The sequence below is a fragment of the Daejeonella sp. genome (genome assembly GCF_030684675.1).
Taxonomy (GTDB): Bacteria; Bacteroidota; Bacteroidia; order Sphingobacteriales; family Sphingobacteriaceae; genus Daejeonella.
On sequence record NZ_JAUXXZ010000043.1, the window covers coordinates 57672 to 163565 of the forward strand.

Sequence of the window (105894 nt, forward strand, 5' to 3'; positions counted from 1 at the left end):
CACTTCCAAAGGTTTTTGCTGGCATGGTTACCTAAGTTATGGAAGCATTTTATAGCCTGGACTTAAGTATTTAGTAAAAGGTGGGAAGGAATGAGGGAACGGTATTATATCTGGTATGGTGACAGCACCAACCAGAGGGAAAGGTTGTATGGTTAGGTATGAGAAAGCTAGGAAAAAGAATGTAATTCTCCCAATATTTATTGCCCTAATCAATTGTTATTGAGTATTTTATATTTAAGGCTGTTGTATTTCGGTGAGTTCCCTAGTTATCCATATGACGGACAGGTTCATGTTTACACCTATCCCAACGGTAATCAAGCAACCTTTACTTATAATTCAGAATTCAATGGCTGGATGTTGGATGGCGTACAAACACTCTTCGATAGAGGCATGACTATACAGGCTACGACTCCTCCAAACTTTGATGGCAGAGCAGTTTCAACAGTCTTACTTGCAGCTTTAGCTGAACCTACTCCATTTGGAGAGATGGTTTTTACAGGATACCTAACCATTCAATTAGCTATTTTTACGTACGAATATATCCAATATATTAATCATACATTGTTAAAAAATGTCCCGGAAATTGAGCTTTGTATTGATAAATGGATAAGATGTTTAAATGGTTCTGCTGGTTCTTCTAACTGCCGAGACTGTCTCAGCTACTGCACAAGTTCTATACAGCTTGGCGGCGGCGGTGTATGGCAAGACGATAAATGTCCGCTACCTTAATCTTTAAACTATGGAAATTATAGAAGTACTATTGAACGGTCAGAAAGTATGCAGAGCAGGGATTTCGTCAAAACAAAGCTCATATGGCGCTATTATTAATTTGGCTGCGAGCGAAGGAAGGCCAAGCCTTATTAATCTGGATGTTTCGGGACTGAATATCGAAAAGTCAGAACACTTACACTGGTTTAATTCCAATTTGGAGTTTAATGACGAGGTTACCATAAGAATAATTGACTCAACATTAGTCGACGAACCCACGAAGAGATATTCCGTAGATGAGGGAAAACAGCACGATTTGGAGAATAAATTACAAAGGTTTTATAAGCTTCGTGAAGAATTAAAAGACCACATTAAAGACTGATTAATTCAGATTGGTTCTCTTCTATTTCAATAAATTACCAAGGATATTTTTATAATTATTTAAAAATTCCTTGGTAATTAAATATTGTTCAGTTTCTTCATATTGCACTTGTGTAATCCCGTTTTCATCGAGCCTGAAAATTACAGCACTCGGATAAGAAAGAAGGATGGGAGAATGGGTAGCAATGATGAATTGCGAATGCTTATTTTGTGCAAGTTCATTGATCATTGCCAGCGCTGCAAGTTGTCGACTAGGCGATAGTGCAGCTTCTGGCTCATCGAATATATAAAGTCCCTTACTCCCAAGTTTGTCCAATGTTTTCATGAACGCCTCCCCATGAGAAAATTCATGAAGATAATCTCCATATTCTCTGTCGGGATCTATCTCTGCCAAATAGGAGGCGACTTTGTAGAATGTTTCAGCACGAAGAAAATAATAGTTATCTGGCTTGCTGAAGCTTTTTATAGATTTTAAGTGCAGATGTAAGTCTGTAATCGTTTCTCGCGGATCATATTGAACTCCTTTCGTACCTCCATCAAAGCCAAACCCTTGGCTAAGTGCTATGGCTTCAATCAATGTGGATTTGCCCGAACCATTCTCTCCGACAATAAAAGTTACATCTGGATGAAAGCGAAGCGACTTGAAATTCTTCAGGGTAGGGATGGAATATGGGTATACGTTTCTATTAGATATTTTTTCAGGGTTTAATAAGATTTCTTTTAAGTATGGCTTTGCTTTCATTTACCATACGAAGATACGCTCATTTTTGAATATCAGCATAGCAATAACTACTCCTTATGCTTGTCGATATAGGAAACCATATACCAGTTTGCTTTTCGTTGATGTTTTTACGAATTGGACAGCACGTATAATCTTATTTAAAAGTTGATTTAGGGGTCCAAATTACAATAACCCATCATTAAAGTATCCCTCACTGCTAAGAATAATAAGCTCTATGACCGCATGAAGGGTAACCGGTGTGGTGATAACACCAACCGGAGGGAAATACCTTGCTAACGGGTCATGAGCCCAAATTTCTATTTGAAGTTTGTTCAGAAAAAGGGCAAAGGATTAAATCACCGTTTGGGCTTTAATTCCCAGAAAACACCTAAATTTGCCTTTGCCCTTTTAACTACTTGTAAAACTTAAGTTCTGCACTCTGTTTTACTTTTACAAGTCTAAAGGATAACACCACCAGAGGGAATTGTGAACACCATTCGGAGGTAAATACTAACCTCATTTTATAATTCCTTTCAAAGTTCCGAGTAAAAGGATCGCATCAGCGAATCTAGTGATGAGCTTTTATAATACTTTAGACAATCAACTATGATTGGGCGCTTATTATTGTAATCAGCTACCTCTGACCCTTTTATATTGCCAGCATATGTCTTGGATTTCTATTTGATTAGATCTGTATCGAAACTCGAATATAACATCTGGTTTAAGAGGATTGGTGTGCTAATATCGTTGTATACCTCTGTATCCTTATATCCGAATCGTAAGCAGGCGCACAATGCATAATCCCTTAACAATTCACGTTGCAAACTAAGTTTCTTTCCTATTATTGATTCAGAATCATTCGATTTTATATTCACGCGCGGTGAACATGAACAAATAAACAAAGTTACTATGACGAATTGCCAATATCTCATTGTAGTATCCATAATTTGATTGCTTTAACCTATCCTATTCATTGAAGTACTCTGCTCTTTTACCATTTCCTGTGGTAGTTGTAATCACCAACCATTGTTAATATTTCCGGGCTTCCGGCTTTATAGGGTACTAACTGGTACTATTTCTTAAAACTATACCCAAAAGAAACACCAGCAAAGTATGGGTCAAGAGTGCCTCCTCCGCCGATTACTGGAGTCCAGCCTACACGCATGATAAAACCTTTTTTAACAGGTTGAAGGCGGTAAAGAACATTCAGGTTTCCCCAGGCGTTCATTCTCTGATCATCCTGGGGTTTATTGACAGCATATTCCGGAGTAATTCCAATGCCGGTTTCCAGCCCGCTACGCCCTCTGCCAAAGATGTAGTTGACCATTAAGGGTACTGAAACGCGGCTTTTAAATTCATCTTGATTGCTTTCATAAGCTGTGCCAATTCCGAGTCCTACCCGTACACCAAGTCCGTCATTCCCGGATTTTAATCTCCGATCATAATTAAGGGAAAACAGGCCACCGCTCCCAAGAGCTTCCAAAAAAATGGCATGACGAATCAGGCCGTCTGAAGATTCAATGGGTTTTTCATTCTTCCGGACATTGTAGCCATATTGAATACGGATGCCGGTAAAGTCCGTAACAGGCTTGAAATTGGTCTGGAATGTATTCCCATTATCTGCGGTAGCAGTAAACTGGCCACCCCCGGGTTTAGATAGACCGAAATTGGTAATCAGACTGATACCAATGCGACTTTTTGTGTTAATTGACTTTATGTAGCTTATTCCGCCGTAGAAATTTGACTGGTATTTAGTTTGGTAGGGTGCAACACTGATTTCAAAAGTTGAAAATTCCGATGGGATGGTCGATTGATAATGATAACCATAGCTGGAATATCCGTTGCTATGAAAATAACGCAGATCAGCACCTCCAAAGAACTCAAACTCTGATCTGAGCCACTTGAATCTGTAAACGGGTTCTATACTTAAACTGTTATACATCACAACAGAACCAAGTAATTGGTCACTTAAACCATTCCCCGGATTACGATTAACAATTAACTTTGGTCTGAAATAACCGAGGTTAAACCCTGCCCTTAAGCCAAGCCCTGAGCTTGTAAAGTGAGCGTAGCTTAACCCACCAAGACCGGCGAACTGATCTTTTCCCTGGGCTATTTGACTTGTTTCATCTAATTTAAGCGATGAAAGCCAATGAGGTGTGAGTTGAAAGCTTAATTCATTGTGCTGAGCTAGTACTGAGGAACCTGACAAAATCGCATAGTCGATTAAAGCCAGGAACATTAGCTTTTTCAAATTCATAAATTCATAGGTTAGGTTATCTAACTTACAAATAATAACAATCCAAAAATGTTAAGCTTTATTAAAATAGGTGATTGATCCTAAGCTTTGCTTTAAAAAACCCTTTTGCGCAGATCCTCTGTGGTTGGTATTATCAATACATGGGATATCGAAACCTGTCATCCTGAACGCAGTGAAGGAACTTAGCAGATTGAAGAAAAATTTGTCTAACTCAGCGATTTCCCTCCCGCGAAGGGCGGATCGGGATGACAGTACTTTAGGCGTCAGTAGCTTCCCTAAGGTTGGTGTTATCACCAACCTTTAATATCACCAAACTCTATTTCCCAAACGGCATTTTAGGCATGCCTTTCATCATCTTGGCCGCCGCTGCAGGGTTAGAGAATTGCTTCATAACCTTACGCATATCCTCAAACTGCTTGATCAGCTTGTTAACTTCTGTAATATTGGTACCCGAACCTTTGGCAATCCTGGTACGACGATTTTGATTGATTGAATCTGGATTTTCGCGCTCATAAGGAGTCATTGAGCGGATGATGGCTTCAATCGGTGTAAAGGCATTATCATCAATTTCCACATCCTTAATCGCTTTTCCAACACCCGGAATCATACCCATCAGATCCTTCATATTACCCATTTTCTTGATCTGCTGAATCTGGCTCAGGAAGTCATTGAAATCGAATTTATTCTTGCGGATCTTTTTCTGAAGTTCGGCAGCTTCTTTCTCATCAAACTGCATCTGGGCCCGTTCAACAAGGGAAACCACATCACCCATCCCGAGAATCCGGCTAGCCATCCTTTCGGGATAAAACACATCCAGAGCTTCCATCTTTTCACCCGTACCAATGAATTTGATGGGCTTGTTTACGACTGATTTGATCGAAAGCGCGGCACCACCACGGGTATCACCATCTAATTTGGTCAGCACTACCCCGGTAAAGTCAAGACGGTCGTTGAAAGCTTTCGCGGTGTTTACAGCATCCTGACCGGTCATGGAATCCACTACAAACAGGATTTCATGCGGATTGGTTTGTGCCTTTACTTCGGCAATCTCTTTCATCAAACCCTCATCAATTGCCAAACGACCGGCGGTATCGATGATCACCACATTTTGCCCGTTCTTTTTTGCTTCGGCAATTGCAGCTTTAGCTATGCCGACCGGATCTTTGGATTCACGATCTGTAAATACCGGAACCCCGATCTGCCCGCCAAGCACCTCCAGCTGATCGATCGCCGCCGGACGGTAAACGTCACCAGCTACCAATAGCGGTTTTTTATTCTTTTTTGTGACCAGATAATTAGCAAGCTTACCTGAGAAAGTGGTTTTTCCAGCACCATTCAATCCGGCGATGAGAATAATTGTAGGATTTGCAGAAATATTCAATTCCTCAGCCGTGCCACCCATCAGGGCAGCCAGCTCATCATTCATAAGTTTGGTTAAAAGCTGTCCCGGAGAAATTGAAGTAAGCACATTCAGTCCGAGTGCTTTTTCTTTTACATCATCAGTAAAAGCTTTTGCAGTTTTATAGTTAACATCGGCATCCAGAAGAGCTTTACGTATCTCTTTCATGGTTTCAGCCACGTTTATTTCTGTTATACTTCCCTGACCCTTAAGAACCTTAAATGCTCTGTCGAGTTTATCCTGTAAATTTTCAAACATCTTATTTATCAGCTTTTAGCAGGTGCAAAGGTATGATTTCTAGCTTACAGGACTAAAATAATTGTTTATTCCGATGAGAAAGAGATCAAAATCAAAAAATTCTCATAATAAGAGTAACATTCCCATTGCTTAGTCTTAAAGTATCTAACATTTTAATTTCTTTGCAGCGTTGAAATTTACGAATGAAGTTTAGAATTATAATTGTTGGCTTTTTCTGGGTGTTTGGAAGTATTTGTGAGGCTCAGGAGCTCAGAAAATTCAATGCGGTACGGACGGATCATTCCCCCAAAATAGATGGCGAATTAGATGACAGGGTTTGGAAGGAGACTAAGCCCGCCAGTGATTTCATTGAGTTTAAGCCTCTTCCCGGACGTCTTGAGCCCGAAGAAAGAAGAACCGAAGTAAAAATTGTTTATGATAATACAGCAATTTACATTGGAGCCAGAATGTATGATGTTCCCGATAGTATTTTCCGCGAGCTTACGTCCCGGGATAATCTGGCCAATTCTGATTTTTTAGGAATTGTTTTTGATACCTATCTCGACAGAATTAATGCTTTTGGCTTTTATGTAAGTTCAACAGGTACTCAGTTTGATGCTAAATACTCGAATTCTGGAAATGAGGATAAGAATTGGAACGCAGTATGGGATAGTCAGGTAAAAACTGACAGTCTGGGCTGGACAGCCGAATTGAAGATTCCTTATTCTGCACTCCGCTTTGGTTCCAATGAAATTCAGGAATGGGGTTTAAATATGACGCGCCGGCGCCATATGAGTAATCAGCAAACCAGCTGGAGTTATATTGATCCAAAGATCAGCGGATTTATTAATCAGGAAGGTGAACTAAGCGGAATAAAGGGGATTAAATCACCCATAAGATTGTCATTCTCACCCTACATCTCATCTACGCTTAACAACTATCCTTATAATCTGGCCGGACAGAATAATACGACTGGTAGTTTTAATGGCGGAATGGATATTAAATATGGCATAAGTCAGAGTTTTACTCTGGATATGACCCTTGTTCCTGACTTTGGCCAGATTCGTTCAGATAATCAGGTTCTTAATTTGAGTCCCTTTGAAGTAAGGTTTAATGAAAACAGGCAGTTTTTTACCGAAGGAACCGAATTGTTCAATAAGGGAAATCTTTTTTATTCGAGAAGAATCGGTTCTAATCCAGCTTTTATAGCGAATATAAATTCAAAACTCCTGCCTGGTGAAACAATCAGAGAGAATCCCCCGGAAAGTAAATTACTCAATGCCACAAAAATTTCAGGCCGTTCAGAAAATGGTTTAGGTCTTGGTTTCTTTAACGCAGTTACTAAACGAGGATATGCAAGGGTTGAGAACAGTTTGGGAGATGAACGCCTTATTGAAACTCATCCATTAAGCAATTATAATATTCTGGTACTTGATCAGTCCTTAAAAAACAACAGTTCTGTCACTTTCCTGAATACCAATGTTATTCGTCAGGGTTCTGCATATGATGCGAACGTGAGTTCATTTTTAGCAAATCTGAATGATCGTAATAATAAGTATTATGTTGCCGGGGCTGGAAAATTTAGTTATGTAGGTGCAGAAGTCCCTGGAGGTTCAAACAATTCAGGCTTTAATTATGAACTTGGGGCAGGAAAGAAAAGTGGAAATTTTACCTGGGGATATGGTTTTGATCTGTCTGACAATAAATTTGATCCTACCGATCTTGGCTATTTTAATAATAATAACTTCATTAGCAACTCCTTTGATATAGGCTATAACATTTATACTCCCGGGAGCTTATTTAATCGTTTCAATACTTACCTTGGGATTTTTCGAACCCATCGATTTCTACCTCGTGCTTTTCAGTCGTCCAGAGCATCCGGAGGCGGATATTTCGAGTTAAAAAACTTCTGGACCATCAATTTGGACTTTTACAGGCAGTTTATGGGAAAGGATTTTTATGAACCAAGAGTGGCTGGAAAAGAATTCAACACTCCTGCCAGTACCTATGCTAATTTCAGATTGAGGACAAACCCGGTCAGGAAATATAATGCCGGCGTATTTTTCTCTGCCCGACTCAGGGAACAGTTCCATGGTGTAGGATATGTGACAGGTTTTTACCAGAATTTCAGGGTTAAGAACAGGCTTTCACTGGGGGTTGATTTCAGTACACAACCTCAGTACGATTATTCTGCATGGTTAGGCCTCAGTAAAGCAAAGGAGATCATTTTTTCCAGATTTGACAGGAATACGATAGAGAGTAAGTTTGATGCGACCTACACCTTTAACAGCAATATGGGGATAATGGTCAGGGGAAGGCATTACTGGTCGAACCGTAACAATAAAGCTTTTTATTTTCTGAGGGACGACGGGGAATTGCAAAGTCATGATGGTGCCGAGTTCAAGGGCACCCATACGAATTATAATGTGTTCAATATTGATCTGGTTTATTCGTGGCGCTTTGCCCCGGGAAGTGAATTGAGTGTAGCTTACAAAAATCTATCGCAAGATATGGAAAGCGAAAACAGACCGGGTTATTTCCGGAACTTTGACAGGGTTACTGCTATACCGCAGAATAACAATATTTCATTGAAAATTCTTTATTATATTGATTATCTGCAGCTTATAAAGAAATAACGTATTCCCTGATTTTCAGATTTATTCTGGAATGCCCTGCTATTTAGTATCTTTTGATTGAGCCCCACTGATGTTGGATATTCGAATTCCGGTAAAACAATCATCCTGGCAACCGTTTGGTACATATCCGGAAGTAGAGATCATTCCCTGATTTTTAGCCTCAAAATAAATAATGTTCTGTTTTTTGTCTGCCTTGAGCCACTCATTTGCAGCCTTATCATAAACAGCATCAAGATTAATCGTACTATCACCAAAGCCTGCCCAGGATGCGGTTTTGACCGTATATGAATAGTTATTATTCGTAGATTTTTTAAAAGCCAGCCATACTTTTTTGCTTTGTTCAAAATCGGAATTTAGAGCATCTTTTTTGCAGGATGAGAAAATGGTTAAAAAAATGATAATGGGAATTAAAAATTTCATAGGGTATAATTAATTATGTGTGAGGGTAAAAGAATGGTAGAAGTTGACAGGAATAAATTACGTGCCTTAGGCCTTAATTCGCAAATTTATAAACGAGTCCGAAGGCCATAGCCTGGCTCGCCTGAATTTTGTTTGCCGTATCATCGTCATAAAGAATGATCCCTGCCAAAGATACATTTATCAGACGGTTTACACTCGCTGTTAATGTCAGGTCAAGTCTGTTATCAATACTTGAAAGTTTTTCGTAATTGGCAAACATACTGTAACGACCCTTAAGATTGAGGTTTTTGGCAACATCCTTATCATAGGAGCCAACTAATTGAAACGCCAGCTCATTTCTGAAAGTCTTACCGGGAACAACCCCGAAATTCTTTGGATTAGTCAGATGAAGATCCCTATCAAGTACAAAAGTCTGGCGGGCTGTTCCGGTACCAATACGAAGATAAAAGTGCTTGACCGGTTTATACTCAAATCCAAAAGATTCTGTCAGGTATCCAGGAGCCATGAATTTGGATAAGAGGGTTCGCTTTTCATTACCAAGCGCATCCCTCGAAAAGGAATAGCCCATATCAAATTGCGATTCAAAGTTAATGGATCCGAAAAAATACCAACTCTTAGACAATTTTAAGGCAACTTTATTATCCCAGAAAATCCTGTCAACGGTTTTCCTTGCCAGCTGGCCTTTATTATTTAATTTGCCGTATTGCAGGATAAGCTCTGAAGCAAAGTTTTTATCTTCTTTGGTATAATCGGTTTTATAGGAAAACTGTCCACCCAATGCCAGTGAGTTCACTCCCCCTGCACCCCAATTCTCACTGAAAGCTGCCTGATTGATATTTAATCCAAAAGAGGTAAGGTTACGCCAGTAATTTACTTTTAAATCCAAATCAGCTGCAGCGCTTAAAACCACAGTTTCGGGAAAGAGTACAGGCCTGCGAACCGGAAGTGTATTTCTTCGGGGATATTGCTTTAAACCCTTTAAAATAAGAGTATCAGTCTCATTATTAGTATTCTGTGAATAAGCTAATGAGGCAGATCCAAATATTAAAAAGGCAATTGTTAAAAATCTGAAAAGCATTCAGCAAATAAAAACAAAAATGCCCTCTTTTTGATATGTTTTTTGATTTTCGCTACATTCTCCTTAGATAGGTAGTCCAGGCGGCAAACCTACGTTCTGATAAATAGGATAGGTTGGAATCATTTTCATAAGCTTCCCTTTCAAACAGAATATTTCTGTAGGCCTTCGTATGATTATGGTAGCGGATGAGATTTATCAGATAGTTCAGTAGGTAGAGAATGTAGAAAGGGATGATCAGTAATTCAATTTGTTGTCTGAAATGAATGAGTTCATGATTCATGAGCTGTCTGTTCAGGCTGGAATTTTTATCTTTTAAAAGCAAAAATGGAAACAATGCCATACCCCCGACCGGAAGATTGGGGAGTTGTATGATTTTAAAATACTTCAATCTAATTTCCTTTTAAAGGCTCAAGTCTGTATGCAGCCGGATTTTCAAGATAACTTTGATAGGATTTTCGGATATATTCAATCAAATCATAATCGTTGGCTTCCAGAATAAAATAATATCCGGGTTTATATTGTTGCTTAAAATCTCTGAGCTTGTCAGCGTTTAGTCCGGTTACCCGGTTAATCAGAGTATTGTTAAAACGATAGTCGATCATCGCATCCCGATAATCTCTTTCTATAATTTTTTGAAGCAGTCGGGCATTTCTTCCCTCCCTGCTCAAAAGAGTATATAATGCATTGATACTCAATCCGGCTCCACCACCTCCATTGCTTCCGCCGGTAGTTAGAACGTCCTTCACAGTACCCTTACTATACGCGGTATTAAATTCTTCCTGCCTTGCCTTGAGCTGGTCGGCCGGTGTTTGTACAGAATCCCTTACCACAACTTCCTGTAATTGTATGCTGTTTCTTTTGAGATAAAAAAGTACGGTACTTTCTGAACGAATACTTATAGTGTCCACACCATAACCTTGCAGGGCAGCAACGAGCACATCTCCTTCCCGGGCATTGGTTTTAAATTCTCCTTTGGTTGTATTGTAGAATCCATCTCCGGTCCGGGTGTTGTAAATATATACCCGGGTCAGACGCTGTTTGCTGTTCATATCAAAAACGATTCCCTGCACAGTTTTATCCTGTGCCTGAAGGCCACTTATCACAATGAAGAGTAATAGAAAGATATAGCTGATTTTTTTCAAGTTGATAAAACTAAGTGTTTCAACGAAAAGAATAATGCATTTTAACAATTTTAACTTATTTAGACACAACCAGAAGTTGTCCGGGTTTCAAATTGATATCTTCCAGGCCATTGAGCAGTTTGATATCATCCACGCTTAGCCCGAATAATTTTGAAACAGAAGCAAGTGTATCTCCCGATTTTACTTCATGAATTTTCATTGTTACCCGTGGACGGGAAACTTCTTCCTTTTTTTCCAGGGGAATATTTTTGGCAATTTCTGTAAGTACTTTATCCTCCCTAATGATCTTCTCTGTCTCGGTTTCTATGCGGTCAAAACGATTGAGATTATAACGCTCAATCAGACTGACCAGTAGCTCGGCGTAGCGTGGATTTGTTGCATAACCTGCAGCTTTCAAACCTGCAGCCCATCCGCGATAATCATTTTTATCCAGTTCAAACAGAGAGGCATACCGCTTTCTTTTCAGAAACTCAGTATGATCTTTAAAAGATTCTTCAGGTGAAGTATATACCCTGAAGCAATCATCTTTTTGATCATCATCTTTTAGCATTGTTTTGCCCCTCCATTCCGGGGTACATTTAATTCCGAAATGATTATTTCCATCAAGCGCAAGTTCACTGTTTCCATTGCCCGATTCCAAAATTCCCTGAGCAAGGGTAATACTGGCAGGAATTCCTGAATTATTCATTTCGCGAATCGCGATTTGTTTAAATTGCTCGATATAGGATATTGCAGTATAGTTTTTAATTTCAGGTATTTGGCTTTCTCTGGATTTAGTTGATTCTGCCTGCCTGGTTTTGGGAGCTGGTACCGGGGTCTGAACCTGGGGACCTGAACGATGCTTTTTTAAAATTCCGCATGAACCCATTAGTAAGATTATGCAGGGGAAGAGGACCAGAAAAGACTTAATATTAAGGTTTCGCATCTGAAATTATTTTTTTCTGATAATGTAAATACCGTCGCGTACCGGAAGGATCAGCTTCTCAACTCGCTGATCTGAGCTCACCATCTCGTTAAAATTACTGATTAATGTGGTGGCTGAATCTGTTTTCTTCTCCCCAATTACCTTACCACTCCAAAGCACATTATCCACAATGATCAGTCCGCCGCTTCTCAGTTTATCGATTGTTAAATTATAATAGCTTTCATTATTTTTTTTGTCGGCATCAATGAATATAAGATCAAAAATCTCATTCAGATTCGGGATGATTTCAAGGGCATTACCAATATGGTACTTAATCTTAGGTCCCAGATCTGATTTATCGAAGCTGGTCCGCACCATGTCCTCCAGCTCGGCATTGATGTCTATAGTATGCAGAATACCGTCCTCATTCAAGCCCTCCGCAAGGCATAAGGTTGCATATCCGGTAAAGGTTCCGACCTCCAGAATTCTTCGCGGGCAAATCAATTTACTGAGCATACTGAGTATCCGGCCCTGGTAATGTCCTGACAGCATCCGCGGTAAGGAAACTTTGAGATGGGTCTCCCGGTCTATCTGTTTGAGCAGATCACTTTCAGGGTCGCAGGAGCTTTTCAGGTAGCTTTTAAGTTCATCGCTGAGTAAATCCATGCTGTAAAGATAAGAAATTGGTTTTAGCCTTAGGGGCAGGCAGCTTAGCTCAAGCTTTTCTTTTCGAGATAAGTCTGCAAGATAATTGTTGCTGAAATCGTGTCGAGACGTTCCTTATTCTGGCGGTCTGTTTTTTTAAACCCACTTTGAGCCACCACGGCTGAGGCCATTTTGGATGTAAAGCGTTCATCGATCCGCTCGACTGGAATTTCCGGAAAATGTTTTTTAAGTGTAGTAATAAAGCCTTTAATATGAGGTGTTGATTGCGAAGGGCTCCCATCCATTTGCCTTGGTTCGCCCACCACAAAAAGCTCTACCTGCTCTGTTGAGAGGTATTTTTTCAAATAATCAATGATGTCTTTGGGGTGTATCGTATCCAGCCCGGTAGCTATGATCTGAAGCGGATCGGTTACAGCGATTCCAATGCGTTTAGTACCGTAATCAAAAGCAAGTATGCGCATAGGTCGTTTAAATTGTATCAAATAAATATAGGAGATTTAAAATGTCTAAGGAGCAGATTGCTGTTTATTCCAAAGCAAATTTCTCACAAAGTGCTATCGTACTTTTCACATCTTCGAGTGTGGTTCTGGGGTTGATCAAACACATTCTCAAAACAACCTGCCCAAGCAAGATGGTGGTAACCAAAAGCGCTTCTCCCGATGCCATCATTTTTGCGGCTATTTTCTGATTGATCAGATCTATTTTCTTTTCAGACAGATTCTCCTTTACCGGATTGTATCTGAAATTGATGATGGCCAGCGTTGCCGGAGAAACAACCTCCCATTTATCACTCTTTCTGAGTTCAGCCTCTACCTGTTCTGCTAGATTGATATTATAGTCAATAGCTTCCCTGAAAGCTTTGAGTCCGAAGGTTTTGATCGACATATAAAACTTCAATGCCCTGAAGTGCCGGGTTAGTTCAATGCCATGATCATAAAAGTTGATCTCCGATTCATTCCCTTCAATATCCCTCAGATATACCGGTTTTTCGGTAAAAGTGCCACTTAAGCATTTATGATCGCGAACCAGGAGACAACCGATTTCATAAGGCTGGAAAAGCCATTTGTGAGGATCTATGGTCAATGAATCGGCTTTATCAATGCCCTTAAGAAGTTTTTTGCCATTTTTTGATAAAATAACCGCTGCACCAAAGGCACCATCCACATGGAGCCAGATATTTTCCTTTTTGCAGATAGCTGCGAGTTCTTCCAGCGGATCTACCGTTCCGGTATTGGTTGTGCCTGAAGAGGCGATCAGGCAGAATGGTTTTAATCCTTCTATCTTATCCCGGGCTATCGCATTTTTCAATTTATTAATTGAAAACTTAAATTCCATATCGGTTGGAATTACCCGGATCTGTTCCTTTTTAAAGCCCAGAATATTGATCGCTTTAATATTTGAGGAATGTGCCTGATCTGATAAATAGATAATAGCTTTCGAAAAATCCTCACCGCATTTCACTTTTCTTGCAGTTGCCAGGGCAGTTAAATTTGCCAATGAACCTCCGCTCGTAAAGATACCCCCTCCCTTTTTTACCGGGAAATTAAAGAGTTTCAGCATCCAGTTCAGAGTGCTGATCTCAAGTCCGGCAGCTCCTGCTGAACCTACCCATCCCCCCGCGAAAATGTTAAAGCCTGTTGCCAGGGTATCAGACATCACACTGATGTAATTACTCGGACCGGGAACAAAAGCATAGGTTTTGGGATGGGTCATTACATTACTTTGTGTCAAAACATTTTCAAGAACAAAGTTCAAAACCTCTGTTGCCGGCATCGGATTTTCAGGAGCATCTTCAGAGAAAAGTTTGTCCATCTCTAGCCGGCTGGCATTTGACACAGGCAATTTTTTATCCTGTGTTTCAAAATGTTCGATAACGGCATCAACAACCTTGTAGCCAAAGTCCTGCATGGCTTCTTTTGAAAGCCTTAATCCCTGATTTTTATTAGATTTCAACGAGACATTATAATTAGTTGGAGGCAAAATTATATATTTTGAACCATGTTAAGGACATATAATTTACAGACTCCTCAGTATTCTAATCATTTTACAATCATCCTTCCCGAATTACCTGTGTTCTAAAACGTAATTTTTCTTATTTTGCACCATGCTGTTTCAGGAAGTTATTGGTCAGAATGCGATAAAGGAACAACTTATTCAATCAGTTTTTGAGAACAGGGTAAGTCATGCGCAATTGTTTCTTGGACCGGAAGGCTCCGGCAGTTTCGTCCTTGCCCTTGCTTATGCACAATTCATTTCATGTACTGAAAGAACTGAAAGAGACAGTTGCGGCACCTGTGCTTCCTGCAGAAAATATAACAAGCTGATACATCCTGATCTGCATTTTTCCTATCCATTTTTTAGAGGTGGGGAGAAGGAGGATTCAATGGCCGACCTTGGCGAGTGGCGTGATCTGGTCTTGAGTAATCCGTATTTTAATCTTGATGAATGGCGTCTTCGACTGGATGCGCAGAACAAGCAGCCTAATATCAACAAAGCCGAATGTTTGAATATCCTGCACCGGCTTTCATTAAAAGCGTTTGAATCGGAGTATAAGACGATGATCATCTGGCTTCCTGAATATCTCAAAAATGAAGGGAACCGGCTTTTAAAAACATTGGAGGAACCGGCTAGTAAAACCCTGATCATTTTGGTGGCACAAAATCAGGATCAGATATTAAATACAATCCTATCAAGAACGCAGTTGGTTAAGATCCCTGCCCTAAAGAATGAAGATATTATTCGTTATCTTGCTGATAATAAGGATATTTCGGAAACTCAGGCTTCCCGGATTGCCTATTTGAGTGATGGAAATATGCAGGCTGCCCTGAATCTTTTGAAGGAAGATGATCATGATGATTTCAGAAATTTTACAGGTTGGATGCGGATGACATTCGCCGATAAAGGAGCTCAGATCATAGATTTTGTTGATGAGATTTCTAAACTGGGTCGGGAGAATCAGAAAAACATGCTGCGTTATGGGGTTCAGTTGATCCGTGAATGCATTATGTTGATGTCAGGTGCAGAATCATTAGTACATTTACCATCAGCAGAGCTTGATTTTGTAAAAAATTTCAGCAAGCACCTGGATCTTGCTAAATGCGAGGCCCTGGTAAATGAACTGGAAAAGGCTCATTATCATATTGAACGTAATGCAAATCCGAAAATTTTATTTTTAGATGTATCTTTACAGTTCGTTAAAATTTTAAAGTTTAATACGCTCCCTGCGGGGACTCAATATATATTGAATTAGATATGGGATGTGGTAGTTGTTCAACGGGTGGCTGTGCCCCTGCCGGATGCAAGAGTAATGGTTCATGCCTTACCAATGGATGCAGTAAATTAGATGTTTATGATTGGTTGTCGCATATGGATATGCCCTCTAATTTTAAACCGTTTAATATTATAGAAATTAAATTCAAGGGCTCACGAAAGGAGTTCTTTCTAAATACTGAAAATTTATACCTGGAAGCCGGGGAGCTGGTTGCTGTTGAAACCACTTCCGGCGGATTTGATATTGGTCATGTTTCCCTTACCGGGGAGTTGGTTCGTATGCAGCTTAAAAAGAGGCATGTACGCACAGAAGATGTTCTAAAAAAGATCTATCGAAAAGCTACTCCTTCAGATGTAGATAAATGGAAAGTTTCAAAGGATCTGGAGTTTGAAACCATGCATAAGGCAAGGGTTTTGGCTAAGGAACTTGGCCTGGCGATGAAGCTGAGTGATGTGGATTATCAGGGTGACCGGACTAAAGCCACATTTTATTATACTGCTGAAGGCCGGGTTGATTTCAGGGAACTGATTAAAAAAATGGCCGAGACCTTCCGGATTCGTATTGAGATGCGCCAAATTGGAATGCGTCAGGAAGCCAGTCGGCTTGGGGGAATAGGTTCCTGCGGACGAGAACTATGTTGTTCAACCTGGTTAACTGATTTTAAAACAGTGTCCACCTCAGCAGCGAGATATCAGAATCTGTCATTGAATACACTGAAGCTTGCCGGTCAGTGCGGCAAATTAAAATGCTGCCTGAATTATGAGCTTGACACCTATATGGATGCTCTGAGGGATATTCCAGATAATGTGGAACGTCTGGAGACAATGACCGGGACAGTAAGACATCAGAAAACAGATATATTCAAGAAACTGATGTGGTTTAGTTATCCAAATGATGAGAACTGGATTGCAGTAGATATTGCCAGAGTAAAGGAGGTTCAGAAACTAAATAAAGAAGGAATTAAACCGGAATATCTGAAAGTAGAACTTGCCGAAGAAGATAAACCTGTTGTTGCTAAGGTGTTTGATTACGAAAATGTAGTTGGACAGGATAGTCTGACCCGTCTTGATAACAAGGCTGGAAAGAACAAGAAAAATAACCGTAATAAGAACCGGAATAAATCTAAAGGATCGGGTGCCCCACAAGCAGCTTCAGCTATCCCTGTCAAACAGGAAGCGGCCCCAAGGGTACCAAAGCCTCAGAATCCTAATCAGCAACAAAGACCTGCTGGTCCGCAAGCTGAAAGACCTGAGGGTCCAAACCGAAATAACAAGCGAAGGAAAAATTTCAGGAACAACAACGACCGTGAAAGGCCGGCTGGAGAAAAGCCAGCAGGAGGAAAACCAACAGAATAAAATTAATGAAGCCGGGTAAAATATCGTTTTTGTTTGTTGTTTTATTGGCAATAGTTCTGGCTTCCTGCCAGGATCAGTCTGCAATTGTAGACACCAATATTGAACTTGATAAGCACAACTGGTCTTATACAGAGAAAGTCAAAATTCCATTAAGTATCGAATCAGCAGATATACCCTGTAATTTATATCTCAACCTTCGTCATACTTCAGATTATAAGTATTCAAATATTTTTCTGCTGATCCATATTATCGGGCCGGATGGTAAAAAATCAACTGAAAGAAGAGAATTTAAACTGGCTCTTCCGGATGGAGAATGGCTGGGTAGCGGATCGGGAAATTTGTACAGTTATCAAATCTTATTCAGCGAAGACTATAAATTTCCTTTGAAGGGAAAGTATGTTATTGAGCTGGAACAGAATATGAGAGATAATCCGCTGGATCATATTACTGATGCCGGAATCAGGGTAGAAAAGTCGGCTAAATGATGAATATGCTTAAGCAATTCCTCATTAGCAGATACTTTCTATGGCTGACAATATTTCTGATCATATTTTGTCTCACATCAGTACTATTACTTGATCCGGGTCATCCACTTTACATCCTTGCCTTTATTTGTGCACCGGTCATTTATTTATTACAGCGTTACCGTAAACATCTTATAAAGAATTCATAATAGCCTAGTTATCAGCAATCCCATGCATACGGGCGAATTTCAATAAACCTGCAATATTTTTAGTGTTTAATTTTTTCATAATGTTACGACGGTGTGTGCTGACAGTAAATTCACTAATGAAAAGATTATCGCCAATTTCTTTGCTCGTTAATTCCAGACTTATCATTTTGATTATCTCAACCTCTCTCTTAGTGAGCTGGTATTTTTTCATGAAATCATCAATAAAGAAAGGATGATGATCTGAGTTTGTGTGAGTTTTTAATTCAAAATACAATTCACCTTCCGAAACTTTTTTAATTGCTTCTTTCAGAATATTTGACGGACTGTTTTTCAGCAGATAACCCCTTGCTCCCAGTTTTTTAACTTCTTCGATGAGCTGTGGCTGATTATAGTTGGTTAATACAATAACCTTTAATTTAGGGAAGTCATTTTTTAGTATTTCAAGTGTTTTAATACCATCCATATTAGGCATATTCAAATCAAGCAGAACAATATCAGCCTGATTCGATTTCAGACTGCTAATGAGCTGCCTGCCGTCATTTACCGGATCCATAAGCTGGATATTTTTTACCTCTGATAATATAGAAGTTAAACCTTCGATCATTAACTTATGATCATCGGCAATAATTAACCTTAGCATTTTAATTGGTTTTTAATGGAATTTCAATATTGATCAGGAGCCCCCCATCCGGCATTCCTAAAAATTCAATCTGCCCTTTAAAGTAATTAATTTTTGCCCGGATGTTTTCAATACCAATGCCATTTTTTAATTTGTTTTCATCCATAAGACCTTTTCCATTGTCTTCAACCATCACAGAAATACTATCTTCATGTTCAATAACCTGAATCAGGCAATGACTGGCTTCAGAATGTTTGATAACATTATTCACCAGTTCTTTAATTATCCTATATAGATCATTTATCAGATTCATGTCTGCATTTTTATGGTCTTCAAAACCTATAATTATATATTCAATATGTAGCTTATCAGCCAGGTTAATGTTATTAAAAAGATCAGTGATTGCATTTTTGAACCCATACTTTTCTATGGCCAGAGGATTCAATGTATGGCTGATACTTCGAACGGTTTCTGATACAGATTCGAGAACTTCAGCAGCCTTCCTGAGCTTAATCACGGAATCAGATTTTTGGTTATTTTCCAACACAGAAGAAAGCTGAAGTGATACTACAGAGAGTAATGAGCCAATATCATCATGAAGTTGGTCTGCAATCTTTTTCCTCTCCATTTCCTGGGTCTCTATTATTCGCTCAGTTATCTCATTTTGCTTCCTGTTTACCTCTAAAAGTAAATGCTCCTTTTCATTTTTGTAAGTATTGAAGCGGTGAGCGAGGCCAAATGTTAGAATGATGGCTTCAATAATCAAGCCTGTTTGTATTCCGTAGTTTGAAAGGTAGTTTATTTGTGGCCCTGAATTACCGGTATGTACCAATAGCTCTGTGATGCTAAACACAATGAGCATAAAAATTGAAATCAGATAATACCAGGCCTGAACATTATTTTGTCTGATTTTTTCAGCAAGACTTAATGCAATTAATACCTGCGTGCTTATTCCTGTGAAGATTAATAATCCCAGAAAGAAAAAAGAGTATTGATAAAGTCCTTCTGGATAGACCAGGAACGCAAATGAGGTGAAACCAGCAATGAACTTAATAATAAGAATGGGTTTATAAAAAATACTTGCTTTAGTCTGCCTGATAAACACCTGCATGAACTCTAAAAGCATAATCATTGCGATACAATTAAATATCGGTCTGGCAAGACTGGCAAAATCAGGTGAATTGGGCCATAGAAACTGGTAACCATAACCTTTATCTGCCAGAATCCAGAGGGTCCCGGATAAAATATAAAGTACGTAATAGAGATATAATTTTTCTTTTACCGTAATAAACAGAAAGCAACCGAAAAGTATAAGGAGTACTGTTATTCCCCATAGTATACCTGTTATCAGACTCTCCTTTGATGTCCTTTGAAAGAAATCTTCTTTGCTTAATATCTCAACCCTCAGTTGCAGGGATTCATTATGTTTATCCACCTTTATAAGGTAAAGGCTATTAAGTCCGGCCTCAATCGGAAAAACAAAAAAACGATGTCTGAGTGGTCTTTGTTTAAAAGGGTAATAGTCTCCTGTTTGAAAGATTAAATGGATACCATCCGGATTAGCGGTATAGAATTCCAATCTGTTTATATGTGCATTTCCAACAACAAGATTTTGTTCAGTTGGAGAACCGGATGGTTTAATTGCAAGCCAGAAATTAGATTTAGTAAATCCGGCGTTGAAGTCGCCCTGGGGAAGTGGCTTAAATTTTCCCGCAAAAAAGAGCTCCTTCACTTTTTCAGGACTTAATGTTCGATTTTTGTCCTCATAGATATAAATATCTGAGGCAAAGGAAGAATAAGATGCCGCTATCAAAAGCAACAGAAACATGATTTTTTTCAGATTTAATCCATGCATACCGCAGATATTCTTTAATCCATAAATAAGCAGGAATTTTCCGGATCTATAACAGATCAAGCAGACTTTCAAGTTTCATACCCCTTGAACCCTTTAGTAAGACGGTAGCATTTTTTATCGGACTCTGTTTTAGGGCAAGCGTTGCATCAGCCGTAGTTCTGTAAAACTCAGTTCTGGAATTATCCCTCAAACCGTAAAACTCTTCGCCTATAAAAATTCTTCTTAAAGAATTGATATTCAATGCTTTTTTAAGAATTGACCTATGTTCAAAAGAAGCCTCTTCGCCTAACTCGAACATATCTCCAATGATCATAACCTTTTTTGTTGCAATGCTTGATTCAAGATTATCGAGTGCAACCATCATACTACTGGGGTTTGCATTGTAGTAGTCGCAAATGATAGTATTACTTCCCTTTTTCAGAATCTGGGATCTGTTATTTACAGGTTCATAGGCATTGATTCCTGCGTTAATCTTTTCCGGACTTAATTTAAAAAAGCTTCCAATACATATGGCAGCACAGATATTATCAAAGTTGTAGATACCCGGCAATTTTGAATCGGCAATTTGCATTGTCTCATCTTTTTTATTCCACTCTACACTTAGAAACTGACTGGAGTTCTTAAGTTTCGCTGAAATGAAATTTTCATTTCCTTTTCCATAGCCAATTAAATTTTTAAGTCCCTTTTCCCTGGCCATTTCTGTTAAGATTGTATCATTAGTATTAATAAATGCTACCCCATTGCTTGATTTAAGAAATTCGTAAAGTTCTCCCTTACCGATTCTGACTCCTTCAATCCCACCAAATCCCTCCAGATGTGCTTTCCCAACATTTGTGATCAGTCCCTGGGTAGGTTGGGCAATTCCACAAAGAAAGCCGATTTCTTTCTGATGGTTGGCACCCATTTCGATGATGGCAATTTCGCAGGTATTGTTGATTGATAGAATACTTAATGGAACACCAATATGGTTATTCAGATTACCTTCGGTAGCAAAGGTTTTGAACTGTTGTGAAAGTACTGATCTGATTAACTCTTTGGTAGTGGTTTTTCCATTGCTTCCGGTAATTCCGATTACCGGAATGCTAAGCTGTCCCCGATGATATCTGGCAAGATCCTGAAGTGTTTCCAAAACATCTGAAACGAGTATAAAGTGCTCATTTACAGCATACCTTTCTTCATCGATTATGGCATATGCTGCACCGTTTTCAATGGCCTGATTGGCAAACTCATTACCATTGAAATGATCACCTTTCAAAGCAAAGAACAGGCATGATTTACTGATCTTTCTTGTATCGGTACAAATTACCGGATGCTTCCCGTATACCTCGTATAATTGTTCAATCGTCATTTTTAATAGCTTGATACAATAATAATACTTTTGTTCCTCTCAGGCGAAGAATTTGGTAATTATGCGATTCTCTCGTACATTCGAGGGATTATCTCAGGCATTGAATAGGACTGAATGGCAGCTTTGATATCAGAATAAATGCTTCAATTTATACTGTACAATCTAAGCTATTTTATTGCTTGTCCAGTTTGCTGCGGCATATTACCAATTATAAATACATAATTCCGAATGAAGAAAAATTTTATTTTGCTTCTCCTTTTAACAGGAATGCAATTGAATGGTTTTACACAAAAAATTCAATCCCCTTCCGAATTTCTGGGCTATAAGTTGGGAGAGCAGTTTACACCGCACTACCGGGTAGTCGAATATTATAAGTACCTGGCTTCTGTCTCAAAGAATATCAAATTGCAGGATTATGGTAAAACCAATGAAGGCCGTCCTTTGTTTCTTGCCTTTATTGGTTCGGATTCAAATATTTCCCGTCTTGAGGAAATCCGTAGGAATAATATGAGCCTTACCGGAATAAAGGACGGCTTAAATACTTCAAAGCCCTTAGAAAGCCTAAAAGATCAGCCAGTATTGGTATGGTTTAGTTATAATGTTCATGGAAATGAATCTGTATCAACCGAGGCTTCATTACAAACCGTTTTTGATCTGCTTGATCCTGCAAATGCAAGAACAAAAGCATGGTTAAAGAATACCCTGGTCATTTTGGATCCCTGTTTAAACCCTGATGGAAGGGAACGTTATGTTAATTTTTATAATCCGATAAAAAATGCAGTTCCTGATGCCCTTCCATTCGCCCGCGAGCATATGGAACCATGGCCGGGAGGTAGGGCCAATCATTATTATTTTGATCTGAACCGCGATTGGGTATGGCAAAGTCAGGTTGAATCCCAGCAGCGGCTTGCAGTTTATAATAAATGGCTACCACAGGTTCATGTTGATTTTCACGAACAGGGAATAAATAATCCATATTATTTTGCTCCGGCCGCAGAACCCTATCATCAGGATATCAGTAAATGGCAACGGGAGTTTCAAACTATCATTGGCAAGAATAATGCGCGCTACTTCGATATGAATGGATGGATGTATTTTACCCGTGAGAACTTTGATTTGCTTTATCCTTCTTATGGCGATACCTATCCGGTTTATAACGGCTCTATAGGAATGACCTATGAGCAGGGAGGTTCAGGAAGAGCGGGACTCGCAGTAATTAATGCTGAAAGTGATACTTTGACCCTGAAAGACCGGATCGACCATCATCATACCTCCGGACTTTCAACATTAGAAGCGGCTTCCCAACATGCTGAGCAAGCAATTGCAGAGTTCAGGAATTATTTTACATCGAGCAAATCAAATCCTCCCGGAGATTATAAATCCTACATTATCAAGGGTGATAATACTGAAAAGATAAAATTTCTTGCTGCACTGCTTCAAAGGAATGGAATTGAATTTGGCTTTGGGGTTTCGAAGGGGGCTCAGGGTTATAATTACTTCAATGGGAAATCAGAAAGCTTCAGGGTCGATAGAACAGATATGGTGCTTAGTGCCCATCAGCCCAAATCGGTACTTCTGAAAGTTTTGTTTGAGCCAAATACTTTCGTTTCAGATTCGGCAACCTATGATATTACTGCATGGTCATTACCCTATGCTCATGGACTTCAGGCTTATGCCACCAGGGAATCCATCAAACCGGAAACTACCCTTATCCCGGAGAGTACTGTATCGGCTTCTACGGTTTCAAATCCTGTGGCCTATATCGCGAACTGGAATTCTATTGCAGATGTAAAGTTTCTGGCTGAATTGCTGAACAATAGTATCAAAGTAAGGTATTCTGAAATTCAATTCGAAACTTCCGGAAGGCGCTTTAATGCAGGCTCCCTGATTATAACCAGAAACGGAAATAGCACAATTAATGGCGGATTTGAAAAGACGGTAAATGAAATTGCAAAAAAATCGGGCATTAGCCTTTTTGCAATCCCTACTGCATTTGTAGATAAGGGAGCAGATCTTGGATCGAGTAAAGTCCGTTTTATAAAGAAACCCAGGGTGGTAGTTGTAGGTGGAGAGTCTGTTTCTTCACTTTCTTTGGGTGAGATATGGCATTTCTTCGAACAGGAGATTGGATATCCTGTAACAGTGGTTAGGCCGCAGGATCTGAACATGATCAACTGGAACGAGTTTGATGTTCTCATTTACCCCGATGGTAATTATGCTGATATGGGAAATGAGAAAATGCTGCAATGGATTCGGGGTGGGGGTAAGCTTATTGCAATGAAAAATGCGGTGGCAGAACTTGCCGGCAAAAAGGGTTTTGATCTTAAAAACAAGGAAGATGCTAAAAAGGGAGATAAAGACATCTATGAAGACCTCAAAGCTTATGAACAAAGAGAAAGGGAGAATGTAAGCACAAATATCCCTGGAGCTATTTATAAAGTTGATTTGGATAATACTCATCCATTGGGATTTGGTTTCCCAAATTTTTACTACACTTTAAAGCTCGATGATAAGGTTTATAAGTACCTCACTGGTGGATGGAATGTAGGCGTAATAAAAAAGGAGAATTACGTTACTGGTTTTGTAGGAGTACAGGCAAAGAAGAAATTAACCGATGGTCTTATTTTTGGGGTGCAGGAAATGGGCAATGGTTCAGTTGTTTATTTAGCTGATGATCCTTTATTCAGGGCTTTTTGGGAAAACGGTAAATTATTATTCAGTAATGCCGTATTTATGGTAGGGCATTAAAAGGCTCCAACCCCGGCCCGTGCCGGGGTTGGAGCCTTTTAAAATTGTTCTTCCGGTTCAGGCGTATTTCTTTTTTGATTATATAAGCTGTCGTTTTTGCATTTTAAACCGTTAGCTGTCATAATCCACTCTGAAAGAAAATCATTTTTTGCATTTTGAGGCTGACAATCCCAGAGACTATAGTCTTCAAGATATCTGTTTAGAGTACCCTCAATAAAAAGTGTGGTATTTTCAGGAATCCGGAGAATAAGATGAACATTTTGGTCGCGCCATAATTCGCCTTTTTGAAGATGGGTATTTCCGTCAAATAATATCAGGGAGTCTGTTTGGATATACCGATGTTTCGCACGTTGCGCATTGGACAAGGCTGTTTCAAAATCCGGGCCCTTGGCGCTGAATTCCTGAATCAATATTGGAGTGCTTATATCTGCTTTTACAATTTTCAGACTTACATTTCTTGGTAAGTTAAACTCCCCTCTCCTGGTGTTCATTATAATACGGCCTTTAAAATCATTAGGGTCTATGTTATAATCCATACTATCTTCTTTTGTAAGATATTGTATGGGATTTAATTTAAGATAAAATGTTTTTGATGGCTTTAAATTCGATTTTATGGAGTATTGTGCTTCTTCATTAAATTCTGAACCTATCTTAGAGACATGGTATACTCCAATTCCTAATGCTGCCAGCCAAATGATTAGCATTCCGAAGTAAACACCTTTTGAAACTTCAAAATGGGCAAATAATACCCTGATTGCAAATACAACAAGTGCGGTAATCGGAATAAATAGCAGGGTAAATGCAGAGAGGGTCAGAATAGATTTATATCCAGGGTTTACTACATTAAAAGGAAAGGTGTTTAGCTGGTTACCGTTCCAATAGCCCAGAAAAGTAATCAGACCAATTCCCATAACAAATAAGCCGCTTACTCCGGCTAGTATGATAATGGCGCCAATAATTTTTATGAAGAGCATTCCAGCTTTGCCAATAAACTTACCCAATTGGTGAATTGCCGGTTTCGCTTCTTTACGCGCGGTTTTAAGTCCGCTTTTTAAGCTTTCAATCTCCTCATCAAAGTTCTTTTTGAAATTCTGGATATTAATGGGTTCCCCTTTCATGGCCATTTTATCCACCCTGCTTCTGGCCTTTGGGATAACCAGCCATAAAATTATATATACTGGAATACCTATTCCCATAAATAAAGTGATGATTGCAATCAGCCTGATCCATCTCGGCTCCACACCGAAATAGTGGCCAATACCTGCACATACACCACTAATTATACTGTCTTCAGTATCTCTGAATAATTTCTTTTCTGTTTTAAAGGCGCCGGTTGACAGGCGGATCGTTGGATCCTCATCATCGATATCGATATTGAAATCATCAACAGTTCCCATTTTTTCTGTTACATATTCAACATCTTCGACAATGATTACCTGTTTATGGTCCTGTTTCAGCTTTTCGCTGAACATTTCTGCCAGTCGGTTTTCAATATCTGTGACAATCTCTTCACTATCGGCGGAATAAGCAAAGTGCCTTTTTACACCAGTCATATAAGTCCTCAGCACTTCATATGCATCTTCCTCGATATGGAAAACAATCCCATTAATATTGATTATAATAGTTTTATTCATGGCCTTAATTTTAGCAATTTTTTATGATTTTTCTTTAATGGGTTCTATAATTCTATCGTTTAATGATACTTCCACTGCGTATGATAATTCTATCCAGGTTGTATCCAGACGCTTTAACACTTCATATCCTGCAGGCGACAAAGTGTAATATTTTCTTGGAGGGCCTGATGTTGACTCCTGCCAGTTATAGATTAACAGTCCGTTATTCTTTAATCGCGTTAAAAGGGGGTATATAGTACCCTCTACGACAATTAGGCGGGCTTTTGTTAGCTCAGAGATGATGTCTGATGCATAAATCTCCCCTCGGGAGATTATTGAAAGGATACAATATTCAAGTATTCCTTTCCGCATCTGAGTTTGGGTATTTTCCACTATCATATAACAAAGATATATGCTTTGATTGGTAATATGCAATACATAGTAGTAAAATAATTATCAATGTATATATAATTGTTACAATTGTAAGAATTATATATACATCTTTTTTAAATTTAAGATGGGTAAATCATGCAGGTTTTGAAATCGGCCAGCCTCAATATTAGAATCTTAATTAAACCACATTATGTTCTGTATCTTCAATTTATAGATTACATTTCACAATGCAAGCATACTATTTTTAACATATTTTAACTTTAAATTAAAAATTAATTAGTTGAATATCAGTGATTTATAAATTTTACATAAAAATAACAATAAATATATTTTGTCGTAACAAATATGTTGCTCAAATTTGACTTTTAAGTAACCAACTTTAATCAATCCTCATTTAAACAATTCTAAACCAATTAAGTATGAAAAAACTTCTACAAAGTTTGTTCCTGCTGCTATTTATAGCTTTTCAGGCTGTAGCACAGGAACGCACTGTGACAGGAACAGTAACCGATAAAACGGATGGATTACCCTTACCGGGAGTTAGTGTCAAAGTTAAAGGCACTAATATCGGCACCTCAACAGGTGGCGATGGTAGATTTAGCGTGCGTGTCCCACAAGGAAGCACCACACTTGTATTAACATATATTGGCTATGCAACTCAGGAAGCTTCTATAGGTTCAAGTGGTGTAGTCAATGTTCAGTTAACAACTGATGCAAAACAATTATCTGAAGTAATTGTAACCGGTGTTGCTGGCGCAACAACAAAAGAAAAGTTAACAGTATCCGTTACCAAAGTAAGCGAAGAAAGACTTAATGCAGTAACCGGAACATCACTGGCTGGTGCTCTTTCAGGTAAAGTTGCAGGTATCAAGGCAAGTGGATCAAGCGGTGCTCCGGGTACTTCTGTTGATATCCAATTAAGAGCAGATAATAACCTGAACAATGTAGGATCAGGACCACTTATCCTTGTTGACGGTGTAATCTACACTGGCTCTCTTGCTGATATCAATGCTGATGACGTTTCATCTATGGAAGTAGTGAAAGGTGCAGCAGCATCAGCACTGTATGGTTCAAGAGCTGGTAATGGAGTAATTGCAGTTACCACTAAGAGAGGTAGCAGCATTGCATTAAATACTGTTAAAGTAAATGTCCGGAATGAAGTAGGTATGCAGGAAATTGCAAGAACCCTGGATCTTTCTACTCATCATCCATTTGCGCTTGCTGCTGATTATCAGCAGTTTGCAGGTACATTTACTAAATACCAGGGTGTTACTTATCCTGCCGGATACCGTGATGCTGGATTTAGTCCTCTGATTTCAGGTAACAGGGTGCCAAAAGCTGACCACTACATGGACAATCCTTATGGTGTTACACGTAATCAGCAAAATGATTTCTTCAATACAGGAATCAATTATGCAAATTTCGTGTCTATGACCTCCCGGACAGAGAAGACCGGTGTTTACGCATCTTTTGAGAATAACTCTCAGCAAGGTGTTATCGAGATGACCGATGGTTATAAAAGACAGAATTTCCGTTTTAATGTGGATCAGCAGATTGCCCCATGGTTAAAGTTTAGTACTTCCAATTTATTGGTTAACACCAATACTGAATATCCCGGATCTAGTGGTAACATTTTCTTCAACGTTGCATTGGCAGAGCCAGATGTTAACATGAAGCAGTTTAATCCGGATGGTCAACCATACTATTTACGTATGAATCACTGGAGTGGTGAAACTGTAAACCCGTTATACCCACTTTACAAAGTGCAGAGAAGCGATAAAAAATTCAACTGGATTGGAAACTTCGCTTTAAATGCCAGAGTAACTTCATGGGCTAACTTTGACGTAAGCCATTCAATTGAAAGAAGTAATTACCGTTTCCGTAACTACAGTCCGAAAGATACCTGGACTCCAACAGGAGGTACAGCAGCAACCAATGGTATGTCATATACAAACGGAAGTTTGCAGGATTACTCCGATGCTGGAAACAGTCAGAACACCCAGGCTACCTTAAATATGGTTAAGGATTTAGGAGATCTTACTGTAAGAGGAAAATTGTCTTACTTATATGAAAACAGGAGATACGAAAATTATCAGGTTTTATCTTCGCAATTAGGTGTTGCCGGCATTCCTACCTACGACAATTTTGCTGTAATAAACGATGCAGGTTCACTTAATGAAACAGAAAGAGCACAAAACTATTTTGCGATCTTAGGTCTGGATTATAAGGATAAATTATTGTTCGATGGTATGTACCGTTATGATGGTTCCTCATTATTCGGGTCTGCTGAAAGGTGGAATCCTTATTTCAGACTTTCCGGAGCTTATCGTATTTCTGAAGATGTTAAGATTCCTGGAATCGACGAGTTAAAGATCAGAGCGGCCTACGGAACTGCCGGTATTCGTCCGGGTTTCTCATGGCAATATGAAACATTTACTCTGAACAATGGATCAGCATCAGCTGTACAAAGAGGAAATCAAAATTTAAAGCCATCTAAAACAGCAGAAACTGAGATTGGCTTGAATGTGGATTTCTTGAAGAAATTCACTTTTGAAGCTGTATATGCTCAGTCTACAACAGATGATCAATTCCTGAACGTTCCGCTTTTAGGATTCCTGAATAATGGTTTTACCAGACAATTCCGTAATGCGGGATCTGTTGATAGCAAAACCTTAGAATTTAGCCTTGGTGCTAACTGGGTGAATAAGAAGGATTTCTCATGGAGTTCAAACATCGTTTTCTCAAGAATCAGACAAAAGATCACTGATCTGCCTATTTCTCCTTATGTATTTGGAGATACCGATGGTGGAGGTCAGCAAATGTTCTATATCGCAGGTAATGAAACATACGGTTCAATGTATGGACATACCTGGGTTAAGAGTCTGGATCAAATGAGCAAACAACTTCCTGCCGGAAAAACTATTGCTGATTATGAGATTAACTCTGCTGGTTATGTTATTGCAAAAGGAACCCAGGGAAAAACTACTGAGAAAGCAATTAAGCAGTTGGACGATAAAGGTGCAATTTTGTTTGGAAAGATTGGAGATGGTAATGCAGATTTTAACATGGGATTTGCAAATACACTTAATTTCAAACGTGCGACTTTCTATTTCTTACTTGACCTTAAGAAAGGAGGAGATATTTACAATGCAAAAGGACAATGGTTAACCAGAGACCTTAGAAATCCTGAAATGGACATGAGTGGTGTAGCTCAGGCAGATAAAAAAGCCTACGATTACTTCCTGAATTTCTATGATGTTAACACACCGAACAGCTATTGGGTTGAAGATGGAACATATCTAAAACTAAGAGAAGTTGCATTAGGTTATACTTTCCCGCTGAAAAGCTTAAATGTATTTGGTGGAGTTGTTAAGAGCATCACTGCAAAAGTTGTAGGACGTAACCTGCTCACCTTTACCGGTTACAGCGGATATGATCCTGAAGTTGGAACTTTAAGACAGCCATATGATGGTACCTATAAATATCCTAACTTTAGAAACTATGCGTTCTCACTTTCAATGGATTTTTAAGATATTAGACTAAAAAAGACAATTATGAAAAAATATAAATTTATATACGCAATTGCACTTTCGCTCTTTCTGGTGCAAGGTTGTAAAAAGGACCTGCTTCAGGTAGAAAATGAAAATCAACCCGATTTTGATAAAGTTTTCTCTAATGGAGAAGCCCTTCAAAATTTAGCTTCTGGTTTGTACGTTACCATTTATAATGGAGAGCATGGTGCCAGTAGTATTCAGCCTATGTTGGCTACCGCTTCAGATAATATTTCTTGTTCATGGGGTAACTTTGGTATGAGGGATATGTCGTGGGAGCCGCGTAATTTTGCATGGAACAATGCTCCTTCATATGCTTATAATGCTTCCACTCTAAACCTTTGGAACAGAATGTACTCATCAATAAATACGGCTTCTGACGTGCTAAAAGCAATGGGAACCGGTGTTAATGTTGGTGTTGCAGGCGCTAATAACGCCAGAACTAAAGCCTTTTGCAGATTTGCACAGGGTGTTGGTTACGGTAACTTAGCCCTTGTTTTTGATAAGGCTTTTATAGTTGATGAGAAGACAACTGTGGCGGGTGCTACGCTAGAGTCTGCATCAGCCTATACCGCAGTTGCAGCAGCAGCATTAGTATATCTGGATGAGGCAGCGGCTCTGGCTACTGCAAATACCTTTACTATTCCTAAAGATTGGTTGGGTGCTGACAAGGATTATTCAGCTGCAGAGTTTAAGAAGCTGGTAAACACTTATGCAGCAAGATTTATGGCATATACCCCAAGAAATAAAGCTCAATTAGCTGCTGTGAACTGGGCAAAAGTTAAAACTTATGCTGACGGTGGTCTGACATCTGATTTTGTTGTTATGCAGGATGGATATGCTAAATGGTATGATGAAGCAGGTGATTATCTTGTTTACCAGGGATGGGGTGTTACTGACAATTATGTTGTGAACATGATGGATCCGTCAAAACCTAAACACTGGACTGACGTATCTACCTTCCCTTACCCTACCCGTTCAACTGATCCTGCTGATAAGCGTATATTCTCTGATTTTGAGTATGTTGCATCTCAGTGGTTCCAAGCAGCCAGAGGTTATTACCACTATTCTCCTTACAGAAATAAGAGGTATGATGATATGTATGTTGCAGCTGTTGGACCAAAACCACAGATAATGAAAGCTGAGAATGATATGCTTAAAGCTGAGGCTAGAGCCTATACTGCTGACTTATCAGGAGCGGCCACAATTATCAATGCCAGCACCCGTAAAACCCGTGGTCAAATGGCTGATGTTGCTGCAGTTTCTGCTGATGTGATTCAGGCTATTCATCATGAGCGTCATGTTGAAATGTATACAACTGGTTTCGGACTTCAATTCTTCGAAATGAGAAAATTAGACCTCTTGCAAAAGGGTACTCCATTACACTTCCCAATTCCTGCAAAAACTCAGGAAACAATGGGTCTGGCTCTTCCTTTCTATACTTTCGGAACTGAAGCTAAAGGTGATGGTACAAACACTTCAAACAAGGGTTGGAGATAATAATTAACTCCATATCTTATAAACAGAAAAAGCGGATAATATCCGCTTTTTCTGTTTATAATTATTTGTCTTGCAGAAATTATTTATTTCTTATCTACACTGTACTTGCCTGGCCCAATAAAAATCAGACCTAAAAACATGAATCCGGTTTCGATAGCCTGAGATGCCGCCATAAAATCCTCCCCGCCTTTCAGGTGCATCAAAGCCGCAACTAACAGATTAAATGTCATTAACATACATACCGGCCTGAATGCAAGTCCCAGTAAAATTAAAAATCCTCCAAATGTTTCTGTAATTCCAGCCATGAGTCCCCATACAGCCGGGGCAAATGTTATTCCAAGATTCTTCATTGCACTACCAATGGTCTCCCATTGTTCGGGCCCGCCCAAAAGCTTAGGATAACCGTGAAGCATAAACATGGTTCCAAGGCCAATTCTTACAATTAATAATCCTGTATTTCTGTATTTACCCAATGAATCAAATATTGCCATGTTGATATTTTATTTTAATTGTGATTATAAAGATGTTTTGGAGTCAATGCCCGGATAACTCAGATGAACCCGTTGTCCTTCAACCCTTAACCTACTCATTCTGCCAAATATTAAGGCGCGATTATCCGGAATATGACCTGCCGGAAAATTAAAACATACCGGATAGTCAAACTCTTTAACGTGCTCCATGATGACTTGTTCGGCTGTCTGGCCAAATGGGATATCATTATCCTTTAGTTCAGTAAAACCTCCAATGATCAAACCTTTGAGATCCTTCAATTTTTCTGCCCTTTTCAGGTTCCACATCATGCGGTCAATGGAATAAAGGTACTCTCCGACATCTTCCAGAAAGAGGATTTTACCCGAGAAATCCTGTTCAGAAACTGATCCGGCCATCATCACAAGCAGGCTCAGATTCCCTCCAATTAATATTCCTTCGGCTTCACCGCTTCGGTTGTTTGCTGGATTGGTGTAACTGTATTGAATTTCCTCATTGAAAAGTGCTTTCCTTAATGTTTCTAAAGAAATTTCTGAACCTTCTCTGATGGTTAATGGCATTTGTCCGTGGATGCTTTCAGTTTTGTACAAAGACTGGATATGGCTGTGAAGTACAGTAATATCGCTGAATCCTATAATCCATTTTGGATGATTACTGAAGGCGGAGAAATCAAGATGGTCAATGATGCGGATTGTTCCATACCCCCCTCGCGCCGCAAAAATGGCTTTAACGGATGGATCATCGAGAAAACGCTGGAAATCAGTGGTACGCAGTTTATCGTCTCCGGCAAACTGGTTCCAGGAAGCATGAACGGTTTCCCCAAGAATGACATTTAAACCCCAGGATTCGAGAAGTTTAACAGCATCTTCAATGTTACGGGGAAGTTTTTTCGCCGGGCAAGTAACGGCCACAGTGTCTCCTGGCTGCAGATAGGATGGTGTTCTATAACTATTAATTTCGTTCCTCAATTTCTTATGCTCTTGTTCAGATAATTTAAGATTATACTTATCCGCTATATTTCTAAAAGGTTTAAAGGGTATTGGATTCAAATTTACAAATTACATCCACAACAAATTGACCTCTTATGTCATTAGTAATTTAGCTCATTAGCCTTGTCTTTGAAAACAAAAAAATAAATAAAATTCTTAGGGAGTTGCGTGCAAATGTGTACCGGCAATGTAAATCGTGGCTTAGCGGTGACTTACGTCCGAGAGCAATGATTCGTGATCTGGATTGGGGAGATGACGCTGCCTGTGCCCAGTAATTTTTGAAAGTTCCAGGATGTTTATAATTCAATAGAATTTAATTCAGGATTTGCTTTTAATTAGGCCGCTCGGTGTTTTCCTCTTCAAATTCCAGTTTAGTATCAGACATCATTTTATCTGTCACCCATTCAGCGTTGTAAACGGTATCTATATATTTCTGCCCAAAGTCCGGCGAAATGCCGATCACAGTATCTTCGGGGCTTAACAAGTGTCGATACGATAGTATGGCAGATATGACGCTGCCGGTGCTACCTCCCAACAGCAGACTATAATCGTTTAATAGTCGATTACAACATGATATGGTATCTGTTTCTTTTACCCAAACAATGTCGTGAAGATTGGCTTTATCTATCTGTGTGCTTAGTTCGGGCACCCGGCTAGCGCCTATGCCCGGAATAAAACGACTTTTAAAATAGCTCGAAAAGGTGATGGAACCTTCGGGTTCAACAGCAATTATCTTTGTATCGGGCGAAAATTCTTTGAAATACTTCAATATACCGCCTAAAGTCCCCGTGGTGCTCGAACCAACAAAAATATGGGTTGGTAAGTCGCGCTGTAGGGCCGGATTAAATACTGAATGAATCTCTTTAGCTGTAGCTTGATAATGGCTCATGATATTGCTGTTATTAGCATACTGGTTTATCCAATAGTAGTTATCATGAGTACTGATGATGCGCTGAATGGTTTCTATTCTGGTGCCTAGGTAGCCACCGTTAATATCACGTTCTCGTTCTATAATAATGTTGGCCTTATATACATTTAATAGCTTAATAACATCGTTGGAGGTGTTGGGGTCAATTACCGCGGTAAAGGCGTAGCCTTTTGAATGGCAGATCATGGCAAGAGCAATGGCCAAGTTGCCGGAGCTCGACTCAATGATGGTATGCACGCCGGGTATTATTTTACCCTGCTTTTCTAACTCATCTATTATATAAACAGCGGGTTTTAGCTTAATAGAACCTGCAAAATTCATACCTTCAAGTTTTAGAAATACAGAGCATGGAAGTTCGTCGAACTTCTTAAGTTCAAAAAATAGATTTTGATGGTGGCTAATATTGTCTATGATCATAAATAACTAAATATGAAATTAAATGCCCTCAATTGTGTGTTTTATTATTGATAAGTTGTTATTAAAAGCAACATTTACCACATAATCGGCGCTAATATCGACCCTTTGTGTATACCATGCCATTCCGTCTATAAATACATTGCCTGCTGTTGTATCTATCCTGTCCAGATTTAATCCCAACCCTCTGCCATCCGCTTTTGTAATGGCTTCTTTTTTTGTCCAGGTGTTATAAAACAATTCATATGGTGTTTCCGATGCTAGTATACTGTCTAGTTCTGCCGTGTTAAGCGTATAATTAAAAGGATCAAGATCCTGCATTTGTATCTTTTCGATATCAATACCTACCCTGCAATGTCCAGAGATGGCGCATACCACATAACTGCCCGAGTGCGCAATATTGAAATCTAATCCGCCAGCAAAAAACGGTCGATTGTAAATGCTATATTGTAGATCATGAAGTTTAAATTGCTGATAACCTATGGCTGAAAGACCTTTAATGAGCAAGGCTTTTCCGATCAGCGAAGCGGTTGCATCTTCCCAACGCCTGAACGCCTTCACTTTATTCTGTTCGCGCTCTGGCAATAGTGACATATACAGATGGTAACTTTCGTTCGAAAGTGGTTCGTCATAAAAAGCTGATAAAACCCTAATTGTATGTTTCATAACTGCGTATGTGGGTTTATGCCTTCCATCTTATTTCTCAACATTTCGGATATCAACACCACATGATCGTTGATAAAAAAATGATGGCCCTTTAAAACCATCACTTCAAATTCGCCCAATGTTTCATTCTTCCAGGCCTTGGCCATATCTAAGGTTACATTCTTCTCGTTATCGCCGATGATCACGGTGATAGGGATATTAAGTTTTGGTTGCGGTTTGTGCCGGTATTGCTCTACCGCCATAAAATCAGCACGAAGAATGGGCTCAAAATACTCAAGCAACGGTTTATTATTTAGCACTTCTGGTAAAAGTCCGCCCAAGTCTGTCAGATGCGCAAAAAAATCACTTTTATTTAGCTGATGTTTGATCACTGTAGATTGATACACTGCTGGGTTCACTGAGCCAGTAAAAAAAAGATGCACGGGGGGCGGAAGCTTATTATCGTTTATTAAATGCGTAACTAGATAAGCCAGCCAACTTCCCATACTGTGTCCGAAAAAGAGATACGGACTGTTTAATCTATCACGGATCTGTTCAAAAAAGTCGAGGGCAATATCTTCAAGGTTAATAGCAAGTGGTTCTTTTATACGTCCGCCTCTTCCTTTTGATTCCAGAGCAATAATGTTAAACCTATCGGATAGTTGAAGTCTGTAATTATTATACGAATATTTGTTGCCCCCTGCGTAAGGGAACATGAATAAATTAATTTTTTTTATTGTGTTGCCCATGAAATTATTAGGTATTAATAAGCCTGTTAAATTCTTTTGCCAGCAACTGCACATTCGGTTCATTCAAAATGGAACCATGGTCACCGGAAATAAGTTTTACCGTCACATTACCGGATGTTAAGCTGCGCCAGCAATAATCTTCCTTTCTAAATGAAGACAAAATGTTTTCGGAAAGAGGAACCTGGGCTATATACGTCTCGTTATTTGCCGCCTTAAATAGGTGGATATTGAAATTGGGATAAACAGACGGCTTATATACCATTTGTTGCGATGATTTTAACACAGACAAAAATGATTGAACCCGGCCCGTGTCGAAGTGCTTAGGGATGAGGTTAGCATCCGCCAAAAGTCTTTTAACTTCTTCCATTTGTTGTTCCGGTAGTAATACTGTGAGTTGCTTTTCTGTTATGGACAATGGCACATTGCTTAATTCCCCCATTCGCTGTATTGTTTTGCACAACCAAGCCGCATCACTTACCTGATTTTCGCTTTCGACGGTGTGGTGTACCGGTGCTATCGTATCCAATATAATAAGCTTGCTTAAGGTTTTTTCTAGCGATAACGCACAGGCTAACTCAAAGGCAACCTTGCCACCAAGGGAGTGTCCTGCGAGTATTATCGGTTTATTGCCAAAGTTTCGCGAAATGATGTCCGTAAATAAATTTGCAAGCTCCTCAATACTTGTTGCAACTTCAGAAACGCCGTCGAGGCCTGGAAACTGGAGTCCGTAAACCGGATGCCCGGTTGCAAGGTACTTAGCCAGCCTATTAAAATACACGATAGAACCACCTTCGCCAGGGATAAGAAGTATTGGTGCTTTATCACCACCTTTTTTTAGTGGGATCAAAAGCCCGCAATCATTACCGTTATTTAACTCTATTGCCGATGCCAGCTCCTCAATGGTGGGGTTTTGCATCAGCATGGCTATAGAGCAATCACGACCAAACTGGCTTTGAACACGACTCATCAGTTTTACGGCGAGGATAGAATGACCGCCTATATCAAAAAAATTATCTTTTACGCTGATATTGCTGGATTTAAATACTTCCTCCCAGATATTTAATACTTCCATTTCGGTCAGCGTACGAGAGGTTATTTTTGCGTTCGCTTCAGCACCTGTTTTAAAACCCATATCAAGTTTAAGCAGCTCGTTTCTGTCTATCTTGTTATTAGGCGTGTGGGGGAATTTGTCAACTATATGTAGTGCTGCGGGGATCATGTAATATGGAAGCGCTTGCTGCAGATAAACTTTTAAGGCATCTATTTTCAGAGCGACTTCCTGATGTTTCACTACAAAGCCTGCAATACTACTAAAGCCGTTTGATTCATCTTTTTGCGCTATACAAACGGCTTGATGTACACCCGGATATTGCATAATAGCCGCTTCAATATCGCCAAGCTCTATCCGGAAACCACGAATCTTTATCTGGTTATCTGTCCGGCTGATGTACTCAAGGTCGCCGCTCGGCAGATAGCGTACCATATCGCCTGTTTGGTACAGGCGCTCGGCTGTTCCATTTTCAAAAGTATGATTTACGAACCTCTTCCCTGTTTCAATCGGGTTGTTATAATACCCCTTAGCCAGGCCTTTACCACCTATATAAAGTTCTCCGGTTTGTCCAAAAGGCACCAGACGTCTTTTTTTGTTCAGTATATAAAAGGTAGTGTTGGCAATTGGTTTACCAATGGTAATAAAGCTCCCGGCGTACAATACATCGCGCTGCATTGTATGGTATGATGACCATATAGTAGTTTCGGTAGGCCCGTAAACATTTATAATTTCTCGGCAATTATTGACCAATGCTGCTGCGATCTTAACCGGTAGCGCCTCGCCGCCAATAATCAGCGATAAAAAGGACGCGCCATACCAACCGGCTTCTGTAAGCATACTCCACGTTGCCGGCGTCGCTTGTATAAAATCAGGCTGGAAGCTGTTGATAGTATCAACCAGGCGATAGGGTTCGCGGGCAGTTTCACTGCTCGCAAGCAAAACTTGTGCCCCACAAATAAGCGGCAAGTATAACTCAAGAGCCGCAATATCAAACGATATAGTTGTTAAGGCGAGTAGTCGGTGTTCGGCAGTAAAATTAAGTGATTGCTTAAACGAAAGGAGAAAATTGGTTAGGGATGAGTGACTTATCTCTACTCCTTTGGGCCGGCCCGTTGAGCCCGATGTATAAATAATATATGCTGAATCCGTTGGCTTTATTCTAAGGAATCGCACCTGATCCTCACAAGGCAGCTTAAATATATCGTCATAATAGACCAGTTGAATATCAGCTATCAAACTATCGCCGGAGCTTTCGATGTTTGTTATGACCATTCCGGGCTGTCCATCGGCAAGCATAACACGTATCCGTTCTGCGGGGAATGATGGATCCAGTGGGATATATGCGTGACCCGCCTTCATTACAGCCAGCAACGTAACCATCATAGCCACGGATCGCTCCATCAGCACTGCGATAGGCCGATTATTTGCGGCATTTTTTACGATATAGGCTGCAACTTGCCTTATACTAGCATTCAACTCGACGTAAGTAAGAGTGGTACAGAGTTCATCAGAAACGGCTACCCGCTGCGGATTGTTGAACGCCTGTGCCTCAAACAAATCTATGACCGTATCTTCCGGAAGCTGCCAGGGGATGTTATTAAGTCCATAAAGCAACTGGTCGATCGCTGATGCCGGTAGCAGGCTGATCTCGTTTATAAGGGGCGTTTCAATTTTAAGAATAGCTTCTATCGAACTCTCGAAATGGCTTAGCAAACCATTAATAAAACCCGGTGAATACCGACCAGCATCATAAGATATTTTTATATTTAGATTTTCATTGGAAGTTACAATGACGCATAGCGGGATCTCAATACGTTCGTAACCGCGATTAATACTTACCTGCAGCCCGGTATCAGAGTCTTCGTCTGAAGTTAAACCGGGATAGTTCTCGATAATCAATATTGTATCAAATAGCGCAGTGTTACCTGTAAGGCCGCTTAATTTCTGTATCTCTGCAAGTGGCAGGTAACTATATTCTTCGCGGGCGGACTGCTTTAATTGAACTTCGTGAACCCAATTAAAAAAATCTGCATCTTCCTGAACCCGTATTCTTATCGGTATTGTGTTGATAAAAACACCAACCATACCTTCAATGCCTGCTATGGCTGGCGGTCGACCCGAAACCGTAGCCCCGAAGATAGCCTCATCCTTATCGGTGTAGCTGCAGATGATAATACTCCAAAGCGCCTGAAAAAATGCATTAAGTGTTACCTTATTCTTTTTTAGCAATTTGTTGATGGCACTATGACTTTGTTCCTTAATAAGCACTTTTTCTTCGCCATAAATAAATGACTGATCATCGGTAACATGCATGTCGGCCTTAAAAAAGGTTGGTTCATCAATATCGCCTAATTCAGATCGCCAAAACTCAACGGCCGTGTTGGTGTCCTGCTGGTTAAGCCACTTAATGTAGTTAAAGAAGGGGGCTGGTTTTATAAAGGTTTCATTGCTGCCCCGAACTGCATTTCTGTACCGGCTAAACACTTCTTTAAGCACTATCGGCATACTCCATCCGTCCATTACCAGGTGGTGATAACTCCAGATAAGTTCGTGCACGCGATCTGATTTTTTCACTAGGTGCAGGCGCATTAAAGGAGCTTGGTCAAACGCAAAACCCTCATCTTCGTGCTCCTGTTGTAGTTTCAAAATAGATTCACTGACTAATTCTTCATCAGTAAGATGGGATATGTCTGAATACTGCCACGGGATGACCACATCATTAAAAACTACCTGTAAGGGGTTCGCTATGTTTTGCCAAATAAACGATGTCTTTAGTGCGTCATGGTTGTTCAATGTTGCATTCCAGGAATTGAGTAGTGCTGTAGCATTAAGGCTACCCTCAAGCAGTAGCGACATCTGCACAAAATAGGCGTTAGATTGTTTACCATGGTAAACAGAATGGAAAAGCATGCCCGAATGCATGGGAGCAAGCGGGTAAATATTAGCGAAATCATATCTACGTCCAATTAAAATCTCATCAAGATCAGCCTGACTAATTGCCGCGCTCGGAAAATCTGATGGTGTATAATATATCTGCTTTACATCCGCATGAGTGCTCACAATATCCGTTACGTTCGTGTTAAATGCAGCGGCGAGCATATCAACCGTTTTACGATTATGAATAGCAGGGTTATAGATCCAATTTACTACTAATTGTTCGTTCTCTATAGCGCAGGTAACATCCAGCAGGTGCTGGCGTGGAAATGATCCACAGATCTGCTGGCCGTAGTTATCCCCGGAAACGTTCCATTCTTTGTGCCCTGCCCTGTCACTCGAATTACCGTGATAGTTAAAACTTATTTGCGGAGAAGGAAGCGATTTTAACTGCTGACTGTGGGAAATATAACGGCCCATACCAAAATACACACCATTACCGGGCACCTGCATTAATTTTTCCTTAACTAATTTTATTAAAGCTGACCAATCTGAATCTGGCAGGTCAAAATATAGTGGATACATGGCTGTAAACCAGCCAACGGTACGTGAAAGGTCGATGTCAAATTCCTGCTCGTGCCTGCCAAGGCTCTCTAAGGTGATTCCTACGGAATTTTGTTGCTTCCAGTCAGCTATTGTTTTAATTAATGCGGCAATCAGAATAGTATTTACGCCAGTCCGGTAAATGCGTTGCATGTTTTTTACAAGCTCGTCTGTAGTATCTTTTCCGAGTATGGCGGTTACTGTCTTAGTTTCACCAAATGTGTTTGATTGGTCTGCCAAATCATACGGAAGCGAACCTGCATCGGAATCCCACTGATCAAACCAATAATTTATATTTTTTGAATATTCAGGTGACTTTACAATGTCGTTGAGGTAGTTTATGTATTTTTTGTAAGAGTGCGTCTGTATCAAAGGCTTAAATGAACCTATGGTGTTCTGTTGCTGGTAAAGCGAGTAAAAGTCGCTCAACAAAACCCGCCACGAAAAGCTATCGATTATCAAATGATGAAAAACGAAGACCAGTTTACCCAATTGATAAGGGCCACGATCGAAAAATATTATCCTGTATAGCTTATCATCGAATATGTCTAATGATGTTTGCGCTTCTACCGCCAGTGTTTGTATAATTGCGTAATCCTGCTCGCTACCGGCAAGCCGGTGGGTCACAAAGTTATCCCGCCATTTATCATTATCATATGCCTGTGTGATGGTGTTACCATTGTTGTAAAATCTCAGTCGAAGAATGTCGTGGTGTTCCGCTAGCTGATAAAAGGACTGCTGCAACAGTTCTGCGTTGGATCCCGGTTGCGTATCAACCACCATGCTGTGATTAAAGTGATTGTTATTTGGAGCCTGCTGCTCAAAAAACCATTGTTGAATTGGATGCAGCGCAAATGAAGCGGAGTCGTCATTATCGCTGCTTATTATGACCTCACTGCTGCTAATCTCGGCCGACAGTTGCCGTATAGTTTGATGTAAAAAGATATGCTTCGAGCTGAGTACCATATTCATGCGTCTAGCCATGGATGCAACCTGTATGGTATTAATTGAGTCGCCGCCCAACTCAAAAAAGTTGTCATCTAAGCCTACGTCAGTTACACCTAGTACCTGCTGCCAAATATCTATCAGATCACTCTCATAGGCAGAAGCGGGCTCATGTTTCACTGGTTCCGCGTCTGATTCCGTTTCCTCATGCTCTTGCAGATATTTATAATCTATTTTACCGTTATTGGTGATCGGAAGAACGGGCAGCTTAACAATAAGCGATGGAACCATATTGCCTGGCAGGATTTTTTGTAATTCGGCCCTCAGCTCGTTAGGAGTAGGTTCCATTACTACAAAAGCAACCAGTTGATTTGCGCCGTCGTTGCGTGTTTTCACGATGACCGCACAGGTTGTAACACCCGGAACCAAAAGTATACCGGCTTCTACTTCGGGAATTTCTATCCGGTGTCCCCTGATTTTTACCTGGCGGTCAATCCTCCCAAAATATCTTATATCGCCTTCCGGGGTATAAGTGCCAATATCTCCGGTTTTGTATAATTGTGAATAGGGTATTTCTTTAAACGGATTAGGCATAAACCGCTCTGCGTTGAGCTCAGCCCGGTTGATATATCCGTTAATTGCAAGGCCTTCTCCTGTTATGTATATCTCGCCCTGCACGCCTGCCGGCACTAATTGCATTTGCTGGTCAAGCACCAGCATGACTGTATTGGCTATTGGCTTTCCAATGGTTGCAGCTACCGACAGATCTGTGTTTAAAATCCCGCTTGAGCTTACAACACAGGCCTCAGTAAGGCCGTAGTTGTCGATTACTGTAAAGGGCAGCAGCGCGGTGGGTCTCCGTCGCATTTTGTCGCCACCAATCAGCACATATCTCAGATGCATCTTAGCCGGCCAATCCAGCGCAAACATTAACTCAGCAAGTGGAGTTGGCCAAAAACAGACAGTGATGTTTTGCTCAATTACTTCTCTCTGTAGAGCCTGCACATCAAGTAAAAGTTCCCGGTTCAGAATATGAAGAGCAGCCCCGGCGAAAAGCGTGGGCCATATTTCCCAAACACTTGCATCGAATGATATCCCGGCAACTTGTGTGCAGTGATCTGCAGTAGTGACACCAAAAGATGTATTGTGCCAATGAACCAAATTTTGGAGCGCCTTATGATGTATAGCCACCCCCTTGGGCTTCCCGGTGGACCCCGAAGTGTAAATTACATAAGCCGGGTCAGTAGGCTGGATATAAATTACAGGTGCATATTCGGGGTATGACTCCAGGTTTATATCCTGCAGGCAAATAACAGGCAACACATCTGATTGAATCGAATGGTCATGATTAGTGAGCAATACGGTCGCGCCAGAATCGCCCAGTATAAATTCCCTGTGCTCAGTTGGGTGGGCAACATCGATTGCAAGGTAAGCACATCCCGCTTTCAATACCGCTAAAAAACAAACAATCATCTCAGGTGAACGCTCCATGCAAACAGCAATGATCTTACCCTTGGTAACATTCTTTAACAAAAATTGACTTAACCGGTTAGATTGCTGGTCCAATTCAGCATAGTTGAGGCGGTATTGATTATGAAAGATGGCGGGCGAATGTGGGGTTTCAAGAGCCCTTTGGCGAATCATCTCGACGACTGTAATGCCGGGGTAGGTCTGTAAAGTTGAATTCCACTTTAGAACCTCCTTACGCTCCTCCTGGGTTATGAAACTATATTTTGAGATAACCTTTTGAGGGTCTTTTATAACGGCATCTATTAACCTGCAAAAATGCACGGCCATGCGTTCGATGGTCGCACGATGAAACAAATCAGTATTGAATTGAAAAGTTCCGTGTAAGCCATCAGCTGTGGCAGTAATACCGGCTGTCAGATCATATTTTGTAGTATTATTTTGAACTGTAATCGGCGTCAGTAACAAACCACCAAAGGCGCTGCCTTCGGTTGCGCCGACTTGCATAGTAAACATTGTCTGGAACAATGGGTTGCGGCTAGCGTCTCGTCTTACGCCTAACTCGTCAAGCAGTTTCTCAAAGGGTACGTCCTGGTTGTCATACACTTTCATTGCATCGCTTTTAACCTCTTTAAGGAAGTCAAAAAAGCTATCATCGGCATCCGGCTTAAGTCTGAATACGACAATATTCACCAAAAATCCAATCAGCGATTCCCATTCGTTTCTGTTCCTGTTGGCAACTACTGATCCTATCAACATATCGTCTTGCAGGGTATACCTGGATAGCAATACGCTAAATACAGCGAGCATGGTCATGTACAATGTGGCACCAGCTTGATCTGCTATTTGTTTAAGACGCCTGTGTTGTTCTTCTGGTATAAAGAAGGATACGGAGTCGCCGGAAAAGGTTTGCACCGGACCTCGGGGATTGTCTAACAAAAAGTTAACACTTTCCGGCGCACCATGCAGAAACTCTTTCCAAAAGTCAAGCTGGTCTTGCATAGCGCCTGCTTCAAACTGCTCCCGCTGCCAAATGGTATAATCGGCATACTGGAAAGGCAACTCCGGCAAAGGAACCGGTAAATCTTGCATTATTGCATCATAAGCGATCTGCAATTCGCGGGCAAACACACCTACCGACCAACCATCTGAGATGATGTGATGAAAGCAAAAACTTAAGACATGCTTTTCTGCCGAGCACCTTATCACTTTTATGCGAAACAAAGGGCCTTTTTCAATGTCGAAAACGAATCTGCTTTCTTCAAGGCAAATAGCGTTAATCCTATCTTCCGATAATGGCACTAAAGCCAGGTCTTCAACTTCTATTTCAACTATTGTGTTTGGATGTACTACCTGTACCGCTTTATCCTGGATAAGTTCAAATGTTGTACGAAAAGTTTCATGTCTGTTCACCAGAAATTGTATGGCGCTTTTGAATACCGAAATTTCAAATGTCCCCCCGACATAAAAAGCCCCATAAATATTAAACGCACTTCCCACATCCTCCATCTGCTGGATAACCCATAACCGCTGTTGCGCAAATGACAGCGGAAAGGCATAGATATCATGGTCAGCACCGGAGTGCTGATTATCCAGTATAGATGGGTTGGGCTGCTTCAATTTTTTTATATTTTATATTGCTGCCTGGACACCCGTTCAATAGTTATTGGTTCGGATGCCGTAGGTTTAAGTTCAGCTACGAGCATGTCTAATCCTGCAGCCATAGCAGATAACCCACTGTTGTCAAAAAAGAAACTTACTGGAACATCTAAACTGTATGTTTCCGCCACCCTCGATCGTAATTTGATAACAAGCAAGGAGTGCCCGCCCAAATCAAAAAAATCATCGTTCTTTTTAACCGTTACGTGTGTCAGCAGGCTGCTCCACAAGCCGGCAAGCTTTTTTTCTGCTGGTGTAAATTTATCTGCATCACACAAAGGCTTTTCCGCGCTATACCATTCTGAAGCTTGCTGCCCCAAGGCTTTGAAGTCGGTTTTGTAGTGCTCTGTGACAGGTATACTAGGCAGACGGAAGAGCGCAGCAGGCACCATATATGCAGGAAGTTTCAAATTGAGGAATGTTTTCAGTTCTTCCTCAATGGAGACAGAGGGTTCCGCGGAGACATAAAAACCAAATAGGATATTGTCCGCACCGAATTCATTGCTGCAAATAACAGCAGCGTCAGAAATGTCCGGGTGTTTCATTAGGCAGGACTCTACCTCAGCAAGTTCTATACGATGACCTCTAATTTTCACCTGTCTGTCCACTCGCTCCAGAAATTTTATTTCGCCTGTGTCGGTATAAGTACCGATGTCGCCCGTTTTATAAAGAGTTGGGTAAGGTATCGCTGCAAATGGATTAGGGATAAACCGCTCATGATTAAGTTTTGGCTGGTTGTTGTATCCGTTTAAAGTCAATCCGTCACCCGCAATACAGATTTCGCCATACACACCTGCTGGAACCAGCTGCAAATGATTATCGAGTATTAATACGCAGTTGTTAGCGATAGGTCGGCCAATTGTCGCTGGCTCATCCGGGTTTGTGGATACAACGCCACTAATGTTCACCACACAGGATTCGGCCAAGCCATAGTTGTCTATTATTGTGAAAGGCAGTTGCCGGTCTGGCTTTTGCCTTAATTTATCGCCACCAATGTGCACATATCGTAAAGGCATATTTGCTGGCCAGTCGAGCGCAAACATTAGTTCGGCCAGCGGAGTTGGCCAAAAACAAACGCTGAACTTTTGCTCGATGACTTTTCTTTGTAAAGCCTTTATATCCAGAAGCAATTCTTTATTGATTATATGCAATGCAGCACCTGCAATCAGCGGCGGCCATATCTCAAAAATGCTTGCATCAAAAGATATACTTGCTACCTGGGTACAGTGATCAATTGCGGTAATGTTAAAAGTAGAGTTATGCCATTGAACCAGGTTTTGCAAGGCCTTGTGGTGAATTGTCGTCCCCTTTGGACGTCCTGTGGAGCCTGAAGTATATATCACATATGCAGCGTCAGTAGGTTGCACATTCACTATATGTTCGCCCGGGAGGTACCCAGCAAAAGAAACATCTTCTAGTGTAATAATGCGTAAGCCATCGTTTAACCTCCCCTTATTGGCAGCATCGGCAAGAACTAAAACGGCCTCACTATCTTCAAGCAAGAAGTTGATATGGTCGTCCGGATGGGAAATGTCAAGAGCAAGATAAGCGCACCCTGCCTTAAGAATTGCTAAAAAGCAGACGATCATCTGTGGCGACCGATCCATATAAACGGCTATAACACTTGCCTTACTAACCTGCTGAAGCAGATGGTGACTTAAGCAATTAGACTGATCCTCCAGTTCGGCGTAAGTGAGAATATTGGTCCCTGAAACAAGGGCTGCCGACTGCGGAGATCTTAACGCCTGTTGCGTGATCATCGCGGCAACCGAATCTGCAGGGTAATTTTGTTGCGTAGCATTCCAATCGCCAAGTATTAGGTTTTGTTCCGCATCGGTAACAAGACTAATATCTTTCAACGGTACCAAAGGCTTAGTAATCACCTGGTTAAGCAGATGTTCGAAATGCGCGCAAAAGCGCTTCATATCATCCTCGTCAAAAAGATCGGCGTTGTATTCGATATAGCCTTGTAAACGGGGCTTATCATCAATCGAAAACACAATGTCAAACTTAGCCTGCCTTTCATGAACTGGTATATCCTGAATGGTGATACCATCAAATTCCAGTTTCTGACCTCCTTCATTGTGAACCGCAAAAAACGTCTGGAACATAGGGGCATAATCTTTTTCCCTTTCAATATTAAGCTCTTTTACCAATTCCTCAAATGGTATATCCTGGTGTGCAAAGGCCTCTATAGTTTCATTTTTTACATGATCAACAAGATCCTTAAACGTGTAGCTATCATTAAAGCTAGTGCGAAGTACAAGCGTATTCACAAAAAAGCCTATCAGGTTTTCTACTTCTTTATAGTTACGATTGGCCACGGGCGTTCCCACCTGTAGGTCAAATGCACCTGTGTATTTGTGCAAAAGAAGCGCGAATACCGAATAAAGTGTCATGAACATGCTCGACTGTTCTTTGATGCTGAATTGTCGAACATTGATGGATAACTCCTCGGGCAGTGTAAATGGTATCACACCGCCTCTGTGGCTTTTGATATCTGCACGTTTTTTGGCAAATGGAAGGCTCATAGACGGGGTGATTCCCTCGAGCTTCTTTCTCCAAAACGCAATCTGCAAGGGACCTGTTTGTGCTATCAACTGTGCCTGCCAATGGGCAAAGTCGGCATAGCTGAATTTATTTTCTTTAAATTCTGGTTGGCGTCCTGCGGCAATAGCGTTATAACATGCAATAAGTTCATTGGTAAAAATATTGGCCGACCATTCATCCATAATAATATGATGTATATTAAGGAAAAGGTAGCTCGTATTGATATCTGCTTTAATCAACTTGGCGGTAAGCAGCGGTCCTGTCTCCAGGTTAAAAACATGGGTCCGTTCGACTGACCCTATTTCTTCTAGCTTCGCCTCCAATGCATCAGCTGTTAGTGATGACAAGTCGTAGGCTGAGAAGTAATCGATAAATGGTTGCTCTTTTACAATTTGTAAAAGAATATCTTCTTCAGAGCTGAAAACAGTGCGTAAAATAGCATGACGCTTGCACAAATAGTCGAAGCTTTGTTTGAGCGCTTGTGCATCAATAAATCCCGAAAGCTTCATTGTAACGGGCATATTGTACATGGTATTACCCGGATTTAACAAGTGTAGAAACCAGAGACGCTTTTGTGCATAGGACATCTGAACTGGAGTATCCGCCGCAATTTTTTTAAACGTCGGCATTTTTCGAGGCCTTATGCCATCATTGTCAATGTACTCCTGCAAACCCTTGATGGTTGGATACCTAAATAAGTCCCTCAGCTGAACCTCAATATTCAGCGCTTCCCGGATGCGGGAAATTAATTGCATGGCCAGCAATGAATGACCTCCCACCTCAAAGAAGTTATCATGAATACCAATGTTGGTGATAGACAATACTTCTTGCCAGATAGAGGTTAGCACAATTTGGGTTGGATTTTGTGCGGTGTCCCTATGATCGGGTTGCTGCAAGCGATAATCGATAGCAAGTAGTGCCTTGGTGTCGAGCTTGCCATTTTGATTTACTGGAATGTTGTTCACCCTGACAATGAAAGTCGGCACCATATAATCGGGCAGCAAACCCGAAATATGTTGCACAAGGCTAGCTCGAGGTATATCATTACCGCTCTTTGTGGTGAAATAAGCAATGAGTATATTGCCACCTTGGTTATCCTTATCAGTCAACACAACCGCTTTATCAATCCCGACGAACGAAGTGATACATTCGGCTATTTCACCTGGCTCAATCCTGTGTCCGCGTATCTTAACCTGGAAGTCTTTGCGACCCAAGTATTCAATTTTTCCATCAGGAAGCCACCTGCCAATATCCCCAGTTCTATAAGCAATGCCGGAATCCCAGGGGTCATTTATAAATCTTTCTGCAGTTAAATCGGAAGCATTCAAGTATCCTGCGCCTACGCCCTTCCCACCTATCAATATCTCGCCCGGAATACCGATGGGGCTTAGCGCTCCGGCTCCATCTGTTATATAAGCTCTTATATTTGACAACGGCTTGCCTAAATAAATCCTGTCAGTATCAGTTCCCAGGATACCTGTAAGACATCCAACTGTAGTTTCAGTCGGCCCATAATGGTTTACCAGGCGGGCCAGCGGCGCTTTTTTCCTAATGATGTCTACGTGGGTTTTTGTCAGCGCCTCTCCTCCGCTTACTACAAGCTGAATTTTGGTCGACACTACATCCAAATTATCGAGCATCAAAATGTGTGACGGGGTAAGCTTTATGGAATCTATACCGGTTTCTTCACTAAAGCATTTGGTTAACACCTCGTCTAAGTGATGTTCCTCGCTAAACACGAAAAGAGTTTTACCGTTCATTAGTGAACCAAATATCCCGGTGAGGGTAAAATCAAATGTTATGGTGGTGAAAAAAACGAAGTTGCCGACAAGCTTTTCGCGGCGTATCGCGAGCGTATAGTTCACTGCGTTGCTATGGGTCAGCAAACAGGCTTTTGGCTTTCCTGTGGAGCCCGAAGTAAATATCACATAGGCTATATCATCTGGTGATAGTGCAGGGTTCTGGAGGGTGCTATCAAGAGGTATAGCAACATTGGGATCTGTGTCTATGAATATTTGCTGAATACTCCCGGAGGGAATGAGTGATGTAAGTTTTTGCTGCATCAGTACTTTGCGGGCACTGGTCACTTCAAGCATTATGGCTATTCTTTCAGCCGGGTACATTACTGACAAAGGTAAATAAGCGGCACCAGCCTTTAAGATACCGAGTATACCAATGATAGTGTAAGCGGATCTTTCTGTTAATAAGCCTATGATATCACCTGTCATGACATCGCGTGTTAGCAGATAGCTGGCAACTCCATTGGATAAGTGATCGATCTCCCGGTAGGTATATTGTTTTTCACCATCAACAACCGCAATGTTTTGAGGCGAGAGTTGTGCCTGCTTTTGGAACAGTTGGTGAAGGAGGAATTCGCTGTCTGACAGGTAGTATTGTGGATGGTTAAAGTTATCCAGGATCAGCGAGACTTCCTCATTGCTTATCACCGGAAGCCCGTCTAAATGTTCCTCTTTTTCACCCAAAAGTTTATCGAGGATATTTAGATACTGAGACGTAAAAAAGTCAATGTAAACTTCATCATAACTCTTGGTGTTGAACGAGAAATTTAATGTTAATGAGTTGTTAGACCGGTTGTACAACCCTTGTAGCGCCAGGTCGTGATCCTGGAACGAGTCAAAAGATGTTTGTGCGTAAAAACACACTTCGCCGTTTTGAAGTGTACTGCTTGTCTCTTCCAGATCGAACAAGAATGGCATATGATCAATAGGAAGGCCTTTTTCATCTGCAAATTGTAAGGCATTATAAAAAAGTTGCCATTTATAAGAATTCTCTTTTTCGGTGCTGATGGCGTTCAGCAATTGTTTAAAAGTGACATTGGAGGCAGTATCAATAACCAATGGAATGAACTGATCGAGGAAGCCATACAACGTTTGTACCTCATCGGCAATACGCCCGTTTGCTTTTATGCCAATAGGTATGACCTCAAAGTCACATAATTTACGCAGCAGAATACTATAGGCAGACAGTAGGAAGGTATATAGATCAGTTTGGTTATTTTTACAGAATTGCTGGATTTTAGATGTAACTGAAGATAAAACAGCTACGCTTTTAACAACATAAACAGGTAGAAGTTGCCCATTCGGTTTTGCATAAGGGATGTTGACCGGTGTACAGGTTTTGATTACTCGGTTCCAATAGGCACGTCCTTGTTCTGCTTCTTCCATTAAAACATCATTTTGCCATTCAGAAAAATCAATGAACTGAATCCCATCAACACCATAATCAACGCTTTGCGGATTACTGTAGGCACTACAAAGTGCTTCGAAAAAGATCCTGTATGATGTTTTGTCGAAACTCAAAGCAGGTAAGTAAAATTCAAGTTTTAAAAGTTGTGGCGTTTCGCTGATTAGAAATAATGAGAACGGCTGTCCATTATTGTATGCTGAATTCGCTATTTCTAGCCTCTGAGATGAGTTTAACGTGGTTTGCAAAAGTTGAGGCATGGTTTGCGATGTTACCTGCGTTACAGGTACTTCAAGTCCATCATACTGTTCATAAACCAGCCTGAAAGTTTCGTTTTTGCAGGTACAGGCATGAATGGCATCTACTAATTTTGAGATGTTAATATTACTGCTGATATATATATTCCACACCGATATTTCGGGCAAATTTTTATTGACAAGGTATCGCCAGGCTCTTTTTTGTTGGATGGCAATGTGGTAACTGGTTGTGGTTGGTGGTTTAGGATTCATTTTAGACAAAAACTTAATACATCCCTACTAATACTTTTCTTGTTCCTTTGAATGGCATTCTACCGTGCGCAACCTTCATATTATCAAGCAATAACAGGTCATTTGTTTGCCATGGAAATACAATGGATGCTTTTCTATAAATATCATTAATCAGATATATCACCTCGTCGTCAATGCGGCTACCATCGCCAAAACATGCGTTTCGCGGCAGTTCATCTTCGTCTACCAATGCCAGCAGACTCTGTCTTACTTCCTGCTCAAGGGCAGCAACATGAAAAAGATGTGCCTGATTAAACCACAACATCTCGTTAGTGCGTGGGTGCCGGCGGACAGCATCGCAAACCTGCCAGGTTTTTAAATAATCGCCACTCCACTTATAATTTATCCCTGCCTTGTCACAAAAGGCAGAGACACCGGACTTCTCTGTGGTTTGAAAAACATCCTGCCACTTAAGGTCAAGGTCGCCGTAATAGCGTGTGTACATTACCTTTTTGCGTTCAAACTCCTCTCTTATCTCAAGCGGTATCATCTTATATACTTCGCCGCTGTGTGCCAATGGGGTAGCTCCACCCTCTTCAGCTGTGATTTTACTGTAAAAAACAATTTTCATCGGCCAAGTTGAAGTGTAGGACATTTCATTATGCATTGGAATCTCCTGGTTGGCCGGATACTCCGTGGAAGTGTAAATTTTACCGCCAACATGCGCGCGTGGAGTAGATTTATATTTGTATTCTAATAAATGGTCATTGGATAGCAAACTCATTATACTTGCAAAGCCATCCTGCCCGGCTATGTCAAAGCCCCTGAAGAGTATGGCACCGGCGTCATTCAGTTCCACATAAACTGAATCCATATTTGCTGCCAGCCATTGCCTTAAATTTACATAACTAGCAAGGGGTGTAATCACCAATGGGAAAGCTGGGTAGCCCTCAAGTTTTCCTCTTTTTACCAACTCGTCTATGTTAGTAGAGATGGCTCTGCGTTCGGTTCTGGCAAACTTCATATTATCCAATATTATTTGTTATTTCTTTTCTTTTGACGGATCTTAATTTGTTCTGACGATTTTCATTAAGTAGCTCATTTTCTTTTTGTGCTAAAATCTCACAGCCGTTAATGAAGGCAACCCTAATATCAGCAAGGCACCTCTTTTCGTTTTGATAAAGATTATTCACGAGTAATTGCCACTGGCCAAGCATAGTTTTAATGGTATGCGCTTCAAACAAGGTGTCGTTAAATTCTATGTTACCGGAAATGGTATCGCCTGATTCCTCAAGTAAGATCATAAAGTCGAATTTGGACGTTCCGTTATCAAGCAAAATATTCTCAACCCGGAGACCTTCCAGGTCGAGTTTATTAACCGGTCCGTTTTGTAACACTAGTTTGGTTTGAAAAATGGGGTTCTTTGATTCCTGTCGCGGAATTCTCAGTTCTTTAACGATCACCTCAAAAGGCACGTCCTGATTATTGAAAGCCCGTAAAGAGGTTTGGTGCACCTTATTCAATACAGAGGAGAATAGCTCATCATCGTTAAAGACCGTTCTAATAACCAGTTGATTAACAAAACAGCCAATAAGCGCATCGGTATGTTCCCAATTGCGGTTAGCTATATTGGTGCCTGTTACTACATCCTTTTCACCTGATATAAAATATAGGTAAAGCTGGAATGACGCCATAAGATACACAAAAGGAGTAGTATTGAGACTTACAGCTTGCCGATGAATATCTTTGCTGAAAAATGAACCGATCGGGATGATCTTTCCGGATGCCGTCGCATTAGTTTGGCGGGAATGATCAAGCTTCAAATAATCAATATCAGGAGTTCCAGCCAAGTGATTTAACCAGTATTTTAATTGGTAATTAAACAAACCATCATCAAACTGCCTCCGTTGCCACTTACTAAAGTCGGCATAATGAAACGGAAGTTCTGGTAACATTTGCTTTTCGTTTTTGCGTTCGGAATTGTAAAACAGCACCAATTCGTCTACCAACACTGAAACTGACCATCCATCTGTAATAATGTGGTGCATATTGAACAGCAAAACATGCTCACTTTCCGACAAACGGTAAAGCTTAACATACCACAACGGACCTTTTCGAAGGTCGAATTCATATCCGATCTCCCGGTGTAGTAGCTGCATCAATAAAGGGAGCTGGTCTTCCTGAATTACAATGGGGATAATTTTTACAGGCTGTGGCGGCTTGATAATCTGTGAAGGCCTATGGTCTTCTACCTTAAAAATTGTGCGTAAAACCGCATGCCTTTCAACGATTTGGGTGAACGCATAATCAAGTGCGTTAATGTCTAAGATTCCTGTTAATTTAAGTGCGGCATAAATGTTATAGGAGGAGCTATTTCCATTGTATTCATTTATAAACCATAGCCTCTCCTGGGCGAACGAAAGCGGGTAAATACTACTGTTAACATACCTCGCAATAGCTGGGATATTTTGTAACTCGGCATCGAAATCCTTGCCATCTATAATAGCGGCAAGACTTTCTATTGTAGGATTTTCAAATCCGGTTTGGATGCTTAACCTGGTGTTGAAAACCTTGGCTGCTTCAGCGAGCATGCGGGTGATGAGTAACGAATGACCGCCCAAATCAAAAAAATTATCATTCAGATTGATCTTATCAACTTTTAACAATCGTTTCCAGATGAGAAAAAGCTGATGCTCTGTTGATGAAAGCAGCAGGTTTATAGTTGGCTCCTCTGGTGTAATGAGTAACTTCTTCAGCTTTTCAATGTCAATCTTTCCATTGGTGTTAATGGGTAATTCATCTATTTCAATTACCACAGAAGGGATCATAAAGGAAGGCAGCATGTTTTTGAGCGCCAGTTTTATACCCATTTGGCTGATACTCGCGTCTTCGTTAACGGTATAAAATGAAAAAATCGTTTCTTCGTTTTCGAGCAGGACATAACAATCTTTAATTCCAGGCAACTGCAACAATGCTGACTCTATCTCACCAAGTTCAATTCGAAAGCCCCCCAGCTTGATTTGCCTGTCGTTACGGCCATAATAATCAATCTCGCCATTCTGACGGTACCTGCCCAGGTCATTGGTACGATAAAGCCTCTCTTCCCGAAAATCATCTAAATAAACATCCACAAATTTTTCTGTGGAGAGCTTGACATTGTTAATATAACCAATTGCCAGGCCTGCGCCGCCCAGATATATTTCGCCTGTGACACCGGCGGGGACAGGCTTGCAGTTTTCGTCAAGAAGATACGCCGTAGAGTTAGTTATTGGCTGCCCTAGCGGGACACGTTGACCAGCTAATGCGGCATTTTTGTAATTATAGCAAATTGAAAAAGTAGTATTCTCAGTTGGCCCATATCCATTCACCAAATTTTGCGGTGGGTAAGTGCTGGTCATCACGTTATCAAACGTATTAATGAGTGCTTTCTCACCACCTACTACCAAATAGCTTAAACTACCAAAGCTTTCCGGATAACTATTAGCTATTTGGTTAAATAAGGAGGTGGTGAGAAACATTACGTCGATCTGCTTCCGCTTCAGCATGGCTCCGAAATTCCGTAGGTCTAAAAGCGAATGCTTATCCAATAATACTAAGGTACCTCCATTCAATAATGGCAACCATACTTCAAGGGTGCTTGCATCAAACGATATACTTGAATTATGGCTAACATTTTGCCCTTGTTGCAGGCTGATGTAGTTGGTATCTTTCACCAGTCTTATTACCGCACAGTGCGGAATCAACACGCCCTTTGGCAACCCGGTAGAACCAGACGTATAATTTACATAAGCGCCGTCCGCCGCGGTAATTGCCGGGGACAGGTCAAATAAAGGAGATTCGCTGCCGATTTCGTCAAAATCAATTATCTGGTCGGTTAGCTCAGCAGCGACACCTTTAAATGCCACTGTCGTCACGATCACCTTCACACCAGAATCCTCCGTCATATACTTAAGGCGCTGGGCTGGGTAAGTAATATCAAGCGGCAGGTATATCCCGCCAGTTTTTAATATGGCGATCATGCCCGAAACAGATGCTATGCCACGCTCTATTGCCAAACCTACCACGTTGCCTGCTTGCACTCCGTAAGCCCGTAGTTTGTTGGCAAGTTGGTTTGTGAGCCTGTCAAGCTGGTAATAGGTCAACTCAGCATCGCCAGACGATATTGCAATTTGATGAGGGGCACGCTGTACCTGCCGGTGAAAAAGATCGGTAATAAGCTCTTTGGGCGCTATGTGCGTGGTGCCCCCGTTCCAAACGTTTAATATACAATGACTTTCGGCTGCCGTAAGCATATCGTGCTGCCCAAGTGGCTTATCGGGCTTAGACAACATATGGGTTAACAGTATAATAAAGTGTTGTGCAAGCCGTTCAACTTTGTCAGCATAAAAGATATCCGTATTATACTCTATCTCCGCCTCCAGGCCTGAGTCAGTCTGTTTTACTATGAGGGTAATATCAAACTTAGAAGTGTTAACCCCTGTTTCGAAACCCGCGGCTTCGATGCCTTCAAAATGCGGCATTCCGTTGGCGTGCTGCATCACGAACATTACTTGAAACAATGTATTAACATTGATCTGCCTATTAACATCCAGTCCGTCAATTACTTGCTCGAAAGGAATATCCTGGTTATCAAAGGCATCAAGAAAGGTACTTCGCACCTGCTTGCACAGTTCTTTAAAAGTGAGCTCACCCTTGGGTGTGATCCTTAGTGCTAGTGTATTAACAAAAAAGCCAATAAGCTTCTCTAACTCTTTTACCGGCCGGTTAGCCACTGGCGAACCGATGACAAAGTCTTTTTGCCCCGTGTAACGGTAAAGTAATCCGGCAAAACAGGAAAGAAGCGTTATATATACAGATAAGTTGTTATCGCGATTAAACGCGTTTATTTGGGAGTATAACGCATCGTTTATTACAAAAGCATGCACAGCACCATGAAAGGTTGGCGCTTCGGGACGCGGCTTATCCAGCGGGAGATCAAGATAATCGGGTACCCCAATCAGTTTCTTATTCCAGTAATTCAGTTGGTCGTTAAATATACCAGCTTCAAGGTTAGCCCGCTGCCACATGGCATAATCATAAAACTGTAACGGAAATTGTTTGTCTTCCTGCTGCTTATTTTGTACGCGACAGTTGTATGCGGCAGCTATTTCCTGCAATAAAATGCTTATCGACCAGCCATCTCCTGCGATGTGATGCATCCCCAAAAATAAAATATGTTTGTCTTTTCCCAGATAGAATAGCTCGGGGCGAAAAATCTGTCCATTTTCCAGGTCGAAAGGAAGCGAAGCAGTATGCTGAAATATTTCAGAAGGTATTTCGCTTTCATTAATGATGGTAACAGGGATTTTAAAGCCGTTGAACGGATGAATACGCTGCTGTGGAATACCGCTCTCTACTTCAAATGTAGTCCTGAATATCGCGTGCCTTTTAATAATGTCTGCTATGCTGTCCTCCAGGTGTTTAACTTGTAACTCTCCTTGGAAATTAACAATCCCTGACATGTTATATACTGGCGAGAGGGGATTAGTTTGTTGAATATACCATAATCGCTCCTGCGAATAAGATAACGGGAACAAATCGCCTTTCTGAGATGGAATTGCTTTCGTTGTCACTCTGCCGGTGCGCTGACCTGACAAGTGAACAGCCAGTTCTGTGGGCGTTGGATGATCAAACATTGTGCGTATCGGCAATTCGACCGCAAATGCGTCCTTTAACATGGATATGGCCTGCATAGCCTTCAACGAATGCCCCCCAAGCTCAAAGAAATTATCCCGGGGATGAATATGGCTGCGTTGCAATACTCCTTTCCATATAGTGATGATGATGGCTTCGATAGGCGAAATTTCCATCTCAACCGAATTAGAGAGCGTAACGTCTAACAGAGTTTCGGGGATGGTTAATTTATCCCTGTCAGTTTTTCCGTTGGCATTTAGCGGAAGTTCTTCAAGCCAAATAAAATGTCCTGGAATCATGTATTCGGGCAATTCCTTCGCCAGCAGTTGTTTTAATTTTATGGTATCCGATTTATGCACACCTTTCAAAAACGCGCATATGAACAGTTCTCCCTGGCTGTTCCTGAAATCCTTAACAACCGCTCCAAGGATGCCGGGGAGTTGGTAAAGCGCTGCTTCAATTTCCCCTAACTCTATACGGTATCCCCTAACTTTTACCTGTTGATCTTTCCGACCTGAAAATAGTATGACACCATCCGGCAGGTACATGCCAATGTCACCTGTTTTATACATCCGCTGTTTACCATGGGCAAAGGGATCCTGCAAGAACACTTTGGATGTTTGCGCATCATTGTTGAGGTAGCCCCTTCCGACGCTTATTCCTGATACGCATATTTCTCCTTTAACGCCGGGTGGGCATATGTTCAAATGATCGTCAAGAATATAGATAGAAACATTTTGTATTGCTTTACCAATAGGCACTTCGGGTTCTTGCGGCACTTGTGTCATAAAATGATGAGTGATGTCATCTGATGCTTCTGTCGGCCCGTAAGCATTCACCATCGGGATACCCGGAAAACATGATATCCATCCCTCTACACACGGTTTTGATACGGCTTCGCCTGTAACAAGCAGGAACTGTAGTTTTTTGAATAATGAAGGAATATTCACTTTGTCCAAAGTTGACAGTAACAGCTCTAAATAAGATGGAACAACCTCCAGTATTGTAACCCCATCGTTATGTAACCCACGTATAAATTTCTCTGGTGCAGAGATCATTTCCTGTGTATAAATCAAGGTATGGCCGCCGGTAGCCAACGCAGAAAAGAATTGCCATACAGAAATATCAAAACACTGAGATGCATTTTGAACCACTATACTATCAGCATTTAAGGAAAGGGAATTTACTTTGGCAAACAGGTGGTTAAGCATCCCTAAGTGTTCTATCATAGCGCCTTTTGGCTTGCCTGTTGATCCAGAAGTATAAATTACGTACGCCAGGTCTTCTGGTGCTAAATCTGTATCTGGCTTCTCCTTCGACATTTCGGCGATATTGAGCGCCTCAACATCCAACTTAACTATTGAACGTCTATCCTGATGTTGTTCGCTTAAGGTAACAGCCAATGGACCATAATTCATGATTATGATGCCAGCGTCAGCATCTTCAATGATTGTATTAATGCGCGAAGGGGGATAATCGCAATCCACGGGAATGTAATATCCACCACACTTCCACACAGCCAACACACAGGCAGCGAATTCAATGGAGCGCGGCAACAAAAGTATTACCCCTGCGTTTTTTTTCAGTTTGCATCGCGATAAAAGGTAAGCCGCTATCCGATTGCTCATGATATTTAACTCGTGATAAGTGAGCTTGCGATTATTGTGTATTAAAGCGACCCTACCTCCATAATTTATAGTATTTTCCTCCCATATATGGAGGAATGTCTTTTCTGTAGGTAATGCTTTAGCTGTATCATTCCATCTGTCAAGCAGCGCCCTTTCTTGATGCGTTATCAGGGTTATCTTGCTAAGGAGTTGAAGTGGCCTAACCGCTATATTGACAAGCAATTGCTTATAGTGTTCAAGCATTTGTTTTATCCAACTGGCGGAAAACTTCTCGGAATTGTAACTAAGCTGAACGCTTATTTGTTTACCAGGCAAAATTACCAAGGTTAGCGGATAGTTGGTTTGTTCGTAAGATTTGAATCCAGATAGAGCGATACCACTTTTATTACTAGCTCTAAGAGTTGCTACTGGATAGTTTTCAAATACAAATAATGATTCAAACAAGGGCTGGGTGCGAGGCAATGCTGATACATCTTGTATTTCTGTAAGTGAGATAAACGACTGTTTCTCCCTTTCGAAATGTTTTAATTGGCTTGCCTGTAACCATTTTACGGCCGGTTCGTCATCGATAATGTTTAAAACTAGCGGGCCGGTATTTATAAAAAGGCCAACGGCTTTTTCAGCGCTGCTGATAGAGCCCAACCTACCAGAAGTCGTTATCCCCATGACTACATTTTTTTCGCCTGTATATCGGCTCAAGAGAATAGCCCATACCCCTTGAAAAAAGGTGTTTAATGTGATATTGCTTTCTTGCACAAATAATCTTAAATCATTGCTAATTTGATCATCCAATATCAGTGCTTCTTCCAGGTAACCACTTTGAGTTTTAGATACCCCGTATTGCCTTACTGTTGTAGGACTCGTGATATCTTTCAGTTCATTCTTCCAGTATGCTTTTGCAGCGGTAGTGTCCTGTTTTTGCAGCCACAAAATGTATTGTTTGAAAGGAATAACTACCGTGCGGCTTATGGTACTATCGGTTGCAATAGCGTGATAGTTTTCCAATACTTCCGTAAGCAAAAGAGGCAGGCACCAACCATCCAATATCAGGTGATGGAAAGACCATACCACCTGTAGGCTTTCTGCTGATATCCTAAACGTGGCTATCCGCATAAGGCAGGGCTTATCCAAAGGAAACCTGTTTTGCTTATCCGTTTGCAGGTAATTAATGATAGCGGCCTCCTGTTGTTTACTATTCAGACTACTCCAATCATCATATTTCCATTCGGGCGCCGCATTATGATGTACCACCTGCATAGGTTTTTCCATATTCTCCCAATGGAAAGAGGTGCGTAAAACTTCATATCGTAAAATAACCTCTTGCCAAGCCTGTTTAAAAATCTGTAAGTCGGGATTTCCGTTAACGACAAAGGACAGTTGGTTATGATACAGGTCATTATCGGATTCATAAACCGTATGATACAATATACCCTGCTGGGTATGTGAAAGTGGATATATATCGGCGATCTTGCTCATCTTTGGTTTAATGAATCGCCTTTAATAAAGTATTTAGATCGTTTTGTGATAAGTTTGCCGCCGAAAAATCGGACACAGTGTACTGCTTTTGTTTTTCGTTTATACAATGGCCTATTACCTGTTGCAATTGTTCTATAAATGTATCCAAAAAGCTTGTCATTTGCTGCGGCTGATGCAGTTGCCTGTCATACGTAAGTAGCACGCGTAACTGTCCATCAGTTACCATTAAATTAAACTCCATGGAATGAGTTTTGATTCCTTTTTGGAGAGAGATACGTTCCGTGTGCAGCGATCTCATCTGCCAGTCGCCATCTAAGGTATGACCTCCGGCTTTGCCAAGAAAATTAAATAGTATTTCCGGGCTGGCAACTAAGCTAAATTGCCGGCTAATTTCTGGGTCGGTAGAATATTTAAGCAGACCATAACTTATTCCATTGTGAGGAACTTTTAACAACTTCTCTTTTACCCATTTAATATTTTCGCCAATATCGCGCCCCTGAAAGCTAAGTTTAACTGGAAACTGCGCAGTAAACCATCCTACAGTTTCCACAAGATCAACTTTTTCATCAAAAAAGGGAAATCGTCCGTGATTTTCAAGATCGATTACAAATTCGCTCTGCCGGTTTGTTTTGTGAAAACTAAGTAGCAGGGCGGTCAATAAAATATCCTGGGTGTTGGTATTGTATACATGATGTATGTCGTTGAGCAGTTTCCCGGACTCATCCTTATCTAAGGTTACGGATACATTAGTACTATTTTCGTATCGTGCCGGTACAGATTGGCCCATAATCGGAAGATGTTCATTTTTCCAGTAATCAGTGCTGTTTAGTAGCGTTTTTGTCCCTGATTGGGTTTCCAGCATCGAGGCCCATTCCAGGTAAGTTGCTGATAACATTGAAGATGTGGTTCCGTGTTCACACAAAGCAATAAAATCCTTAAAAATAATCTGCCACGAAAGCTGATCTATAATCAAATGATGGCTCACGAGCAATAACTGGTTTTGTTTACTGCCCGTCTTAATGATCACTGCCTTAAACAGTCCTCCCTTATCCGGATCGAAAGAATCACTGATGGCCTTGATGCAGGAGTTAATTTCATTGGCTAATTCACTTGAGGGAGACGTCGTAACGATCTCTATTTCCATCTGCACTTCAGTTGATTGTATAGCGATGAACTGGCTTTTTTTTGAGGGGAAGATTGCCTGAAGTTGCTTATGCTTTGCCACTAGCTGCGTCAAGGCCGCATGAACTTTACCATCATCGAGCCACGCAGGCAATGTAATTTGTACCGCCATTGCATAGCTATTTTGTATAGTTTCATCTTGCTGAAATAACCATTTTTGAATTGGTGTTAAAGGTGCCTCGCTAAGGGTTGAAGCACCCTTTGGAGCATCGTTACCTATCCAATTCGCAACTACCGCCAGCTGTTTGATGGCAGGAAATTCAAATATATTCGCCGGTGAGATAGCCAAGCCTTTACTCCGCAAGCGACTTACAACCCGCATAACGCCTATCGAATCGCCACCAAGACTAAAAAATGAAGTGCTGTCGTTAATATTTTGAACTTCTAAAACATCGCGCCAGGCGTCAAGAATAATCTGCTCTTTCTCATCGGTAGGCAGCCATTTAATGGTGTTTCTATCCACTTCAGTTTCCGGCTTGGGAAGATTATTGCGATCTATTTTACCGTTCGCGTTTACTGGAAATTGGTCGAGCACCATGTAATAATCCGGTATCATGTAGTATGGCAAAGTTCTGGTTACGGTCGCCTTAATTTCACTCAAGTTTGAATCAACGTCAATCTGCAGGTAAGCGGCAATAAAAGAACGTTCCTCTTCCTCAATCAACTTAACGGCAACATTTTTAACGCCAGGCGTTCTTAGGAGTACATGCTCTATCTCTTCTAGTTCAATACGAAAACCTTTAACCTTCACTTGCGTGTCCTTTCTTCCCAAAAACAAAATGTTACCATCGGGTAAATAGGTGCCTATATCTCCGGTTTTGTACAATGGGATATCGCCACCGCGAAACGGATCGATGCTAAAAGCATTTCTGGTTTTATCGGGGTCTTTAAAGTATCCTTTCCCAACGCCTATTCCCGAAGTCCATATCTCGCCTTTAACACCCACTGGGCAAGGCTGACCATTAGCATCCACAATGTAGATGTTCATGTTCTGCACCGGCTTACCTATAGGCACTACATTAGATGTTAATTCACCGTGGATAAAATAATGGGTAATGTCATCTGAAGCTTCTGTAGGGCCGTATGCATTTACCATAGGTATAGAAGGAAACCGTGTGAACCACTGGCGCACCAGATGAGGTTTTAAAGTCTCACCTGTTACTACAAGAAATTTAAGCCGGTCAAATGACCGCATTGCGGATGCTTCCATCTCGTCCAGCATCACTCCAAGATAAGACGGAACCACCTCCAAAATAGTGACACCCTGCCGTTGTACCGAATCCATAAAAGCAGAGACATTTAACAATTGATCATCGGGGATGATAATGGTAGTGCCACCTGTGATAAGTGAGGTAAAGAATTGCCAGATAGAAATGTCAAAACATTGTGAGGCATTTTGCACAATTCTACTGCTCTTATCAACGTGGAGTGAATTTACTTTGCAAAATAGGTGATTTAACATTCCTTTGTGTTGGATCATCACCCCTTTTGGCTTCCCTGTTGAGCCGGAGGTATAAATGATATAGCACAAATCGTTCGGCGTAATAGCTGTGTATACTGTCGATGAGCTGTAGGCTTCAGGATTGAAATACTTTATTACCACGTTTGTATTTTGCTTTACATTGTCCAGCATCAGCAGACCGTTAAATGTAGCTGGCAAAACTTCGCTGTTGTTTTCAAAACGTTCACTTAAATAACCTTTGCTTACCACGAACCTTGCTTCTGTTTCTAATAAGATTGTGCAAATCCTTTCAAAAGGGTATTTTTTATCAAGCGGTACATATACCGCACCTACCTTGAAAATACCCAGGATGGTGATCAACATATCTATTGACCTGTCTAGCAGCACAGGTAAAATATTGCCTGGTTTAACGCCGGAATCGGTTAAAAACCGTGCAAACCTGTTGCTACGTGCAGCGAGCTCACCATAGGAAATTATTTCGTCGCCATATATGGCCGCTTTCGCATCCGGCTTGGTTTCTGCATGTTTATCGATCAGCCGATGTAAAAGTTCATCCGGGAAATCCTTTTGGGTATTGTTCCAGTCATAAAGTATTATTTCCAGTTCCTTTTTTGGAATTACCGAAAGTTGCGATAAGGGAATTGAAGAATCTGCCGCGATAGATTCCAGCAGCGTGCGATAGCTTTCTTTTATTCGTTCTATCGTTTCAGGCTCAAACAAATCGGCGTTGTATTTGAAAAATCCATTGAGGGTTCCTTTACCACTAAATAATCTCAAGGAAATATCAAACTGGGCTTCTTCATTTACGATCCCGTAAGGTTCTACCGAGAAATCGCCCCATTGTGTTTTATTACCGGCATTGCGGTTAGCAAAAAGTTCACTTATCTCATTTTCCTCGCGCGGCTGAGCCAGGTCAAACATGGCCTGGAATATAGGCGTTCTTGAAGGGTCGCGTTCTGATCCAAGTTTGTTAACCAGCAGCGAAAAAGGATAATCCTGAAATTCTATAGCCCTGTTCACCTTTTGCTTTGTTTGCAGCAGGATGTCGTTAAAGGTTTCATTACCGGAAAAAGAAGCGTTTATTACAACCGAGTTTACAAAGTAGCCTACCGTATCGTTAAAATCGCCGGCAACGCGGGCGGCGAAAGGAGTGCCAACCAGAATATCGTTTTGTCTGGCGTACTTGTGCAGAAGAGTATGGAAACCTGCAAGCAGCAAGGTAAACATCGTAGTGTTTTTCTTAATGCATAGCTGGCGTAGATCGGCGCTCAAAGTTTCTGATAAAGTAAATCCTATTGATGCTCCATTTGTGCTTTTTACAAGCGGTCGAACCTTATCATAGGGCAGCGCCAGGGCTTCGGTTTTGGCCTTTAGCTGCTCCTGCCAGTATTGGAGCATTTCATCGCCCCGCGTTCCGGTAAGGGTCGCAGTCTGAAGTCGCACAAACTGATCGTAGCTTCTTGGTTTAGGCGGAGTAATGAGCCTTTGCCCATGAGCCAGCGTAGCGTAAACGTGGCTAATTTCTTTTAACAAGGTCCAGTAGGATAATCCATCTATAACGATATGGTTTATATTAAGCAAGAATATAGATGGCGCATTATCGTCTTTTTTAAAGAAATAAGCTTTAAATAAAGGTCCATTTGCAAGGTCAAACGCTTCGCGATGTTTTGCCTTCACTATTTGCAAAATATCCTCATCAGCTAAACCATTTATCGGAAACAACTCGAAGAATAGCACGGAATATTTGGTAATGTGCTTATCAATGGCGTCGTCGGTAAAATGGAAAGTGGCTCTTAGCTCATCATGCCTATCAAACACCAGTTGTAGGGCTGACTTAAAAATATCCAAATTGATTGGGTCGTAGATCTTAACTGCGAACGCGAGATTGTATGAATAGTCGTCGGGCTTGCTACTTTGGATGTACCAAAGCGCCTTTTGGTTCTCGGCTACCGGGTGTAATGTATATTGCCTGGAAAGCTTGCTGATTAGCGATATTCTAAGATATTCTCTTTTCTCTTTAATTACATCAGAGTACTTTTTTCTTTTACCCGCCCAATGTTCGTCCTTATGATTCTTAGGTTCAACTGCAGGGGGCTTACCTGGGAGTGATGTTCTGCCATTAATACTAGTTCTATCTAACGTCCATATCAAGCGGTCGAGTTCATCCTCAGGAAGTTCGTCCAGTTTTTTCAGGGCTGCAATATCAGGGTCTTCGGACAAAGGGTTCTGATCATTCGGATCGGATGTATTTGATAATGTTGTTTTTTCAGCCTGTCGGCGATTAAACAGGACAAGCAGTTCTCTGGCGATCTCTTCGATGGTATACTCTTCCATCAGAAAAAGTGTCTGCACGGTAATGTCAAGGTCTTTTTTTAGGCGCTCTGTGATCTCGATAGCCATTAATGAGTCCATGCCATGATTAAAGAGCGATACGTCCGGCAAAATCTCGGCCTTTTTTAGGCGAAGCACAGCCACAATAAGCCCAGCAAAATAATCGTCCATAATTTGCTGACCACTATTTTTGTCTTGCATGCCCGCAAGTTCATTTACAATGTTTCGTGGTTGGTTCAGTTTGGATATTAGTGGGGGGCTTTGGGCAGGGGTTTGAGTGGTAGCGTCTTGCATTGCATTGGATCGAATGATATCCATTACGCGTTTAACCTGTTCAGCATTAAGTTGACCTGATGCTTCTATTTCTTCGCATAGACGATCGAAACTACCGTTAGTTATAACCGGTTTTGTATCCAGTTCTCGCGGCCAAAAGTATTGCCTGTCAAACTGATATGAGGTAACCGATTGTTTGGAGTATTTATTATTATTGAAGTACCCGTCCCAACTTACTGACCCACCGTTCACAAACAGTGATGCCAGACTTTTAAGGATCATTGTCTTTTCGTCACTATGCTGGTTAATACTGGGCAACCACAACTTTTTTTCGTTTCCAAACAACTCGGCAGCCATCGCCACCATTGTAGGTTTTGGCCCTATTTCCAGGAATATATCATAGTTCTTTTGTTTGATGGCTTCAATGCTTTTCTGGAAATAAACCGGGCCAATAATGTGCTGGTACCAATATTCAGGTCTAGCTACTTCTTCATCGCAATAATTTCCTAAAACTGTTGAAACGAAGGGTACGTTCGGGCGGTTAAACTTAACTTTCTTCAATATTGCGAGCCATTCTTCTTTAGCTGGCTCCATTAAGAAAGAATGATAAGCGACAGGGGAATTCAGGGTGAAAACTCTAATGAGATCATCCTCTAGTATTGATGAGATCTCTTCTATAGCATCTTTATAACCAGCGAGCAAAAAATGCTTTGGGCCGTTAAAGCCGGCAAATTCCACCCTCCCTTTGTACCGGGCGATTTTATCTGTAAGATAGCGCTCATCAGCAAATGCGACAATGATACTGCCTACTTTTGGCATTCGGCTAAAAAGTGAAGCCCGTTGATACACGAGGTAAATGGCGTCCTTTACGGAGAAAACGCCCGCCACACAAGCAGCACAGTACTCGCCCAAGCTGCTTCCGGCTACCGCTGAAGGTATTATTCCCCAGGATTTCCATAGTTCAGATAAAGAAAACTCTACCGCAAATATGGCGAGGTGATAGTAATCAGGCCGATCGTTTAACAGGCTTTCTAACGCTGTATCATTATCATCAAACAATAAGGTTTTCAGCTTTTTGTCAATGTAGACTGATGCTATCTCATCGCAAAGATCAAAGGCTTGTTTATATACAGGAAATGAGTGATATAGCCCTTTCCCCATGTTTTTATATTGACTATGATTGCCGGTAAATAAAAATACAACCTGCGCAGATTTTTTAGATGCTTTATTCTTTATCAAGCCATCAGACGCATCATTTAAATGATAATCGTTCAAGCGAGAAACTACCTCCTGTGTGTGGGTAAATGGAATAGCGACCCTGTAGTTAAACTTTGTTTTTTTAGCGTAAGTGTAACAAATGGCTTCCAGATCCGCATCTTCACTTTCACTTAAATATGCAGCTACCGCGGAGCATTGCTTTTGAAGCGCTGCTTCTGACTTTGCCGTTAAAACAAGCATTAAGGGGGTGTCGGTAAATTCAGATTTACGCACCTTATTGTCAACAGCACGTTGTAACACCACATGAGCATTTACACCCCCGAATCCGAAGGCGCTCACGCCAGCATAATTCTTTTGTTTAGGCCACAAGGTATTATCACATTGGATCTCCAGATTCAGTTTCCTGAGATCAACCATCGAGTTAGGCTGTTCGTAGTTGATGGTAGCGGGTATTGATCCGTTTTTCATAGAAAGAGCCACCTTAATGAGCGACAATATCCCGGATGCGGCCTCTGTATGACCTATGTTTGATTTAAGCGAGCCGATTTTGCAAACTTGTGGTGTCCCCCCCGCGCCTTTGAGGAAATTGCTAATGGCTTTCATCTCTATTGCATCGCCCAAGCGGGTGCCAATACCCTGCGCTTCGATATATCCAATACATTCAGGCGAACTGATTCCGCTGTTCTCATAGGCTTGTTTCAAAACCTCCTCCTGAGCCCCGGGATTGGGAGCAGAAAGGCCGTTGCTTTTGCCGTTATGGTTTATAGCACCGCCTTTGATAACCGCATAAATGTCGTCACCATCCTTTTGAGCTTGCTTCAGCGACTTTAATATGATTACTCCGCCACCCTCGCTGCGCAAATAGCCGTCTGCCCGGTCGTCAAAAGGACGACAGACATTGGATGCCGATATAAGTCCTGCCTTTGAAAAGCTTACTGTAACACCCGCGAGAAGCGTAAGATGTACGCCACCTGCTATTGCAAGCACTGATTCACCTTCCATGATGCTTTTACATGAATTTATGACAGCCACGAGCGAAGACGCACATGCTGCATCATAAGACATGCTTGGCCCCTTCAGATCAAACGCATACGAAAGGCGGTTGGCAATAATACAATTGGTTGTGCCTGTACCAGCATATGGGTGATCGGTAGCATGGTTAAAGACCATGGTTGAAAAATCATTACTGCACGACCCTATAAAGACACCCGTTTTGGAACCTTTTATATCCTCAGGTAAAATACCAGCGTCTTCAAGCGCTTCCCAGGTCATTTCCAGCATTAACCGCTGCTGTGGGTCTATGCTTTCTGCCTCTTTCGGTGATATATTGAAAAAAGCGGCATCAAATTCCCTAATATTATGAATGTAGCCACCTTTTTTGGTATTCATCTTACCCGGTTTCATCGGGTCGGCATCGTAGTATTTTTGTATATCCCACCTGTCTGCCGGAATATCCACAATACCCGATCTGCAGTTCTGAAGCATACTCCAAAACGCAGCGATGTTGTCCGCTCCAGGTGCACGACAGCTTATACCTACAATTGCAACATCCTGCGTCTCCGCTTTCATATCAGATCTTAAGGTTAACGGGCAGTTCTTTTAATCCTCTGATAAAAACATTGGGGTACCAACTCAACTTATCGCTAGCCAATTCCATATCCGGAAAACTGGCAAGCAACGAGTTAAACAGCAACTGACCTTCCAGCCGCGCTAGCCAGGCGCCAATACAGGTGTGTATACCGTAACCGAACGCTATATTGTTATTTTTTGCTCGGGCCAGGTTAAGCACATCGGGTTCGTCAAACTCAGCCGGGTCACGATTGGCAGCCGCAAGGCTGGTAAGGATCCTTTCACCGGGTTGGATGGTTTGCCCCATTATATTTACCTCTGTCAATGGTATCCTTACCAACATCTGGATCGGGGGGTCGTATCTGAGTAACTCCTCAACCGCCATGGTAATTTTATCGGGGTTGCTTGAAAGCCACTTCTTTTGATCTGGGTTTTTGAGCAATGCCAGCACGGAATTTCCCATGAAGGCCTCCGTAGACTCTTGCGCTGCAGTAATCAGAAACGAACAGGTAGCCAGTAGCTCGTCATCACTATAAATGTGTTCTTCGTCGTTCAAAGCAACCAGGTAGCTTATCAGGCCATCATCACCACGCTTTCTTTTTGTGGCGATAAGGCGTGTGAAATATTCCCGAAACTCAATGGTGGTTTGATTCATAGCCTGGTAGCTCTCCAGTGTATTGGGCTGATCGAAAATATCTACGAGGCAGTTTGTCCACTTATAAATGATGTCATAATCCTCCGGAGGTATACCAAGCAGCCTTGAGGATGTAATTATAGGAAGCTTTTTAGCAATATCGGCTATAAATTCCATTTCGCCTTTTTCCCTAACGGCAGCAATAAGACTATCTACATCCTTTTGTACCAAATGAGTCATCCTGCTTAACTCACGCGGCGAAAAATACCGGGTCATTGGTCTTCGAAGACGTGTGTGTTCGGGCGGTTGCGCAAATATCATCCAGTCGGCTATGGCGTCCGACAAGACATTCAGGTTGCCCTCTCCCTTTATGAGATCGTTTTTTTTAAGCAGCCGATAAGGTAAATCATCCACACTGTAGTTATTCCCTGATATAACCGCTTTTACATCTTCATATCGGGTAATAAACCACTCGGGATTTGGGCCTTTAATTTCATACAAGGGAGCGTGCTCTCTTATTTCTTTTAGATATTTATACGGATTTTCTCTATAACTCTTTAAATAGAGATTAAGCGGCGGAATAGCTGCTTCACCGTCAATTAATTTACGATTAATAGGCTGCATTGTAACAGTTAATTCATTAGTTTACCGATATCTGTTCTATTGATCGTTTAATATGGCTGCTCAATTCGGCAATTGTGCTGTATTCCCAGAAAACAGTCGGCTGGACCTCCAGATTGAACTGCTCATTTATTTTACCTGTAAGTGCAGCTGCAACGGACGAGTCAAGCCCATAGGAAGCTAAGGGCTCATCATCTTCCAATTCCTCTGCCTGTAAGTTCAGCGTATCGGCAATATTGACAAGCAACCAAGCCTTGATATCTACAAATGCATCAACTCCAGCGTACACCGGTACTCCAGATTCTGAGAGCGTTGATGGTACTTCCTGCCGCGCATATTTATCAGAACCATAAAGTAAGTTTTCTAATGCGCTATTTATATAACTACTTCTACATATTACACGCTGTATTTTTCCGCTTGACGTTTTAGGCAAAGTACCATTACGGATAAATACGATATCATGTAATCTTATTTCATGATTTTGGAATACTGCCTCCATAGCCGCACTAATTACCTGCTTTACCAGGGTATGATTGACCGCCGCCGTGTTATCAAGTTCATAAACAGCTACCAGCTCTTCGTTGCCGTTGCTATTCACTGAAAATGCGGCGCCAAATGCATGTTTAAGGATTGGATGACTGTTCTGGATTGTGTATTCAATATCCTGTGGGTAATGGTTGGTACCCCTGATGATGATCAGTTCCTTTAAACGGCCTGCTACATATAGCTGTCGATTAAATATAAATCCAAGATCTCCGGTCCTCAAAAAGTACCCTTCTACTCCTCTAATGCTAGCTTTAAATGTTTCTTCAGTTTCTTTCGGCTTATTCCAATAGCCTAAGGCAACTGAGGGGCTTTGCACCCATATCTCGCCGATGCCATCACTGGAACATTCAATACCAGTTTCTGGGTTCACTATTTTAATTGTAGTGTTGACGGCTCCGGAACCGCATCCTGCCAACCTGCCAGCGGCGTCATTCAGCCCGATGCCCTCAGTTAACTGCGACACACGGTTATTGATATCAACATAATTTACCTCTTCGTCTATTGCTAATCCGGTTACCTTAAGTGTTGCTTCAGCAAGCCCGTAACACGGCGCAAATGCGGATTCAGTAAACCCGGTACAGCTAAAACTATCCGCGAAATTTTTTAGTGTTTGCGGCCTTACGGGTTCAGCAGCGCAACCAGCCGCTATCCAGCTACTAAGGTCTAAGGTACCTTTCTCGGTGTCGCTTATCTGAGCTACGCAATGATCATACGCAAAGTTAGGGCTGGTACTGTAATTTGCTTTATAAGTGGATATGGCATTTAACCACTCAAAAGGATTTTGCATTACCAACATCGGAGGCATTAAATACGATACACATTGATTGTAAATCGGCTGCAGTACCCCGTAGATTAATCCCATATCGTGGAACACAGGCATCCACGAAACTATTTTGCTTTGTGGCGTGTGTTTGCAAGATTCGTCTATTGCGATAAGGTTACTCATGATATTTCCATGAGTAACAATTACCCCTTTTGGGTTGCCTGTTGAGCCGGAGGTGTATTGCAGGTACGCAATATCTTCTGCCCCAAAGTTTAAAGTTGGCGCAAAGTTTTTATCGTCTGATTCAACCTCATCCGTACAAATCCATTTCAAATTTTGCATTATAGGGTGATCGCCGAAAAGGGTGGAAATACTGTCGTACGTTTTCCGTGTAGTGCAAACCGCAGTAGCGCCCGAATCAGTAATAATAGCCATAATTCTGCGCGAGGATGAATTTTTACGAAGTGGAAATGCAGGAACAGCTATTACGCCAGCGTAAAGGCACCCGAAAAAGGCAGTAATAATTTCTAAACCTGGCTGGTACATTAAAATACACCTTTCCCCAAACATATTGGTGCTCACCATCGTTAATGCGATACCGGCAGCTTTTTTATAGGTTTGTTCGTATGTAAGTGAATCTGTTATCTGACTGTTTTTACCTAAAAAAAAGTACAAGGGGTTATCTGGCGTATCGTGACTGCCTTTGTAAAGTAAATCAGTTATAGTGTTCATTCGTAGATAATGTATAAAGTTCTTATTCTTCAAGGATAAGTCCAATTCCTTGCTCGATAGATTTGTCAAGATAATATTTACTTATGGCTATATCATAAATCGCCATACCCATTGGATTAAACATGATCACCTTCCTTTCCAAATCATTCCAACTATTGCCATCAATTGCTCTGCTAATTTCAATTACATCGCTTTTAGCAAGCCCAAACTCAATGTGCATGCGTTCAACGTCAGTGTTCTCGCGACATATCTCATCCCAGTCATCCACAATCATTAGGTCTACATACTTCACAATATCGGCATGGTAATCCCTTAAAGAAATATTAAGTTGTAAGGTACCTATTGGGGGCGGAATATCGATATATGGCGTTGTAGAGACTGTACAGGTTATAAAAATCCTGCTGGATTTGTAAACCTCCTGCCAACTTGAGGCAATTACCACATAGTTCCTGTATTTGCTGTTAATATTGTCAATATCAACCCCTTTGATATCATAAATAAAAATTTTATCAATAAGATTCGGAAACAGCTCGCATACCATCTCCAGGTGGAGCTGCCCTATTGGGCCAAAACCGATGATTCCGATGCTGAACTTTGCTGTATTTTCAGGAAGGTGCTCAACATACCGGGATATAATAGCTCCAGTTACGCCTGCAGTGCGTATTCCGCTGATAAGCGGCGTATTAATGGTAGCAATAGGAACGCCAGTTGTTTCGTCGTTTAATATAACAATGGAGTGTGCCCTGGGCAGGTTCCTTTCTGCATTGCCTGGAAAGCTGGCTATCCACTTGATGCCTGCTGTAGCTATCTCGCCGCCTACGTATGCAGGCATGGCAATAATCCTGTTGGAAACATCCTTGTATCGAAGATAAGGCTTTATTGGCTGAATAACGTCTTTTTCGTCAATCAAACGCGTAGCCCGGTAAATAACGTTTACCACATCGTGCCAATCCAATCCTATTTCTACCAAGTCTCTTCGATTTAGGTATTTCATTATGATTAAAAATTAGTAGGCAAAAATAGGCTCAAATTTACTACGCTAATTGTGTTAAATTATACCAAACACAACCGATAGTTAATGATTTTGAGCCGTCCATAATCAAGTAAAATTGTAGAGCGAAATAATCTTAACTTATTAGATAGCATTAAATTAAGCTCATAATAACCTCACTATCAGCAATGTCAAGTAAACCGGTAGCGTTTTCCATGAATCAAAACGCAGATATACAAAACATCCTTGATTATGTCCTTTAAATATATATTATTTATTTGCTTATTATTTAAAAAAATTTAATCTTTACACTAAGACAAACAAAATTTAATTTAAACCCTTAAAAAATGAGCAAACAAGCAACCACCGACGCAACTGTTTTGACACATGGCATAACGGATCATCAAGCCAATGAACACTCGGCGAATAATATTATATATAAATATACTGCTATATCAACAGGCGCTGGCCTTATTCCTGTTCCGTTCTTAGATCTTTTAGCTTTAAGCGGAGTACAGCTAGCTATGCTAAATGAACTTGGAAAACTTTATAATTATAAATTTGAAGAGCACCGGATGAAATCGATCATAGGGGTCCTTGTAACCTCTCTACCTGCAAGTGCCTTAGTAAATTCTACCAGTACACTATTTAAAATGGTTCCGTTTATTGGCCCAATCTTAGGTGGCATAAGTGGCTATATATATTCTGCAGCTAGTACCTTCGCGCTTGGTAAGGTCTTTAATGCCCACTTTGCTTCCGGCATGAGTTTGCTTTCACTTGATGTCGAAAAGATGAAACAGGAATTTCAGGCCTTTCATTCCGACTACATTAAGAGTAAATCTCCGGCGGCTAGCGGAACGGCCTAAGTTTCTAAATAGTTTAAGAGAGTAAAAAACTGATCCATTTATATTAACGGTGTCAGCGCCTTTGGGCGAACCACATTTCCAAAATTATAATTTATGGCGCTTCCCTTAATCTTTCTGTATCTTATATTTTGCTTGTTGGTTGCCCTCTTGTTAAAAAATCGTACCGGAGGCTTTTGGCTTTTCTTCTTTTTATCGTTCTTCCTTACCCCTGTTATCATAGGGCTCTTTGGAATTATATTTAACCAAGATCAGAAAAACTATTGACTAGTGGTTACAAATATTAATATGATGAGAAGTTTACAGCGAGTTACCCTTTTTTTGACTTTCGCATTTTTTCTGAGTATAGGTTTCGCATTTGCCCAAAAACCTAATGTAGCTAAAATAGATACTTTTTTTACCCGCGTTGCTCAAAGGGGAATTTTCCAGGGGAGTGTTCTTCTGTCTGTGAACAATATGCCGATTTATCAAAAGGCTTTCGGTTATGCCAATAACGAGCACAAAGTAAAAAATACAGTATCAACCAAATTTAGGATAGCCTCACTTTCAAAAACCTTTACCGCCATTGCAATTATGCAACTGGTTCAGGAAGAAAAGCTAAATGTTACCGACCGTATTTCTGATATACTTGACTGGTACCCTAAAGCCATTGGCAACTTTGTCAGTATACAGGATCTAATGATGATGAATTCAGGGATCCCGAGTTATACAAGCAATTATGATTTTGTTTCGTTTACTTCCCGGAATAACGCCCAATTTATAAGGGAATTTATACTGCGCTTCTGCGCGCCTACTACACTGATGTTCCAACCCGGGTCAGATCAGTTTAATTATTCAAACTCAAATTATTATATTCTCGGTGCCATTATTGAGCAGGTAACCGGAAGGCCTTATGCGGATGTAATAAACGAAAAAATATTTAAGAGGATCGGCATGACTAATTCGGGATATTACTATAATACAGGCATATACGATAATTTTGCTACTGGCTATTCTGTCGAACCAGTGATACAGGTAGCCGCGTATTATGACCAGACAAGCGCGTTTTCAACCGGGGGCCTCTACTCAACCGTAGAAGACCTGTTTAAACTTGACCAGGCTTTATACTCCGAAAAGCTTTTGCAAAAAAAGTATATTGATGAAATATTTAAGGACCGTTTCCCCAAAGACTCAACCGGGAATGCTTGGCTTTACGGATGGCAGTATGTACCAAACACCCAAAAAACTATGGTTTATAAAACCGGGATATTGTGGGGCTCGCGAACACTTTTTTTACGTGACTTGGTCAATCAAAACGCTATTATCCTTTTAAATAACACCGATAACGAAAACAGCACTGGTTTCGCTTTGCTGGCTAATTTGCTTTATCTATTAAAAGGGAGCGAACCGCCGCTACCCGTAAAGCAGGATATATGCATATTAATGGCTGATATTATAAATACAAAAGGGCTTGATAGCGCAATCGCAAAATATAAAGAAATTAAAGCAAGCGCTTCCGCTGCAAATTGGGTAATAAGCGATGCAGAACTGTATTCAATAGGCAAATTCCTGCTAGATCGCAATGATCAGGCAGGGGCCAATAAAATCTTCAAATTGATTGCTTCGGATTTTCCAGCTTCAATATATGCTACTTACCAGGAAAAATAACAGCAATGACTAAATAGGCTAACAACTAGTTACCTAATGAGCGTTTTAAGCAGCAAAAACAAAGTACATTGCTTTTCGAGGAAAGGGTGCTAATCTAAAGATATGGAACTATTAAATTTTCTGAGAAGGGAATCGGAAAAATCGCTTCAGTCAATAACTGTTATCGCTATAATATCGGGTCTTGCAAATGCGATGCTGTTGGCTATTGTCAACCTTGCCACGTCAAGCAATGTTACCCGCGGAGATCTCACTAAATATTTTCTACTCTATATTGTCTCCATCAGTTTATTTATTTTTACCAAACAGCACGTCTTAAAAAAGAGTTCGATTCTCGTTGAAGACATCATAAAAAAGCTACGTATCAGAATTGCTAACAAAATACGGCGTTCGGACTTATTGCACCTCGAAGAAACCGGTACTTCTGAAATATTTACACGTATATCACAGGATGCAGCCCAAATCTCACAAACGGTTACTTATGTGGGCAATGCGTTTCAATCTGCTATAATGGTGCTGTTCAGCGTAATATACATCGGTTTTATATCAATCCCGGCTTTCCTAATAACTTTAACTTCTATTTTGTTGGGCATAGCTTCATATTTGAGATACCGCAAAGTGGCAACAGACTTGCTAAAGGAATCCAGTAAAAAGGAATCGGAATTTTATGGCTCGCTTAACGAGTTATTATTAGGTTTCAAAGAGCTAAAAGTCAATCAACGCAAGAATGATGCTGTTTTTGAAAACTTTAGAGAAATTGCTGTAGAATCAAGCGACTATAAGTTGCGTGCTATTTTAAAGTTAATTGTAAGCTACATCGCTTCGCAATCATTTTTTTACGTGTTGCTCGCGTTTATTATATTTTTATTACCAACTTACGTTGATACCGAAAACCAGGATCTTGTTCGCATATCTGCTGCTATACTGTTTATTATAGGCCCTCTTGAGTCGATTATCTCCTCTTTCCCTATTTTGCTTACCGCGAATGTATCAGCCACCAACATTTCGCGCCTCGAAGCACGGCTTAGCAGTTTCAATGATGCAACCGATACTGCGGCGAATGAGGAAATTTCAATGCAACCAACTATTTTTAATGATGAGATAGTACTAAATGACGTGCAGTTTGAGTATCCAAAGAAAGATCAAAACCCCCAATTTGCTGTTGGACCTGTTAATTTGCGAATAAAAAAGGGCATGATAACCTTTATAACAGGTGGTAATGGTAGTGGTAAATCCACGTTATTAAAGCTAATTTGCGGACTTTATTATCCTCAAAAGGGTTTTTTCAGTGTTGACGATAAATTGATAAACACCTTCAATTATCATAATTACCGCGAGCTATTTTCGATCATTTTCACAGATTTCCACCTTTTTCAGAAATTATACGGGTTAAGCCATTATGACCAAAATGTGATTGACGACTTATTGACTGAGATGCAGATAGATAAGAAAACGCAGATTATAAATGGTAATATTACCAATATTCAGCTTTCAACTGGTCAACGCAAACGTTTAGCGCTGGTTGCAGCTATTTTAGAGGATAAATCTGTTTATATTTTTGACGAAGTGGCCGCCGATCAGGATCCGCAGTTCAAGAAGTATTTTTACAAGGTGCTGCTTCCCAAACTTAAGGCAACGGGCAAAACTATCATTGCAGTAACACATGACGAATATTTCTTCGATGATTGCGACTTTAGATACAAAATTGAAAATGGTAGTTTTATTGAGGTTGAACAATAAGTAGCACAAAATGGACGATAACCCACAAAATATACAAACTAGTTCTTTAAAACGAATCTCGCTATGGTTTAAAAAGCGTTTATTAACAATATTGGTGGCATTAATGGTTCTGATAATGTTGATATTGTTTTTCTATCGCGATATTTTCATTACTATACAAGCTGGACATGCGGGTGTTTTGTTTGAGCGTTTTGGCAACGGAACCAAATTGGATAAGGCCTATCCGGAGGGTACATACATGGTATTCCCATGGAACCAAATGTATATTTATGATGTGCGCATGCAGGAGCGTACCGATTCCATGACTGTAATTAGCAACAACGGTTTAACTATCAACCTGGTTGTTTCTTTTCGGTTTTTCCCTAGCTTGTCTACACTAGGAATTTTACATAGGTATATTGGCCCTGATTATGTCGAAAAAGTTGTAATGCCAGAAATTGAAGCGAAGACGCGTGATATCATTAGTAAATTTGATCCTGTATCACTTTATTCTATAAATCGCGAAAAAATTCAAGACTCTATTAGCAAGCGCGTATTGGAATCAATAAACAGTCAAAAAATTGTTAAGAACATTCTAACTGATAATTCGCCAAATTACGTCATGTTTGAAAACCTATATATAGAGCACATAGAACTACCTGATTATATTGTCGCCTCAATTGAACGAAAACTGGATGCGGAACAGAAATCGTTGCAGTACGAATTCATGATTACGTCTGCCCGAAAAGAAGCAGAACGAAAGAGGGTTGAGGCAAGCGGTATTGCCGAATTCAGATCTATTTCAGGAATTGACATACTAAAGTGGCGTGGTATAGAAGCTACTGAAAAGCTTGCAACTTCCAATAACGCAAAGATAATCATAATGGGAACAGACAAGCTACCTGTCTTACTGAACGGTGAACCCTCTGTTGGCGAAGTTAAGGCGAAGACACCAGAAAATTAAGACACATTTCGGACTGTAATATCATTACGCTGTAGGATCTGTAAGACCTTCGATTATCGCCACTTTCCCGCATGTACATTATTTAGTATGAAGATAATTATTATTATCTCTGGCAAGGAATTTAACCTTTTCAGACTCTAAAAAACGTTTGCAGATTAAAAAAATATTTGTATAATTACTAATATGTTGTACAGGGTAATATTTATAATATTGGGGATGTCATCATCTTGCGTTTCCTTAAAAGCGCAGACTGATTCGTTGAGATTTTGGCATACTTCCGGAAAAAGTTCAATTCAATTAAATCAGGCACATTTTTCCAATTGGGCCGGTGGTGGTCTTACTGCAATTTCTCTATCCGGAAGTCTTGAGTATGATGCTTTTTACCAAAAAGGTAGGACAGGATGGATTAATTCATACTCTCAATTTTATGGAATTTCAAAACTCGGGAAGGGGACTAATTTTAGGAAAAATCATGACATAGTAGAACTGAACAGCCGTGTGAGTTTTGCCCACAAGAAAAAAACTCACTTTATTGCATTTACAAACGTTTTAACTCAGGTAGCAAAAGGGTATAACGAGGAAGCAGGCGATAAATCCAATCATGTCTCGAGTATGTTTTCTCCGGGATATATTACCGAAGGCTTGGGGTATGAATACAGAGATGAAAATTATAAGACAGATAGCCTTTTCTTTGTCGTTTTTGCTCCACTCACGGGAAAGCAAACAATAGTATTAGATGATAATGTGGATGGGACTATGTATGGTTTAAACAGTTCAAATGGTGTCAAAAATGAACTGGGGGTGTTTCTTCAGGCTGGTTTCAAAAGAAAGATCCTGGAACGTACTTTTTTGTCAACGGATTTGCAATTATTTACCAATTATCTGTATGAATTTGGAAATATTGATGTGAACTGGAGAACAGCCCTGGCTGTACATGCCAATAAATGGATAACAATGCACCTAATGGCTAACCTTGTTTATAATGATGACACAAAGGTGCCACAATTTGCAGATCTGAATAGTGATGGATTCAATGAAGCTGTTGGAGTTTCAAGGAAATTGCAACTTATGCAAACCCTGGGCTTAGGAGTAACAATCAAGCTTAAATGAGTTAATATTTTTAAGAATTTGTTTTTGTTTGAGGTTTAGTTTTAAGTATCCAGTATGGACCATAGAAAATTAATTTTAAGGCGACGATTTTTTAGGGAATAGAACTATTAAACAGGCCCAAACAATGATCATCAATAATTAATTACAGACTTTGACTTTATTTGATGAGTTCAATTCAAAAAATTTTAGAAAGCAAATACTTTCAAGTTGCTACAGGTCTTTTTATTATCTGTAGTAGTTTGTACGATCTTAAAGGGGAATTTGGAGAGATACAAAAAGAACATTTAAACTTATTGATTGGAATTATACTACTCTGGAATAGTATGGATAGTTTTATTTCTGGTACGAATAAAATTTTGGACACATCCAAAAATAAGGAGATACAAAAGAAGCCAGGTACTTTCAAAAGATTCATAAATTCGGGAGGCTATTTTCTTTTTACCGGTATTGTGCTTATTGCCGGAAGTGTTTATGACATTTACCATGATATATTGAAAATTCGTAAGGAACATCTGGAGTTTTTTGTCGGGATGTTATATATAATTTCTTCTGTTTCAAATATAAGAGGAGCCAGAAAAAAAATTAAATCTGGAATCCATAAAAACCGTACAATATTGATAATCCCATCTATCTGGTTGTATGTTTGATCTTAATTAAGCCTTACTGGGTATTTACCCAAATCAATAACCAACGATTTTGAGGTGCTTATATCAAAATTGCTAATCTAGTTTACAAAAAAGTAGATTACACATTTAACTAGAATCTATTCTTTAGGGTATTTACGATTTTTTCCCGAAAAGCTACCCTTAGAATCGATTTTGAAAGCCTTGATAAAATCGATTTTACCAGCTTAAACTAATCTCACGTTAAATAAGGTATTGAATTTTTCTCCGGACACTTAGCCTATCCAATTAGAAAATAAGAACATTAGCGATTATCTTTGCAAGCGATCAAAAAGGCAAGAAACGCAAATATTCAGATTTTGGAAAAGAATTATAAGAGATATACAGTTACTGCAGCACTTCCTTACACAAATGGACCAGTTCATATCGGGCATTTGGCGGGGGTATATATTCCGGCAGATATTTATGTCAGGTATCTCAGATCAAAAGGGAGGGATGTCATATTTGTTTGCGGATCTGATGAACACGGAGTTCCAATTACTCTTAAAGCCCGTAAGGAGGGTATATTACCACAACAGGTGGTAGATAAATACCATAAAGCCATAGGTGATTCATTTCGCGATTTTGGGGTATCCTTTAATATTTATCACCGCACTTCTTCAGAAACTCATCATGATACTGCATCAGGATTTTTCAGAACACTATATGATAAGGGTGTTTTCAATGAAGAAGAAACCGAGCAGTATTTTGATGAAAAAGCTGGTCAGTTTTTGGCCGACCGATATATTATTGGAACCTGTCCAAATTGTGGGAATGAGGAAGCTTATGGTGATCAGTGTGAAAAGTGTGGTACTTCTCTTAGTCCGACAGAACTGATCAATCCACATTCAACCCTATCAGGAGCTCAGCCAGTTTTAAAGAAAACCAGAAACTGGTTTCTTCCTTTGGATAAAATGCAGCCTCAAATAGAAGCCTATATCGACTCCCATAAGGAATGGCGTGCAAATGTGTATGGGCAATGTAAATCATGGCTTAACGGCGGCCTGCATCCGCGTGCGATGACCCGTGACCTCGACTGGGGTGTTAAAGTTCCGGTTGAAGGTGCTGACGGAAAAGTATTGTATGTATGGTTTGAAGCACCTATCGGGTATATCTCGGGTACCAAAGACCTTTGTGATCCTGCCTTAAGTGCGGAGAAGAAATCTGAATATTATTTAAATGAAGCATTAAAACCTACAGATAGCTGGGAGAAATACTGGTATGCTGAGGATACCAAACTGGTTCATTTCATAGGCAAGGATAATATTGTATTCCATTGTATCATATTTCCTGCAATACTTATGGCACATGAGCAGTATCATCTTCCCGATAATGTTCCGGCCAACGAGTTTTTGAATCTCGAAGGTGATAAGATCTCTACGTCCAGAAACTGGGCGGTTTGGTTGCATGAGTATCTTCAGGATTTTCCAAATAAGCAGGATGTATTGCGATACGTTTTAACAGCTACTGCACCTGAGACCAAAGACAATGATTTTACATGGAAGGATTTTCAGGCCCGAAATAATAATGAACTAGTGGCCATTTTTGGAAATTTTGTGAACCGTGTTTTGGTATTATCCCATAAGTATTTTGATGGAAAGGTATTGATGGGTTCTGAACTTACATCTGTGGATCGTGGCGTCCTGGAAGAATTAAAGGAATACCCGGTTAAGATTGCATCATCTATTGAGCAATATCGTTTCAGGGAAGCTTTAAGCGAATTCATGAATCTGGCCCGTTTAGGAAATAAATATCTGGCTGATGCTGAACCCTGGAAACTAATTAAGACGGATGAAGAGCGTGTAAAAACAATTCTCAATATTGGATTGCAGATTACCTCTAATCTTGCCATACTGGCACAGGCACTCCTTCCGTTCAGTTCTGACAAGCTGTTTCAAATGCTGAACCAGGATAAACTTGAATGGGATAAAGCCGGAACTGCTGATTTGCTGCCAATCGGGCATCAATTGAATGAGGCAAGTTTACTTTTTGAAAAGATAGAGGATGATGCAGTTGAAGCACAAATTAAAAAGCTGATGGATAGCAAAAATGCCAATGAACTGGCAAACAGGAAGGCTGAAGATTCAAAACCAAACATCAGTTTTGACCAATTTGCGGCTATGGATATCCGGGTCGGGACGATTCTGGCGGCTGAAAAAGTCGCAAAAACAAAAAAACTATTGAAGCTTCAGATTGATACCGGGATTGATCAGCGTACCATTGTTTCAGGAATTGCAGAGTATTTTGAACCTGAAAATATCATTGGCAAGCAGGTTTCAGTATTGATTAATCTGGAGCCCAGGGAGATCAAGGGAATATTATCGCAGGGAATGATTCTAATGGCTGAAAATTCGGATGGAAATCTTAGTTTTGTGGCTCCTCCTGTAGGCATGAATAATGGCAGTGTGGTAAGGTAAATAATAGGTCCCGTAGTTCAACGGATAGAATAGAAGTTTCCTAAACTTTAGATGTGGGTTCGATTCCCGCCGGGACCACAAAATTTTTCTAAAAGATCTGAAATCTTCTGTTTATATTTCAAACATGAAAAAATTACTAATCTTTTGCCTTCTTCTCCTCTCCCAACTAAGTTTTGCAAAAAAAGCTGACAATCGCTATTTCGAATTAAGAGTTTACTATTGCAATCCGGGAAAACTGGATGCTTTAATTGACAGGTTCAGGGATCATGCGGTTCCATTGTTTAAAAAACATGGAATTGACGGACTTGGTTATTGGGTGCCGACTAATAATCCGGATAATGCATTCTATTATCTAATGGCATACCCTAGCAAAGAAGCAAGGGATGCTTCCTGGAAAGAGTTTGGAAAAGATCCACAGTGGCAGGAAGCTGCGAAAAAATCTGAAGAAAATGGAAAATTAATTGCTCGGGCAAACATTTATTTTCTAAAGGCGGCAGATTTTACACCTAAAATTAAACCTTCAAAAGGTTCAGCAATGCGCACCTTCGAAATGCGGATCTATACTGCTATGCCAGAAAAGCTTCAGAATCTTGAGAACAGATTCAGGGATCATACCATGAAGATCTTTAAGAACAATGGCATGCAGAATGTAGCTTATTTTACAACTATTGAAAAGGATCCGGCTGATCAGGCTAAACTTCTGTATTTCCTGGCTTATCCAGATGAAGCAGCAGGTAAATTGGCTTGGCAAAATTTCCGTAAAGATCCTGAATGGATAAAAGCAAGTACTGCCTCTGAAGTAAATGGTAAACTGGTAGAAAAAGTCGAGTCGGTTTATATGAAACCTGCTGATTTTTCTAAAATAAAATAGAAGGTTCCATTGATCCGGGGATATCATTATAATTATAATAATTCAAAAAAGGGCTCTGTGGAAACAGGGTCCTTTTTTTGAACATCATTTTAAAGGTGCAAGGGGATTTTTACTAAAGCGCTTTTAGTACAATACTGCTATTGGGTTCAAAATCTACCAGAATAAAACCCGGATCCGTATTTCTGACCTTAACCATTCCTGCAGGTTTTTGAACGAAAGCCCGGGCTTGAAGGGACCGGGCTTTCATATGTCATTAGGTTTGTTTATGTAGTCTTAAAACCTGATCAGACCCTTGTCTTTTCCCTTCAGCAGGATCAGGCTTTTTGGATTCTTATCCCGGTAAAAATTGATGATATTTTGCTGGCTGTCAAAATTTTTGTAGAGGATGCTGTTCCTTACAGTAACAGTTTCGGGTTTAGGTATTTTTTTTGCCTCCAGATAAAACCATGCGGCGTCCTCCTCGATCTCATATCCAAGGTAGGTTAATTCTACTTTTTTCCCGTTAATGCTGATCTCATTGTGTTGCAAAATATACTGCTTGAGCTTTCTTTTCAGATCGGGTTTATCTTTGGGCTTCAGTAAATCTATTTTGCTATTGTAAAGATCACTTAGTTCAACTTCCAGGTCATCCCAGAAAATCTTTTGAGATATTTCCAGGCTAGCCTTCGCTTGATTGTATTTAATCTCCGTAAGACTTATGAAAAACGGGTGGAATATACTCTGAATGATCAGGAATAAGGAAATTAAAAATGAATTTATCATATAGCGGGATATTTGTTGCAAATTATAGATAATCTGATTAACCTGGATTTTTATTTGGCATTCTGACAAAATTTTGATGAGTATATTCTTTTAATTCCCCGCAGGCTGAGTATCTTAGAGCATGTTTTATCAACAGGATTGACCATTGTTCAGGAATACTGATAAGCCATTTCTAATTGTATTACTCCTTTTTAACTGATAATGAAAAGAATTTCAATTGCATCAGTAATTTTATTGCTTTGCGGATTTACATCCTTTGCCCAGCAGGCCGAACAAAATCATGCTGAGCGTTTTGAACAACTGGGAACCAGCCTTCGTTCTCCGAATGTGTACCGTACTGCTTCCGGTGCTCCGGGACATATGTACTGGCAGCAGAAAGCAGATCATGAAATTGTGGTAGAGCTGAATGATGAAAATCAGTCTATAAAAGGCTGGCAGAAAATCACTTATCATAATTATTCTCCGGATCCCCTTTCTTATTTATGGATCCAGCTGGATCAGAATCAGAGAGCGAAAGATTCTAACACGCCAAAAGTTACTGAAAGCAGAATCTCTCCAAATATGAGCTTGAGTCAGTTGGGGGGTATTTTATGGCATGATCAGGATCTGGGTTACAAGATCCTGTCAGTTAAGGACCTTTCAGGGAGGGATATTCCTGTAACTGTGAATAAAACAATGATGAGGCTGAACCTTCCTGAACCGCTTAAGCCCGGAGCTGCAATTGAGTTCACCATGGACTGGACCTTCAACATTCACGACAGAATTAGTTTTATTGGCGGTCGTCCGGGTTATGAATTCTTTGCAAAGGATGGAAATTATCTCTATACCATGGCAGAATGGTTTCCAAGAATGGCTGTTTATTCAGATTTTCAGGGATGGCAGCATAAACAATTTCTGGGTAGAGGAGAGTTTGCTCTGACTTTTGGAGATTATAAAGTAAAAATTACAGTTCCTGCCGATCATATGGTTGGTGCAACCGGGGTTCTTCAGAATCCTGAAGCTGTTTTAAGCTCTGTTGAGCTGAAAAGATGGGAAGAGGCGAAGAAAAGCTATGATAAGCCTGTTATAATAAGAACACAGGCTGAAGCAGAAAAACTTGAAAAAGGCCGCTCAAAAGATAAAAAGACCTGGATCTTCCATGCACAGAATGTAAGAGATTTTGCCTGGACATCTTCCCGTAAATTTATCTGGGATGCAATGGCCGTCAAACAGAAAGAAAAGGATGTTATGGCCATGTCTTATTACGGTAAGGAGGCTAACCCCCTTTGGGAGCAGTATTCAACTAAAGTGGTTGCACATACTATTAAATCGTATGGATCAAAGACTTTTGACTATCCTTATCCGGTTGCCATCTCTGTGGAAGCTTCAAATGGCATGGAATACCCTATGATCTGTTTTAATCATGGCCGCACTGATTCTGACGGAACTTATTCTGATGCAATTAAATACGGGATGATCTCTGTAATTATACATGAAGTTGGGCATAATTTCTTCCCGATGATCGTGAATTCAGATGAGCGTCAGTGGACCTGGATGGACGAGGGATTAAATTCTTTTATGCAGTTTATGGCCGAACAGGAATGGGATAGAAATTATCCGTCCAAAAGAGGCCCGGCCCATAAGATCGTCCCCTACATGAGAAGTGAAAAAAATCTGCTTGAACCGATCATGACCAATTCTGAGAACATTGTCCAGTTTGGGCCTAATGCCTACTCCAAGCCTGCCACAGCCTTAAATATTCTGAGAGAAACTGTAATGGGAAGAGAGCTTTTTGATTATTCATTCAGGCAATATGCACAGAGGTGGATGTTTAAGCATCCTACCCCGGATGATTTCTTCCGTACGATGGAAGATGCCTCAGCAGTTGATCTGGATTGGTTCTGGAAGGGATGGTTCTTCAAGACTGAGCCTGTGGATATTTCTCTGGAATCTGTCAGCTGGTTCAAACTGGATAACCGCAGTCTGGCTCAAAAGCAGTCTGATGAAAAGAAGGTATCAGAAAAAGAGGAAAGTTTTGTCAGTAAGACGAATAATATCAAAGACAATCCCAAAACGATAGTAGAATCAGATCCTTCTACCCGTGATTTCTACAATTCTTATAATCCATTCAGTGTGACTCCTGAAGATGAGAAGGCATACTCTGATTTTATAGCTGGATTAAGTCCGAAAGAGAAAGAATTGTTGAACAGCGGTTTGAACTTTTATGAGATCAGGTTTAAAAATGTGGGAGGTTTGGTAATGCCGCTGATCGTTCAGTTCAATTATAGTGATGGCAGTTCTGAAATCGAAAGAATTCCGGCCGAGATCTGGAGATTAAATGAATCAGAAGTTTACAAGGTGTTTGGAAAGAAAAAGGAAGTGAAAAATATTGTGCTTGACCCTTTCCGTGAAACCGCAGATATCGATGAAGGGAATAACCTTTGGCCAAGACAGTTTCTGCCCGGCAGATTTGAACTTTTTAAAGAGAATAATAGTGGGAGAGGTACAGCCGGCGGGGATAATCCAATGAAAAGTGCAAATAAAAAGAACTGATCACAAACCAGATTTAATTTAATGAAGAAGCCCTGAAATTAATTCAGGGCTTCTTCATTATACTGTAATGGTTCGTTGATCTATTTGGATACAGCATTTTTCTCAATATAATCAGGTAATACCGAAACAGGTGCACCAATATAATGATATGCTTCTGCCCATTCAAGACCATATTTCTTACCCACTTCTCTGTCTGAAGGTGTACCTCTCTGGGTCATAGAGTCTTTGTCCAGAACAAAGTGTTTTATATAATTGGAGTCTGCTGATTCATCCGTATCACCAAGTATTGGTAATTTTTTACCCTGTTCAGCAAGTCTCTTTCTGATTCTTGAGCCATTATTGCCTCCGGGGCCTTGAGTAGTGATTACAACGTTGCTTTCAACCTTTTTATCAATATGTTTCGATATGTCAACAATTCGGTTTACCAGTTGCGGGCCTCTCGCGAAGTAATAGCGTTCTTTTACACCGTAAGGTTTTACCGCATCCAGTTGTTCAGGATAATCGACACTGCCCGACATCCATCGTGCAGCTTCAACCGCCTGGGCAGTTACATAATGATCCGGATTTTCTTCGTAGTGTCCCCATGGGTCATAACTGAAAATGGTATCCACTTTCAAAAGCCTGAACAGGAATATTAATCTTCCCTTAATTTCCTGGGTATTGTATTCATCCATACGATGGTTACGGTATCCAAGATTATATACTTTTTTAAGTCCCAGAACTTTGGCCACTTTATCATTATCCCTTTCATTATTCAGAACCCTGTCACCATCGGTTCCACCACCTGCTGCATCATCATTTGTGGTTCTGATAAGGTAACCTGTATAACCTTCGCTAATCAGTTTTGCGATAGTGCCACCTGCAAATAAAGTAGAGTCATCAACATGTGGTTGGATTACAGCCAGTACTTTTCCCTCATGGGGTCTTCCGGAAACACTTCTCTCAATAACAATTCCATCGTCTTCTGCCATTTTATTGGCTTTGGCTTCAGTTGTAGGAGCATTTTCAGCTGCCTTTGCTTCTGAGCCCAGCAGGGTAGCATATGTTGCAGGTATTAATGCACCTGCTGCCAGTCCACTGCTTATAAATTTTCTTCTTTCCATATTAGAATATTTTCTATTTCTAATATAGATATTCCTGAGTTTATAAGAAGTTTATAAATAAAAAAGCTGCCCTGTTTGGGGCAGCTTTTTAGAATGCTTATTGAAATATCAGAAATTACCCGGACCGTTACCTTGTCTCATACCTGGGCCCATTCCCGGACCACCCATACCGGGTCTCATACCAGGGCCCATTTGCTGCTGCTCTGGTTGTTTTCCACTGAATTTTTGTAGTCTCATGGTAAAGCTTAACATGAAATATCTTGATAAGCGATTACTTTGACTATCAGTGATCACGTTTCCTGTTACAGAACGGGATACACTGGTATTTTCATTGAGCAGGTCATATCCCTGAAATCTTAAAGAAGCACGTTTGTCTTTAAAGAACTGCTTTTCAAGATAAGTATTGATAATAAATGGATTAACTGCTAATGAGCTGCTGTATCCATTATTAAATGATTTGCTAAGATCTGAACCTATCAACCAGGTTTTCAGAAAATAAACTTTATTGCTGAAATTCAATGAATAAGTTGAAACCTTCGTATTGTTATTGGTAATGGCATCATTCGTATTGGTATTTAAGCTGTATCTCAATCCCGGATTGAATTCAAGATTCTTGTTTGGATTGATCTGCATATTCAGACCCTGCGAAAAGATCCAGTTCTTGCCGGTATTCTTTACGTTATCAGTATAGGAAATGTTATTGATGTAATTGGCTGATCCATTGAATGAGAACACATATTTCTTTTCCTGGAAAGGTTTGGAGAAATTATAGAATGCATTCGCTGTATAATAACCATCTGTATTGAGGTAACGGGTTTCCTGAACCAGACCAACAGCCGGATCCATTGATCGAATGATGTTCGAAACGATCTTATTTTCCGTAAAGTTTCCGGATACATTAAAAAATAACACATCTCCGGAATTGAAATTGAAATTATTATACCTAAAAGTAAGGAAATGTGAGAATTCAGCTCCAAGATTTGGATTTCCGTACACAGGGTACTGCGGGTTTGAAATATCCGGTGTTGGCTGTAATTGAATATAGGTTGGTTCATTTGCCCGGCCAAAGTAAAATGCATTTACAGCTCTGGTTCTTGAGAAATTATAAGAGTAACGAGCAGAAGGGATAATGTTAAAACCTGTGTTCCTGTTAGGAGTAGTAACACCATTAACCACGGATCTGCCCTCCAGAACACTGGGCTGAGCACTTAGGCCAAAGGAATAATTGTACTTTTTCTCATTAAATCTGTAATTCACTCCAAACCTGTTGGTACTGAATGAATAATTAAAATCATTGCTCAGGCTTGTATTATAGCTATAAGTTCCACCCGGAGTAATATCATAGGTTTCCCTTTCATTTCTGTAGGTTGTAGTGCTATGATTATAATTGAACTCCAGATTTGATTTTAAGCTAAGTGGCTCATTATAAGATAGGTTAGTATTAATGTTGGAATTTCTGTTATTATCGTACAATTCCTGATTTCTATAAACATTTGTATTTCTGCCCCCGACAATATAGTTGATATATTGAGTCAGCTGATCATCTTCCTGTTTGGTTTTGGCATTATTGGCTGAAGCGAACAAGGATAGATTTCTTCCTCTTTTTTTAAGACGATGGTTCAGTAAGAGGGTTGCTCCGAAATTAGGATTTTTGGAATCAGTATTATTAAGTGTTGTACCGTCTGAGCTTAGCCGGCCATTATCATATTGTAAATAGCTTGTATTTCCGTTATCAACCGATGATCCATAGCTGAATGAAGGACTGAATTTAATAAAGTTTACACTGTCCGGACGGTATTCAAGATTCCAGCCGAATCGGTGATTATTATTGATCAGATTTTTTAACGAATTCTGGTTGGTTGAAATAAGTGAATTCTGAAAATTGTTTTGTTGCAACTGATCACTTATCACGTCGTTATCCCGATTCGAAAAACTATAATTCCCGTATGAACTTACTTTTTTACCATAATCCTTACGATAATTAAGTCCGACAGATCCTACTGAAGTAAGTCCATCACTGTTGTTTCCACCCTGGAAACCACCACCTCCCATACCGCCGCCACCCTGAAAGCGCATACCGCCACCGCCACCACCGCCAACATTCTGTACCCGGGCACCACCGCCGCCGCCACCAAATCCGCCGCCAGCACCGAAATTGAAGACTGAGCTATTGGTGTTGTTCAGATTCCCGATAAATGAAAACTGTTCAGAATTATTATAGGTATTAGCTGTCAATGAAGCCTGATAGCGTTCTTTATCACCACCTCCAACTGTACCTCTGGCGAAATAGCCTTTATTTTTATCTGCTCTGATCGTAAAGTTCAGAATCTTTTCAGGATCTCCGTTTCTAATCCCGGTCAGGTTTGCCTGATCTCCATAGTCGTCGATGATCTGAGCAGATTCAAGGATATCTGCAGGAAGCTGTTGGGTAGCGGTTTTAACATCGCCACCAAAAAAATCTTTTCCATTTACCCTGACTCTGGTAATTGCCTTACCCTGAGCTGTAACATTACCATCTTTATCCACCTCAACTCCAGGCAATCTCTTCAGAAGATCTTCAGCCAGTGCATTTTCCCGGAGTGGGTAATCGGATGCCCTGTAAATGATTGTATCCTCTTTTATAATAACAGAAGGAATACCTGAAATAACAACTTCAGAAAGCACTCTGCTCTCTGCCTTCAGACTGATTGGGTCTAATTTGATTGCTGTATCACCGTCTTTGTATAAAAACCTTTTATTTAAGGGCCGGTAGCCTAAACTCGATACAGTTAAAAGGAAAGTTGAGGATTTAACCCCTTTAAAAATAAAGTTTCCGTCAACATCAGTCCGGGTAAATAAAGTGTCTTTGCCGGCGATGTATTTTACTGTGGCAGCAATAATACTGGTACCCGTGGAATCCTGTACCACTCCACTTATATCACGGCTTGTTTGTGCAGTAGCACCATAGCTAATAAAAAAGCCGATCATTAAGGGTAACAGTTTTTTCATGTTTGTTATTATTTAGTTTATAATTGATTTGATCTCCTTAATTCCTCATTCTGGAACCATATTTATTGCTTTACTGCCAGTGAGCTCTTTATAAAAAACTCTGTTGAGGTGGATATTCTCGCCGGGGGGTAATTTCTGGAAGGCATCCCACCGTACATTCCACCATAGTTTCTGCCATACCTTCCACTATTTCTGCCACCGTATCTACCGCCATACATATCATCAAATGCATTCATATCCCTCTGCTGCACAGCCGCTGGTCCCTGAAATCCATTAATTCGGATGCTGTAAGTTATGGGTTCAGTCCGGCCGGGTTCAATGCCCAGCAACCTGATTGGTATTGCAATCTCCTGAATCAGATTATTTTTTGAATCAAATGCAGCAGCGGCTTTTATCCCATAGGTATTGTAAAGTGAAATACCCCCATCAATGATTTCTTTGAATCCATCCACTCTGATCTCTTTGATTCTTTCAAGAATTCTTCTTTGTATCTCTTCAGGCTCCGGTGGTTCTGTTTCATTTAGCTTTTTTCCGGGAGTTCGGTCGAGAAGCGGAAAGGTCACCATTGTCGGAATTTTCTTATTTTCAATATTGGCTGAGAAACTTATTCCTCTTGCCAGAATCCGGGTTAAACTTTCTTGTGCTCCATTTTTTATTGCCAGATAGATATTCTCATCATCATTGGCAATATTATAGTATAGTTTTGCGGCATCGTTATAGAGAGTAAGACTATCATTCCAGTCATTTAGCTGGCCGTCAATTAGTATTGGTTTATCAACCCATAGTGATTTTATCAGCTCTGCTTTTTTCTGCGAATACGCAGGCAGGTAACCGAAAAGAAATATGGATAATGAGAGAAAAAAAAAGTTTTTGATTTTTGTCTTCATACGATTTTTAGACTAAGTGTGTGATAAAGGTTTAATGGTGTTCGTAATGATTTCATTACAATTGTTATTATATACGATCCCAGCAATATTCTGAATCTGTAAAGATACATTAGCGAGGTCAGCAGCTTTGTTAATTTGTGTTAAGATCTTAATTATTAGAATGTTTGCTTTTAACTCTTCTCCTCCCAGATCAATGCCAGATTGATAATAGTTTGAACAGCCTTTTGCATGTCCTGAACAGATACCCACTCTTGTTTTCCATGAAAGGCATGTTCTCCGGCAAATATATTCGGGCAGGGTAAGCCCATGAATGAGAGCCTGGAACCGTCTGTTCCTCCTCTGATGCTCTGTAATCTGGCTGTTAATCCGCTTCGTTCAATGGCTTCTATTCCTGCCTGAACAATTTGTGGATATTGGTCAAGAACCGATTTCATGTTCCGGTATTGCTCTTCCAAAATAAATTCATATCCTGAACCGGGATAAGCCTTCAAAATTTTCTGTACAATTTGTTCAAGAATCAGCTCATGGCTTTTTAATAATTCCGTTTTAAAATCACGGATGATGAATTCAATGCTTGCTTGTTCTACCGAACCATTTATAGAAACAGGGTGTATAAAACCCTCTGTGCCTGAGCTGTTTTCCGGTGAAAGATATTCCTTTGGTAAGGCCGAAATAATCTCCGAAGCTATTTTTATGGCACTTTCCATTTTGTTTTTGGCAAACCCGGGATGAGCACTTACACCCTGAATAATTATCTTAACACCATCTGCTGAGAAGGTTTCATTCTCAATGGAACCCACAGTTTCACCATCGATTGTATAAGCAAAATCCGCCCCAAGTTTATTGAGATCAACTTTGTCAACTCCTCTTCCAATTTCTTCATCAGGAGTGAAAAGAATCTTGATTTCACCATGTTTATATTCAGGGTGGGTGATCAGAAAATTTGCCGCATCCATAATTTCGGCTAATCCGGCTTTATTATCGGCACCCAATAATGTTGTTCCGCTCGCGGTTATGAGGTCATTGCCAATCTGATCTTTCAGGTCAGGGTGATCCTTCATGCGTAGAATCTGGTTAGGATCATCAGGAAGAATAATATCCTGTCCCTGATAATTCTCATGAATAATAGCTTTTACATTCTCTCCGCTACAATCCGGAGAAGTATCCATATGTGAGCAGAAACAAATGACAGGCACTTTTTTATCAGTATTTCCCGGAATTCGTGCATAAACATACCCGTACTGGTCTAAATGGGCATCTTTCAAGCCCATTTCGAGTAATTCGCCGACTAATAGTGCCCCTAGATTTTTTTGTTTTTCGGTAGAAGGAAAGCTTGTAGAAGCCGGGTCAGATTGGGTATCAATTGCGGTATATCTTAAAAATCGTTCTGTAACAGTAAAGCTTATATTTTCGCTTAAGGTCATTTTTGCTTAATTTTATAATTGGCTCTGCGAAATTAATCATTACCAACCGTATTGTTGAAATGATTAGCCCAGAGAGTATTCAAACCTGTCATCCCGAAATGAATATTGAAAGTTTAAGAGATTATTGCCTTTTAAAGCCCGGAGTTACTGAAACTTTTCCTTTCGGTGAAGATACACTGGTGTTCAAGTTAGCAGATAAGATCTTTTTGCTTTGCGGACTTGAGAATCCGGATCGTTTCAATGTTAAGTGCGATCCTGAAAGAGCAATATCGCTTCGGGAAGAATATGAGGAAGTACAACCGGGCTACCACATGAATAAAACTCACTGGAATACCGTATTTATGAATGGACGATTAACGGATACCCTCCTGAAGGAAATGATCGATCATTCTTATGATCTGATATTAAAAAGCCTGCCTAAGAACAAGCGATTTTAAAATTACAGAAAAGGACAGGAATCTTGCCGATCTTATCGATAAGCTTGAGTATTGATCTTATATTTGTCGATCAGGTATGATTAGAAGGTTTAGTCTTTTATTGATCTTAATTAATGGTTTTCATATGGCAAATGCACAGATAAGTCCTTTTGAAAAAAACAAGGAATTAACTGCGACCTATCAGGAACTGATTAATTATTATCAGGTTCTTGATAAAAAGTATGAGCAGATGCGGATTTTCGATTGCGGGCAATGCGATATCGGAAAACCAATAAACCTGATTGTTCTTTCGGGGGATAAAATCTTTGATCCCATTGAAATCAGAAAGCAAAACAAAAGAATTCTATTGATTAATAATGGGATTCATCCGGGTGAACCTGAAGGGATAGATGCCAGCATGATACTTGTTCGTAAGCTGCTGGAAAAGAACTCAATCCCCCAAAATGTAGTGATCTGTATCATCCCTGTCTACAATATTGATGGAATGCTGAACAGAGGCCTTTCCAGAGTTAATCAGAATGGCCCCGAGTCATATGGTTTTAGGGGAAATTACCAGAATTTTGATCTCAACAGGGATTTTATAAAAGGTGATTCCAAAAATTCAAGAGTCTTTCAAACGATCTTTAATACCTGGCAGCCGGAAGTATTTATTGATAATCATACGAGCAATGGCGCTGATTATCAGTATATAATGACGCTCATCGCTCCTCAGAAGGACAAGCTCAATTCAGTACTTTCAGAATATTTAAGCAGTCGTATGCTACCTGATCTGTACAAAAAAATGAAGGCTTCGAACTTCGAAATGACCCCTTATGTAAATAGCATTGAAGAGACTCCGGACTCTGGAATTACAGGTTTTTTAGAGACAGCAAGGTATTCAACAGGATATGCTGCCTTACATAATACCATTGGTTTTATGCCCGAAACACATATGCTTAAACCATATCACCAGCGGGTTGATGGAACCTATAAGTTTATGGAGCATGTGATTGGAATTGTAGAGCGTGATGCGGATTTGATCGCCAAAAATAAGCAGAAAGCTGATGCGGATGTCAGGGCCCAGGTTTTATTTCCTCTGCAATGGACATTGGATGATAAAAGTTTTTCTTTGTTCAGGTTCAAAGGCTACGAGGCCAAATATAAAACCAGTGAGCTTAGCGGTACGTCAAGGCTCTATTATGATCAGAATGAGCCTTATGAAAAAGACATCCGTGTATTTGATCATTATTTACCTTCAGAGATAGTAAAAAAACCGCTAGCCTATATTATTCCGCAATCCTGGCAAAAGGTTATTGATCTGATGCTACTGAATGGTGTTCAGATGAAACGCTTTGCCGCGGATACGGAGATCGAATCGGAAATGTATTATATTGAAGATTATAAGACTCCTGGTAAACCCTTTGAGGGGCATTATCTTCATTCTCAGGTCAAACTTCGGACTGAAAATCAAAGAGTAAAATATTACGAGGGCGATTATATCGTTTATACTAATCAGGTAAAGAACAGATATATTGTTGAAACCCTTGAACCTCAGGGTGTAGATTCATTCTTTGCCTGGAATTTCTATGATTCAGTGCTGGGTCAGAAAGAACATTTCTCTGATTATGTTTTTGAGGATGAAGCAGCCCGACTAATAAAGCAGGATCCTGTATTGTTAGCCAGGCTTGATGAAGAGAAGAAAAAAAATCCCGCATTGCTGCAAAGCCCATCAGCACAACTTGATTGGGTGTACAGGAATTCAAAACATTACGAAAAAACACATTTGAGATACCCGGTAGGCCGTTTAATCAGTCCTGCTAAAATTGAATTACATTGATGGAGACTTATATTAACGATACCCCTGTTGCTACGATTATTTTTATTTTCACGATTGTTACCAGTATTTATGCCTTTTCGAATGCGGAGGTTTATGGAAAATTTATGCTTCACCCTTACAGTGTAAGCCGTGGGCGCCGACTATATAGTATGATTACCAGCGGACTTATTCATAAAGACTGGCCACACCTGCTGGTGAATATGTTATCCTATTATTTCTTCGCGTTCACTCTTGAAAAAACCTTTGTTTCACTGAGTAGTTGGGGTCATTTTCAGTTTGGATTATTATACATTGTAAGCATTATTTTGAGTGATATCACTTCTATTTTTAAGCATAAGGAGCATTTCTGGTTTAACAGTCTTGGGGCCTCCGGTGCTGTTTGTGCGGTAGTATTCAGCTATATTTTATTCTATCCAATGAATAAAATGATGATCTTCCCAATACCCATTCCTATTCCTGCGGTTTTGTACGGATTTCTGTTTCTTGGTTATTGTGTATATGCTTCCCGTAATTCAAAAGATGCAATTAATCACGATGCTCACTTCTACGGTGCACTGACCGGAGTTTTATTTACAATTATTTACTACCCGGATATTGCTGGCTATTTTGTTAATCAGCTAACCGGAGGATGATTTCCTGGTTTAAAACAAACCTATCTCAATATTAAATTGATAGACAGAGTTTTATGATGGCAAATCAACAGATTCGGCCGGAATAAACTCCTTATTTTTATTCAGAAGATATGTCAGGGGATTTTCAGGATCTTTCAGAATCTCAAATAAGAGGATACCCCATGGTTTCCAGAAATTTTCCAATACCTGGGCATAGGTTTTATTTTGCCAGAAATCAAAAAGTGGCTTATTGCTCATTCCCCGCAAGGGCATGGCCTCAATATAAATTGCCTCTTCGGTTGGCATGATAGTGTATTCCGGTAAGCGGTTAAACAGGTAATTGGAATAAAAAAACCGCGCGAAAACTTCCTCCAATTGTGCAGGATGTATTGATTTACCTAATAGTTTTGAAAGAATTTCCTTGTGATAAATCGCATTGGTACCATTATCCTGCAGGCAGGCTATGATTCCAAAATCCTTCATTGCTAAAGAGAAGGTGAGCGTATTAATCTCATCACGGTAGTTGAACAGGTCCTTGCTGCTCTCAAGTTTGAAGACTCGTATGCTCCAGGGATTATTACCTTCAAATATTATTGGTTGAATAAGCGACTGAAGCATAAGATGAAGGTTGCCAAACTTATGAATCAGGGATTGTGAGAGGATAAACTCTTCATTTTTAGCTTTCTGCTGCATCATGCCAATGCGGATTTCATTGAAAAGAATGCCATAAACCATTTTGGCAATCCATTGAAATAATCTTAACTCGGGTAATTGCTTAACTGAATCATATCCTGCTAAAAAGGCAGTTCTTATTTCTTCGTCCAGGGGCTCTATAGCCTGTTCATAAATTTTCCCTGAGCAGGGTAGTTTCATGTCGCTGTAAGTCGACATACTTTCATCGAGAAGTTTGAATGGCTTATCCTGAAGATCATATTCCTGCATCAGCCAGAGCGGAAATACAGTGATTTCCTCTTCAGCCGACTGAAGTTTTTCGCCGCTCAGGAAGCAGAATTGTTTACTGAAATTTAATCGTTCGAAAGGTTTGTACAATTTAATCGCCATGCCTGGCAAAGGTAGTAAACCCGCTTATTTTTATTGGGGGACTTTAGTTTTCGAATCGTAAAATTTTCGAATTTCATCGGCTATGCGACGGATCATTTCCTGTTTTGATAAAATCAGAATATAATCATCCTCTGTAATTTCATTTATCATTCCTCTTGATATGCTGATTGAAGGATCCAATGCCCTCATATCACCTTGAATATTATCAACATAGGAATTTACATAATTGTAGTTGGCGACAAATGTTTTTTGAAATTTTACCGGCGGTTCAGCCTTAATCGATAAGGATGTTTTAAATCGCGCATTTGTTCTTTGCTGGATCTGAACAATATCAACGCTTGCTGTAACTGTCTGGTAAACAGGTTTCCCGTTTGAATCTGTGCCTGCTACAATGTTACGGCTTACCCTTCTTCTGGAAACCCGCTCATCTTTTGGCCAGAGCATAAAATTTTCAATATCAATATTGAGAACTACTTCCGGATTTTCATCTGGTTCTACAAGCACAAAATTTACACTCTGAAACTGTTCTATTGCATTCAGCAGCTGAAAGCGGTAATAACCCAGGTTGATATAATTTGTATTCGCACTGCTTTCGGCCTGAATATTTATTGCGATTGGAACGTCAATTTTTGGTACTCTGGGTTTTTTTTGTGTCTTGCAGGAGATGCCAGAAAAGATCAGAATGCAAAAAACTAATGTGAGCTTTTTCATAATATGCCGTGTAGTGAACCCTTTAATAACTAAGTAGTTACAACTAATTACTAATTAACGGGAATACTGAGACAATATTGGATAATACTCAGTAAAAAATACTCATCTCAGATTTTTACAATGTATGAAAACTAATTTTAGCGATATAAGATGAGCTAAAAATTTAGAATCGTGCTCAAAAGAATTCCTTTATTATCCTGAAATACATTCCTGCCGTTAACTTCTCTGGATAATTGTGCTATCTGATTCAAATAACCTGCTTCAATACGGGCTTTTGCTGAAAGTCGGTAACCAAGGAGGATTGCCAGCCTGTTCTGGTCGAATATATTTTCATTGACGTTTTTGCCAAATCCGATTAGAATTTCATCATAAAATGCCAGGTAAGGGGTTTTATCAGCAATAGTTCTTCCTTTTAGCGGAATATTTGTTCTGAACATATATCTCATTCTGTTCCAGAACACAAAATCATCTTCTTTTGTTAATGAAGCGTTTGTGTATCTGCCAATCCATCTTTGTTCGAGCATGAAGCGGTGGCTGAATTCAAATATTCCTGATTTATCGTTTAATGTAGCCATCTGGTAAATCCGGTGTTCTGTAAATTGTTTTCCCAGGTTATTGAGAGGAATGTCGCCATAATTATAGGTTTCTGCGAGGGCATAGCCAGCCCTTAAACTAAGCTTATTGTTCAGGGTATAGTTGATTCCTGTTCTGATGAGGTTTTGCTGGGGATCAGAAATCAGACGATCCCTTCGAAGCTGCAGCTCGGTGTGGAGACTCCATTTCTGATCTAATCGTATAGTTCCGCTATATGCCAGCCAGCCGATTGTATTCCTGTCAGTTATTCTGGTACTCTGCGCAAAGGCAACGATTGTAAAAAGACTTAAAAAGGTAGCTAAAAGTATCTTTTTCATGCGGCTAATTTCAGAAAATTGTTTTAAAGGTGAATGTCTGGCAAATAGGACTGGTTCACAAATAGATTCGGGGTGTCTCCGGTAAAACTTACCGAATCACCCCCGAACTATATATGCATAAAAGATTAATTGATGATCTGGGTGTCCTTGTAAAACTCCACTACACCAGTAGTGATATCGTGTGTACCACCAACAATACCAATCTGTCCGGCTTCGATCATTTCTTTGAGAATCGGACTTCTTTCCATTATTCCTTTTACCGTACGTTTCACATTGATTGCAGAAACTTTTTCAACAAATTCTGCATTGGATGAGTTTCTCTGAGAAATCACGGTGGTTTCATCATCTACCGCCGGCCTGATTTTGGTTAAAAGTGAGGTGAGATTACCCATTTCAACATGATCGCAGGCACCTTTAACTGCACCACATTTAGTATGGCCCAATACCACGATGATCTTCGAACCTGCTACCTTACATCCAAATTCCATGCTTCCAAGGATATCCTCATTCAGGATATTTCCTGCAATCCGAACACTGAATACGTCTCCCAGACCCTGATCAAAGATCAGTTCTGCAGATGTTCTTGAATCGATGCAGCTCAAAATAACTGCGAATGGATGCTGCCCATCTGAGGTCTCATTAGCCTGCTGTAATAAATTCCTGTTTACTTTGAGGTTATTTACAAAGCGCTTATTACCTTCTATCAATAGCTCTAGCGCCTGAGCCGGTGAAATGGCTTCCTGTAATTCTTTAGTTAGTGTTTTCATCTTTTTTAGCTTGTAATTTGTGGTTCTATAAAATTGACTGTTTCTACTTGTATATTTTTGGTTTTTGCATTTGTCCGAAAGTTAATGATCAGCTCTATGACATCATGTGCTATGGATTTAGACCGTGTACAATCGATAATCACTTTTGAGTTTTCAGGAATTTCATCTAAGGCTTTCAAAACGCTCGCTTTGTTAAAGAAGGAAACCTCTTCTGCCAATTCCATGTGATAAATCTGTATTCCTTCTGCTTTATTTAAGCTGGTTTTTAAATGATGCGAATTCCGGTAACTGTGTTTTAAGGTATAGAATATACCAAATAGCATTCCTATGGTAATTCCCATCAGCAAATCAGTTAAGAGAATGGCAATTATGGTTGCCATGAACGGTACAAATTGTTCCCAACCTAAGCGGTACATCTGCTTGAAAAGTTCGGGCTTAGCCAGTTTATATCCTACCATAATCAAAATAGCTGCGAGACTGGCAAGTGGAATCATATTCAATAAACCCGCAATTGTCAGCGCACTAATCAGGAGAAAAATGCCATGGAGAATTGCCGACATTTTTGTCTTTCCACCAAAAGAGATGTTTGCAGAACTGCGTACGATTACTTGTGTAATAGGCAATCCACCAATTAATCCTGACACGATGTTCCCTAATCCCTGAGCTTTTAACTCCCTGTTTGTAGGTGTTACCCGTTTATCAGGATCCAGTTTATCGGTAGCTTCAACACAAAGCAAGGTTTCAAGGCTCGCTACAATTGCTAAAACCACTGCGATTTTGTAAACCTCCGGATTGCTGAGCTGTGTGAAATCGGGTAAAGTAAACTGTGTGAAGAATTCCGCAAGGTTTTGAGCTACAGGAAGTTGTACTACCTGATCACTTGCCAGGGTAAAGTTCAACATTCCATTTTGGAACATGTAATTCATCACAATACCCAGAAATACTACAACAATTGGCCCCTGAATTAACTGGAAAATCTTATGTTTTTTGGTTAGAACTGTATCCCATAAGATCAGAATAGCAATCGAAATGGCTGCTATTAAAACCGCTCCCGGTGTCACCAGGTCAAAAGCTTTGCTGATAGCAGAGAAAGTGTTCTCCCCATCTGCCTGCAAAAAAGCATCATCGCCTTCGGCATCTTTGTCGTACCCCAAAGCATGCGGTATCTGTTTAAGAATGATCAGCAAACCAATACCGGTAAGCATTCCCTTGATAACAGAAGTCGGAAAGAAGTAAGCAATGAAACCTGCTTTTGCAAATCCCATGGCTAATTGAATTATCCCTGCAATCACTACCGACAGGAGAAAGGCAGGCCATGATCCCAGTGCAGCTATCGAGGTAAGTACGATTACAGCCAGTCCGGCGGCCGGGCCGCTAACACCCAGAGGTGATCCGCTTGCAATTCCAACAATAATTCCACCAACTATACCGGCAATAATTCCAGAAAATAGCGGTGCTCCTGATGCAAGTGCAATACCGAGACAAAGAGGCACTGCAACAAAAAATACGACTATACTGGCAGGCAGGTCATTTTTTATTTCTTTAAACATGTTTCTTGATTCCATTTTTTTAAATCTTTTGTTTAGTTTAACGATACGAAGATAGCATTAATATTTTAAATGATAGTATTACTATTTCATTTAATTGTAAAACTTTTATCTATTTTTGCAAAGCAGAAATAAATGAAAGCAATTTGTGTTTAAGATTTACAGATCAGAGCGATGGAATTACAACTTCAAATAAAGATGAATGAAAAACTGTTTGTTCGTAATCCCGAACAAACAGAACTTGGAAGAAAGATAATTCAGTTCAGTATTCAGCTCATCCAGGAAAATGGTTTTGAATCCTTTACTTTCAAGAAACTTGCAGAAGAGATTGGTTCTACCGAAGCAGGTATTTACAGATATTTTGAAAATAAACATCGTTTACTGATTTATCTGACAGCATGGTACTGGAGCTGGCTGGAATTCAGGGTTACTTTCCATCTGAATAATATTTCTGACCCTAATATAAAACTGAAAAAGCTGATCCAGCTTCTTGCAGCCAATGTTGTTGATGATGACAGCACAATGTATGTTAATGAGAGTCTTTTGCATCAGATAATCATTGCCGAGGGCTCAAAAGCATATCTGACTAAGCATGTATCAGAGGATAACAAGGACAGATTATTCAAGCCTTATAAAGATCTTTGTTCTTTGATTGCCGGAATTATACTAGAATACAACAGTAATTATACTCACCCCCGTTCTCTTGCGAGTACGATTATTGAGATGGCACATTTGCAGGTATTTTTCATGCATAACCTTCCTTCATTAACAGACTTTGGTGAGAGCAAGAATGAACAGCTGGTGGTTGAATATATTGAAGATTTGGTATTCTGCAGTATCCGCAATCATACCAGCAGGCGTGATTAGTTCAATTAGAATCGCTCATTTATCTTCTTCAGAATTTAGCCATACCACATTTAGTTCGGGCTGGTGCCCCTGCCCTAATATGCTGCGGTAGAGGTCCGGCCTTCGGGCCTTAGTATAACGGTAGCCACCGGCCTGTTTAAGTTTTTCGGGTATCAAAGTTGTGCTGACCAGGGAGTCTTCAAAGGTTCGACACTCAGCCACAATATCTCCAAAAGGGTCGATAATCATTGAACATCCGTTTTTTAGCTGATCATCGTCCATCCCGATAGGATTTGAGAAAATTGCATAAATTCCATTATCATAGGCTCTGGAAGGCAGCCATTTCATCAGCCATTCCCTTCCTTTCATACCATCAAATTCAAGGCGAAGGGAGGTTGGATCATTTTCCCGATTGTACCATAATTGAGGATCCACAAAACCAGCACCTGGGCGGGTAGAGGGAGTACACATGGTTACGTGCGGCATAAAGATGATATTGGCGCCGAGCAATACTGTTGCCCTTACATTTTCAATGACATTATTATCATAACAGATCAAAATGCCGCACTTCCATCCATGAATGTCAAAGACGGTGTAACTGTTACCCGGACTTAAATGCGGATTGATAAAGGGATGTAATTTTCTATGTTTTGCCAGCAGGCCGTTTTTATCAACACAGACATAGGCCTTAAATAAATTTCCTTCGATATCCCTCTCAAAAAGTCCGGCAAGGATTGTAATATCATATTTTTCTGCAATCTCAGTCAAACGAAGTATGCTCGGCCCGTCGGGGATGAGTTCAGCGAGGTCAAGCATTTGTTCCCTTGAAAGTTTTCTGGCAAAAGTATAGCCGGTAATTGAGCATTCGTGAAAAGTGATTACTTTTGAGCCCCCTGTGGCGGCCTCTTTTGCCAACTTTTCAATCACTGATAAATTGTAGGCTTTATCGCCACTTTTATTTTCGAATTGCGCGGTCGCTATTTTTAATTTTTCCATTTTAACAAGGTCTCAATTACATTTCCTCAACTGCTTCAAGCGTCACATTCCTTTGTAAGCAGTAAATCATTTTACGATAACTGTACAAAAGGCAGTAGTTTAAAGCTGTCCAAATAACCAGCATTGTACTAAAATTAAAATTTGATAATGACAATTGTCTTGAGGTAATATTATACTTCTGTAGAAAAAACAATAAAGTAAAAACCATAGCCGGAAGAAAAGCAGCAAGAGTATATTTTCTAAGTCCGGAGTAAATGATCATACCTGTTAAGAGGAGGATGATCCAAATCCCCGTAATAATATAAAATTGAAAATCAGAGAGCTTCCAATAGCTTTCGAAGCTGCTGTTTTTTGAGAAAATAAACCAAAGTGAAAACAATAGAACAGGCAAAAAGCATATTGCAGCCTGGTTTTTAAGGTCTTTAAACGTCTTGAGCCCGATAGCAAGTATGACAAAGTTGAAGCAGGTCAGAATCAATATCAAAGGAATATATAAAAGTACTGCAGAAATCAGATAATAAAGGGCAATAGCTAAAGGAGTACTTAAATCACCTCCTTCCGAAACATAGAAAGCGGATATAACTAATAATGAAAAAGCAGCCAATAGGATGATATGATACTTAATCAGCCTGATTAATTTATTCACGAGCTTCGCTGTTTAATATAGTGCAATATAAATCATTTATAGAGGCAATTGCCTGCAATTTGTCAGGTTTATCAATAGATTGTTCCCACAGGCTACAAAAATTTGTTAGCAGATAATATATATTTCGTTATTTCGTGCATCATAAATCATTCTCATGAAGATCAGTTATAAACCTTTTGAACTCAATCTGAGGCACCCTTTCACTATCGCAAAATTTTCACGTACCTCTACTCCGATCATGCTGATGGAAATTAGTCATGAAGGTTTTACAGGTTATGGGGAGGCATCGATGGTGCCTTACATGGGCGAGAATATTGAAACTGCAAATGCGTTCATGTCAAAAGTTGATCTTTCATGGCTTAAAGCCCCATTCAATTTTGATGAACTGATTGCTTATCTGGATGGTATTGCTCCCGGAAATCCTAATATTAAAGCAGCTATTGATATTTCTTTGCAGGATCTGCGGGGTAAGATTGAACAAAAGGCCTGTTATAAATATTTTAATACTGACCCTGCTAAAATGCCCCCAACCTCCTATACTCTTGGAATTGACACCCCTGAAGTTTTACTTCGCAAAATTAAAGAAGGGGGAAATTGCCATATTATTAAAGTAAAACTGGGAAGAGATAATGATAAGGAACTGATCAATACTATTCGTTCTGCAACTGATAAACCACTGTATGTAGATGCTAATCAGGGCTGGACAGACAGGCAACAGGGTCTTGATATGGTCTTATGGCTGCATGAACAGGGTGTGGTATTAATTGAACAGCCTATGGCAAAAGATGACCCTGATTCAAATGCCTGGATCACCGAAAGAAGTCCGGTTGCAATTGTAGGTGATGAATCTGTTCAACGCTTTGCAGATGTTGAAAAAGCCAAAGGGGTTTACCATGGTATCAATATGAAGCTGATGAAAAGTGCGGGTATGCACGAAGGTTATCGCATAATCATGAAAGCAAAAGAACTGGGATTGAAAACCATGATTGGTTGTATGAGCGAGACCAGCTGCGGTACTCTTGCTGCTGCTGCCCTGGCTCCTTTGTGCGACTGGGCAGATCTCGACGGACCATTCTTAACCAGCAATAATCCCTATAAAGACCCTGAATTTAAAGATGGGAAGTGGGTTTTATCAGATGCCCCGGGATTGGGACTAATCAAGTCTTGAGTTGTTCCCGGTTTATTTCTGATTTTTCCTGGTCAAACTTCTGACACTCTTAACCAGCCTGAATTTAAGATAAATCAGCATGGCAAGCGGTGGTATTCCGGCAAATACATAAAGATAGAAAGAGTTTTTCACGGCCCATGCAATACACATCACCAGAACAATGATAGCCACATTCAGAAAAATGTTTAATAAGACTTTTTTTAGCATATTGAATTAATATACCTGCATATCTGGCTCGTACTCTGCTTTCCAGGCCAGAATACCACCTTTCAGGTTATACAGGTTTGAATATCCCAATTGCTGTTCAAGCTGATTCAAAGCTGCAGCACTTCTTGCACCACTACGGCATTGGATGATAACAGGCTTATCCTTACTGATCTTTGAAGCCTCAAGAATAACACCCGCTAGTGGTATATTCAGACCATTCAGATTAGACATCTCATATTCAAAAGTCTCGCGAACATCGATTAATTGAAAATCTTCATTATTGTCGATTTTTTGCTTTAGCTCCTGTACTGTGATTTCTTTCATATCGCTTTAATTTGTAGTGTAAAGGTACGATTTTCTTAAATATTAATGATAATACAATCTTATCCATTCGGGCGTTTAATAGACGGAGTTCTGTAACAAATTGACCTTCCGGACGTCTTATTATGTAATGAAAAAGCTAACTGATTTCTTTTGGTTCTGTTCCGGAGCACATAGAGACACCCTTCTGAAGTATCCTACCGAGCATAATAAATACGTAGGCATAGGCGCCACTATATTTTTTACGGCTCTGTTCGCTTCGCTTTCTGGAGGGTATGCCATGTACTTCGTTTTTGCGGGAACTGAAACTGCAGTGCCTTTCGCTTTCCTTTTCGGTTTAATATGGGGACTTGCTATTTTCAATATGGACCGTTATATAGTTTCCAGTATCAGTAAAAGCGGGACAACCTGGCATCAGATATTACAGGCTACTCCCAGAATACTTCTGGCAATAATGATCGGAATCGTGATCTCCAGGCCTCTGGAGCTCAAAATATTTGATAAGGAGATCCGGCAGCAGTTAAAAACAAGTTACCTGAACCTGCAGCGTGCCAGAATAGATACCCTGAATCGTACTTTCGACCAGAAGTATGCACAGGAACTGCAGAAAACCTCGAATTTTAAAACAGAAAAAGATTCTTTGGAAAAGGACATTAACCGTTCCAGATACATTCTGAACCAGGAAGTTTTTGGCGATAAAACGAATCAAACATCCGGTATTACGGGTTACGGTACCTATGCCAAGCAAAAAGAATCAATTGTTGTACAAAAAGAATTAAGACTGGAACTTCTTCGTAAAGAACTTGCATCGATGGATACCTTCTTTAGCAAGCGGAAAGAGCTTGAAGGGCTGGCGCAACAAAGAATGTTCAGCAGCAAACAGCTCGATAGTCTGGCTAATGTTGCCGGTTTTGCCGACAGGAACAGGGCTTTGGGACAGCTAAGCTATAATGAGGATGGCAGCCGCGATATGGATAATTATCTTGCTATTTCCTTCATTGCTTTTCTGTTCATCCTCTTTGAATGTCTGCCGGTCTTTGTAAAACTGATGAGCAATAAAGGCCCTTATGATGTGGCTTTACAGAATATCGATGATACAGCCATCCATCATTCAGATAAAACCAAAGATCTGGATATATCCCTGATCGACGGTGTTCACGATACCAGGGTCAGCACCGGGATAAGCCGGGAGAAAAGGGCAATTGAAAGTCAAGATGAAAGCGGTTCGGGAGTATAGTCCCCTAATATTATGTCACTCATTAATTAACAAATAGAGTTTCAATAAATTTACCCTTGCATCGTCACAGTTAAACTGCAATTTTATTTTAGTGTCCATGTATTCCCAGTAGGATTTTTCAATAGGCTCCAGCTTTAGCTGGAGTTAATGAGTGTGTTCGTTATCGGGCCAGTCCGAACGGAGTTCATCCGGGCGGGCTTCAGCCCAATATTCTACAACATTTGAAGAACAATTACATTGGGCTTTAGCCCGATTGATAGAACATTAACCTCTTCTGATTTGATTGAACCCCAGTTTTTCAACAAAAGCCTTATATTCTTCTTCAAATGATTTTTTCTGATGATGCCTTTCCTGATTTTTAATGTATTCTCTTACCATTGCTAAATTGGATTCAGAAACAGAAATTGCCAGGTATTCATCCTGCCATTCAAATTTTGATGCAAACGAATTGGTAAATCCCCCTCTCAGGTTTATCCATCTCGAAGATTCCCCTTTGATATTTGCAGAACATCCTTAATACATTGATCGCTTTTTAAAGAAACAAGACAATGGCAATGGTCATCATATCCGTCTATGGTATCTATATAGATATTTTTCTTTTTTGAATTATGGCGAATGTGATCCCATAGCTCATTCCGGAATTCCGATGATTTTAGAAATGGAATTCGATTTTTCGTGCTCCAAACACAATGGATAGTTATTTTTATAAATGACATTTCAGGTATTTAGACTACAATATTTGAAAGTTTTGGAAAAATAAAAATTCGGGTTAGTGAATGGTAGATGTGGATTACTTATCGGTATTCCGGCGCTGAAGCACCGGTATTTGATCCGTTCTGGTCGCCTAGGTTTTGGGCTAAAGCCCGATCTGAAGACCGTATCTTCACCCGGTGCTCTAGTGCTTGTTGCGCAACCCTGCGCTGAAAGATTCAACATTGTAGGTGTTAGTGAGCATATTATTGGGTGATAGGTAGCAGATTAAACCATCCCCTGTAAAAGAGAGCTACACTGTTAGTAAAGTCATTAAAGCTGA

The 105894-nt window shown here is 40.3% G+C and carries 69 protein-coding genes, 1 tRNA gene and 1 pseudogene (1 of these 71 cut by a window edge); 25 read left to right on the plus strand and 46 right to left on the minus strand.

All coding sequences use genetic code 11. From position 1 onward, the window contains the following. A protein-coding gene (locus Q8M41_RS09130; protein WP_305364952.1) for a YifB family Mg chelatase-like AAA ATPase crosses the window boundary here: on the minus strand, positions 1-25 show its beginning. It extends 1514 nt beyond the left edge of the window; 25 of the gene's 1539 nt are visible here — the first part of the coding sequence; the start codon lies at positions 23-25; the stop codon falls past the left edge of the window. A gap of 194 nt (positions 26-219) precedes the next feature. Here Q8M41_RS09130 and Q8M41_RS09135 point away from each other — a divergent pair, with 194 nt between their 5' ends. Both Q8M41_RS09135 and Q8M41_RS09140 read left to right on the plus strand, forming a co-directional pair. Next, positions 220-729: a hypothetical protein gene (locus Q8M41_RS09135; protein WP_305364953.1), complete on the plus strand. Its 510-nt coding sequence runs from the start codon at positions 220-222 to the stop codon at positions 727-729. 10 nt (positions 730-739) lie between these two features. Beyond that, a complete protein-coding gene (locus Q8M41_RS09140) occupies positions 740-1090 on the plus strand; it encodes a hypothetical protein (RefSeq protein WP_305364954.1) in 351 nt (116 codons plus the stop codon). 21 nt (positions 1091-1111) lie between these two features. On the opposite strand, the gene Q8M41_RS09145 is transcribed toward Q8M41_RS09140, so the two are convergent. The 3 genes from Q8M41_RS09145 to ffh form a co-directional block, all read right to left on the minus strand. Then, complete coding sequence (locus Q8M41_RS09145) at positions 1112-1831, minus strand: AAA family ATPase (RefSeq protein ID WP_305364955.1); 720 nt, start codon at positions 1829-1831, stop codon at positions 1112-1114. Between the two features lie 1051 nt (positions 1832-2882). After that, positions 2883-4070, minus strand: coding sequence for a hypothetical protein (locus Q8M41_RS09150; RefSeq protein WP_305364956.1), 1188 nt, complete (start codon positions 4068-4070; stop codon positions 2883-2885). Positions 4071-4386: 316 nt separating this feature from the next. Continuing rightward, positions 4387-5727: a signal recognition particle protein gene (gene ffh / locus Q8M41_RS09155; RefSeq protein WP_305364957.1), complete on the minus strand. Its 1341-nt coding sequence runs from the start codon at positions 5725-5727 to the stop codon at positions 4387-4389. A gap of 182 nt (positions 5728-5909) precedes the next feature. Here ffh and Q8M41_RS09160 point away from each other — a divergent pair, with 182 nt between their 5' ends. Then, positions 5910-8342: a DUF5916 domain-containing protein gene (locus Q8M41_RS09160; protein WP_305364958.1), complete on the plus strand. Its 2433-nt coding sequence runs from the start codon at positions 5910-5912 to the stop codon at positions 8340-8342. Between the two features lie 39 nt (positions 8343-8381). Here Q8M41_RS09160 and Q8M41_RS09165 read toward each other — a convergent pair whose 3' ends face one another. From Q8M41_RS09165 to Q8M41_RS09200, 8 genes are all read right to left on the minus strand, one after another. Next, a complete protein-coding gene (locus tag Q8M41_RS09165; protein ID WP_305364959.1) occupies positions 8382-8762 on the minus strand; it encodes a hypothetical protein in 381 nt (126 codons plus the stop codon). 73 nt (positions 8763-8835) lie between these two features. After that, on the minus strand, positions 8836-9840 hold the full coding sequence (locus tag Q8M41_RS09170; protein ID WP_305364960.1) for a DUF3078 domain-containing protein: 1005 nt from the start codon (positions 9838-9840) through the stop codon (positions 8836-8838). A 52-nt stretch (positions 9841-9892) separates the two neighbouring features. Next, positions 9893-10228 (minus strand): hypothetical protein, encoded by a 336-nt coding sequence (locus Q8M41_RS09175; RefSeq protein ID WP_305364961.1) that lies wholly within the window; start codon positions 10226-10228, stop codon positions 9893-9895. A 1-nt stretch (position 10229) separates the two neighbouring features. Beyond that, complete coding sequence (locus tag Q8M41_RS09180) at positions 10230-10982, minus strand: hypothetical protein (RefSeq protein ID WP_305364962.1); 753 nt, start codon at positions 10980-10982, stop codon at positions 10230-10232. Between the two features lie 55 nt (positions 10983-11037). Next, positions 11038-11907, minus strand: coding sequence for a glucosaminidase domain-containing protein (locus Q8M41_RS09185; RefSeq protein WP_305364963.1), 870 nt, complete (start codon positions 11905-11907; stop codon positions 11038-11040). A 6-nt stretch (positions 11908-11913) separates the two neighbouring features. Next, positions 11914-12552: an O-methyltransferase gene (locus tag Q8M41_RS09190; protein ID WP_305364964.1), complete on the minus strand. Its 639-nt coding sequence runs from the start codon at positions 12550-12552 to the stop codon at positions 11914-11916. A 44-nt stretch (positions 12553-12596) separates the two neighbouring features. Beyond that, positions 12597-13013, minus strand: coding sequence for a Holliday junction resolvase RuvX (ruvX, locus tag Q8M41_RS09195; RefSeq protein WP_305364965.1), 417 nt, complete (start codon positions 13011-13013; stop codon positions 12597-12599). A gap of 64 nt (positions 13014-13077) precedes the next feature. Further along, positions 13078-14505 (minus strand): aminotransferase class V-fold PLP-dependent enzyme, encoded by a 1428-nt coding sequence (locus Q8M41_RS09200; RefSeq protein WP_305364966.1) that lies wholly within the window; start codon positions 14503-14505, stop codon positions 13078-13080. A gap of 151 nt (positions 14506-14656) precedes the next feature. Between Q8M41_RS09200 and Q8M41_RS09205 the strand changes: the two genes are divergently transcribed. From Q8M41_RS09205 to Q8M41_RS09215, 3 genes are read left to right on the plus strand one after another with little or no spacing between them, the layout of a single operon-like run. Beyond that, on the plus strand, positions 14657-15802 hold the full coding sequence (locus Q8M41_RS09205; RefSeq protein WP_305364967.1) for a hypothetical protein: 1146 nt from the start codon (positions 14657-14659) through the stop codon (positions 15800-15802). Between the two features lie 2 nt (positions 15803-15804). Beyond that, entirely contained in the window at positions 15805-17178 is a 1374-nt protein-coding gene (locus tag Q8M41_RS09210; protein WP_305364968.1) for a regulatory iron-sulfur-containing complex subunit RicT, read from the plus strand. A gap of 5 nt (positions 17179-17183) precedes the next feature. Next, complete coding sequence (locus Q8M41_RS09215) at positions 17184-17663, plus strand: gliding motility lipoprotein GldH (RefSeq protein ID WP_305364969.1); 480 nt, start codon at positions 17184-17186, stop codon at positions 17661-17663. Positions 17664-17855: 192 nt separating this feature from the next. Here Q8M41_RS09215 and Q8M41_RS09220 read toward each other — a convergent pair whose 3' ends face one another. Genes Q8M41_RS09220 through murF form a run of 3 tightly spaced genes read right to left on the minus strand, consistent with a single transcriptional unit; the run spans position 17856 to position 21673 of the window. Further along, a complete protein-coding gene (locus tag Q8M41_RS09220; RefSeq protein WP_305364970.1) occupies positions 17856-18491 on the minus strand; it encodes a response regulator transcription factor in 636 nt (211 codons plus the stop codon). Position 18492: 1 nt separating this feature from the next. Next, on the minus strand, positions 18493-20397 hold the full coding sequence (locus Q8M41_RS09225) for a 7TM diverse intracellular signaling domain-containing protein (protein WP_305364971.1): 1905 nt from the start codon (positions 20395-20397) through the stop codon (positions 18493-18495). Beyond that, entirely contained in the window at positions 20372-21673 is a 1302-nt protein-coding gene (murF, locus tag Q8M41_RS09230; RefSeq protein WP_305364972.1) for a UDP-N-acetylmuramoyl-tripeptide--D-alanyl-D-alanine ligase, read from the minus strand. The genes Q8M41_RS09225 and murF overlap by 26 nt, the downstream gene beginning before the upstream one ends. A 228-nt stretch (positions 21674-21901) precedes the next feature. Here murF and Q8M41_RS09235 point away from each other — a divergent pair, with 228 nt between their 5' ends. Beyond that, entirely contained in the window at positions 21902-24421 is a 2520-nt protein-coding gene (locus Q8M41_RS09235) for a M14 metallopeptidase family protein (protein WP_305364973.1), read from the plus strand. 38 nt (positions 24422-24459) lie between these two features. On the opposite strand, the gene Q8M41_RS09240 is transcribed toward Q8M41_RS09235, so the two are convergent. Together Q8M41_RS09240 and Q8M41_RS09245 are read right to left on the minus strand one after the other, a co-directional pair. Further along, positions 24460-26055 carry a PspC domain-containing protein gene (locus Q8M41_RS09240; RefSeq protein WP_305364974.1) on the minus strand — a complete coding sequence of 532 codons (1596 nt, stop codon included), beginning with the start codon at positions 26053-26055 and terminating at the stop codon, positions 24460-24462. A 21-nt stretch (positions 26056-26076) separates the two neighbouring features. Beyond that, positions 26077-26433, minus strand: coding sequence for a PadR family transcriptional regulator (locus tag Q8M41_RS09245; RefSeq protein ID WP_305364975.1), 357 nt, complete (start codon positions 26431-26433; stop codon positions 26077-26079). A gap of 413 nt (positions 26434-26846) precedes the next feature. Between Q8M41_RS09245 and Q8M41_RS09250 the strand changes: the two genes are divergently transcribed. Continuing rightward, a complete protein-coding gene (locus Q8M41_RS09250; protein WP_305364976.1) occupies positions 26847-29957 on the plus strand; it encodes a SusC/RagA family TonB-linked outer membrane protein in 3111 nt (1036 codons plus the stop codon). Positions 29958-29981: 24 nt separating this feature from the next. Next, positions 29982-31478: a hypothetical protein gene (locus Q8M41_RS09255; protein ID WP_305364977.1), complete on the plus strand. Its 1497-nt coding sequence runs from the start codon at positions 29982-29984 to the stop codon at positions 31476-31478. A gap of 83 nt (positions 31479-31561) precedes the next feature. Here the strand turns inward: Q8M41_RS09255 and Q8M41_RS09260 are convergent, their stop codons facing one another. The 13 genes from Q8M41_RS09260 to Q8M41_RS09320 all read right to left on the minus strand — a co-directional run bounded on the left by Q8M41_RS09260 (position 31562) and on the right by Q8M41_RS09320 (position 71635). Then, positions 31562-31969, minus strand: coding sequence for a DoxX family protein (locus Q8M41_RS09260; RefSeq protein ID WP_305364978.1), 408 nt, complete (start codon positions 31967-31969; stop codon positions 31562-31564). Positions 31970-31993: 24 nt separating this feature from the next. Next, positions 31994-33016 (minus strand): LD-carboxypeptidase, encoded by a 1023-nt coding sequence (locus Q8M41_RS09265; protein WP_370870463.1) that lies wholly within the window; start codon positions 33014-33016, stop codon positions 31994-31996. Positions 33017-33287: 271 nt separating this feature from the next. Then, entirely contained in the window at positions 33288-34301 is a 1014-nt protein-coding gene (locus Q8M41_RS09270) for a pyridoxal-phosphate dependent enzyme (RefSeq protein WP_305364979.1), read from the minus strand. A gap of 18 nt (positions 34302-34319) precedes the next feature. Continuing rightward, positions 34320-34964: a 4'-phosphopantetheinyl transferase superfamily protein gene (locus tag Q8M41_RS09275; RefSeq protein ID WP_305364980.1), complete on the minus strand. Its 645-nt coding sequence runs from the start codon at positions 34962-34964 to the stop codon at positions 34320-34322. Then, positions 34961-35692 carry a thioesterase II family protein gene (locus Q8M41_RS09280; RefSeq protein ID WP_305364981.1) on the minus strand — a complete coding sequence of 244 codons (732 nt, stop codon included), beginning with the start codon at positions 35690-35692 and terminating at the stop codon, positions 34961-34963. Before Q8M41_RS09280 ends, Q8M41_RS09275 begins: the two co-directional genes overlap by 4 nt. A 7-nt stretch (positions 35693-35699) precedes the next feature. Then, a complete protein-coding gene (locus Q8M41_RS09285; protein ID WP_305364982.1) occupies positions 35700-44252 on the minus strand; it encodes a non-ribosomal peptide synthetase in 8553 nt (2850 codons plus the stop codon). A 5-nt stretch (positions 44253-44257) separates the two neighbouring features. Then, positions 44258-50554 (minus strand): non-ribosomal peptide synthetase, encoded by a 6297-nt coding sequence (locus Q8M41_RS09290; protein WP_305364983.1) that lies wholly within the window; start codon positions 50552-50554, stop codon positions 44258-44260. A 13-nt stretch (positions 50555-50567) separates the two neighbouring features. Then, positions 50568-51557 carry a TauD/TfdA family dioxygenase gene (locus tag Q8M41_RS09295; protein ID WP_305364984.1) on the minus strand — a complete coding sequence of 330 codons (990 nt, stop codon included), beginning with the start codon at positions 51555-51557 and terminating at the stop codon, positions 50568-50570. Between the two features lies 1 nt (position 51558). Beyond that, positions 51559-59310 carry a non-ribosomal peptide synthetase gene (locus Q8M41_RS09300; protein ID WP_305364985.1) on the minus strand — a complete coding sequence of 2584 codons (7752 nt, stop codon included), beginning with the start codon at positions 59308-59310 and terminating at the stop codon, positions 51559-51561. Positions 59311-59317: 7 nt separating this feature from the next. Then, a complete protein-coding gene (locus tag Q8M41_RS09305; protein WP_305364986.1) occupies positions 59318-67345 on the minus strand; it encodes a non-ribosomal peptide synthetase/type I polyketide synthase in 8028 nt (2675 codons plus the stop codon). Position 67346: 1 nt separating this feature from the next. Continuing rightward, positions 67347-68603 (minus strand): cytochrome P450, encoded by a 1257-nt coding sequence (locus tag Q8M41_RS09310; protein WP_305364987.1) that lies wholly within the window; start codon positions 68601-68603, stop codon positions 67347-67349. A gap of 16 nt (positions 68604-68619) precedes the next feature. After that, complete coding sequence (locus Q8M41_RS09315; RefSeq protein ID WP_305364988.1) at positions 68620-70641, minus strand: AMP-binding protein; 2022 nt, start codon at positions 70639-70641, stop codon at positions 68620-68622. Between the two features lie 22 nt (positions 70642-70663). Continuing rightward, positions 70664-71635, minus strand: a complete 972-nt coding sequence (locus Q8M41_RS09320) for a hypothetical protein (RefSeq protein WP_305364989.1) — start codon at positions 71633-71635, stop codon at positions 70664-70666. 344 nt (positions 71636-71979) lie between these two features. On the opposite strand from Q8M41_RS09320, the gene Q8M41_RS09325 reads away from it, so the two are divergent. From Q8M41_RS09325 to Q8M41_RS09365, 9 genes are all read left to right on the plus strand, one after another. Continuing rightward, on the plus strand, positions 71980-72498 hold the full coding sequence (locus Q8M41_RS09325; protein ID WP_305364990.1) for a YcjF family protein: 519 nt from the start codon (positions 71980-71982) through the stop codon (positions 72496-72498). Positions 72499-72783: 285 nt separating this feature from the next. Next, on the plus strand, positions 72784-74142 hold the full coding sequence (locus Q8M41_RS09330) for a serine hydrolase (RefSeq protein WP_305364991.1): 1359 nt from the start codon (positions 72784-72786) through the stop codon (positions 74140-74142). A 102-nt stretch (positions 74143-74244) separates the two neighbouring features. Further along, a complete protein-coding gene (locus Q8M41_RS09335) occupies positions 74245-75879 on the plus strand; it encodes a cyclic peptide export ABC transporter (protein ID WP_305364992.1) in 1635 nt (544 codons plus the stop codon). Between the two features lie 10 nt (positions 75880-75889). Continuing rightward, the gene (locus Q8M41_RS09340) at positions 75890-76822 is read left to right on the plus strand and encodes a prohibitin family protein (RefSeq protein WP_305364993.1); all 933 of its coding nucleotides are present in this window, start codon (positions 75890-75892) and stop codon (positions 76820-76822) included. Positions 76823-77038: 216 nt separating this feature from the next. Beyond that, complete coding sequence (locus Q8M41_RS09345; RefSeq protein ID WP_305364994.1) at positions 77039-77932, plus strand: DUF3078 domain-containing protein; 894 nt, start codon at positions 77039-77041, stop codon at positions 77930-77932. A 164-nt stretch (positions 77933-78096) separates the two neighbouring features. After that, positions 78097-78579 carry a hypothetical protein gene (locus Q8M41_RS09350; protein ID WP_305364995.1) on the plus strand — a complete coding sequence of 161 codons (483 nt, stop codon included), beginning with the start codon at positions 78097-78099 and terminating at the stop codon, positions 78577-78579. Positions 78580-78905: 326 nt separating this feature from the next. After that, complete coding sequence (metG, locus tag Q8M41_RS09355) at positions 78906-81011, plus strand: methionine--tRNA ligase (RefSeq protein WP_305365020.1); 2106 nt, start codon at positions 78906-78908, stop codon at positions 81009-81011. Positions 81012-81017: 6 nt separating this feature from the next. Beyond that, a tRNA-Arg gene (locus tag Q8M41_RS09360) sits at positions 81018-81089 on the plus strand. A gap of 46 nt (positions 81090-81135) precedes the next feature. After that, positions 81136-81882 (plus strand): NIPSNAP family protein, encoded by a 747-nt coding sequence (locus Q8M41_RS09365; protein WP_305364996.1) that lies wholly within the window; start codon positions 81136-81138, stop codon positions 81880-81882. Positions 81883-81994: 112 nt separating this feature from the next. Here the strand turns inward: Q8M41_RS09365 and Q8M41_RS09370 are convergent, their stop codons facing one another. Beyond that, positions 81995-82129 carry a hypothetical protein gene (locus tag Q8M41_RS09370; RefSeq protein ID WP_305364997.1) on the minus strand — a complete coding sequence of 45 codons (135 nt, stop codon included), beginning with the start codon at positions 82127-82129 and terminating at the stop codon, positions 81995-81997. A gap of 26 nt (positions 82130-82155) precedes the next feature. Then, positions 82156-82644, minus strand: a complete 489-nt coding sequence (locus Q8M41_RS09375; RefSeq protein WP_305364998.1) for a DUF6702 family protein — start codon at positions 82642-82644, stop codon at positions 82156-82158. A 201-nt stretch (positions 82645-82845) separates the two neighbouring features. Between Q8M41_RS09375 and Q8M41_RS09380 the strand changes: the two genes are divergently transcribed. Continuing rightward, positions 82846-85176, plus strand: a complete 2331-nt coding sequence (locus tag Q8M41_RS09380; RefSeq protein ID WP_305364999.1) for a M1 family metallopeptidase — start codon at positions 82846-82848, stop codon at positions 85174-85176. 80 nt (positions 85177-85256) lie between these two features. Here the strand turns inward: Q8M41_RS09380 and Q8M41_RS09385 are convergent, their stop codons facing one another. The 4 genes from Q8M41_RS09385 to pepT form a co-directional block, all read right to left on the minus strand. After that, positions 85257-86279 carry a PIG-L deacetylase family protein gene (locus Q8M41_RS09385; protein ID WP_305365000.1) on the minus strand — a complete coding sequence of 341 codons (1023 nt, stop codon included), beginning with the start codon at positions 86277-86279 and terminating at the stop codon, positions 85257-85259. Positions 86280-86387: 108 nt separating this feature from the next. Continuing rightward, positions 86388-89267, minus strand: coding sequence for an outer membrane beta-barrel protein (locus Q8M41_RS09390; RefSeq protein ID WP_305365001.1), 2880 nt, complete (start codon positions 89265-89267; stop codon positions 86388-86390). A 62-nt stretch (positions 89268-89329) separates the two neighbouring features. Beyond that, positions 89330-90154, minus strand: a complete 825-nt coding sequence (locus Q8M41_RS09395; protein WP_305365002.1) for a hypothetical protein — start codon at positions 90152-90154, stop codon at positions 89330-89332. A gap of 170 nt (positions 90155-90324) precedes the next feature. Beyond that, positions 90325-91578, minus strand: coding sequence for a peptidase T (pepT, locus tag Q8M41_RS09400; protein WP_305365003.1), 1254 nt, complete (start codon positions 91576-91578; stop codon positions 90325-90327). Positions 91579-91580: 2 nt separating this feature from the next. Between pepT and Q8M41_RS09405 the strand changes: the two genes are divergently transcribed. The 3 genes from Q8M41_RS09405 to Q8M41_RS09415 all read left to right on the plus strand — a co-directional run bounded on the left by Q8M41_RS09405 (position 91581) and on the right by Q8M41_RS09415 (position 94463). Then, positions 91581-92015 (plus strand): MmcQ/YjbR family DNA-binding protein, encoded by a 435-nt coding sequence (locus Q8M41_RS09405; protein WP_370870466.1) that lies wholly within the window; start codon positions 91581-91583, stop codon positions 92013-92015. Positions 92016-92091: 76 nt separating this feature from the next. After that, a complete protein-coding gene (locus Q8M41_RS09410; protein WP_305365004.1) occupies positions 92092-93831 on the plus strand; it encodes a M14 family zinc carboxypeptidase in 1740 nt (579 codons plus the stop codon). Continuing rightward, the gene (locus Q8M41_RS09415; RefSeq protein ID WP_305365005.1) at positions 93831-94463 is read left to right on the plus strand and encodes a rhomboid family intramembrane serine protease; all 633 of its coding nucleotides are present in this window, start codon (positions 93831-93833) and stop codon (positions 94461-94463) included. Before Q8M41_RS09410 ends, Q8M41_RS09415 begins: the two co-directional genes overlap by 1 nt. A 51-nt stretch (positions 94464-94514) precedes the next feature. On the opposite strand, the gene Q8M41_RS09420 is transcribed toward Q8M41_RS09415, so the two are convergent. The 5 genes from Q8M41_RS09420 to Q8M41_RS09440 form a co-directional block, all read right to left on the minus strand. After that, positions 94515-95504, minus strand: coding sequence for a hypothetical protein (locus tag Q8M41_RS09420; RefSeq protein WP_305365006.1), 990 nt, complete (start codon positions 95502-95504; stop codon positions 94515-94517). 30 nt (positions 95505-95534) lie between these two features. Continuing rightward, positions 95535-96215 carry a hypothetical protein gene (locus Q8M41_RS09425; protein ID WP_305365007.1) on the minus strand — a complete coding sequence of 227 codons (681 nt, stop codon included), beginning with the start codon at positions 96213-96215 and terminating at the stop codon, positions 95535-95537. 155 nt (positions 96216-96370) lie between these two features. Beyond that, positions 96371-97126: a DUF2490 domain-containing protein gene (locus tag Q8M41_RS09430; protein ID WP_305365008.1), complete on the minus strand. Its 756-nt coding sequence runs from the start codon at positions 97124-97126 to the stop codon at positions 96371-96373. Between the two features lie 125 nt (positions 97127-97251). Continuing rightward, the gene (locus Q8M41_RS09435; RefSeq protein ID WP_305365009.1) at positions 97252-97893 is read right to left on the minus strand and encodes a carbonic anhydrase family protein; all 642 of its coding nucleotides are present in this window, start codon (positions 97891-97893) and stop codon (positions 97252-97254) included. Positions 97894-97898: 5 nt separating this feature from the next. Continuing rightward, positions 97899-99458: a SulP family inorganic anion transporter gene (locus Q8M41_RS09440; protein ID WP_305365010.1), complete on the minus strand. Its 1560-nt coding sequence runs from the start codon at positions 99456-99458 to the stop codon at positions 97899-97901. Between the two features lie 180 nt (positions 99459-99638). On the opposite strand from Q8M41_RS09440, the gene Q8M41_RS09445 reads away from it, so the two are divergent. Next, positions 99639-100307, plus strand: a complete 669-nt coding sequence (locus Q8M41_RS09445) for a TetR/AcrR family transcriptional regulator (RefSeq protein WP_305365011.1) — start codon at positions 99639-99641, stop codon at positions 100305-100307. Between the two features lie 15 nt (positions 100308-100322). Here Q8M41_RS09445 and Q8M41_RS09450 read toward each other — a convergent pair whose 3' ends face one another. Both Q8M41_RS09450 and Q8M41_RS09455 read right to left on the minus strand, forming a co-directional pair. After that, positions 100323-101282 carry a nitrilase family protein gene (locus Q8M41_RS09450; protein WP_305365012.1) on the minus strand — a complete coding sequence of 320 codons (960 nt, stop codon included), beginning with the start codon at positions 101280-101282 and terminating at the stop codon, positions 100323-100325. Between the two features lie 16 nt (positions 101283-101298). Then, complete coding sequence (locus Q8M41_RS09455; protein ID WP_305365013.1) at positions 101299-101928, minus strand: hypothetical protein; 630 nt, start codon at positions 101926-101928, stop codon at positions 101299-101301. A gap of 154 nt (positions 101929-102082) precedes the next feature. Here Q8M41_RS09455 and Q8M41_RS09460 point away from each other — a divergent pair, with 154 nt between their 5' ends. Continuing rightward, positions 102083-103096: a dipeptide epimerase gene (locus Q8M41_RS09460; RefSeq protein WP_305365014.1), complete on the plus strand. Its 1014-nt coding sequence runs from the start codon at positions 102083-102085 to the stop codon at positions 103094-103096. 12 nt (positions 103097-103108) lie between these two features. Here Q8M41_RS09460 and Q8M41_RS09465 read toward each other — a convergent pair whose 3' ends face one another. Together Q8M41_RS09465 and Q8M41_RS09470 are read right to left on the minus strand one after the other, a co-directional pair. Next, positions 103109-103303, minus strand: coding sequence for a DUF6358 family protein (locus tag Q8M41_RS09465; RefSeq protein WP_305365015.1), 195 nt, complete (start codon positions 103301-103303; stop codon positions 103109-103111). 6 nt (positions 103304-103309) lie between these two features. Next, positions 103310-103627 carry a rhodanese-like domain-containing protein gene (locus Q8M41_RS09470; RefSeq protein WP_305365016.1) on the minus strand — a complete coding sequence of 106 codons (318 nt, stop codon included), beginning with the start codon at positions 103625-103627 and terminating at the stop codon, positions 103310-103312. Positions 103628-103754: 127 nt separating this feature from the next. On the opposite strand from Q8M41_RS09470, the gene Q8M41_RS09475 reads away from it, so the two are divergent. Next, positions 103755-104861, plus strand: a complete 1107-nt coding sequence (locus tag Q8M41_RS09475) for a DUF4407 domain-containing protein (protein WP_305365017.1) — start codon at positions 103755-103757, stop codon at positions 104859-104861. Between the two features lie 264 nt (positions 104862-105125). On the opposite strand, the pseudogene tnpA reads toward Q8M41_RS09475, so the two are convergent. After that, positions 105126-105577 (minus strand): annotated as a pseudogene (gene tnpA / locus Q8M41_RS18200) (IS200/IS605 family transposase). Positions 105578-105894: the final 317 nt, after the last annotated feature.

Excerpts from the sequence above, each read along its gene's own strand:
- Q8M41_RS09470 (WP_305365016.1), bottom strand. The coding sequence starts at position 103,627 with ATGAAAGAAATCACAGTACAGGAGCTAAAGCAAAAAATCGACAATAAT.
- Q8M41_RS09350 (WP_305364995.1), top strand. The coding sequence starts at position 78,097 with ATGAGTTCAATTCAAAAAATTTTAGAAAGCAAATACTTTCAAGTTGCT.
- Q8M41_RS09450 (WP_305365012.1), bottom strand. The coding sequence starts at position 101,282 with ATGGAAAAATTAAAAATAGCGACCGCGCAATTCGAAAATAAAAGTGGC.
- pepT (WP_305365003.1), bottom strand. The coding sequence starts at position 91,578 with ATGACCTTAAGCGAAAATATAAGCTTTACTGTTACAGAACGATTTTTA.
- Q8M41_RS09390 (WP_305365001.1), bottom strand. The coding sequence starts at position 89,267 with ATGAAAAAACTGTTACCCTTAATGATCGGCTTTTTTATTAGCTATGGT.
- Q8M41_RS09140 (WP_305364954.1), top strand. The coding sequence starts at position 740 with ATGGAAATTATAGAAGTACTATTGAACGGTCAGAAAGTATGCAGAGCA.
- Q8M41_RS09275 (WP_305364980.1), bottom strand. The coding sequence starts at position 34,964 with ATGAAACATACAATTAGGGTTTTATCAGCTTTTTATGACGAACCACTT.
- murF (WP_305364972.1), bottom strand. The coding sequence starts at position 21,673 with ATGACGATTGAACAATTATACGAGGTATACGGGAAGCATCCGGTAATT.
- Q8M41_RS09150 (WP_305364956.1), bottom strand. The coding sequence starts at position 4,070 with ATGAATTTGAAAAAGCTAATGTTCCTGGCTTTAATCGACTATGCGATT.
- Q8M41_RS09335 (WP_305364992.1), top strand. The coding sequence starts at position 74,245 with ATGGAACTATTAAATTTTCTGAGAAGGGAATCGGAAAAATCGCTTCAG.
- Q8M41_RS09270 (WP_305364979.1), bottom strand. The coding sequence starts at position 34,301 with ATGATCATAGACAATATTAGCCACCATCAAAATCTATTTTTTGAACTT.
- Q8M41_RS09290 (WP_305364983.1), bottom strand. The coding sequence starts at position 50,554 with ATGAATCCTAAACCACCAACCACAACCAGTTACCACATTGCCATCCAA.
- Q8M41_RS09425 (WP_305365007.1), bottom strand. The coding sequence starts at position 96,215 with ATGAAAAAGCTCACATTAGTTTTTTGCATTCTGATCTTTTCTGGCATC.
- Q8M41_RS09165 (WP_305364959.1), bottom strand. The coding sequence starts at position 8,762 with ATGAAATTTTTAATTCCCATTATCATTTTTTTAACCATTTTCTCATCC.
- Q8M41_RS09145 (WP_305364955.1), bottom strand. The coding sequence starts at position 1,831 with ATGAAAGCAAAGCCATACTTAAAAGAAATCTTATTAAACCCTGAAAAA.
- Q8M41_RS09280 (WP_305364981.1), bottom strand. The coding sequence starts at position 35,692 with ATGGGCAACACAATAAAAAAAATTAATTTATTCATGTTCCCTTACGCA.
- Q8M41_RS09365 (WP_305364996.1), top strand. The coding sequence starts at position 81,136 with ATGAAAAAATTACTAATCTTTTGCCTTCTTCTCCTCTCCCAACTAAGT.
- Q8M41_RS09370 (WP_305364997.1), bottom strand. The coding sequence starts at position 82,129 with ATGAAAGCCCGGTCCCTTCAAGCCCGGGCTTTCGTTCAAAAACCTGCA.
- Q8M41_RS09320 (WP_305364989.1), bottom strand. The coding sequence starts at position 71,635 with ATGAAATACCTAAATCGAAGAGACTTGGTAGAAATAGGATTGGATTGG.
- Q8M41_RS09340 (WP_305364993.1), top strand. The coding sequence starts at position 75,890 with ATGGACGATAACCCACAAAATATACAAACTAGTTCTTTAAAACGAATC.
- Q8M41_RS09295 (WP_305364984.1), bottom strand. The coding sequence starts at position 51,557 with ATGAAGTTTGCCAGAACCGAACGCAGAGCCATCTCTACTAACATAGAC.
- Q8M41_RS09235 (WP_305364973.1), top strand. The coding sequence starts at position 21,902 with ATGAAGAAAAATTTTATTTTGCTTCTCCTTTTAACAGGAATGCAATTG.
- Q8M41_RS09445 (WP_305365011.1), top strand. The coding sequence starts at position 99,639 with ATGAATGAAAAACTGTTTGTTCGTAATCCCGAACAAACAGAACTTGGA.
- Q8M41_RS09310 (WP_305364987.1), bottom strand. The coding sequence starts at position 68,603 with ATGCAGCCTATTAATCGTAAATTAATTGACGGTGAAGCAGCTATTCCG.
- Q8M41_RS09170 (WP_305364960.1), bottom strand. The coding sequence starts at position 9,840 with ATGCTTTTCAGATTTTTAACAATTGCCTTTTTAATATTTGGATCTGCC.
- Q8M41_RS09250 (WP_305364976.1), top strand. The coding sequence starts at position 26,847 with ATGAAAAAACTTCTACAAAGTTTGTTCCTGCTGCTATTTATAGCTTTT.
- Q8M41_RS09205 (WP_305364967.1), top strand. The coding sequence starts at position 14,657 with ATGCTGTTTCAGGAAGTTATTGGTCAGAATGCGATAAAGGAACAACTT.
- Q8M41_RS09430 (WP_305365008.1), bottom strand. The coding sequence starts at position 97,126 with ATGAAAAAGATACTTTTAGCTACCTTTTTAAGTCTTTTTACAATCGTT.
- Q8M41_RS09305 (WP_305364986.1), bottom strand. The coding sequence starts at position 67,345 with ATGAAAGCGGAGACGCAGGATGTTGCAATTGTAGGTATAAGCTGTCGT.
- Q8M41_RS09220 (WP_305364970.1), bottom strand. The coding sequence starts at position 18,491 with ATGCTAAGGTTAATTATTGCCGATGATCATAAGTTAATGATCGAAGGT.
- Q8M41_RS09415 (WP_305365005.1), top strand. The coding sequence starts at position 93,831 with ATGGAGACTTATATTAACGATACCCCTGTTGCTACGATTATTTTTATT.
- Q8M41_RS09475 (WP_305365017.1), top strand. The coding sequence starts at position 103,755 with ATGAAAAAGCTAACTGATTTCTTTTGGTTCTGTTCCGGAGCACATAGA.
- Q8M41_RS09315 (WP_305364988.1), bottom strand. The coding sequence starts at position 70,641 with ATGAACACTATAACTGATTTACTTTACAAAGGCAGTCACGATACGCCA.
- Q8M41_RS09385 (WP_305365000.1), bottom strand. The coding sequence starts at position 86,279 with ATGGAAAGAAGAAAATTTATAAGCAGTGGACTGGCAGCAGGTGCATTA.
- Q8M41_RS09215 (WP_305364969.1), top strand. The coding sequence starts at position 17,184 with ATGAAGCCGGGTAAAATATCGTTTTTGTTTGTTGTTTTATTGGCAATA.
- Q8M41_RS09440 (WP_305365010.1), bottom strand. The coding sequence starts at position 99,458 with ATGGAATCAAGAAACATGTTTAAAGAAATAAAAAATGACCTGCCTGCC.
- Q8M41_RS09410 (WP_305365004.1), top strand. The coding sequence starts at position 92,092 with ATGATTAGAAGGTTTAGTCTTTTATTGATCTTAATTAATGGTTTTCAT.
- Q8M41_RS09190 (WP_305364964.1), bottom strand. The coding sequence starts at position 12,552 with ATGGATTTACTCAGCGATGAACTTAAAAGCTACCTGAAAAGCTCCTGC.
- Q8M41_RS09345 (WP_305364994.1), top strand. The coding sequence starts at position 77,039 with ATGTCATCATCTTGCGTTTCCTTAAAAGCGCAGACTGATTCGTTGAGA.
- Q8M41_RS09395 (WP_305365002.1), bottom strand. The coding sequence starts at position 90,154 with ATGAAGACAAAAATCAAAAACTTTTTTTTTCTCTCATTATCCATATTT.
- ffh (WP_305364957.1), bottom strand. The coding sequence starts at position 5,727 with ATGTTTGAAAATTTACAGGATAAACTCGACAGAGCATTTAAGGTTCTT.
- Q8M41_RS09435 (WP_305365009.1), bottom strand. The coding sequence starts at position 97,893 with ATGAAAACACTAACTAAAGAATTACAGGAAGCCATTTCACCGGCTCAG.
- Q8M41_RS09380 (WP_305364999.1), top strand. The coding sequence starts at position 82,846 with ATGAAAAGAATTTCAATTGCATCAGTAATTTTATTGCTTTGCGGATTT.
- Q8M41_RS09460 (WP_305365014.1), top strand. The coding sequence starts at position 102,083 with ATGAAGATCAGTTATAAACCTTTTGAACTCAATCTGAGGCACCCTTTC.
- Q8M41_RS09375 (WP_305364998.1), bottom strand. The coding sequence starts at position 82,644 with ATGATAAATTCATTTTTAATTTCCTTATTCCTGATCATTCAGAGTATA.
- Q8M41_RS09420 (WP_305365006.1), bottom strand. The coding sequence starts at position 95,504 with ATGGCGATTAAATTGTACAAACCTTTCGAACGATTAAATTTCAGTAAA.
- Q8M41_RS09210 (WP_305364968.1), top strand. The coding sequence starts at position 15,805 with ATGGGATGTGGTAGTTGTTCAACGGGTGGCTGTGCCCCTGCCGGATGC.
- Q8M41_RS09245 (WP_305364975.1), bottom strand. The coding sequence starts at position 26,433 with ATGATAGTGGAAAATACCCAAACTCAGATGCGGAAAGGAATACTTGAA.
- Q8M41_RS09300 (WP_305364985.1), bottom strand. The coding sequence starts at position 59,310 with ATGAGCAAGATCGCCGATATATATCCACTTTCACATACCCAGCAGGGT.
- Q8M41_RS09325 (WP_305364990.1), top strand. The coding sequence starts at position 71,980 with ATGAGCAAACAAGCAACCACCGACGCAACTGTTTTGACACATGGCATA.
- Q8M41_RS09185 (WP_305364963.1), bottom strand. The coding sequence starts at position 11,907 with ATGCGAAACCTTAATATTAAGTCTTTTCTGGTCCTCTTCCCCTGCATA.
- ruvX (WP_305364965.1), bottom strand. The coding sequence starts at position 13,013 with ATGCGCATACTTGCTTTTGATTACGGTACTAAACGCATTGGAATCGCT.
- Q8M41_RS09465 (WP_305365015.1), bottom strand. The coding sequence starts at position 103,303 with ATGCTAAAAAAAGTCTTATTAAACATTTTTCTGAATGTGGCTATCATT.
- Q8M41_RS09260 (WP_305364978.1), bottom strand. The coding sequence starts at position 31,969 with ATGGCAATATTTGATTCATTGGGTAAATACAGAAATACAGGATTATTA.
- Q8M41_RS09330 (WP_305364991.1), top strand. The coding sequence starts at position 72,784 with ATGATGAGAAGTTTACAGCGAGTTACCCTTTTTTTGACTTTCGCATTT.
- Q8M41_RS09255 (WP_305364977.1), top strand. The coding sequence starts at position 29,982 with ATGAAAAAATATAAATTTATATACGCAATTGCACTTTCGCTCTTTCTG.
- Q8M41_RS09160 (WP_305364958.1), top strand. The coding sequence starts at position 5,910 with ATGAAGTTTAGAATTATAATTGTTGGCTTTTTCTGGGTGTTTGGAAGT.
- Q8M41_RS09240 (WP_305364974.1), bottom strand. The coding sequence starts at position 26,055 with ATGAATAAAACTATTATAATCAATATTAATGGGATTGTTTTCCATATC.